Here is a 114,510-nt window from a genome sequence, read left to right on the forward strand (position 1 = left end):
CACTACGAGAACAAGTACAAGGTGCCGGCCAACGCGTCCGCGGTGATCGTCAACCCCACCCTGGTCGCGTCGCGCAGCATTCAGCTGGAGCCGCCGTATAAAGGTGGCCCGGTGATGGGCAACCACGCGGTGATCCCCATCGAGCGCACGCAGGTCCCGACCGAATGGGACGAACTGCGCGACGCGACCAGGGTGGGGTTGACGATCACCGCGGACGCGTTGGCCGGCACCTTGTACTTGTTCTCGTAGTGAAACGTCACCTTCATCTTGTCGCCGGCCGGTTCGATCTTGTCGACGGCACCCACCCGGACGCCCATGATCTGGACCTTGTCCCCGGAATAGAGCGCGTTCGCCGTCGGGAGGTAGGCGACCACGGTGTTGGTGGTCAACCTCTGGTAGAGCCGCAAGCCCACGAACCCGGCGACCACGGCCAGCAGCACCACCAGCGCCCCGATCACCGTCCGGGGCCGCAGGTGGCGGAGGGGGAAGACGTTGCTCAATTCTGGCTACCTCCCGTGATGCCGCTGCCTCCCGTGCCGCCCGGGTTGATGAACGGTGCGGGCAACTGCTGCCCGGGTCCCGGCGGCGCCGGCGGCCCGGGGGGCAAGCCGGGCGCGAAGGTCGACGGCGGCGGGGTGGGGCCGGCGGGTTGCAGGTTCTCGGTGCGTGCGCCCGGTGGTGCTTGGACGGGCAGCGGCACCGGCGTGCCCGGGACGTCCGGTGGCGGGTCGCCCGGCCGCCCGGCGATCGGGATTCCCGGGGTCGGGGGCAACCCGTTGGGGTTCGGCGGCGAAGCCGCGACGTCAATCGGGGCGGGGAAACGGCCGCCGAAGGGGCCAACGTCCACACCCGCGCAGGGCAGCGGATTCCCGGGTCGCGGAAGCGCGTCGGCCGGAGGGGTGTACGAGCACGCCGTTCCGGGCGGGACGGCCGGTCCCGGATGATCCGGGGTGCCTTCCAGCACCGGCGGCGCGGGCGGCGGGGCCCCGTTGGGGAACCGGGTGCCGTTGGGGTCGGGCCAGCGGAACGCGGGGAGCCCGGCACTGCGCCAGAAGTCCTCCGGATCGATCCCGCGCTTCTTGAAGGCGGCGTCGACGAACGGCTGCAAGATCCAATACGGCAGCAGGTTGGACAGGACGATCTTGAAGTACGGTCCCGACGCGACGGATTCCCCTAGCGAGGCGGCGAATTGGCTGACATACGTGAGGGTCTGGGCCAGGTCGTCTTTGCGCGCCACCAGCACATCGCTGATGGCACGCAACTGCTCGAGCACGGGATTGAGGTTCGGATTGTCGTTGATGAACCCCTGCACCTCAGCCGAGAACGCGGAGATGTTCTGCAGCAGGGCGCCGATGGCGCGGCCACGTTCGTTGAACGCGGCCAGCAGCGTCTTGGTGTTGACCAACAACCGGTTGATCTGTTCGCTACGGTCACCGAGCACGCTGGCCACCTGGTGGGCCTGGGCGAGCAGGTGCTTGATCTGTTCGTCGCGCTTACCGATGGTGTCGGAGAATCTCGTCAGGCCGTCGAGTGCGGCACTCAGGTGCGGGTAGGTCTGGTTGACGGTCTGCGACAAGACGTTCAGCGACTGCTTGACGGTGTCGATGTCCCAGCCGGTGGCGGCCTTGGTGATGTCGAAGTTCGCGTCGTAGAGCTGATAGGGGGTGGTGCTCTGGCCCAGTGGCAACACGTCCCCGGGCCGCAACGTCCGGGTTCCCCGCGGCTCGATCTCGAGCACCTTCTTCCCGAGGATGGTGTCCGTCTTGATCGCGAGCCGGCTCTCGGTGCCGATGGTGTTGCCGCCGACGGAGAATTTGATCCGGACATGGTCGCCGTCGATCTCGAGCGCCTCGACCTTGCCGACATTCACACCGGAGATGCGGACCTTGTCGCCCTTGTTGAGTTGGCCGGTGTCGGTGAATTGTCCGTAATAGCTGGGACTGGCGAACATCATCGGGATGCTGGTGAAGCTTTGGCCGACGGCGACCACGAGCACGAGCACGGTGATGCCCATCAGGCCGACCCGGTGGCGGTTGAATTCGGTGAGCGTTCTCATTGGGGCGTGCACCTGCCGGTGGGCTGCTGCCAGAGGCGGACCGAGCGGACCGGGCCGCCGGGCTGCAGTCCGTTCCACCTGATCGTGAGGTCGCAGACGTAGAAGTTGACCCAGTCCCCGTAGAGGCCGATGCTGCGTCCGATGAGGTTGAGCGCGGTCGGGGTCTTGTGGATCAGGTCGCCGAGCTGATCGCGTTGGTCGACGAGCGGTTGCTGAAGAGCCTGCAGGTAGTTGATCGCCTTGTGCAGCAGAGCGCGGTTGTCGGCGAGGAGGTCGGCCACCGTTCCGGCGGCGTTGCTGATGTTCGCGGTGCCGGCGGCCAGCGGGTCGGCGTGGTTTTGCAGCCCGGTGATCAGTCTCTCGAAGTTGTCGACGGTCTGGTCGAACTCCTTGCGATGCCGAACGGTGGTGTCCAGCACGGTGTTCAGGTTCTTGACCACCTCGCCGATCGCCTCGTCGCGCTCAGCGATGTGCGCGGTCAGCTGCGCGGTCTGGTCGAGGATGTCGTTGATGGTGCCGCCCTGACCCTGAAACACGGTGATGATGGCGGACGCGATGGTGTTGACCTTTTCGGGATCGAGCGCCCGGAACAGTGGCTTGAAGCCACCGATCAGCGCGTCGAGGTCCAGCGCCGGTGACGTTCGGGACAGCGGGATGGAGCCGCCCGGCGGCAGTATCCGGTCAGCGCCCTCTCCGTCGCCGCGCTTGAGCTCGAGGTAGCGGTCGGCGAACAGGTTGAGGTAACGGATCTGCGCGGTCGTCGACTGGTAGAGCGGTACGGAGCGGTCGACATCGAAGTCCACCCGGACCCGCTGACCCCCTTCGATCAGCCGCACCGCTTTGACCTTCCCGATCTCCACCCCGGCGGCGCGGACGAATTGGCCGTTCTTCAGCCCGGTGGCGTTCCGGAATTCCGCGTGATAGCTGTTGGTGCTGTTGAAGCGCATCTGAGCGAACACCACGACGATCGACACGGTGATCAGCAGCAGCACCAGCGAGACGATGCCGAGCTTGATGGCGGAGCCGGTAATCTTCATGGATTCATCGCTGTCATGGGTTGATCGTGTTGTCCCCGACCTGGCGGCCCCACACGTACTCGATTGCGTACGGCGAGCCGGTTTCTAGGTGGTTGTACGGCGCGAGGCTGGCGCCGGTGTCCACCACCAGACTCGGCGCCGGCCACAGGTCATGGGTGATGGCCTGCCAGCAGCCAGGCGCGCCCCCGGGGCCGCCGTGCGCGTTCACCCGCGGCAGATTGTCCGGATACACAAAGGGATTCGGTGCCCCGCCGACCAGCCCGGCCAGTCCGAGGAGTCCCATCGTGGCCGCGGTGCCGGCCAACCCCGGGAGCGTGAGGATGCCGCCCAATCCCGACGTCAGTTCGGTCATGGTTCTCAGCGCGTATCCGTTGCCGCCGCCGGTCGTCTCATAGGCATGGGGTTCTTCGTCGTAGTAGTTGCGGATGGTGCAGAAGAACTCCGGGCTGTAGGTGTCGAGCAGGCCGGCGGTGGGCACCAGATCGGCGGCCCCCCGCTGTAGGTAGGGCCCGCCGCGGGCGAAGATGTCGGCGCCGGTGTTGCCCAGCCCGGCCGCCGCCAACAACGCTGCGTCCAGGTCGTTTTCCTGCCGGTGCACCGTGCGTGCGGTGATCACCGCGTTGTTGAGGGCGTCCAACAGATCCGGTGCGGCGTTGGCGTAGATGTCGCCCAGGACCCCCAGCTGCTGAATGTCATGCCGGATCTGCGGCATTTGCGGATTGATGTCGTCGAGGATGGCGTTGGCGTTGACGATCGACTGCCCGAACTTGTCGCCCAACCCGGTCAACGCCTGCGCGGCCGCCGCCAGCGTCAGGTTCACCTTGACGGGATCGATCTTTTCCGTGATCGTGGTCAGTGTCTCGAACAGCGTATTGAACTCGGTTGTCACCGACCTCGCGTCAATCACGTGCTCCGGTGTGATGGGTTGCGCCGCCGGGTTTTTCGGCGAGGTCAGCGAGACGTACTTGTTGCCGAACACCGTGGTCGCCCTGATGTTGGCGTCCACGTTGGCCGGAATGAGCTCGATCCATTTCGGATTCACGTTCAAGACGAATTTGGCCGCCGGTGTGCCGTCCCGTTCGACCTCCGAAATGCTGGCCACCCGGCCGACTTCCACGCCGTTGTAGGTGACCTTCGACCCCGGATCCATCACCAGACCGGCCCGGGGAGCCAACATCGTCAAGTGTGTCGTCGGCGAGAGCCGGCCGCGAAACTGCAACCACACGAACCCCAGCACCACCGCGGCGACGATCAAAAACACCAAAGCCGCCGTCCGGTACGGAGGTATGCGTTGCGGGTTCTGCTTCACCGGGGTGGTCATGGCGGCTACACGGTGAGGTTGAAGTTCGGGGTTTTGCCGTACACCGCCATCGCGGTGAGAACGACCACCACGACGATCGTGATCAACGACAACCGCATCGACCGGCCCACCGCCTCGCCAACGCCGACCGGCCCGCCGGTGGCGGTGTAGCCGTAGTAGCAGTGGGTGGTCATCACGACCACCGCGACCAGGATCACCTCTGCGAAGGACCAGGCCACGTCGTTGAGGCGCAGGAAGGTGTGGAAGTAGTGGTTGTACGTGCCGATGGATTGCCCGTACAAGAAGACCGTCGTGACCTGCTGGGACAGGAAGGCCATCGTCATCGCCAACCCGTAGAGCGGGATGATCACGATCAGGCCCGCCACGACCCGGGTGGACGCCAGGAAGGGGATCGACCGGATGCTCATCACCTCGAGCGCGTCGATCTCCTCGCTGATGCGCATGGCGCCCAGTTCGGCGGTGGCGCCGGCGCCGACCGTGGCGGCCAGCGCCTGGCCGGCGGCCACCGGCGCCACGAACCGCACGTTGACCAGGGCGGCCAAGAAGCCGGTGAATGCCTCGACACCGATGTTGCCGAGCGTCGCGTAGCCCTGGATGGCGACCAGTGAGCCGGCGGACAGGGTGATGAACCCGACGATGGCGGCGGTGCCGCCGACCACGGCCATCGCGCCGGTGCCCATGCCCATCTGGGCCACCATGCGCAGCAGCTCCTTGCGGTAGCGGTGCACGGCGAACGGGATCTGCCCGATTGCGCTCAGGGCGAACCAGACCATTTGCCCGATCTCGACCAGTACTCGGTCGGGGGCTTCCCCGTATCGAATGAGGGCGGCCCGCGGAACGTGGAGGTGCCGGGCGGGAACCCCTGTGGCCGCGGCCATGTCAGCGCCCCGTCCCGAATCGGACGCCGATGGTGGTCAGCGCGGCGTTGACCGCGAACAGGGCGATGAAGCACAGCACCACCGTCTCGTTGACGGCGGTGCCCAAACCCTTGGACCCGCCGCGAACGATCAGCCCGCGGTAACAGCCGACCAGGCCGGCGATCAGCCCGAACGTCGCCGCCTTGATGAACGCGATCACCACCTCGGGCAGGCCGGTGAGCGCCGTGAGCGTGGAGAGGTAGGCACCGCTCGAGACGTTCTGCAGGTACACGCTGAACAGGTAGCCGCCCCCCAGGCCGACGGCGACCACGAGGCCGTTGAGCAGCACGGCGACGAGTGTCGAGGCGACGACGCGGGGGACCACCAGCCGGTGGATCGGGTCGATGCCGAGCACCTCGAGCGCATCGATCTCCTCGCGGATGGTTCGCGCGCCGAGGTCGGCGCAGATGGCGGTGCCGCCCGCGCCGGCGACCACCAGCACCGTCACGATCGGGCCGAGCTGGGTGACCGCGCCGATCGCGGCCCCGGCACCCGAGACGTCGGCCGCGCCGATCTCGGCCAGCAGCAGGTTGAGCGTGAAAATGAGGAGCACGGTTTCGGGGATGGACACCGCGATCGTGGGCAGCAGCGATACCCGCATGAGAAACCAGCCGTTCCAGATGAACTCGCGCCACTCGAACGGCTGCCTGAGCGCCTTGCCGGTCAGCACGCACATGCGGAAGAACCCGCCGGCCACTTCCGTGCCCGGTCGAATCCTTTGGCCGATTTTGCTGGCGGTCAGGTGTGAGGTGGTCATCCGCGCCGCCCCTGACCCGACCGCGCACTCAGTCGCGAGGGCTGCACTGCTGGGTCAAGCGGGGTCCGCACGGTCGCTGGACGGGGATCGCGAGCGTGGACGTGAACCCGCCTCGCGGTCTGATTGATCTGGTGAGCTGGTATCGAAAGGCTCTGCAATGCGGCAGGTTTCGAAGTACCTGGCAGCGAATGCAACTCCGGGCTTCTGCTCTCTACCTCTCGCCGCGACGGCGCTCGGCGCTTTCCGCCGCTTGGCGCAGCACCTTGTTTCCGATGTCGGTCGACCAGGTGATCCCCCCGACCGGCACTTCGGGACCGTGCTTTCAGCTCCATGCCGCCCTCGTTTGCGCCACGCAGTCACTATTGCATTAGACCGTACGGTCAGTCAATAACCGCGACGCTGGCTCGAATTGCACCACCGAACTGCCCGAAGAGCGCTCGGAGCTGCAGTAGAGTTGTTCGGGCAAATACCAGGGACTTTGGCTAGTGACCGGGTGAATCGGTGTCCGGTGACAACGGACGGATAAAGAGAAAGCGGGCCCTTATAACCGACCGGGCGTACGGCGACGATGCCGCGCTCCGGCGCTCGTCTCCGGTCGGTTAAGAACGGCCAAGGCGATCAGGCGGGCAACAGTTCGGGCCAATTACCGACCCGCACAAGGTATTAGAGGCCGATCGGTCAATCACCAGAACTGGTGACTGCGGTGAGGCATTCGCGCACCACCGAGACGACCTCCGCGGAAGGGTTTGCCCACTTTCCAAGCGCCAGTCGGTCGAGTAGCAGTCCGCCGAGGAACACGTCGACGAACGCGGCACCGACTTGTTCGGGAGTCCGGGAACCGGTGGGATCGAACCATACCCACATCCACTGCAGCGATCCCCACAGCTGCAGTGCTGCCAGCTCGACGTCGACGCTTCGGAACACGCCGCTCTCTATCCCGTTGCGGATCTCGTCAGTTGCCAGCGCCTGCAACTGATTTCGCAACTTGCGCACCTGGTGCATAGCGGGGTCATCGAACAGCTGAACCACTTCGCGCTGGCTTGCCACCGTCGCATCGCGAGCGACCACTTGGAGCAGTGCGGAGGCGTAGATGATTGCGGCGATGCGTTCGTGCGGCGCGGCCAGGCGGGCCCACGCCATCTGCAGCGCATCGAGTTGGCGGGCCAGGTGGGTCTCTTCGAGTTCGCGCAACATCTGCGCTTTGGTCCCGAAGTGATGGACGATGGTGCCCTTCGACATGCCAAGCTCGTCGGCGATGTCGCCCATATTCGTTCTGTCGTAGCCGCGTTCGGCGACATAACGGACGAACGCGTCGAAAATCTCGCCACGTCTCCCAGGTCGGGGCATCTTCCACCTTCGACTCAAACTAACCGTACGAACGGTCTATCATAAGTTTCGCGATGTCAAGGTCCCGCCAGGTGTGCCGCGGGGTGGGGCCGGCAGCCACCAGCGACATCGGTGGCTGAGACGATCGGATCACCGCGCGGGTCGACCGCGCCAAGAAGGCGTGAAAGAAGCCGCCGGCCGGTCGGGCCCGTCGATCGGCGCGTCTACAGCGCCCTGGGGCCGCCGAATCTGTCCGGCGCGGTTACCACATACGTGTTCGCTTTGGCGGCCGGCTTGATCTCGCCGGCGGTGTACACGGTCATCAGCTCTCTGCCGTCGCCGTCGGCCACGCACACATAGGTATCCGTCTCAGCGTCGTAGTCGAAGCTTTCCCAAGCCAATAAGAACGCCAAGCAGTTGCCGTCGCGGTCGGTGACGACGAGCTTGTGGACCCCGGACTCCTTCAGAAGCTGGGCATCCTGTGCGCGTTGCTGAGGGATGTGGTTGGTGTGGAGCGTAGCGTGTGACATCTGTGTACTCCCTTAGCGAGGGTGTCTCGGTCTAGCCTAGGCTCAACTGTTCACGGAATCCGAGCCTTGAGGAAAACGTTTTCTCCCCGGGTACCGTCCCGCCCAGGGCACTACGACCCCAATCGAGGGGTCGTAGGTCGTTTAGCCCACAGAGCGTGATGCCGGTCGGCGTATCCAGCACCTCGGCGGGCGGCTTCGCCGATGCCGGGCGTCACTTTGTCGCAACCCGCGTCGGTTATCTTCGGCGGGACTTGTGGGCGAGGGGGAGTGCATGACGCAGGAAACCGAATCCGACACCAATCCGTCCGCGGCCGAGATGGACCTGGACACCATGACGGCCACCAAAGAGACGCTCGAGGATTACACGCTGCGGTTCGCACCGCGCAGTTATCGACGATGGTCGACAGCCGTGGTGGGCATCTCGGCGCTCGGCGGCATCGCGTATTTGGCCGACTTCGCGATCGGCGCCAATGTCGGCATCTCCTACGGAACCGGCAACGCGTTGTGCGGCATCGGGATCTTCGCCCTGGTGATCTTCGCGACCGGGCTGCCGTTGGCCTATTACGCGGCGCGCTACAACCTCGACCTGGACCTGATCACCCGGGGTAGCGGTTTCGGCTACTACGGCTCGGTGGTCACCAACGTGATCTTCGCGTCGTTCACCTTCATCTTTTTCGCCCTCGAGGGCTCGATCATGGCGCAGGGCCTCAAGCTCGGCCTGCGCCTCCCGCTTTGGGCCGGCTATGCCTGCTCGACGCTGATCATCTTCCCGCTGGTGATGTACGGCATGAAGGTGTTGTCCCAGCTCCAGCTCTGGACGACGCCGTTGTGGTTGATCCTGATGGTCGTTCCGTTCGTCTACCTCGTGGTGCGCCACCCGGACTCCATCCACCAGTTCTTCGGGTACCACGGCCGCGGCGGCGGCGCGGTGAACATCGGCTCGACGTTGTTGGCGGCGGGCGTGTGCCTGTCGCTGATCGCGCAGATCGCCGAGCAGATCGACTACCTGCGTTTCATGCCCCCGCGGATGCCGGCGAACTCGCGCAGTTGGTGGACGTGGGTGCTGCTCGCCGGACCCGGCTGGGTCGTGTTCGGAGCGATCAAACAGATCATCGGCCTGTTTTTGGCCGTCTATCTGATCGCTCGCGTTGCGGGCTCGACGTCGGTCGCCAATCAGCCCGTGCACCAATTCTTGTTGATCTACCGCGACTTCATGCCGGGATGGCTTGCGCTGACACTCGCGGTGGTCCTGGTGGTGCTCAGCCAGATCAAGATCAATGTGACGAACGCATACTCGGGTTCCTTGGCGTGGACCAATTCGTTCACCCGGGTCACCAAGCATTACCCGGGGCGGGTCGTCTTCCTCGCCGTCAACCTCGTCATTGCGTTGATCATGATGGAATCCGACATGTTCGACGTCCTGAACACGATCCTGGGGTTCTACGCCAACTGTGGAATGGCATGGGTGGTGGCCGTGGCGTCGGACATCGTGTTCAACAAGTACCTGCTCAAGTTGTCACCGAAGCGCCCGGAGTTTCGGCGCGGCATGCTGTATGCCATCAATCCGGTGGGCTTCGGGTCGATGCTGTTGGCCGCCGGGTTGTCGATAGTCGCCTTCTTCGGCGGCCTCGGTGAGGCGCTGCGTCCGTACTCGCCGTTGGTGGCGATCGTCGTCGCGTTGGTCATGCCGCCGATCCTGGCGATCGCGACCAAGGGCAGGTATTACCTGCGTCGCACCCACGACGGCATCGACTTGCCCATGTATGACGAATACGGCAATCCCTCAGCGGCGCAGTTGAAGTGCCACGTCTGCCATCATGACTACGAGCGGCCGGACGTGACGGCGTGTGAAACCCACGACGCGCATGTCTGCTCGCTGTGCCTGTCCACCGACAGGCTGGCCGACCACGTGCTGCCGGCCCACCACTAGGCGCCGCTGCGCCGCTGCGCCTCGACGCCGGTCACCGGCGACGGCGCCTTGGGCCGCAACGCCACCAAGACCGCGCCGGCGGCGAACACCGCCGCGGCCGGCCAGGAGAAGCGCCCGTCCGGTGCGAAGCCGCCCTGGGCCAAAAGGTGCAGACCAACGGCGGCCAGGACGGCGCCGGAGAACATGATCGTTTCGCCCCAGCGATCGCCGAGCGGTAGTCCGAACGTCGGCAGCGGAACCGCGAAGAACCGCCGCTGCCACCACAGCAGCACCAACTCGACCGCCGTCACCACGCTGAGGATCGTGATCCACTCCAGTCGGACCAGCCACCACGTCGCAGACCCCTCATGGGGCTGGGGTATCAGGCCGGCCGGATAAGCGACGATCGCGACGATGACCACAGGAATCATGTGCCACAGGTAAAGCGCCATCACGTTGGCGTTGGCGGTCGACAACACGCGCCGCACGGGGCCGTGGTGCAGGACCCGGTCGAGCATCGCCGCAACTGCCATCGCCAGCCCGGCCTGCGTGCAGGCGAATGCCATCATCGCCACCGTGGGCGGCGTCGTGTTCTCGATCGGTTCCCCCGGAACGCCGATCATGCTCACCGGATACGGCCCCACTCGGATCAGCAGTGCCAGGGCGACGGCCGAACCGGCGGCGAGCAACACCGGTTTGCGGCCGGCCAACAGCCCACCCTCCCAGGCGATGCCGAGCTGATAGAGCAGGCCCCAGCACAACAGGTAGTTGAGAGAGCCGACGTAGGGCACGTGGCCCGCGAGCGACACGGCGTCGATCAGGACGACCCCGGCGGCCAGTACCGCCGGTACCCTCAGGCCCCAACGTCGATGTGCCGCAACGGCAATGGGCGTCAGTGAGACGACCAGCACGTACACGGCGAGGAACCACAGGTGCATGGCCACCGCCCACCCCGCGTATTCCAGCACGGTGCCCGGCACCCGTTGGGCCTGGAGCGCCACCACGATCACCGAAACGAGCGCGACGTAGACCGTCGTCGGACCCAGCACCCGAGCCAGTCGATGCCGGATCCAGGCCTGGCGTGAGAAGCTGCCGCCCTCGCGGCGGTGCGCCCACGACACGGCTCCGGCATAGCCGGCCACGAAGAAGAACACCGGCACCGCCTGGAAGATCCAGGTCAACCATTGCGTCCAGGGCATGTCCAGCAGCGGGTTCTCCCGGCCGAATTGCCCGTCGTGGTAGGTCACGGAACCGGCCAGCCAGTGGCCCAGCACGATGAGGACCACGCCCGACGCGCGGTAGAAGTCCACCGCCAGATTGCGGGCCGGTCGCGTCGTTTCTATGTCGTCCATCGGATCGCGGTCAGATCGATGCGGTGCACTCGCGCAACGGTACCCGCCCCACGGCCCGAAGTCGCTGAGCGCACAATGACGCCATGAAACAAGCTCGCCTTGCCGGCTTGGAGGTCGGCCGCATCGGCCTGGGCGCCATGGGCATGTCGGTGGCCTACGCCGGCGCCGGCAGCGACGACGCCGAGGCGATCCGCACCGTCCACCGCGCGATCGACCTGGGTGTCACGCTGATCGACACGGCCGAGGTGTACGGCCCCTACGTCAACGAAGAACTGCTCGCCCGCGCCTTGCAGGGACGCCGCGATCAGGTGGTGCTGGCCACCAAGTTCGGCCTGATCTCGCACACCGGGCGTAACGGCCTGGACAGTAGCCCCGCCAACATCCGTATCGCCGTCGAGGGTTCGCTGCAACGGCTCGGCACCGACCGAATCGACCTCTACTATCAGCACCGCCTTGACCGGGACACCCCGATCGAAGACACGGTCGGCGCATTGGCCGAGCTGGTCGCCGCCGGGAAGGTCCGGCACATCGGCCTTTCGGAGGTCGGCGTCAACACCATCCGGCGTGCGCACGCGGTGAATCCCATCACCGCGGTGCAATCCGAGTATTCGCTGTGGACGCGCGACCAGGAAGACGAGATATTGCCGGTGCTGCGCGAATTGGGGATCGGATTCGTCGCTTACTCACCGCTGGGCCGCGGCTTCCTCACCGGCGCCATCCGCTCCACCGAGGGGCTGCCGGACAGCGACTACCGCAAGACCAATCCGCGGTTTTTCGACGAGAACTTCCAGCACAACCTGCAAAGCGCCGACGAATTGCGCGCCATCAGCGCCGACGTCGGTGCGACCCCGGCTCAGGTCGCTCTGGCCTGGCTGTTGGCGAAAGGGCCTGACATCGTGCCGATTCCGGGCACAAAGCGGGTGGCGCGGCTCGAGGAGAACGTCGGTGCCGATGCCGTCCAACTGTCACCCGAGCAACTGTCCCGGCTCGATCGGATCACCCCGCCCGTGGGCGGCCATCATGCCGAAGCGCAGATGGGATGGATCGATCGCTGACGGGTGCGGGCGTGCGAGTCATGTTGCGGTGCAACAGCTCTCGGAAATATTCGCTTGCTAGTCGGCGCCGGCGAGTGCCGCGGTGCCGTATTTCTTTTCGATCAGCGTCCAGGGGTCGGCGTAGGGACCGCGCCCCTCGAGCCGGCGCTGCACCATCAGGACGGTCCGCAGGACCGGCCGCAAGACCGGGCTCAGCAGCCGAACCACCATGCGCAGACGGCCCTGCGTCTCGGCGATCCAGGCCAGCGTCTGCGACCAGTCGTGCTCTTGGAAATCGAGCAGCGCCTGGGCTTCGGTGGTGTCATACCAGCCGGTGAAGCTCCAGCCGCGGTCGTCGGTCGGGTCGCCCGGCAGGCTGGCGGACGGGCCGAGGCCACCCAGGCCGACGGCTTCCATGATGCCGTCCTCGAGCTCCCGCTGGATGAGCACATACGACTCGTTGCCGCCGATCAGCAGTACCTTGCCCGCGATGCCGGCTTGCCGGTCGACGCCGTTGGCGAAGGCCAGCGCCACATCGCGAGCATCGACCGCGTGCATGCGGTTGTCGCCGGGCATGGATCGCATCAGCAGCAGGGAGTCGCCGTTGACGGTGGTGTGCATATCCGGCGAGATGACCCCGCCCAGCCGGAAGAGCGCGTACGGCAGGCCGCTCGCGCGGATCGCCGCCTCCGCGAGCACCTTGTCCTGACCGTATTGATCGATGGGATTCACGGGGGTGTCCGGGGTGATCCGTTCGGGCTGACGGTACGGGTTGCGCGACCCGTACACCGCGGCGCTGGAGGCCATCAGGAACAACGGCGGGCGCGTGAGTGCGGCGCACGCTGCCAGGAGATTCTCGGTCCCACCCACATTCACCTTGCGTGCCAGCGCGGGTTTGCGATACGACAACGGGGACACGACCGCGGCGAGGTGGACGACCGCGTCGGGTTGACGGGTCATGACGAGGTCGCGCAGCGCCTCGGCGTCCAGCAGATCGGTGTAGGCCGGGATCAGCGTTCCGGGGTGGCGGGCGGCGGCCAGTTCTTTTTCGACGGCGACGGTGTTCTCGGTGCGCAGATCCAATGCGATCACGGTGCGTCCCCGGTCCAGCAGGATCTGCGTGCAGCGCTTGCCGATTTGCCCGAATGCGCCGGTGACCAGAACGGTGGAGGCGGTCATGGGTTCATCACCATATTCGCGACTCGGCCGATGGCCCGGCGGATTCGGTCGGAGATGTAGAGCGAAAACACCGGAGTGACGATATCCTCTCGCAGTCGAGTCAGCTTGGAGCTCTTGATGAACCATTGCCCGGCGATGTTCTCGTAGGTCTCGTGGTAGTGGCCGTAGCCGACCAGGGTCACGCCGGGGCCGAATCGGACGACGTCTTGCAGCGCCCACACCCCGCGCGCGGCCGTCTCCGAGGTGAGCGTGATCTCGGGGGCGTGCACCTGGTGGGCGGTGGCCTGCCCGGGCCGCCCGAGGGCCTTGCGCGTGAACGCCACGAACTCGTCCGCCCCCTCGATGACCTTGCCGCCGGCCTCGGCCGTGTCGCTGAGGAAGTCATCGGTGAAGATGGTGCGCCACCCCGCCCAGTCCTTGGTGTCGAGCAGCCGGCAGTAACGGGCCTTGAGCTGCTTGATGGATTCGATGGCCAGCAGCGTGGCGGTGTCCGCGTCGGTGACGCTGCGCTCCGCGCGCTCTGTCATGGCGGCTCGATTCTATGCGGCTCTGCGTGACGTTTCCCCGGCGAAGTGTAAACCCTTCAGCCTTTGAAGTAGACGACCTGGTGCGTGGTGGCCAGCAGCACGCCATCGCGCGTCCACACCTGTGCGCTCTGGTCGAAGTAGCCGCGGCTGAAGCGGTTGGCGTGGGCGGTGCACAGGACGAAGTCGTCGCCTGAGCGGTCGAGTTCGTGCCGATCCGCGTGGAAGTACGTCGTCAGCGAGATCGTTCCGGACGGGATGATGGCGCCCCGCCGCAGGAACACCCGGGGGTAGAACGCGTCGCATAGCGCGGCGAGCGCCGGGTAGTCGACGGGGCGTTGCGCGCCGTCGCGCACCCACAGGGTGGTCGTCGACGAGGGGTTCGGTTGGCCGTCTTTGCCGGGCATGGGGCCTTCGACGTAGCGCATGTCGTAGAGGCTCGTCCAGCGCACCAGGCCCGGATCCGTGGCAGGAAGCTGCTCCGGGTCCGGTGCGCTCGGCGGGCGGCTTTCGGTGTCGCCCCAACCGTCGCGCCGGATCGCGAACAACGCGGTCGCCGTCGTCTTGACGTCTCCGTCCTGGGCGAGTTCGGCGATCCAGTGCTGGTTGGAGCGATTCGTGCGCGCGGTCCGCAGTGAGATGTCGAAGTCGCCGTCGGCGATCGGCGCGGCGTAGTTGACCGTCAACGCCAGCGGCTCGCCGAGGCGGTCGGGGTGCGACTCGACGGCGCGCAGCATCACGGCGGCGGTGATCCCGCCGAAGGGCCCCACCATGTTGGCCCATTCCGGATGGGTGCGCCCTCGCCTGGTGTCGGCGTCGACGATCTCGAGGCGGACGGCGTCGTCAAAGGGATGTGTATCGGTCATGCTGAGTACTGCAGACTACGGGCCGCCAACGCCGGTGTCGGAACGGGGCGGTCGAGCGACGACATCGGAAAGGCGAGCCAGGATGGCCGATTCCAAGGATTCTCCCGCTGAGCTGATCGGTGCCCGGATCAAGGAGTTGGGGGATTGGCGCGGCGAGATGCTCGCCCGCATCAGGGAAGTGATCAAGGCAGCCGACCCGGACGTCGTCGAGGAGTGGAAGTGGCGCGGCGTCCCGGTCTGGTACCACGACGGAATGATCTGCACCGGCGAGACCTACAAGAACGTCGTGAAGATGACCTTCGCCAAGGGGGCCTCGCTCGATGATCCCGCTGGCCTGTTCAACTCCAGTCTCGACGGCAACACCCGACGGGCGATCGATTTTCACGAGGGCGACGAGCTCGACGTGGAGGCGCTGGCGGCGCTGATCCGATCCGCGGTGGAGCTGAACCGGTCGTAGGCCGCGGCCTGTACAGCCGCGGCAGCGCTGCTGTACAGTCGCCCAGCACAAGGTCGACGCTCGAACGAGAGGTCATCCGGTGACGTCGGAGTCGGTCGAGGAATTCCGGGGCCGGGCCAAGGCGTGGCTGGCCGAGAACCTGCCGCGGCATGATTCCGGCGACGCGATGGCTCTGCAACGCGACTCGCTCACCTCCTGGCAGCGCGCCCGCGAGCTGCAAAAAAGGCTGTACGACGGCGGATTCGCCGGCATCTGCTTTCCGCGCGAATACGGCGGGCTGGGCTTGGGCTACGAATACAAGAAAGCGTTCGACGCCGAGGCCCTGGCCTACGAGACCCCCTTGATGCTCAACGTTCCGTCGTTCGCCATCTGCTGCGCGACGATCCTGGACATGGGCAGCGAGGAGCAGAAGCGCGCCCACATCGCGGCCGCGCTGCGCGGCGACGAAGTGCTGGTGCAGTTGCTGTCGGAGCCCAGCGGGGGGTCGGATCTCGCGGGTGTGCTGACCCGCGCCGAACGCCGGGACGGGCGATGGATCATCAACGGCGCCAAGACGTGGAGCACGTGGGCGTTCGCCGCCGACTACGGCCTGTGCCTGGCCCGCACCGACTGGAACGTTCCGAAACACGAAGGGCTGACCATGTTCCTGGTGCCGCTTCGGCACCCCGGGGTCACGATCAACCGCATCAAGCAGGTCAACGGCTCCGTGGAGTTCTGCGAGGAATTCTTCGACGACGTCGACGTCGGTGACGACGCCGTGGTGGGGGAGCCGGGGAAAGGGTGGGACGTCGCCTCGCGCCAGCTCTACCACGAGCGCCGCAGCATGGGCGACGGATCGGAGTACACCAGCGGCCCGGGAATCGCTGAGGCGCAAGATATCTCGGTTGACCTGCTCGCCCTGGTCGAGAAGACGAACCAGACCGGCAGCGAACGAGTCCGCGAATTGGTGGGCCGTGCCCTGGTCCATCGTGTCGTGCACGGGCAACTCAGCGAGCACGTCTTCCACGCCGTGACCAGCGGATCCCTCCCGCCCGCGGCGGGATCGATCATCCGGCTGTCCATGGCCGAGGTGCACGACGTCGAAAACGACACCGCGCTGGCCGTCGCGGGCCCCTCGGCCGTGATCGAGGACGAGGCGGGGCTGCTCGACATCGGTACCCGTTACCTGGGCCGGCAGATCGCCAGCATCGGTGGCGGGACCACCGAGATGGCGCGCAACGTCATCGGGGAGCGTGTCCTGAACTTTCCGCGTGAGTACGCCGCCGACCGCGGCGTGCCGTTCAACCAGGTGCGGCACGGAAAAGCCTGAGGGAGGCCGGAATTGGGCGACCAGCTTCGTGACATCCGGGAGTTGGCGGGAGACTCCGACGCCTATCGGGACGAACTGTACCGGCGCTGGACGGGGCTGCTCAGCTACCGCTACATCGGCCGCAAACACTCCTCGATGGACTTGGGCGAGGCCGACGACACGGTCACCATTCGCCGGGACATGCGCAACGAGGCCGGGGGAATCATGGTGGCGCCGTTGGCCATTTCCTCGCCGGAGGGTTGTCAGACCGACATGGTCGCGGTGCCCAACCCGGTCATCGCGTCCGTGCAGATCGTCGACCCCGGCTACGACGTCAGCCGAGTCGAGATCGTCGGCTCCGGCATCGTGCACCAGGGGCGCACCATGGGCTACGGGCGGTGCAAGATCGTCGACGCCGACAACCCGGACCGGGTGATCGCCTTCAACGAGGGGCAAGGAGCCATCATCGGTATTCCGCCGGAAGGCTTGGGCCGCATGGATGTTTCGGGCACGGAACTGGTCATCGAGGACTCGCCGGACCTGCCGCCGCTGTGGCAGGCCTTCGGGGCCAGCAGGCGCCGTGACGGCCATTGGATCCTGCCCGAATTGAGTACCGAACTCGCCTCCCCGGACGCCGCGCTGCACATCGGACCGCAGCACGTGGTCCTCGAAACCGCGGCGATCGACCTCGCCGCCGGCGTCACCGGAACGCGGAAGCTGCAGGTGGTCAGCTGGCACGTCATGTTCATGTCGCGCGGCAAGGTGGGTCCCTTCCGCGTCGAGGGCACGGCGCACGCCGGCGGCTCCGGGCGCGTGGGGGTCCGCATGTTGCTGCATGACGAGGGAAACGCGGACAAGGCCGTCACCTCCGCCGCCGCGATCTTCGACGTGGTCGGCTAGGCCGACGTGGGTTTGCGTGCTGCGGACTTACAGAACTCGCGTTGGGGACACCTCTGTAGCTGGTGTCTCGCGACGCTACATTTCTGATGGATATCAGCAGTTTACGTGCGGGCCTATCACATTGCGGGTGGTTGGACCACGACTACCGCCTAGACGAGGACGCTGCCGCCGTCGACCTTGACGACCGCTCCGGTGGAGTACGTCTGCTCGATGCAGTACAAGTAGGCCCGTGCCACCTCGTCGGCCTCGGCGATCCTGCTTAGCGGAACCCGTTCCGCTGCAGCGGCGAACAGCGCATCGCGGTCCTCCCTACCCATGTTGTCCCACAGCGGTGAGCGCACCACGCCTGGGGCGACAGCATTAACCCGCACTGGCGCCAGCTCGACCGCCAGAGCGGCGGTTAGCGCGTTCATCGCGCCGCACAGACTCACCGGCAACGCACCGAATTCCGGCTGCTCGGCGGCCGATCCGCTGGTCAAAGTGATCGAACCGTCCGCGGGCAGGAGCGGACCGATCACCCGAACCGCGCTGCACGCGCCGATGATGCGAGTTTGGTAAAAGCCGGCGATAACGTCAGGTGTCAGTCCGGCGAGCGGCACCATCTCCAGCGGCTCGCCCGCCGTGTAGACGAGGTGGTTGATCGGGCCGACCCAGTCGGCCAGCCGCTCGATGGACGCGGGGTCGGCGAGGTCAACGGTGGCGCCGACCGCGCCGGCGGGCAGCGAGCCCAGCGCGCGCTCGACGCTCGACGTCCGGCGCGAGGCGACGACGGGCGTGGCGCCACGCTCGGCGGCCGCCACAGCCACGGCTAGGCCGATGCCCGACGTTCCTCCGATGATCAGGACACGTTGATTGCACAGACTCATACATACAGAGTCGAGGCGGGAGCTTCGCTCGTCCAACACCCTTTTATTCCGGGAGCTATACCCTTTGGGTATGGCCACAGTGGATCTGGACATGCGCAAGCTGCGCTACTTCGTCGCCGTGGCGGAGGAACTCAACTTCGGCCGCGCTGCGGCGCGCCTGCACATCGCCCAACCAGTGCTGTCCCGTCAAATTCGCGCGCTCGAGCACGAGCTGGGCATCACGCTGCTCAATCGGGGCACCCGCGGGACGACGCTGACCCCCGCTGGGTTACGGCTACTCGACGACGGCCGTTTCTTGCTCGCGGAAGTGCAGGCGCTGCGGCAGCGGTTAGCGCGGGCCGAAGCCCCTGCCGTCGTGGTCACGGTCGGGGTACTGCCCGGGCTGTTGGCTACCGCTGCCGCCCGGGCGTTCGAGGCAGGCGATCCGGTGCGGCGCACGGTCATCGTGCCGGTGACCTGGAACGAGCAGGCCGAAGTGATCCGCCGCGGCGACGTGCAGGTGGTCTACGCTCGCTCGCCATTCGACCTGTCCGGCCTGGCGACAGCGCCGCTCCTTGAGGAGCCGCGCGACGTAGTGCTGCCCGCCGGTGACCCGCTGGCCGAGCGGCGGTCGGTATCGCTGGACGATCTGGCGTCGCGGCGTTTGCTGCAGAATCCGGCATCGGTGCCCGAGTGGTATGCCATCGCCAGTCCGGAATTGCGCCGCGCGGCAGTGCAGTCGTCGGTGACCGGGGTCGAGCAGAAGCTCGAATTAGTGGCTGCCGGTACCGGTTTCGCGGTGCTGCCCCGGTCGACGGCCATGTCCTACCGACGGCCTGACCTGCGGGTGGTACCAGCCGACGGCCTCGCTCCCAGCCGGGTGGTGCTGGCGTGGGACGCCTCGGTCACGGACGCGGCGCGCGACGACTTCATCACATCCGCGCTCGCCTGTGCCGGACAGACGATCGATCCGACCTCGCAAGCGTAGGACAGCGATGGTTATGCGTACACCCCGATCCCGTTGAAGCCCGCGACCTCATCGAGCGCGCGCCCGCATTGAGTAACGCGGTGCGCGCCTTCGCCTTTTGGTCTGCCGGATCGCTCATGGGCTGGCCGCCGCGGCGGACATGACCTCAGCGGTCGTCACCATCCTGGGTAACAAGAGCTCCGGAGTCAGCGCGCATCTGACCGACATTGGGCCGAATGACGCGAACTTCTGCTAGCCGAGCTGCGTCGCGAACCAGTCCCGCGCGGCCCCCGCCGCCAGGGCGAACCCGTCGCCGGTGTACGCCGCGAAGTGGCCGCCCGGCACGAAAACGATCTTTTTTGGTTCGGCTGCAGTCTGGTACGCGGCCGCCGCCAGGTTCCCGCCTGTCAAGCCATCCTCGCGGCCGACGATCATGAGCAGTGGGGTCGGTGTGATGTCGGGCAGGTAGCGCGCCGGTTCGTACCCGTAGAAGTTGTCAAGGCTGCGCAACGACACCTCGTTGGGCCATTGCGGATCCAGCGTCGCGCGCGCCTCGGTGAAGAACGCGTAGGCGTCCGAAGTGGGCAGGCCCACCAGCGTGGTCGGCTCCGCCCCGACGACTGGCACCATTTCCGGCGGACCGCCGCGAGCGCGAGCGCGCCGGTCCGCGGTGAACCACTCCGGGCCGACCACCTGATTGTTCACCCTGACAAGGTTGGCGTAGGTAGCCCGGCCGCTGATGAACGGCGCCTGCCCGCAAACGGCTTGCACTCGCCGGTCGATCGCGGCGACAACGAACGCGTGCGCCGCCGAGAAGCTCGTTCCCCAAACGCCGATACGATCAGGGTCGACCTCGGATCGGTTCTGCGCGTAGGTGATTGCATGCTGGTAATCGCGGATCTGCTCCCACGGGTCGACTTCGTGGCGTGGCTTGCCGGGCGCTGTCCCCGACTCGCCCCAGCCCCGATGGTCGAAGACCAGCACGCACAGTCCCGCCGCCGCGAACACTTCGGCGAACTTGTCCAGGTGCATCTTCTTCGTTGACGTCCACCCGTGTGCCATGACCACGCAGGAGCTCGCCGTCCGCGCTCGGCGGTCTCGCGGCCCGAAGTACCACCACGCGTGGAGAATGGCTCCCTCGGCATCAATGGCGACGTCCTCACGCAGCACCCCTCATCACCCCTCGAAATAGTCTGCAACCAAGACGTTTCCACAATGCGCTGGATGCAGTCCAATACCGAATCGGGCGATCGGCCATACCTCGCGGGTATGGCCGATTAGGGCTGGCCATCAGATAGCGATCGTTATATAGTGATCGTTATTCAACGATCTACGAGGGAAGGCAGTTGGATGGCGAGCAAGCAGGCGGTCGATTTCGCCGATTTCTTGGCGGAGATCGGGAGGCGATCTTCGAATGTCAACTTTGAGCTTGAAACGATTCGCGATGTCACCGAGAACATCCATTTGGCAACGAAGGAACCCGAAGGTGTGACCTATGCCGAGGTGGACGCCGGCGGGGTCGAGGCCTTGTGGTGCATCCCCGTGGACGGTGACCCCGAATCAGTGCTGTTGCACACGCACATGGGTGGCAGCGTGCTGATGTCGATGCATTCCGACCGGAAGGCAGCCGGGCACCTCGCGAAAGCGGCGGGCGCGCGCTCGCTAGTACTGAACTACCGGCGTTCCCCGGAACATAAGTACCCAGCCCAGGTCGAAGACGTGCAAAGCGCTTACCGCTGGCTGCTCGACCAGGGCTACCGCCCCAACAAGATAGCCAGTGTCGGCCACTCGATCGGCGGCTATCTCGCAGTCGAACTTGCCTTGCGTTTGCGAGATCGCGGCGAGGCACTGCCCGGCGCTGTTTTGTCAATTTCGCCGTGGACTGACGTCACGCTGTCGGGGGAGTCCATCAAAACCAATGTCGACCGGGACAAGCTGCTCACGCCGGGATTGCTTGAGCTGTTCCGATCGTGCTGGCTCGACGGAACCGGCGTGGAATTCACCGACCCCCGAGTGCACCTGCTGGGAGCCGACCTGTCCGGGTTGCCTCCGATCGCGGTGTACTACGGCGAGTACGAACTGCTCGCCTCGGACGCCGTCGCTTTCTCCCAAAAGGCAAAGGAGGCGGGTAACGACGTCGTCGTCCGACGGGTCGAGCAGGGCCAGCATTCCTTCATCATGGGAGCTGGCCGCGTTGACGAGGTGGACCGGGCTATCGCCGAAATGGGCCGCTGGCTGCGTTTGACGCTAGGACTGAAAACGGCAGTGGCCTAGAGCATACGGCCGCTTGACTGGTCATGGCCTGACCATGGCCATGGCCGGCCAGCAGATCACGGAGCCGAGGGTGCGGCCGCGTCCGGGCGCCCATCAACCAAGGATGTGGTGGCCGCTGAAGTGGCGATCACGCATTCCGAAGCCGCCAGTTACCACCAGCAGATGCTCGGCGGGCATGCGATTTAAGTCCATGCTTGGTCCGACAGGCATTGAAGGTACCCGTAGAAACGTTGCGGCCGTGGATGGTTCGTGTTCCGCGCCGGGGCTTGTAGTGATATGGCGCGTTCGCCAGTCACAAGAAGTGGCCGCGACAGCCTTGAGTCATGTTGAACCGCAGACGCTTTCGGAGCGTTGCATAGATGTACGTTCAGTACACCTAACAATGATCAGGAGAGCTTTGTGAATACTAAGCTGGAGCAGCTGTACGATTACGACATCATCGTGTGTGGTGCTGGGTCTTCGGGGTCGGTGATCGCCGGTCGGTTGGCCGAAAATCCCGACATCAAGGTCTTACTCTTGGAGGCCGGCGGCAGCGATGATGTTCCCAGTGTGACCGAGGCAAGTCAGTGGCCATCGAACCTTGGTAGCGAACGTGATTGGGGTTTCCTGTCCGATCCTGACCGCCGGCTTCATGGACGCGTGATCGCTTTTTCGATGGGCAAAGTGCTCGGTGGCGGTTCCAGTATCAACCTCATGATTTGGGCCCGGGGGCACCGCAGCGACTGGGACCACTACGCTTCTGAATCCGGCGAGCCGGCCTGGGGATACGAAGAAGTCCTTAACTTGTACCGCCGGATCGAGGATTGGCACGGCATCGGTGAGCCAGATCATCGGGGCAGGGGCGGGCTGGTGTTCGTACAACCGGCGCCCGATGCGCATCCGATCGCTGCAGCGACGCTGGAAGCTGCTAGGGCACTGGGGATTCCGACTTATCAAAGCGCCAACGGCCGCCTGATGGAGGAAACCCGCGGCGCTGCCATCGTCGACCTGCGGTGTCGCGACGACAAACGTCTATCGGTGTTTGGCACCTACGTCGCACCACATCAGCGGAAGCCGAACCTGACCGTGGTGCCGCACGCTCTGGTCACCCGCGTGCTCTTCGACGGGAATCGTGCCACCGGTGTCGAGGTCGTCCATGACGGTGCGGTTCACCGGATGGCTGCCAGCGCCGAGGTCGTGCTGTCGCTTGGTGCCATCCACACGCCCAAAGTGCTCATGCACTCCGGCATCGGCGACCAGGATGAATTGCATCGAGTTGGCGTGTCCGTTCGTCAGCACCTGCCCGGGGTCGGGCGCAACCTTCAAGACCATTTTGGGTTCGACTGTGTGTGGGAATTTCCCGAGACCATCCAGGGCAGCACTCAGGTGGGGTCGGCATTATTTTGGGACTCCGGCGCTGCCGATGTCCAAGGTCCGGACCTGTTCGCATGCTCAGGCCCATTCCCGAAAGCCACTGCCGAAAACGCTGCGAAATACGGTCTGCCGCGGAGTGGTTGGACGTTGTTCGGCTCGCCCACGCACCCCCAGAGTCGCGGTCGGCTCCGGTTGTCAGGCCCCGACCCGACCGATCCGATCGGGATCGAAGCTGGGGCGCTATCAGACCCCGAAGACTTCAAGACCGCGATCGCCTGCATCGAAACCTTGCGCGAGATCGGCAACTCCCGAGAGCTTCGACCTTTCGTCGCGCGCGAGGTCATGCCGGGCGACCTGACCGGCACCGAGTTGGAGACCTATTTGCGTGACGCCGTCACCACCTACTGGCACGAATGCGGTACCGCGAAGATGGGACGTGACTCGATGTCGGTGGTCGACGGACACCTGAAGGTCTACGGCATCGAGCGCCTGCGCGTCGCAGATGCCTCAATCATCCCGCGCATCAGCACGGCCAACACCATGGCACCATGCGTCGTTATCGGCGAGATTGCTGCACAATTCATCAAAGCTGAACATCGAATGTAAGAGTTCTGTGCCGGTAGTTTCCAGAACCGTTGCTAAGCACTCCCGACCGTCACCCTGAATGCGGTTCAACGATTCAAGCAAGGGAACCGCACCCAAAGCGCGGTGAACACCATGGTGGTTCCCATCTCGTACCGACGCAAGCGACATCGCGGGGTCTTCGAAGTCGGGCACCAGTCGAAGGAGAAATCGCATGCTGGAAGTGATCAGGGCCAGGGCGCGGAATCCCCTGCTCGCAAAGAAGTCGAGAACGTTTTCATTCCAACACCATCCCCCGTGCCGTGTGCAGTGGACGAAGAGCAGGGGGTGTGGATGCTCGGTGCTGGCTTGTCCCGTCTCAATCCCCTTGCGGCGCTGCGCCTGACAACGATGCCGTCACAGCGGTTTGAGCCCCGCCAGGGCAGGTTCGGGGTCGCCCCCGGCGGCTTGGTGTTGGTTCAGGAATTTCTCAACACCGCCCCCATCCAGGGCTACGACACCGATCTGTTGGCCGACGTCGACCTGGCAGCAGAATGGTGTGCCGGTGCGGTATCCAAGTGGGCGACGCTGCGAGAGGTCGACGTTCAAACGCCGTCACTAAGTGCAGCGGATCTGGCGCAACTGCGAGACTTGCGCGATGCGATCGCCAACGTGGTCAACAAAAGGTCACCGGATAGGAGACAGGTGCGATGTTTCGGCTCCGTTTATGGAGCGTTCTCGTTGTCCAGCTCCGGTGCACTGCGGATGGAGCCGACCGGGAGCGGCTGGCATTGGCTGGCATCTGCCCTCTTCAGCGAGATCGACCTCAGTCAGCGGGACGGCACGTGGAAACGGATCAAGCAATGCCGAAAATCCCTCTGCGGGATAACGTTTTACGACCGCTCGAAGAACAACAGCGGGACTTGGTGCAACGCGAAGACGTGTGGAAACGCCGAAAACCTGCGAGCATCTCGGGCGCGGCGGCGCCAACGTCAGGGCGCGGCCCCGCAAAGTCCACCGGACGAAATGATAAGTGGTTGCGACGAAGCGCGGATTTCGGCAAGTTAGACGCTCGGCATTACCGCAGGTGCGAATTCCGAGATATGACATCGGACTCGAGAACCTACAGTGAGGTTCACCGGGATCATCGAACTGCGCGTCAGTTTCTCGAATGGATGCCAAGCCCCGTGTCTTTGCGCAGATAGATATTGGGACGCGGTGGTGTACCCCGCCTCGGGAGGGTAAGATATCGATGGTTATGCTACAAAAGTCGTTGCCATGAGATATCCGGCTGACCAGAAGGCCAAGGCGCGCGCCGCGCTGCTGCGCGCCGGAACGCAGTCGATGAAGGTCGCCGGCTTCAATGGGATCGGCGTGGACGGGCTCGCCGCCGCGGCGGACGTCACCTCCGGAGCCTTTTACTCGAACTTCGCCAATAAGGAAGCGATGCTCGAGGCAATCATCGACGCCGCCGTTGGCGAGCCGTTCGTTTCCGACACGGAGTCGGGTAGTAAGACCGAGCGCCGGTCGAAGCTGAAGAGCTTTCTGGCGGAGTACCTCAGCGCCTACCACGTGGAAAACCCGGGTGATGGATGTGTGATGCCGACCCTTAGTGCCGACGTGGCGCGCGCGGGAGTGTCTACTCGGGAGGCGTACGAACACAAGATCGCCGCGTTGGCGGGGCGGGTGGCCGAGGTGCTCGACGGCGCTGATCGGGAGCGGCGGGCGTGGAGTGTCGTCGCGCTGATGGTGGGGGCGGTGTCGATCTCGCGCGCGATGGCCGACCCGGCCACGCAGGCAGAGGTGCTCGAGGCCGCGAGTGAGACGGCGGACAGGCTCGTTTCATCTGGCAGGCGACGCACGTGAGTGGAGGTGGCGTGTGGGCTTCGACTGCTTGGAAGCCACCCTGGCGGCCTCGGGTATCGACGTGGCCTTGGTTTGCGTTGTGCCCGGCGGCAATTGGACCGCCGCGCGGGACGACGGAGCCCCGGCAACGCAGCATTGTGTAGCCCCTATCCCGTCCTCATAAAGGATATGGATTGTCGATGAGCCAAAGGCAGTGCGCGCTCGTTGATTCGCGACTAGCACCCTCTTCTTGCGCAAGTCGTTCTTCCTTTTATGGGGAATCCTGCGGCCGACGTCGCCGGAACACGCAAGCCACATGGCATGTCATGTTCATGTCACGCGGCAAGGTGGGTCCCATTCGCGTCGAGGGCACCGCTCACCGTGGCGGACCCGTGCCATTGCTGCTGCACGACGAGGGGGACGCGGACAGGGTGTCACCTCCACCGCGGCGATCTTCGACGTCGTGGGCTGACTCTGGCCATACACCGCCTGGGGTACGTATGGTGCTTGAGACTCACACGACAGGAGAATCGCAGTGGCAGAACGGCTGGCCGGGAAGGTCGCACTCATCAGCGGGGGTGCGCGGGGGATGGGGGCATCGCACGTACGGGCGCTGGTCGGTGAGGGCGCCAAGGTGGTGTTCGGTGACATCCTCGACGACGAGGGCAAGGCCGTCGCGGCGGAGGTCGGTGACGCGGCCCGCTACCTGCACCTCGACGTGACCAAGCCCGAGGATTGGGACGCGGCGGTGGCCACCGCCCTGAGCGAGTTCGGCCGCATCGACATCCTGGTCAACAACGCCGGCATCATCAACATCGGCACCTTCGAGGACTACGCCCTCTCGGAGTGGCAGCGGATCCTCGACATCAACCTGACGGGCGTCTTCCTCGGGATCCGCGCCGTGGTCAAACCCATGAAGGAAGCCGGCCGCGGATCGATCATCAACATCTCCTCGATCGAGGGCATCGCCGGCACCATCGCCTGCCACGGCTACACCGCCACCAAGTTCGCCGTCCGCGGGCTGACCAAGTCGGCAGCACTGGAACTGGGGCCCAGCGGGATCCGAGTGAACTCGATCCACCCCGGGCTCATCAAGACCCCCATGACCGAATGGGTCCCCGAGGACATCTTCCAGACCGCGCTCGGGCGGATCGCCCAGCCCCAGGAGGTCTCCAACCTGGTCGTCTACCTGGCCAGCGACGAGTCCAGCTATTCGACCGGCTCGGAGTTCGTCGTCGACGGCGGCACCACCGCCGGCCTGGGCCACAAGGACTTCTCGGCGGTCGACACCGCCGGGCAGCCGGACTGGGTTACCTAGCGGGACTGAGGGATTCGGTCTCCTGCGGCGCCTGCTCGGCGCTGGGCTTGGGCCACGGCGACGGCACCGGGCGCTGCCGCACCCGCTGCGGCCACCAGAACCACTTGCCCAGCAGCGCCGCGATCGACGGCGTCATCAGCGACCGGACGATCAGCGTGTCGAACAGCAGACCCAGCCCGATGGTGGTGCCGACCTGGCCGATGACCGTCAGCTCACTGACCGCCATCGTCATCATCGTGAAGGCGAACACCAGGCCGGCCGAAGTGACGACCGAGCCGGTCCCGCCCATCGACCGGATGATCCCGGTGTTCAGGCCGGCGTAGATCTCCTCCTTGAACCGCGCCACCAACAGCAGGTTGTAGTCCGCGCCGACGGCAAGCAGGATGATCACCGACATCGCGAGCACCATCCAGTGCAGCTCGATGCCGATGAGGTGCTGCCAGATCAACACCGACAGGCCGAACGACGCGCCCAGCGAAAGCAACACGGTGCCGACGATGACCGCCGACGCCACCACGCCGCGCGTGATGAGCAGCATGATGATAAAAATCAGGCACAGCGAAGAGATCCCGGCGATCAGCAAGTCATACGTGTTGCCGTCGCTGAGGTCCTTGTAGATCGACGCGGTCCCCGCCAGATAGATCTTCGAGCCCTCCAGGGGCGTGCCCTTGAGCGCTTCGTAGGCGGCCTTCTTGATGGCGGAAATGTGCGAAATGCCTTCCTGCGACATCGGATCGCCGTCATGGCTGATGATAAAGCGCACGGCATGGCCGTCGGGGGAGATGAAGTTCTTCATCCCCTTCTTGAACTCGGCGTTGTTGAAGGTCTCCGGCGGCAGGTAGAACGAGTCGTCGTTCTTGGACGCGTCGAACGCCTTGCCCATGGCATTGGAGTTCTTCTGCGCCTCGTTCTGCTGATCCTGCAGGCCCTTCTGGGTCGCATACATGGTCAGCATCGTCGTCTTCATGGCCTTCATGTTCTCGATCATCGACGGCATCAACGCCACCATCTGGGGCATCAGCGTGTCGAGGTGATCCATGATCGGCAGCAGGCTCTCGATGTCGTCGGTCATGATGTCGATGCCGTCCAGGCCGTCGAACACCGAACGCAATGACCAGCACACCGGGATGTCGTAGCAGTGCCGTTCCCAGTACAGGTAGCTGCGGATGGGCCGGAAGAAGTCCTCGAAATCGGCCATGTGCTGGCGCAATTCGTTGATGTCGATGGTCATGTCGTGCATCTTCTTGACCATCTGATGCATGTCGTTGGCCATCTGCGCGGTGATGCTCGACATCTTCTCCATGCTGTCGATGGTCGTCTGCATCATGTCGGCCTGGTGCAGCATGTCGGCCATCTGGTCTTCCTGGTACTTCTGGTTCATCTGCTGGGTGACGCCCTGCATGCTGATCTGGAACGGGATCGAGGTGTGCTCGATCGGCGTGCCCTGCGGTCGGGTGATGGCCTGCACGCGACCGATTCCCGGCACGCGGAACACCGTCTTGGCGATCTTGTCGATCACCAGGAAGTCCGCGGAGTTGCGCAGATCGTGGTCGCTTTCGATCATCAGCACTTCGGGATTCATCCGCGCCTGCGAGAAGTGCCGGTCAGCGGCCGCGTAGCCCTCGTTGGCGGGGAGATCGGCGGGCAGGTAGTTGCGGTCATTGTAGTTGGTGCGGTAACCGGGCAGGGTCAGCAACCCGATGAGCGCGATCCCGATGGTCAGCACCAGGATCGGGCCGGGCCACCGGACCACGAGCGCGCCGATCTTGCGCCACCCGCGAATGCGCTGGCTGCGTCGGGGCTCGAGCGTCCGACGGAAGCGCGTCGCCACCGAAATGACCGCGGGACCGAGCGTCAACGCCGCCGCCACGACCACCACCATGCCGATGGCCAGCGGGATACCCAGCGTCTGGAAATAGGGCAGGTTCGTGAAGTGCAGGCAGAAGGTCGCACCGGCGATCGTCAGGCCCGACCCGAGCACCACGTGCGCGGTGCCCTTGTACATGGTGTAGTACGCGTCTTCGCGTGACTCGCCGACGGCACGGGCCTCCTGATATCGGCCGATCAAGAAGATCGCGTAGTCGGTGGCGGCCGCGATCGCCAACGTGACCAAGAGGTTGGTGGCGAACGTCGAGAGGCCAATGATCTTGTAGTAACCCAGGAAAGCGACCATTCCGCGCGCGGCCGAGAGCTCGAGGACCACCATCACCAGCGTGAGTAAGACGGTGACGACGGACCGATAGACCAACAGCAGCATCCCGATGATGACCGTGAACGTGGCCGCGGTGATGAGCTGCAGGCTGCGGTCGCCGGCCGTGTGCTGGTCGGCCGACAGGGCCGCGGGTCCGGTGACGTAGGCCTTCACCCCTTTGGGTGGGGTCAGGCTTTTGACGATGTTTTGGACCGACTCGACCGATTCGTTCGCCAGGGCTTCGCCCTGGTTACCCGCCAGATACACCTGGACGTAGGCGGCCTTGCCGTCGTTGCTCTGTGCGCCCGCGCCGGTCAGTGGATCGCTCCACATATCCTGAACGTGCTCAACGTGTTTGGTGTCGGCGTCGAGCTTCTTGACCATTTGGTCGTAGTAGGCATGTGCGTCGGCGCCGAGCGGGTTTTGGCCCTCGAGCACGATCATGACCGAGCTGTTGGACTTGTACTCGTTGAAGATCGCGCCCATTCGCTTGGTCGCGACGACCGATTGCGCATCGTCGGGAGTCATCTCCACCGAGCGCATCTTCCCGACCTCGTCCAACTGCGGGACGACGACGTTGAGCACCGCGATCAGCGCGATCCAGCCGATGATGATGGGCACCGCGAAGGTTCGAATGATTCGCGGAATCTTTTCCCGCACCGGTTCTTGGGCGACGGGGATGGTGTCGGTGCGGGCGTCGTCAAGGTGTGTGCTCATGCGGATTTCACCATGCAGAAGGTCAGGGCGTGCACGCGGTTGGTCATGTTCTCGGCCTTGACTTCGTCGTCGATGGTGATGCGACAACCGAGGGAATCACCGTCGCTTTGCGCCGAGAGGTTGGGGAAGACGGAGGGGGCGGTCGTGCTGAGCACCAGCGTCCAGGGCAATGGCGCGCCGTCGACCCGCTTGGGGTCGGCGGACAGGTCCAAGTAGTTCACGTTGGCGGTGCGGGCCGAGCCGAAGACCTCGTACTTGACCACTTTGGGCTTGAACGGCTTGGAATCATCCAGTCGCGGGCTGGTCATGATGCCGGTGTCGTGGGCACCGAAGAAAGACTTGACCCGGGCCACGGCAAAGCCGCCGACCACCAGGACCGCGACGATCAGCAGGGGCAGCCATGCATTGCGCAAACCCTTGGATTTCTGCACCTGAGGGATTCCTCCTCATCATCCGATCATGATGTGGCTAGTTGTGCGCGACGACTGACGGTGCACCGCAACGGTTTCGACGGCGACCAGGGTCTACGAAAGTTCGACGGTCTCAGGGCGACGGCATCCCGAGAACACCGGCCGTCGCCCCCAGTGCCGACACGTGCCATGTGATGCGAAGGCGTTCTCGAGTACCGCAGAGAGAGCATAGTACATACTGTGCATATGTTGCACACCATGCAACAATTGCTTTCAGTGTTTCAAATCACTCGGTGAAGATGCTGTTGACCAGCGCGGCGGCCCGCTCGACGTGCGGCATCGGCGTGTCGTCGTCACCCGCCTCGCCCTTCGACCAGCGCTCGATACCCGAACGCACCGCGGTCAGGGCCAGCGCGGCGATCAACGCGACGATCTCGTCGTCCGGCCGCATGCCCTGGCGGCGGGCGACCACGTCGGTCAAGTGAGTCTGGAACCGCTCCAGATCGGCGAGAAACGCGGCCAAGACCGCCGGCGAGGTCTTGGCGAGTTCCAGCATGTGGGCCGCATGTTCGCGCCGCGGAGGCACGTCGCGAAGGTGGTGCGCGGCCAGCGTGATCAGTTCCGCCAGCACCACCGAATAGGGGGCCGGACCTGCGGCGACGAAATCCGCCACCAGCTCGGGGGGGATGTCCGAGGGGCCGTAGGCGAGTGCGGACTCTTTGTTGGGGAAGTAGTTGAAGAACGTGCGCGTCGATATGCCGGCTGCGGCGCAGATCTCGTCGATCGTGACCTTGTCGTATCCGCGTTCCAGCGTCAGGCGCACCGCGGCGTCGCGGATGTCAGCGCTGGTTTGGCGGCGACGGCGCTCACGCAGACCCATCTGGTTGACGACCACGGCCTCCATAGTTGCACATTCTGCACACTTTGCAGTCAAAATGCGCGGCCTCGGTCATCTCGCCGCTTGGAGAGGCCCCGCCGCCCGCGGCATGCCGACGCAAGATCCGTTCGGGGACAGGCCGATTCAGCCACTGCGGCGCCGGGTGTCAGGCCGCCGATTCGGCCAGGGCGCCCCGAAGGTGCTCGCACTGGCTGGCGAAGAACTTCACCGACACCGGCGCCTTGTCCACGATCTGGTCGAACGCGTGGAAGGCGCCCGGGGCGATCTCTTCGTGCACCGCAACACCCGCCTGGCGCAGGCGCCGCGCGTACTCCAGGCACTCCTCATAGAACAGGTCCAGTGTGCCGACCCCGATCCACGCCGGCGGCAGGCCGGACAGATCTTCGCGCCGTGCCGGAACGGCTTCTTGGGGGTCGGTGCCGTTGAGGTACCAGCGCCAGGCCAGCTGGTTGTCGGTCCCGGTCCACATGATGCGCTTCTGGCCGCGCTGGCCCGCGCCGGTCCGATCATCGAGCATGGGATACACCAGCATTTGGAACGCGAGCTTGACGTCGCCGCGGTCGTGAGCCCGCTGCGCCAGTGCCGCCGCGAAATGCCCACCGGCACTGGCGCCACCCACGGCGATCCGGTTCGGGTCGACCCAGGGCTGGCGCGCGAGCCACAGCAGCGCCGCGTAGCAGTCTTCGAGCGGGGCCGGATACGGGTGCTCGGGGGCGAGGCGGTGTTCGACGGCAGTGACCGCCACCCCCGTGCGGTGGGCCAGCTTGCGAAGGTATTTGTCGTCCTGGGCGGCATGGCCCATGACGGTGCCGCCGCCATGGACCCACAACAGGGCAGGCGCCCGGTCGCGGGCATGGCCGGGACGATGCAGGCGAACCGTCACGTTCTCGTTGACCGTCGCCTCCGGCACGTCGCGCAGCCGCCCCGTGGTACCGAAGACGTTCATGATCGCCCGCTGAACCTTGAGCCCCCGGTGCAGGGCATAGCCGTGCGGCAGGAACCGGGCAACCCTCCGAAGACCTGGATCAACCGCCTGCCGCGCGACAAAGGCGTTGTCGGGGAACCTGTTTGCCATCGATGCCCTCGATCCGTTTCGTCGGCGGACACGCTGACCATACAGGGTCAGGATTGTGTCTCGGGGCATCTTCGCCCCGCTGAGCTGCGACGCTTTGCCGGCGGCTGATTGGTCGGCCAGGGGACAGGGTATCCGCAGGCGTGGCTTCGACCCTTACCAAGATCATCAGCGTCCTGGATCCGCGCACCGGCGATACCGTCACGCAGGTGCCGATCACCGAGCCGGCCGACTGTGACGAAGCGGTCAGGCGCGCCGCGGCCGCCGCCGGTGCGTGGGCCCGCACCCCGCCGGCCGAACGGGCCGCCGCGATCGCCGCCGCGGCGGCCGACGTTAGCGCCGCGGCTGAGGAGCTCGCCGAACTCAATGAGCGGGAAACGGGCAAGTTTCGTGGCGACGCGCGCGGCGGCGTGGACGCCGGCGTCGGCGCGCTGTTGCAGTATGCCCAACTCGGGCCGGTGCATCGTGGGCACGCACTGCAGGGCGGATGGTCCGCAACCGATCTGATGGTTCCGCAGCCGCGCGGCGTGGTCGCGGTGATCACCCCGTGGAACGATCCAGTCGCGGTGGCGGCCGGCCTGCTCGGCGCGGCGCTCGTGGCCGGCAATACCGTGGTGCACAAGCCCAGCGAACGTTCCCCGCAGACTGGCCGGCGCTTCGCCGAACTGTTGGCCGCCCGGCTCCCCGAGGGTGTGCTCGAGATCGTGGACGGCGACCAGACGGTCGGGGAACACCTGGCTGCCGCGGAGTTGGTCGATGTCGTCGCGCACGTGGGCAGCAGCGCGACCGGCCGACAGATCGCGCGGGCCTGCGCCGAACGCGGCGCCAAAGCGCTCCTCGAGAATGGCGGCAACGACGCCTTGATCGTCGACGCCGACGTGGACGCGGCCTGGGCGGCTGGGCAAACCGCGCTGGGCGCCTTCGCCAACGCCGGACAGATCGGCGTCTCGGTGGAGCGGGTGTTTGTCGTGCAGTCGATCGCGGACGCGTTCCTCAATGCGTTGATCGACGAGGCGATTTCGTGGGCCGACCGCATCGGGCCCCTGGTCGATACCCGTCACCGCGAGCACGTGCACGCGCACGTCGAAGACGCGACGCGCGCCGGGGCCCATGTTCTGGTCGGCGGCGAGCCGCGACCCGGCCCGGGCTCCTTTTATCCGCCCACGGTGTTGACCGACTGCACGCCCGACATGCTGATCATGCGCGAGGAGACGTTCGGCCCGGTGGCGCCGGTGCGGGTGGTGCCGGACTTCGCCGCCGCGCTGACGGAAGCCGCCGACGACCGCTACGGCCTGGCCGCCACCGTGCTGACGGGCAACATGGCGCATGCCCAAGAAGCCTGGCGCAGCCTTCCGGTGGGCACGGTGAAGGTCAACGCCGTATTCGGCGGAGCGCCCGGTGGCGCGGCCGAACCCCGGCGGGCCAGCGGTACGGGCTTCGGCTTCGGGCCCGAACTTCTCGACGAGATGACCGCGATGAAGGTGGTGCACTGGTCGGCGCCCGGAAACTGATCGGTAGCAGTTGAATCCGCGGAGGTTTTGCCTCAGTCGGACCCGGCTTTCCAGTTGCCGGGCAGCATGGGGGCGGTCACTCCGCCGCCGAATCTGTCGACGGCCAGCCTGGTCAATCCGGCGGCGCCCAGCTGACCCGCCCCGTCGTGCGAGACGGTCACTGAAGCCAGGGGCGCTTTGCTCGCGTCAGTCAATTCTGGTTCGGGGTCGAGGAATTCGTAACGGTAACCGCGGTGTGTGCGGCCAGGTGCGGCTCGTCGACGCCGCCGCAGCTGCTGCGGCTGTACGGTCTTGGCCGGCGCGGTCGTCTCAGTCCCGACGGCGGCCACGGCCGCGTTTCGCGCCCTGCCCGCAACGGCGGCGTCGGACCCGGTGCCAAGCGCACCCACCAGGTACGGCGATACGAAATGCTCTGTGCTCATGGCACTTTCCGGCCCCACGACCGAGGGGGGCGGCCCGGGTGGGGCGGCCGACGCAGCCGCAGCGGCCGGTGTGGGTGTCGGCATCGGGGCGGATGTGTGCAACGGGGCGGGACCGACCGCCGGTGCGGTGGCTACCGCAGGAGGCGGAGGCGCCTGGGTGAAAGGAAACATATTGGCCGGCAAGGGGATCGGAGCCGACGCGGGGACGGGCGTCGTCGCAGCGAGGCCCGCCAGCCCCGCCAAGCCGGCCGACGCTCCGGCGGGAAGCACCACGACCGGGGCCACCAGCCCAAGGGTATAGACCGGGTTGCTCAGGAAGAAACTCAGCAATCCCGCCGGGTTGAACAGCAGAAGGTTGATCAGCACGAGCGTTCGGTGAATCACGAACTGCAGAGCGAGCATCACGATGGTCTCGAGCAGCTGCTCCGGGTTGTGCGCATACATGGGAATCAAGGTCTCCACGCGCGAGAGGAACATCGACAGGCTCGGGTGCATCGACCAGCCCTGCGGCGAAAAGGGATTGAAGGGAAACAGCGCTTCGAGCCACTCCTGGAGATTTTGGGGGAGTGAGGTTCCCGTGATGTAGGGGTTGCCGCCGCTCATCCCCGAGCCACCGCTCATTCCGGAACCGGAACTCATGCTTACGGTGTTCATATTCGTGTGCACAATTTGCGGTGCCGCCGTGGCGCGCGGGGCCGCGGCAACCGCCGCCGTGGACACCGCCTGGTAGGTGCTCATGGTCGTGGCGGCCTGAACCCACATTCGCGAGTAGTCGGCCTCGTTCAGCGCGATCGGAATCGTGTTGACGCCGAAGAAGTTCGTCGCCACCAGCACGGCGTGCATGGCGTGGTTGGCGGCCAGCTCACCCGGTGTTGGCATCGCGGCCAACGCCGCCGTGTATGCCGCCGCGGCCGCCTCGTGTTGGGCGGCCATCCCGGCGCTGTCGGCGCTGGACTGCAGCAGCCAGCCGAGGTACGGCACGTGGGCGGCCACGTATCGCGCGCCGCTTGGCCCGTCCCACGCGGCGGCCGGGACCGCACCGAGCAGCGCGTCGAGGTCACCGGCGACCGCGGCATACTCGGCGCTCAACGAGTTCCAGGCGCCGGCCGCAGCCAGCAGCGGCCCGGGTCCCGGTCCGCTGAACAACAGCGTCGAATGGACCTCCGGCGGGAAGGCGATCCAGATCGGTGCCGTCATCGCCGGTTCGTCGATCCGCGCCGCGGTCGCCGGCCAGGGTTGTCAGGGAGAGAAGTCAGCGCTGGGTCCTTTCGGCCGGGGCCCACCGTCATGCCCGAAGCCGCTCGATGCACGCGGTCCCCGGGGCTGCCGGCGGGCCGGTCTGCAGGCAGATCGTAGGCCGATATCGTTACTCGAATACGGTGTATACCCTGTGATATTCCTGTATATGCGGAACAAAACGGCAGATATATCCGCATCCTGATCATCTGGCTGTGCCGGGCTGCGGCAGCATCACACAGTGAAACGGGGCGCGTGGCGGGAACCGGGCGAGGTCGGACGGCGCGAATGAAAGGTCGCGATTAAGGCACTCCGGTTTTGTCTGAGCCGATCCGCCGGCCGTAGCTGCTTACGGTGCAGCGGACGGTGGCCAAGTTCGCTGGGTGTCCTCCTCGGCCGCGCCGGCGGGCGCGCAAGACGACGCGGCGCTGGGCAGGCCGGTATGTATTGCGAACGGGCCGTGCGGTACTGGGGAATCCGACGGTACGGGTTGACCGTATTCGGCTGGTGACCACGCGGATCCACCGTGCATCGTGCGCCCGGCGCCGGCGGGATTGGCAGAGCTGCTCTGCTGTGACATCGCCCCTACCGGATCCGGTGCGGCCAATCGTTCGTCCGCCAAAGGTTGGCCAGGGGCCGAAGCAGGGTGCTCGGCCGAACGCTGGGCGTCGGCGCTCGATTGGGCAGACTGCGGTGACGGCATGGGCGCCGACGGCACCTGCGCGCTGTAGTACCGCGCGAGCTGGTTGTAGTAGTCGACGTACGCTTCATAGCCGGCGTAACCGGCGGCTGTGCCGGCGCGCCGGCGTAACAACGCGGCCACCGCGGCGGTGGCCTGCGCGCTGTTGAGCACCGCCATGACGATAAGTGGCCATCCGCGGTCCGTCCCCAGAACACTCGACGAGAGCGCATCGAGGAACCCCATTGCGGCCAATGCTGCGACCGCAAGTTCGTGCGGCTCCTGCCGCGGCAACAGCGCGAATCCGGCGCCCAGTGCCGCCAACGATGCGAACCGCACACTCCATCCGTCGGCTCCGCCGCCGTGGACCACGGGGCTGAAGCCGAGGAGGTAGGCGGCCAGCCCAAGGACCGCCACAACCAGGAAAAGTCGGCGCTGCGACCGGGTTTCAGTGCCGGATTGGCCGATGCTTCCAGCGCTTGGCCGGGTGGCGGGCCGATAGGACGTGCGATCCTGAGTAGTACCACGCGAATAGACCACGGTCACTCCCGCGCTTTGGGAATTCGTTGCCGTTGACTGCGGGTCCACGCTAGCGCACCAGCCCCGGTGCAGCCAGGTGGCCAGGATGCGGGCTCAGTCGCTGTCGCTGTCGGCGGTGTCGAGGTAGCGCATCTCCTCATCGGTGGCCACCATGGTCACCAGCGCCGAACCTGCGCGGGTGTGCACCTCGACGACGGCATCCTCCACGGAGATCAAGTCAAGGGTGACATCAGCGGTCGAGGACGTGAGCGACGTCGTCGGCGGGGCGACCGTCATGCTGGTCACCCCCGCCCGTACCGTCCGCTCAGCCACCCCGTCGAACATCTCGACGGTGTAGTCGCGGTTGGCCCCGGCTTGCATTGTGCCGCGGTCGAAGTCCGTGACCCACAACAGATCGGGGCAGTCGACCTCGTCCACCATGTGCCGCCACCGGCCAGGCCTCCCGCTGTGCACCAGCACTCGCGCGCCCAATGCCAGCGACCGCAGTACCACCTGCTGCGCGAGGTGAAGCGTGCCGCGAATCTCGACGCGACTGATCTGCGGCCCGAACAGCGGCACCGCCACCGCGCGGCCCTGCTCGTCGGCGCCGATGACCTGACCGCACCCCGATGCCGGCACCGCCAGCCCAGCCGCGTCGCAGTTCGCGGCGTCGACCCAATGCCCCGTCGAGCGGGCCGGTTGCGAAACCGGGAGGCTGGCGGTGAGGGCGGAGAACTGTAACCCCCGCAAGTGGATCAGACCGGCGTGGCGGACAAGTGGTTGCGCGGCATCACCGTCGAAACGGACCAAGCCGCGAATCATCACCTGCTCCCGCGCGGTTCCTGCGCGCAATGACAGGCAAACCGTCGTCGAGTAACTGGAAACCGTCCACGGCATTGCCAGGCCCGCGGTGTTCAGCGAATCAGGCGCGACGGCGAAGCTGGTCAGCCGGAAATGCCCATCGCGGCACATGTCTCGCGTTTCCTCGACCGTGGTCAGGTTGACCCCGTCGCCGAGCTGATTGGTGGCGCGTGCGATCCCGCTGGCGTTGAGGATGTGCGGTCGCAGACCTGCCTCGACCAGCCGACGCGCCACCCGGCGGGTGGCGGTGGTGGCGGTGCGCAGAATGCCTTCCCGGCCGCCGCCGCGGCGGCGCACTGCGTCGGCGCACCGCGACGGATCGAGACGCACCACGACGAAGACGCTGCGCTGCGCGATGGCGGGCAAGGGGCCCAATGTCGCGTCGTAGATCGCGGCCACGCGGGTGTGGCCGTACGAGCGGGCCCCCTGGCTGATGATGTCGATAGCGGCCACGGTGATGTCTGACTGGCGCAGGCAGTCGGCCAGCAAGCCCACTGGCACCATCTCGCCCGACACCGTCATACCCGGTTCCAGGACGGTCATCTCCCGCGGGTTGTCCTCAATCTTCAGCACCGACAGTAATGTGGCACCGTCCCAGCGGAATCCGATCTGCTCGTCTTCGCCGGTCTGGACGTCGAACGGATCGGCGACGACGGGTTTGCGCGCGCGAAGGCCACGGTCGGCGACGTATCCGGCGTGATGGGCGATCCGGGCGGGCAGCGTGTCGCCGCGCACCGGCGCCACGATTGCGCAGCCCAGCGCTAGACCTGCGGCCGCGCCCCACCACCCCGACACGTCCAGCCATGCCGCGGTCAGCATGCCGGCGGCAACCGAAACCTCCGCCGTGAGCAATTCACTCAGCGGTAACCAGCGCTGCACCCTCACGTCACTCCCGCTGGTGCGCGGGCCGTAGTCTGGCGACGCTCCCGTGATCGTCTGCGACGCGCGCTGCCTCCCAGAGGACACTGTTGACCTCCTGTTCGCTGCGAAGAAGCAACGGCCGCACCATGATTAACCTGATCGTGCTATACCGTACCGTCGCAAGGCAGCCTGCCAGACGGTGACGGGGGAGGGGCGATGCCAGCGCAAGTTACCACGCGCGCGCAGGTCAACGGATACCGATTTTTGATCCGGCGCCTTGAACACGCGCTGATCCGCGGCGACTCGCGAATGATCCACGACCCGATGCGCGGCCAGATACGGGCCCTTCTGGTCGGTCTGTTCACGGCGGTACTCGTCACCGGCGCGTGCGCGGTGCTCGCCTTCTTCAAACCGGCGCCGAACTTCGGCGACGCAACGATCTTGCTCAGCAAGTCGAGCGGTGCGCTGTTCGTCCGCATCGGCGGCCGGCTGCACCCGGTGCTCAATCTCGCCTCGGCGCGGCTGATCGTGGGGAAGAACGACAAGCCGAAAGAAGTCGACGACAAGTTCCTCAACGTGTTACCCCGCGGCTCGATGGTCGGCATCGTCGGCGCGCCGACCAGCATCCGTGGCGGCGCCGACATGACCACCTCATCGTGGACCGTCTGCGACACCGTGCAGTCTCCCGCGGTGACTGAACCGACCGGCGCGGCCACCGTGGACACCACGGTGTTGGCCGTTTCCCCGGTACTCGGCGGCAACGTCCGCGCGGCTGACCCCGCGCAGGCGATCCTGACTGCCGTCGGCGGCACCAGCTACCTCATGTACGACGGCGTCCGCGCGCCGATCGACCTGTCAAACCCTGCTGTGCTCAATGGACTTCACCTGCAGGGCGCGCCGACACGTCCGATCTCGCGCGGGTTACTCAACGCGTTCCCGATGGTCGAACCGATCGCCCCGGTCGCCATCGACGGGATCGGCGAGGCCAGCGCGGCGCTGGGGCCGGGATATCCGGTCGGCTCCATTGTCAAGACCGTCGACTCCCGCGGCGAACAACGCTATGTCGTGCTGCGTGAAGGAGTGCAGCCCGTCTCGGCCGCCACCGCCGACATCATTCGCTACGGCGAACCCGACACCGCCGAGGTATCCACGCGCGACGCACGGGTGATCGCCCCCGCTGTGGTGGCGGCGGCACCGGTCGTGCATCGGCTGCCGGTCGACCGTTACCCCTCGGTTTCGCCGCAGATCCTGCCGGTTGACCCGGATCGGGTGGTCTGCATGGCCTGGCAACGACCCAATACCGCTGCGCTGGCGGCGATTAGGTTATTCGTCGGGCACCGGTTGCCTATGCCCGACGGCGCTCAGAGCGTAACGTTGGCCGGCGCTGGTAACGACGGCGCCCATGCCGGCGACGTCTATTTGCCGCCGGGCAGCGGGGAGTATGTGCAGGCGACGGGCGGTGAGCCCGACAGCCACCGGGTTGGCCAGCTCTACTACATCTCCGACACCGGAGTGCGGTATCACATCAAAGACGCTCAGTCCGCAGAGGCGCTCGGCGTGACCGGTGTGAAGGCGCCCGATCGACCGGCCGATGCGCCTCAACTCGCACCCTGGCCGGCCCTGTCGCTGCTGCCGTCGGGTCCTGAGCTGTCGCAGGAGGCGGCCTTGATCGCACATGACGGCGTGGCGGCTGACCCTCACAGCGTGAAGGTCCAGCCGCCGAGCCGCTGACAGCCACCGGCGACCGTGTGCGCTTTGGGGCAGCGGGCCTGTCACCTGACTTTGCGGCCAGTCAGACCCGCAGCTCCCGAAAGAACGCGTACAACCGAATAATCCAGAACAGCAGTGGAAACAGCGACCCCACGGCCAGGTATTCCAGGATCTCGACCTGGCGACGCAATACGGGGGAGAACTCCAACCGCGGGGCGACCAGTCCGCAAAATCCGGCCAGGGTCATCAGCGCGATCAGCGCGACAGTGGCGACCGACTGTTGGCCGGGCAGGTCGACCGCGGATTTGACGATGACTGCGATGGCGATCATTAGCCCAGCGCCGATGAGCGTTGCCGACTGCACCGCGTTGTGGTGCCCGCGCCCACGCAGGCATAACACCGCGGCCACCAGGATCGCGAAAATGGTTTCCTGCCTGAAGGTTTCGCTACCCGCATCGAGGGTCAGATAGCAGCCGACGACCGCCGTCAGCGCGGCCGCGATCAGGATCCCCGTGAGGTACTGGCTGGCCCGGCCGACTCGGGCGAGCATGTCGGCCTCGGTGGGAATCACCTGCTTGCCGACCGCGTCCACACCCTCCACGGTGGGCGCTCCCTGGGTTTCGATGTCGTCGAGCGGCTCGCCGGCGGTAGGCACCCGCGGAATCGGTAGCCGCGAAACCAGGATCGCTGTCCGCGGCGCCAAGTAGACGACGACGACCGACACCGTGGTCAGCACCGCGCCCACCGTGTGCACCGGCGGCTGCCACAGTAGCCAGGCGCACGCAGCGGTGCCCGCCAATGCGGCCGCGGTGATCACCGCGGTGTGCAGCACGCGTCCTGTCGCGGAAACCAGCAACACCACAACAGACCCCAGCGCGCTGAGCGCGCAAGCCATCGGCAGGGAAGTGGCGCCAAACCCGCCCGGCACCACGTACAACGCCCCAGCGAACAGCAGCGGCAACGCCACCGCGGCGACCCACCCGGACAGCTGCGACGTAGCCGCGCGCACGCCGAGCACGCAAGCGAACATCATGGCCGCCGCTCCCAGACCCAACGCCGCGACCGGCACCCACCGCTGATCGGTCCAGCCCGATACCAGAGCGGCCAGCGTCAGGGCGGCCGTTAGGGCGACGCCAAACCAGTGGCGCGCCTCCATATCGCCGGTCGTCCAAAGATGTAGCGCCGGTGAATTTTTGGTGGCCGTTTCGTCGACGTCATCGAACAGCAGCGTGGCCACCGGTCGCTTCGTCTCAGCGAGCATCAAAAGGTCGCCGTCATAGACCCCCGCCTGGTCGAGCGAGCGCTGCGGATCGATCGGTTCGCGACCCAGCGGCGCCAGCGTCCAGCCGTCCGCGGTGTCGAACCGCACCTCGACGGCCGGCGCGCGGGCAGCGAGCTGCTCGTTGGCGATGTCGATCACGTCGTCGATGAAGGCGGCGATGGGGACATGGGCGGGCAGCCCGACGTCGAGACTGATACTCGCTACCAGCAACGTCAGCCGGCTCAGCTCGGGTTCGGACTGGCTATCCGGATCGAGGTCAGACAGCAATGGCGGTAGAGTCAAACCCCGTCGGCCTCCTGGGAATTGGGGCGGGTTGACGCTGACAATACCTACCAAGACCGGCCGCCGTCCCGGTGCCGGGTTGGGGAACTGTCGGGGGGTTTGTGAGCACTCAGGGTTTTGTTCGCCGAGCGCGGGTGGTGCCGCCGCCGATGCCCGGCGGGGAATTGAACATGGAGGCACCACCCGAGGTCCCGCGGGTCCTGCCCGGCAACCTGGTGTTGCGCCTGATGCCGCTGATGATGGTGGTCGCCGTGGTCGGCATGATCGCGCTGATGGTCACCGTCGGGGGTCGCGACCTGTCGCGCAACCCGATGTTCCTGATTTTCCCGATGATGATGGTCATGTCGGTGGCCGGCATGTTTCTGGGCGGCGGCGGCCGCACCGGAAAGGCGGCCGCCGAACTCAACGAGGAACGTAAGGACTACTTCAGCTATCTGGCCAACCTGCGGGAACAGGTCGACAACACCGGCGAGTCCCAGCGCCTCGCGCTGGAGTGGAGCCATCCCGACCCACGCGCATTGGCCGATGTGGTTGGCACCAGGCGGATGTGGGAACGTCGGCCGGCCGATGCCGACTACTGCCATGTCCGGCTGGGCATCGGCACCCATCGACTGGCTACCCGCATGCTGGCGCCCGAGACCGGTCCGCCCGAAGATCTCGAACCGGTCGCCACCGTGGCGCTGCGCCGATTCGTCAAGACCCACGCGGTGGTGCACGCATTGCCGACTGCGGTGTCGCTGAGGGCCTTCCCGGCCATCACCTTCGAGGGCCAGCGCAACATGGTCCGCCAATTGGTGCGCTCAATGCTGCTCGAGCTGTGCACGTTCCACGGACCGGATCACGTGCAAGTCGCCATGGTGACCGCTGACCCCGACGGCGAGCACTGGGGCTGGCTCAAGTGGCTGCCGCACGCCCAGCACCCCAATTCCCGCGATGGCATGGGATCGGTCCGGCTGCTGGTCCCTGCCCTGGCGCAACTGGAAACGCTGCTCGCCTCCGATTTCGCCGAGCGTGGCCGCTTCAGCCGCACCGCACCGCCGACCGAGGGAACCAAACAATTAGTCGTCGTCCTCGACGACGGATACGTCAGCGGTGAGGAGCGGCTGGTCACTGACGCCGGCATGGACAGCGTGACGGTGCTCGATCTCAACGGTCCCCGCCAGGGCGTCGCGGCTCGACGCAACCTTCAACTGGTCGTCGATGGCGAAGACGTCGCCGCGCACACCGCAAGTGGCACCGAACGGTTCGCGACCCCCGACTCGCTCACCACCGCAGAGGCGGAGACCACAGCGCGACGCATCGGCCGCTACCGCCCGGCCAGCGCCGCCCACATCATCAATCTCCATGCCGCCACGGGCGTGACAGACCCGGGGTTGATGGCGCTGCTCCGTATCGCCGACGCGGCAGACATTATGCCGGAACAGGTATGGCGTCCTCGATCACCGCGCGAGCGACTGCGGGTGCCTATCGGCACCACCCCCACAGGGCAGCCCGTCGAACTTGACATCAAGGAGTCCGCCGAGGGAGGGATGGGCCCGCACGGACTGTGCATCGGCGCCACCGGATCGGGTAAATCCGAATTGCTGCGCACACTGGTGTTGTCGATGGTCACCACACATTCGCCGGACGCGCTGAACCTGGTGCTCGTCGACTTCAAGGGCGGCGCCACATTCCTTGGACTCGAAGGTCTGGCCCACATCGCCGCGATCATCACCAACCTCGAAGACGAACTGACGCTGGTGGACCGGATGCGTGACGCGCTGGCGGGCGAGGTGAACAGGCGTCAAGAAGTGCTGCGCGCCGCCGGCAACCTGCCCAACGTCACCGAATACGAACGAGCCCGCGCCGGCGGCGCCGACCTGCCGCCGCTGCCGGCGCTGTTCATCGTGGTCGACGAGTTTTCCGAGCTGCTCTCCCAGAAGCCGGATTTCGCCGAGCTGTTCGTGATGATCGGGCGGCTGGGCAGATCCCTGCACATGCACCTGCTGCTGGCCTCCCAGCGTCTCGAAGAAGGCAAGCTGCGCGGCCTGGACTCGCATCTGTCCTACCGCATCGCGCTGAAAACCTTCACGTCGGGCGAGTCACGCAGCGTACTGGGAGTGCCCGACGCGTACCACCTGCCCAGCGTGCCCGGCTCGGCGTTCCTCAAGTGTGACGTCGACGAGCCGGTCCGGTTCAATACCAGCTACGTCTCCGGCGAATACGTCAAACCCAGGGTGTCCGCGCACACGGGTCGCACCTCCGCGTTGGGGGCACTGGCGCCCAAACTGTTCACTGCCGTGCCCGTGCCGGCCGCCGAAGCGGCGCCTGCGCCCGCCCCGAGCCCAGCGGAACCGGCAGCGGAAACCCCCGCAGCGTCGGGTCCGAAGAAAACCACCGTCCTCGACGTGGTGGTCGGCCGGCTACGCGGACACGGGCGCCCCGCCCATGAAGTGTGGCTCCCGCCGCTCGCCGACAGCCCCGCGGTCAACGAGTTGCTCACCGACTCCGACTGGCGTGCCGCGCAGAACCTGACCGGCCAGCTTCGCATGCCGATCGGGCTCGTGGACCGGCCCTACGACCAGCGCCGTGACGTCTTGATGGTCGATCTGTCCGGCGCGCAAGGCAACGTGGCCGTGGTCGGCGGCCCGCAGTCGGGTAAATCCACGGCGCTGCGCACCCTGATCATGGCGGCCGCGGCTACGCACACCCCGGAGCAGTTGCAGTTTTACTGCCTGGACTTCGGCGGAGGCACCCTGGCCGGGCTGGCGGGCATGCCGCACGTCGGTGGGGTGGCCGCACGTATGGACTCCGACGCGATCCGGCGCACTGTCGCTGAAGTGGCGGGCGTGCTTCGTGCCCGGGAACTTCGTTTTCGTGACCTGGGCATCGAATCCATGCGTGAATTCCGGACTCGCAAGGCACAATTGGCCGCGCTTTCTGCCGAAGCATGCGGCGACGACCCCTTGGCGCATGACAGCTTCGGCGATGTCGTGCTTGTCGTTGACGGCTGGGCATCGATCAAAAGCGATTTCGAGGCCCTCGAGCCCGTGCTGCAGTCGATAGCAATCCAGGGCCTGTCTTACGGTGTGCACCTGGCGATCTCGGCGTCACGTTGGATGGAGATCCGCCCCGCCGTCAAGGACATGCTCGGCACCCGCATCGAGCTGCGGCTGGGTGATCCGATCGATAGCGAGGTGGGCCGGCGGTCGGCCGAATTGGTTCCGGTCGGCCGGCCCGGCCGGGGCATCAACCCCCAGGGCCTGCACATCCTGATAGCCCTGCCGCGGCTGGACTCGGCAAACACCGTCGAGGATCTGCCGGCCGGGGTGGCCGGCGCCGTAGCGGCGATGCGCGCCCACTATGGCCGCCGGCAGGCGCCGCCAGTCCGGATGTTGCCGCACAACGTCGAGCGCGGGAAGGTCGTCGCGGCGGCGGCCGAGGCCGGGCTGCTGAGCCACTCGCGCATCGCGATCGGCATCGACGAGGAGGAACTCGCCCCGGTCGTCGTCGATTTCGACGCACAGCCGCACCTGGTGGCCTTGGCCGACTCCGAGTGCGGCAAGACGGGTCTGTTGCGCAACATCGCCGCCGGCGTGATGGAGAACGCCACACCCGACCAAGCCAAGATCATCGTCGTCGATTTCCGTCGCTCGCTCCTGGGCGTCGTCGACGACGCATACCTTGGCGGCTACGCCAGCGCCCCGCAGTCGTCCACCGAACTGATGACCGCACTGGCCGGTGCCCTCAAAGACCGACTCCCGCCTGCCGACATCACCCAGCAGCAACTCAAGGATCGGTCGTGGTGGTCCGGACCGGAATTGTTCGTACTGGTCGACGACTACGACCTGTTGGGTGGCAACGCCCTGAGCCATCCGCTCGGCCCGCTGGTCGAATACCTGCCCCAGGCACGCGATATCGGTTTGCGCGTTGCGGTCACCCGACGCACCGGAGGTGCCGCCCGCGCGCTGATGGACCCGTTCGTCGGTCGCCTCAAGGACTTGTCCTGCAACGCGCTGGTGATGAGCGGTAGCAAAGAGGAAGGTCCGCTGTTCGGTGGCTATAAGGCCAGCCCGATGCCGCCCGGGCGGGGAATGCTGATCTCGCGCACCATGAAAGAGGGCGTGATCCAGTTGTCCAGGATGCCTGACCGATGACCGGGGTGAGCGAGCTGCGTCCGGTCGTCGCGGCCCGACCCGCACGGATCCGGGTTTCGGTGCTCGGCACGCTGACCCAGCTCGATGTCGCCCTGCCGGCGGACATTCCGGTGGCGGCCTTGTTGCCCGAGCTGGTGACGCTGATCCACTCCCGCCAGACCCGTGACGTCGAGGATCCCGCCGCCCGCGACGAACGTCGCAGCTTTTGGGTGCTGACCCGACTGGGCGGGGAGCCGCTGCCCCCCGACCAGACGCTGCGGGCCATCGGCATCGCCGACAACGAGTTGTTGCGCCTCTGCGAACAGCGCGCACTCTCACCACCGACGCTGTACGACGACGTCGTCGATGCCGCCGCCCGGCTGAACCGGACGCTGCACCCGGCTTGGACTTCCGGTACGGCCCAAACGATGGGCTTCGTAGGACTGTGGCTGTCTGCCGCGGCGTGGCTTTTCCTCTTGTTGGAGGGGTCGCCCGCGACACACCGCCGCGCCGTGGTCGCCGGCGCTGCGCTGACCGCGCTCAGCCTGATCGCCGTTGCGACGGTCGCGAGCCGCACCCCGCGCTTGAGCCCCATCGCCGCCGCAACCGCCTGGCCGCCCATTGCGCTGGGAGCCGCGCTGGGCTGGAACCTGGCAGCACCGCACGGACCCTACGCCGTGGCTGCGGCAAGCGCGATCCTGCTGGGCCTCGCCGTACTCTGCCAGCGGATCATCGGCGCCGCGCACTGGGCCTATTTGGGTGCGGAGGTGATATTGGGCTTCTCGGGCCTTGCTTTTCTCGGTCGGGGTCTGGCCGTACCCGTGGCGCTGCTGGCGGTGCCGGCAGCCACCATAGCGACGGTGGCTGCACTGGCCGTTCCCACCGTCTTCTCGCGACTATCGCGCGTCCCCGCACCGCCGGTCAAGGCACGCCGCAAGCGGCGACCCGGGGCCACGATGCCGGGATTCACGCCGAGACCAACGGATTCGGCTGAGGGCAACGACCCCGGCAGCGATATGCCCGGGGCTGAGCAGGTGTGGGCCCGAGTCCACGCGGTGGCGCTGACTCGGGCGGGCCTGCTGGCGGGTCTGGCGGCCGTCGTCGCGACGAGCTGCGCGGTGCTGCAGCGCACCGACCCCGGATGGGCGGCGTTGGCCTTCGCGCTGGTCTGCGCGACGGTGCTGGCGCTGCGCAGCCGGCGGGTTGGCACGCTCGCCGAGCGGGCCGCGCTGGCGGCGCCCGCCGTGGCACTGACGTTGGCCGTGTGCGTGCAGACTCAGGCCGGGGATTTCCCGCTACGGCTGACCGGAATTGGCGTACTCGCCGTCTTGGCCGCGGCGGCGACCCTGGCCGGCGCGTTGGCGCCACAGAGCCGTGTGCGGCAATGGTGTTCGGTTGCAGCGCCCTACCTGGACTACGCCGCCACGGGTGCACTGATACCTGTGGGGCTGTGGGTGATGGGCATCTACGGCAGGCTGCACTGGTGAGTGGCAGCTCCCGTCGCGCCGCGGCGCGGATGTGCGCCGCCGTCCTGGTCGCGGGCGCCGGCATCGGTGTCCCCGCGCCGGCCAGCGCCATCAGGCCCCCGGTGGTGGAGCCCGGCCCACCACCGGCGGGGCCACCGCTTCCGCCGCAGCCGAGCGAGCTCAAAGCACTCTGCGGCGTGCCCACCGGGGTGTTGGCGGGCACCGACTTCCGCAAGCAGACCAGTGCCGACGCAATGCTCAACTACCGCTCGGCGTGGCGATTCTCGCGCGGGGCGGGTCAGAAGGTGGCGGTCATCGACACCGGGGTGAACCGCCACCCGCGGCTGCACGCGCTCGAAGGTGGGGGCGACTACGTCTCCACCACCGACGGGTTGGCCGACTGCGACGCGCACGGCACCTTGGTCGCCGGACTGATCGCCGCCGCCCCCGACAGCGACGACAGCTTTGCGGGTGTGGCCCCCGACGCTGCGATCCTGTCGATCCGCCAGAACAGCAGCGTTTATGGGCCGGTCGGCGGCGCCAACAACGCGAACGATCCCAATGCCACGTCGACGGGCTACGGCGACACCGCGACACTTGCGCTGGCCGTCACCCGAGCGGTCGATCTGGGCGCCACCGTTGTCAACATTTCCGAAGCCGCCTGCGCGGCCGTCGGCACCGGATTAGATGATGCCGGACTGGGTCGCGCGGTTCGCTACGCATTCGACCGCAACGTGGTGGTGGTGGCCGCGGCCGGCAACGTCTCCGCCCAGAGCCGTTGCGCCAGCCAGAATTCGCAGAACGACCCGAACCAGCCGATGACGCAGGGCTGGGACACGGTACAAACCATTGCCACGCCGGCCTGGTTCAGCGACTACGTCCTGGCCGTCGGCGCGGTGACCACCTCGGCGTTGCCGGCCGATTTCAGCCTGCACGGCCCCTGGCTGGCCGTCGCCGCACCCGGGGAGAACATCACCTCACTCGACGCCAACGGCCCGGGCCTCGTCGACGCCGAACTGGCCCAACGCGGCCTGATGCCGCTGAACGGCACAAGCTTCGCCGCTCCGCTTGTGTCGGGTGTCGTCGCGCTGATCAGATCACGCTTCCCGCAATTGACAGCCCAGCAGGTAATGGAATTGGTCAAGCGCACCGCGCACACGCCGGGCGACGGACCCAACCCCGCCACCGGGTACGGGGTGGTCGACCCGGTGGCCGCGCTGACCTATCAGCTGCCACCCCCGCAAACCGGGACCGGATCTGAGCGCGCTGCATCGATCGGTCGTGGCGCTCAACCGGATTCGCGCAAGGAGCACGCGCGTACTGTCGTGTTCGGTGTCACCGCGGCCAGCCTGGCGGTGATGGCTGCCGCCGCGGCACTGGCTGCCGCCCGACGACGCTCCCGCTGACCGACACGAGCACGCGCCCGACACGGCACGTACCATCGGAACCGAACTGAGCGCCGGATCGCGGGGGGACAAAACGATGCTGCCGCACGAGGATCCATCGATCGGTGAGCCCGACGAAATCGCTGGACGCGGCACAGGTGATTCGCCGAGCGCCGCGCAGCACCGGCCGCAGTCCGGTGTCGCCATGTCAGCGCAGCCTCGCCTCCCGTTGCCGCCCTGGCAGCTGGCCAACGCGTCGATGATCACGCCGAGGGACACAGGCCAGCGATTCAGGCAACACCAGGCGGCCCCAACACCTCCATTCGGGGAACAGCCGGTTAACAGAACACCACCGGAAAGGTACGGCGAACCGCCACCGCAACAAGAGGATTGGCGTGCCGGGCCGCCCCTGCCTCCGCCGTCTTGGCCGCTGCCGCCGTTGCCGCCGCCGCCACCTCTGCTGCCCCCCGGCTGGCCACCCCCACCGGGCTGGTCAGCCCCACCGGGCTGGTCAGCCCCCGAAGACCACGCCGTTGCACCGCACCACCCCGCGCCAGGCCAGGCCGCCATGCCGCAGGCCGCCCGGATGCCGGTACCACTGGACGAGGCCGAGATCGTCAACCGTGATCGCAGCGCGCCGCAATCTGGCTGGCGTCGACTGGTGCACCGGGCCACCGGCGGACGCATCAACCCCGGCCAGTCCCGCAAAGAGCGCGAACGTCAAGATCTGTTGGCCTTGATCCGCCAGCCCATCATTGGCGACTGCCGCATCGCGGTGCTATCGATCAAGGGCGGCGTCGGCAAAACCACCACCACGCTGGGGCTCGGATCGGCGCTGGCGCTGATGCGCCAGGACCGTGTCATCGCCGTCGACGCCAACCCCGACCGCGGCACTCTGGCCGAGCGGGTCCGCGACGCCTCGACCAACTCCTCGGTGCGCGATCTGCTGAACGATCCCAACATAACTCGCTACGCCGACGTCAGGGGTCATACCCGAATGGCGGGCAGCCGACTCGAGGTGCTGGCCAGCGAGCAAGAACCTGCGGTGTCGGAGGTGTTCGGCGAAGCCGACTACCGGCACACCATCGACATCCTGCGTAACTACTACAACATCATCCTCACCGACTGCGGCACCGGCATCATGCATTCGGCGATGGCAGGCGTACTGGACCTCGCCCACTGCATCGTGCTGGTCAGTTCGCCGGCCATCGACGCCGCCCGCAGCGCCTCGGCGACGCTCGATTGGTTGATGCAACACGGGCATTCGGCGCTGGTGCGCGACGCGCACGTAGTGCTCTCCGCATCACGACCGGGATCAGCCGCTCTGAAGCTCGACAAGGTCTACGAGCACTTCGCGTCCCGGTGTCGATCCATCCACCTGATCCCGTTCGACCCGCATTTGGCCGAGGGCGCCGACATCGACGTCGAGTTGCTCAAACCCGCCACGTTCGAGGCCTACCTGCAGTTGGCCGGTGCGGTCGCGCAGACCTTCCCGCGGGTGCACCGATCCCGCCCCTAGTACACCAGGCGTGTCCCGCGGCGGCCGCGGACCGTGCTTCGCGACACGTGTTCGAACCCTTTTGTGCTGCAACATATAACCGGAGCAGCTGTCCGCGGACAACGCCGCCCTGCGGCAATTCGAATTCTCGGCGAACAATGCAGCGGCGCGCGTCCGGCCGGCCGGACCCGGCATAGAATTAACCGGCAGTAACGGGGTCACTCAAATCGTTGACCGCGAGTAACCTGCGCGCGTCACAGGGCTAAATGGGGGAGTGCGATGACGCTGCTCGTCGACCTGGATCGACTGGCCGGACTCGGGCCGGTATTGCAGGGACTGGCCAACGAGGCCGGGGCTTTGCGCACGGGGCCCGCAGCGGGCCCGTACCTGTCGGTACCGGGGGGCATGGAACCCGCGGTCACCGAAGCCTCCAGCATCGCTCACGACCTGATCGATTCCGTCCTCGTCGGCGCCGTGAAGCAGCGACTGTCGGAGACCGGGAAGATCATGGTCGACGTGGCCAATCAATATCGCAAGGCGGACAACAGCAACGTCAGCGAGAACACCGTAATGACCACCTACACCAATGCCACCGGTGACTGGAGTGTTCCCGCGGTGGCCAAGTGAGCCTGACCAAAACCCAGATCGAGGCGTGGAATCCGGCGACGCTGACCGCGATTGGCGAAGCCTGGACGGCGATGGGCACAAAGATCGACAGCCTGTTCGACCGATACAAATCCGCGGTCGCCAATGTCAACGGCGGCCACTGGCAGGGGGTGGCCGCGGACGCCGCGATGACCCGTGCGGAATCCGATCGACAAGCCGCCGCCCGCGTGGTCGATCATCTCGATCGGGTCGCGAAGATCGCCACCGACGGCTTCCACCAGATCGATGCGCCATTGCAGCGGGCGCGCAACGCGATCGCGGGCGCTCAACAGGCCGGCTTCACCGTCTCGGAGAACTTGGTGGTCTCCAAAGCCGACCTCACCACCAGTGCCGACCTGGCCGCTCAGGAACAGTGGCAGATCCAGATCACCAGCGCCGCCGACGCCACCGAAGAGGCCGACACCCAAGTCAAAGATGCGCTCAACGCCGCGCGCCTGGATCTGCAGGTGGCGTTCATCCAGCCCGCCACCCTCGGTACCGACCAAGGCGCAAGCGACGGTAACCAGCTGCTCAACGATCCCAGGCATCTCAGCGCCGACGAGATTCAGCGGCTCACCGCAGCGGGACTTCTCACTCCGGCGCAACTGACCGCGCTGCAATCCGGTGCCACAGTGGACATCCCGGCCTCGCAGATGCAATACATCAACGCGCTGGCCCGCTCCTTGGACGGCAAGTCGCCGCAACAGATCGAGACCATCCTCAACGAGATGCCGGCCGAGGCGCGACAAGGCGTCGCTAACGCGCTGCAACTGCTGTCCACCAACAGCGTCAGCGCCAGCGTCACCGGCGACAGCACGATCCCCGCCCACGGTGCTACGAATCTGCTGCCGCATCAGATGTACGACGCACTCAACCGTGGCGACTTGATGACCGAAGGATTCTCCCTCGTTGGTGGTTACGGCTATAACACCATCAACCTCAACGGCGTCGGGGCGAACCAAGCCAACGCGGCCATTGCGGCCATGGCCAGCCCCGGACTCAAACACGGGAGCGGTCTGGACAAGGGCGTCCTCAACGCGGCGCAACAGTATCTGCGCGGTCAGGTCGCCGCCGAAAATGACAAGCAAGCCTTGTATTTCGTCGACGGGCGCGGCCAAGAGCCCAACGCGCCGATGACCGAACAAATGTTTGCCGCCGTCGCCGATGACAAAGCGGCTGTTTCCGCGGAGCTGACCGGGTCCAACGGTCAGACCCTGTTGTCGGACGTGTTCAACCATCAATGGAGCGATCACGGTAAGACGGTCTCGCAGCTGTTCAATATCAGCTCCCAGGACGCGGTGGCCGTCCCCGGCGACCGCCCATCGGAAGTGCGCGCGGCAGAGTCCGGCCAGATCGCCCAAACCGTGGCCCAGTACATGTCGAACCACTCCAACGAACTGCTGCATCTGTCCGGCGATCCCGGAACCGCTGTCGGGCAGCGGAACCCGGATTTGATCGTCAACCTGGCCAGCGACCTGGCCCCGTACTACAGCACATTCGCCGGTTCCGAGTCGATACCGGGCGTCAGCCATTTCGCCAACTCCAGTCAGCTGGCCAACATGTACTCGGTGCTGGCCACCAACCCCACCGCCGGGGTGAATGCCGCCATCGCCACCTTCGGGCAGGAAAACGCTCTGGCGACCGCATACGGCAGCGGCCACGCACCCTACACCTACGCTCAGACCGCAGGCCAGATGCAGCACGCACTAGAAGTCGGCACCCAGTCGGCCGAAACCGCCCTCAACCAGGGCGATGTCTACAAGGCTCAGTGGCAAGCCGCCGTCAACGGTGCCAGCTACGACTCGGCGTACAAAGCCGCCGGCGCAGTGCTGAATTACATCCCCGAAGCGGGGCCGGTGATCAAGAGCCTGATCGACGTCGCCGGTCCCGGAATCAAGCCTGACGTCATCGGGATCATCAATCAAAACGCAGTGCAAAACCCGAGCAATGCCATCCCTAATGAGCACGCCGCCAATCAACTCGACACCAACACCACCGTGCAAAGCATCGTCAATGGTCTCGTGACGAAGGATCCGTCGATCGTCAACGATCCAGCCTTCGCGCCATACCGCCACGACGACAACGGCAACCCGACCATCCAGGTCAGCAACCTCAGTGCGCAAGCGGAGATCACCAAACAGCTGTATTCCCGGTACGGAATCGATGTGGGCCAATGGGAATACCAGTTCGATACCGGCATGAACGGCGGGACCATCATCCCCGCCAAGTAAACCCAACCGTCAAAAGCGAACCGTCGCTGCCCCTCGGACATTTCACCGCGGGTGTGCCGGGCCCGCGCGTTGCACGGGGCCCGGCACATCGGGTGGGCCGATTGCTCAGAAGTTGCCGGCCAGGTGCGCGTCGAGCGCCCGCGTGTCTTCCTGCTGCTGGGCACCGCCGGCGCGGGTTGCGGTGATGTCGTTGATCACGTTGTCCATCAGCGCCGAAACCTGCTGATGCTTTTGTTGCAGCGCGTCGGCGGCTTGGCCTTCATACACCGTGGACAGCACGCTGAAGACCTTCTCTACTTCTTCGCGCAACGCTTGCGCGTCATTGAGGTTGGATTGAATGGCGTCCAAGTGGTCGTAGTTGGAGCCGTAGTCGTAGCGAATCGTGTCCATGCTCAAGTCCTTTCGTTTAGAGCTTGCTACTCGGCGTCGAGGTTGGCGAAGGTGCGCATGTTGGTCTTGCCCGTCTCGGCGACCTGGTTCAAGGCGTTGATCACCGCGGTGAAGTCCTCGTGGTGGTTTTGCATGATGTTGCCGAAACTCTGTGCCTTGTGACCCAGCCAGGAACTGGCGGTCATGGTTTGGGTGCGGTCGAGGATGTTGTTGGCCAAGGCCCTGGCATTCTGCATCGCCTGGTCGACTTGGGCGATCTTGGCCTCGGCCTCCTGCGGCGTCAGGCTGGTGGTCATAGCTCTCTCCTGAGATCTCTGAGATGTCTGTCCTGTCTTGCGGCAATGCTGCGGCGCTTGTCTGCTGCTGTCAGTCCTCCTCCCACCTCTCAGCCGAAATTTCGACAAGCTGGCTGAGCGCCTGCTTGATTGCGTTGTCGGAACCACCCTTGAGCGTGGTCCACAACTGGCCACTTGGTGAGACACTGGGTGCGGCCACTATGCGGCCACGCCTGGTGCAGAAGACGCCAACGGGGGCAGGACCGCGCAGCAGCCGGTCCGCCTCGAAGCTCAGTGCGTAACAGACGATCTCGGCGAAGGCGAGCCGCGAACCCAGTGCGGAGCCGAACATCATCGCGGTGCGCGCCGGCGCGCCTATCGCGGCCAGTTGGTCGGCCAACCGGACCGGGTCATGGGTGCCGGTCAGGGCGTCGCTGACCGCGTGCAGCGGAGCGCCGAACGCGACGACGTCGGCTGGGGGAGCGGCGGGCAAGTGGTGCAGCAGTGGCTTGATCGCCTCGGTCAGCACCGGCCTGCCCGTACCCAGATGCAAGGCGACGACGTTGCCCACGCGCCGCGCCCATACCCACAGCTTCCCCCGACGCACCACTGTCACGCGCGCGGTGCCCTCCGGGGTGACCAAGCGCATCGCCAGCTCCCGATCGGGCCGTTCCAGCGCCCACAGCGGGCCGACCAATTCGTCCGCCACCGCATCATCGAAAAGTAGTTCCCGGTCAATGAGTGCGGCGGTAGCGGCCTGCGTCGCCGCTGCCAACTCGGATGCGGTGCCGTGGCGAGGCCGCACACCGAGCACTACGGGCAACGTCTGAACGCCCGCACGCGAGGCCAGCACCATCAGCTCGTCATCGCTGAGTTCCAGATGCGCGCGCAGCGAGGCGATCACAGGCGTAGCTCTCGGTCAACGCCAATCACGGGGGTGGACGCGCCGCCATCGAACATGCGCGCTGTCACCGGCTCGTCGGCCACCGTGTCAGGTGGTGGTCCCTCTGGGACCGCCAGTTGGTCGAACACCGAGGTATCGGGCACCCAGCTGACGCTGGAGGCCAACTGCGACTCGTTCGATGCGCCGGCCTGCCACCAGGGCTGCTCCGAGTAGCCCAGGCCCGCACCGGGTTCGCCGGCGCCGTCGAGTGGCTCGCCCGCCTGACTCGACTCGTACTCGCGATTCTGGTCGGCTCTTCCCAGTGCGGCAATGGGCCCATAGCCGGCGCCTGCCGCGGTGCCTCCGGTGCCGGCCGCGCCCGTTGCAGCAAACCCGTTCTGGTGTAGAGGCTTTGGCTGGGCGGTCGGCGCGATGCCGGTGGCCAGCATCGGCGCCAGCGGCGGGGCCGCAACGGTGGTTGGCGAAGCGCGCCCGCCGGCCCCGGACGACCGATCCTGGGCGTGCTCGGCCGGTGCCGGGCCGTTGCGCGAGACCTGCGGCGGGGAGGCCTGATCCCACGGTTGGGCCAGATCCGAGACCGCGTCTTCGTAGTGAGCCATCACTGCGGCGGCGTCGGCCTGGCTTGTGGTCGCCGCCTCGTCGAGTTCGGCGAACCGACCGGTGAGTACCGCACCGCTGTAGGCGGCCAATGAGGCCATCATGTCGTGCGTGGCTTTGGCCTGTAGCGCTTCGGGGACGCTGGGCATCGCCAGCCAAGCTTCGGTGGTGGCCATGGCGGCTTTTTCGGCGCGCTGGCCGTTGGTGGCGGCGCTGAGGGCCAGTGCTTGCAGCCACCGTCCGAATTCCTCTAAGCGCCCTACCGCCGCGGTAGAGGCCTGGCTGGTCCACGCGTCACGCAGCCGGTCGACCAGCTTGTCGAAATCGGTTGACACACCGGCCAGTTCTCTGGCCACCCGCTCCCATGCGGCGCCGGCTTCGCCCACCGGAGCCGGTCCTGGGCCGTCAGTGAGGTCGCGGGCAAGCTGCTCTGTGCTGCGCGATTGCCACACCACATCCGTGAAACCCACGCCCGGACCTCCCTTTCCCGAATAGCGCGTCCAATTCCCCCGGGCGAAGTCGGCTAGGTGATCGCGTCCCCATCGAAGGTCGCGATGCTGCCCGACTGCGCGCGTAGGGTCGCACCTACGTCGTGCAACTGGCCGGCACCCTGGCCGGCGGCGGCCGCAAACGACCGGTATACATCGTTGAGAGTGGCTGCGACACGCTCGGATACCTCGTCGCGACCCGATGCGGTCACGGTCAGGTTGGCCGTCTCGTCGGCGATCACCCGCTCGATCCGATCAGCCAGCGTCGCGAGTTGGTTGCTAACTTCGGCCACCTCCGAGGGCCGAATCGACAGGGCTGCATTATCACTCACTTCGTTCTCCTCCCCAGTGCATCGGCAGTTTCGACAGTTCGACGGCCGCGGCCCCTAGATTCGCAATGCCACGTCGGGTGGCTCATTGGGGTCGGATTGTCCGATAACGGCGGGCGCGGCGGTTCCCAGGTCCCCGACGATCTCGCCGCCTTGGTCCGTGGTGTGCAAAAACGACGGTGAGGTATGGCTGCTCCCAGCACCGAGTCGCGCCCCACCGGGCGCCATCGGGCTGCCGCCGCCCATCACGCCCGCGCCGGGCGCCCCCACTGCCGACGCGGGCCGCGCTCCTGCTGTCTCGACGGCAGCGGTACCGCTGGGTGGCTGCACCATCGCCGATGTGGGGATCGACCGCGCCGCCGCAGTGGCCGCGCCGCCGGCGCCTCCCGCTACATGACCGGCGGCGCCCGCTGCGCCCCTGGCGCTTCCATGTATCGCGGTGGCCGCGGCGTCAGTCAGCGGAGCGGCAGCCAGACTCCCCGGGCCGCGTGCCGCGTTGCCCGCCTGCATCACCGATTGCAGACCCTGGCTCAGCGAGCTGGCCCCGTACGACAGCGCCTGCGGGGCTGCAGACATCAATGACGACGCCAGTCCGCTGGTCCCGCTACCGGCCGAGCCGGCCGAGCCGGCTGCGACCGCCGTTCCCGCTGCGGCTGTCCCGGCGGATCCAGCCGTAGCGACTTGCGGGGCAGCCGTCACGGTGACCGGCGCTCCGACGGCGGTCACCTTGGCGGCCTCGGCGCTCAACGAAGCCTGAAGTTGGGTCATCACCTCGGCTGTCGACGTAATCGCATGGTTGGCCGCGGCAATAGCGGCCGCCCACCCCCAAGGGAAAACGATGTTGGGTCCGATTGCGGCCAAGGTGGATTCAAATTCGCTGATGATCTCGATCAGCCGCGATCGCGCCTGCGCGACGTCGGCCGTCGCGGTGGTCAAGCTGCTGCGCAGCGCATCGGCTTGCGCTGCGACCTGCTTGCCGTTGGCGATCGCGGCGGTGGTCTTGTCGACGGCAGCGCCGCTCGAAACGCCTTGCCATATCCCGCCGAGCGACCCGAGCGCCTGCTGCAGAGGCCCGCCGGTCGACTGAAAGGCGTTGGTGATTCCGCCCAGCATCTGGGTGGGATCCAAGCCCTGAAAAGCGCCGCTGCCCAAAGTTCCCAGCGCCGACGTCACGGGTTGGATCAGCGCGCTCGGATCCATCGGGGTGATCGGCGCGGCTGGGGCTTGTTGGCCCATCGGCGCCACGCTCGTCGGTTCCCCGCCAAACGGTGTCGTCCCACCAATACCGGTCGGGTCAGCAAAGGAGGGGAAACCCAGGCGCGCGAGAATTTGATCGACTGGCAAATTCAAGTACTGCTGCAAATTCTGCTCTTGCGCGTCGATAACCGCTGCCGTATCGGAGTCCAGGAGCTGCGGCCCGAACCGGCCCGCCGGATCAGTTGGCGACGAAGACGTGACCATCGGCGCTTGGCTACCCGCCGTCGGCGCCGACAATGGCGGCCCTGGACGCGTCGGTGGCCGCCCCGACGCCGGCATGTACCGCGCCGACGAGCAACGTGGCGGCCAAATTCCTTGCCTGCGCGGGCCCGTACGCGGCGAGGTACGTCGCGCCGATCGGTCCGAGCGCTGCAGCCGCGGCCGACAGCATCGCCGCGGAATCGGACGATCCAGCGGCGGTAATCATCTCAGACGCCGCCTGGGACACCGCAGAAAATTCCGCCATACCGGCGGGTGCCGCGGAAAAAACGTCACTCATGTGTCGGTACTTTCCCGGTTGATGTGGTCACGTGCGGCAGGGGACAAAGGGCAATATAACGAAACGGTAACGGCTCCGGTAGTCAGCAAACTTGAACTCTGGTGCAACACAAAGGAAAGTCCCATCAATCCGACACTTTCTGTTGCTGCAGCTGTGCTAGACGGGCGCCCAACTCGGACGCCAGGTAGTTGCACCGCTCGGTCACCAAAGCCTCCGCGACGCGTGCGGTTTCGACGATGAGCGCGGCCAACACACTGGGCCCAAGCCGATGCGCGCTCGGGCCAAGCCACAGATCGGTCATCGCGCCATATCCGTCGACTCGCACCCTGACGTTATGGTCACGGCTGGTCACCCGCACCGACATCGATTTAATCTGTTCGTCGACGGCCGCAACCAAATCACGCTGCTCTGCGAGCCTCGCCATGACTGCTTCGGCCAACCCGCTCACAGCGAACTCCGCCGTGCGGCCGTAGGCGTCTCCGTATCGCCGAAGGTCTCCTGCTCGGCACGGGCAAGGTCACTTTCGCTGGCCAGGTGCAATTCGCGGATCACCGTTGCGCCGAAACCCATTTCGGCCAATGTTCGCCGCCGCGCGACCTGGGCCCGCGCCGCTGACAACCGACACAACGCCAGGATCTCGGCCGCGAGTCGTTCGGGCGGCTTGTTCAGTTCGACCGCGTCGAGGTGCAGAGCAACCGGCAGGCCGCGTTCATTGGTACGAACGCATATCGTGCCGCTCAGCGAGCGCACTGGCTGCTGCGCCACGCTCAAGCCTCCCCCCGGAAACTGATACGACACCGCTGTCCGTACATCGCGGTGGCGTGGTACCCCCTTGAATTTAGTACACTGGCGGGGCCGGTCACGTTCCCATGGTCATTAAACGGAACGTGAAAAGTAAGTTACCACTTGGTGTTTGACTGCACAGATCGCAAGAGCGAGCCTTCTCCGCATGAGCCCGACGCGCAGTGAGGAGACACGACAGCCCCGATGAGTGGCACCAGCGATGCGCAGCGGGCGTTTGATGCGGGCGTGCTTTCGCTCGGCATCCCGATCGAGGGCCTCGAGACCCAACGCGACTTGCGCTATGCGGCGCTGGCTTTCAAGCGGGCGACCGAATGCGACCCCGACATGTGCGATGCCTGGTTAGGACGTGCGGTCGCCGGCGAGGTTACCGCCGAAGTGATCTATCACCTTTACCGGAGCAGCACCATCTCGTTGGGCCGTGAACAGCGCCGGCTGGGACTGCCACCGCGCACCATGCGGGCCCGATTCCAAACCGGTCTGTTCCTGGACTATCCACTGAGCACCCTGACCGAGATATGGCTTGCCTATGCGGCCAGCATGATCAGCTCCCGGGAGTACGACGAGGCCGAACGGGTGCTCGACGGGCTGGGAACGATGCACGCGGCGCTGCCCGGCGGGGAACCCGGTTCGGAACCGATCTGTGCCTATATCCGCGGCGTGCTGCACTTCACCACTCAACGCTGGCCCGACGTCCTGACCGCACTGAAGGACTCGGCAGCCTTCACCGATGAGTACCTGGCGGCCGGTGCCCACTTGATGGTCGGCTCGGCGTGCGCGCAGCTCGGTCTGTTCGGCGAAGGGATCCGGCGGCTGGAGCAGGCCATCGATGGGCCGATTCCGGCGGCGCGGCGGGCCGCGGAGTTCTGCAAGGGATTGACGCTGCGCGAGATGGGGAACGAACACGAAGCCCGCATCATCTTCGAGCGAATCTACAGCGAGGAACCAACTTTCGAGGCGAACGCCTCCGCCCTCACAGACCCGAAATACCGGCTCGTCGTCACGACCAGCGAAGAGATCGACTCGCGGGCCAACCGGTGGGATCCGTCCACCGCCGACCCCGGCCGTTCCGCCAACACCGAACCCGGCCATGACTACCTGCGCGAAGCTCAGCAGCAACTAGATCGGCAGATCGGCTTATCGGAGGTCAAACTGCAAGTCGCCAAACTCAAGTCGGCGGCGATGCTGGCGAAAGTGCGAGGTGACAAAGGCCTTAGCACCGCCGCGCGCAGCCTGCACCTGGTGTTCACCGGGCCGCCGGGCACCGGCAAGACCACCGTTGCGCGCGTCGTCGCGCAAACGTACTGCGGGCTGGGCCTACTGAAGACCGCGACCATCGTGGAAGCGGCGCGCCATGATTTCGTCGGCCAGCACCTGGGAAGCACAGCCATCAAGACCACCGCGACCATCGATTCCGCGATGGACGGTGTGTTGTTCATTGACGAGGCCTACTCGCTCATTCAAACCGGGCTGGCGGGCGGTGACGCCTTCGGTCGCGAAGCTGTCGACACCCTGCTGGCCCGAATGGAAAACGACCGCGACCGGCTGGTTGTGATCATCGCCGGTTACGACGATGAAATCGACCAGTTTCTGGCGTCCAATGAGGGTCTGGCGTCGCGGTTCACCAAACGCATCCGCTTCAGCACCTACAGTCCCGACGAGCTGGGAGCCATCGGGCGGGCGATCGCACGATCGCGCGACTCCGAGTTGTCCCCGCAAGCCTACGAAGAACTGGTTGTCGCCTGCCGCGCCCTGCATCAACGTCAGGCCGCCGACGCCTCTGGCCGACTTCGGCGCGGCATTGACCTGGTCGGCAACGCGCGGTTCGTGCGCAACGTCATCGAGGCCGCCGAGGACGAACGCGAATACCGACTGTCCGAATGTCACGGCGCCAGCATCGAAGACCTCGACGAAACCTCGTTGATGCGCATCGAACTTTCCGACATGCAAGCGGCACTGCAGCAAGTGCTCGGTCTGCTCACTGTTCACTCAACGACCGGAAAGTCACCATGATCCATCCCGACAAGTTCGTTCGCGACGGCAACGGCCGCTCGGCCGGAGACCAGACCCCGCCTTGGCCGGCTCCACAAACCGGGCGGGCATCGACGCCGTTTACCAGCACTGCGTCAGCTAACCCGCCTGAGCTGCCTCGCGCGCGTATGCCCAGCAACGCCGAACTGGGGCTCAGCCGGACCCGCCCGGTGCCACGCGCTGGATGGCGCAAGAAGCTGCATCAGGTCACCGGCATCAACCCGGGTGAATCGGCTGAGCAGGCCCGCCAGCGGGCCACCCTGGACCGAATCAACCAGCCCGTGCGGGGGGCCTTCAGCATCGCGGTTCTGTCCCAGAAAGGCGGGGTCGGCAAGACGACCACGGCGATCGGGCTGGGTGCCACTCTGGCCACCGTGCGTGGGGACCGGGTGATCGCGGTAGATGCCAATCCGGACTTCGGCACCCTGTCGCAACGTGGGCCCAACGAGACGCGCTCAACCGTGCGCGACGTGCTCCTCGACGAGAACATCGTGCGCTATTCCGATATTCGCCGACACACCTCGCAGGGGTCGAGCAGGCTTGAGCTCTTGGCTTCAGAGCGCGATCCGGTCACCTCAGAAGCCTTCTCCGACAACGATTACCGCGGCGTGCTAAGCGTACTTCGCAGGTTCTACAACATCATCTTGACCGACTGCGGCACCGGGCTGGTGCACTCGGCTATGAGTGCCGTGCTCGACGAAGCGGATGTGATCGTGGTCGTGGCTTCGCCCGCTATCGACTCGGCGCGCAGCGCGTTGGCAACGCTCGACTGGCTCGAGCAAAACGGCTATGGGCATTTGGCGGCGCAGACGACCGTGGTTCTCAGCGCATCGCGGCCCGGACCCACGGGGCTGGATGTCGACCTGTTGGCCAGCCACTTCGTCCCGCGCGTGCGCGCGTTGCACATCATCCCGTTCGACGACCATCTAGCCGAAGGTTCAGAAATCAATTTCGACCTGCTCAGCCGACAAACCCGACATGCGTTCCTGGAGCTGGCTGCAACGATCGCCGACGGCTTCAGCACGTTGAGCGCGCGTTCCAGGAACCAGGGTGCTCTACGACGGGACTGACTCAGCAACTGGCTCGCTGGGGGGCGTTCGGATACGCGATGTCACGGTGGCGTCGGCCACGACGGCCACGATGCCGATGGGGCACTCGTTGATTCGGTCGTAGTAGGGGCCCCGCTCGTCGGGAAAAGCGTCACGGTGACGAAATATGTTGTGCCGGCTGGCTAACAAGCTGATCTCGGAACCGTGCCGACTTTAGCGCTCCGCGGCGGCCTGGGTCCGGTCGGGACTGTACGCGTCGCCGGCGGACTCGAGCCACGTATCGCGTTGGAGGTGCAACGAGGGCTTGTCTGGGCCGTTGAGCTGTCCGGCCGGGGCGAAGGTTCAACCCGGATTTCGCCGAGCTTCATGAGCTCACACCGGCAGATTGTGTCCATAGATGCAATCGCCAATAGCCCAGCGGGCCATGCCAATTCGTCACCGTGACGTATTGGGTTATCCAACTGGGGAGAGGGTCGGGGGCCGTGGACCGGGGCCGCCAGCGGCGGACCGTCAGATCCGGGCGCTTGCATTCCATGGTCGGCGCTCGGCCGGCTTACCCAGTCGGACGCAGCCGCGTGGTCGCATGACATGAAGGCCGGACAAGCTACGGCTCGCGGCGCGGGACGGCATCGGGGCAATCGTAGGACATGCGACGGATTGTCTATCTGAATCTCGTTCGCGAGCGCCCTTGGTCTCATTGCCTGGTAGCCGTTGTGCCGATAAGCGACATTATGTCAAGTTGACTACTCCGTTTTCATCAGGATGAATCACCCCGTATCGACATCCGGCCCCGGCGTGGGTGCTGTGCTGCAGGCGAAGTCAGATAGTCTGCATCGCCATCACCAAACGCCGCGCAGAAGGCAATTTTCCAGCCTCTAGGTCCTTCTTGGAGCAACAATTGCGCCCATCGCTGGAACTTCCGGCTATGAAACAAGCCTCCTAATAAGCGTTTCCGTGAAGGGCCGCTGGGTGGTGTTTTGTGTGGCAGCCAATAGCCAGCCGTCGGCGGTGCGCACGGCGACACTGGTGTTGGTTCGTCGATTCCGCCGAGTAGGCCGGCTCCCCGTTGTCACACTGCACATGGCGTGAACCACGGCAACATCGGGTGTGATGAATCGCAGACCGGTGAGCTCAACATGCAGGCGGGCGCATCGTAGGAGTCGTCTGAACAGTGAGCCTGCGCGGGGAACCTCGCTCGAAGCGGCAATCGCCTCGCGGCCGCGGTGATGACCGCCCAGGAAGCTGACGCAATCTCCCCCAAGGGTATAGGCGCTAGCGTAGCCGACGGGATCGCCAGCATTCCAGCTGCTGATCTGGCGGTCAAGCAGCGCGCGGATAGCCGCCTCGTCGGCAGCGCGATCACCCCCGCTAAGCCTGGGCTCGTCGATGTTGTCCAACCCTGGCTCCATTCTCAATGAATCAAAGTCATTAGGGGCAGAATGCCGCGCTAATGACCCAAAGTCAATACAATCGGCGAGGTGCGCACCCGGCTGACGACAGAACAGCGGCGCGCGCAACTGCTCGAAATTGGCGCCGAAGTATTTGCCCGGCAGCCTTACGAGAAAGTGTCCATCGAGGACGTTGCCAAGCGAGCTCGCGTGTCGCACGGCCTGCTGTATCGCTACTTCTCCAGCAAGCGCGCATTCTTCGCCGCCGTCGTCGAGGCAGAGGGCGCCAACCTGCTGCGCGCGAGCGCCCCCGATCCTGCGCTCTCACCACTGGACCAGATCAGGGCCGGCCTCGACGTCTACATCGCCGAGGCTGAAAGGTCCCCGGCGGCGTACCGCATGGCCCACCATGCCCGCATCACCGGGGAAGAACTGGACTCAATGCAACAGGCGCGCAGCACGCTTCAACGCGACCGCATCTTGACCAGCCTCAACGCGGTAGTCCCCACCAGCGACGAAACCCAACTCGCGGTCACCGCCTGGCTAGGCTACGTACAAACCGCCATCCTCCACTGGATCGACAACCCGGCGATCTCGCGCCAACAGCTGCACAACCTATGCATCCGCGCGCTCTGGGCCGCAGTCCAACTGCCAGATCGATAAAGCCCCCTCCCTGAGGCCACCTGGGGAAATAACGGCCGTTCATTGCCGCAGTCCAGGTGCAGCTGAGGCGATCGAGCGATGTCTGACGTCGTCATCAATTTGTCCCCGGATGAGCTGCTGACCACGACCCGCGCTGTTCGCCGCCGGATGGACTTCGACCGGCCGGTCCCACTGGTGGTGATCAAAGACTGCCTACGAATTGCTCTGCAGGCCCCGTCAGGGTCAAACCGTCAGGGCTGGCACTGGATCGTGATCACCGATCCTGAACAGCGTGCCCGGATCGCCGATGTCTACCGTGCGGGCTTCGACGAATACCGCACGGCGGCAACCCACGGCGAGGGCCTCTTTGCCGCCAACGACGGGCACAGTTCGACGCAGCAACGCGTCGCCGGCAGCGTCGAATAGCTGGCCCAAAATCTGCACCGTGTCCCGGTGTTGCTGTTGGCTTGCATCACGTCCCCACACAGCGCGGTGCTGCCCGACGCATCTGCGGCGACGATGTGGGGCTCACTGTTTCCCGCGGTGTGGAGCTACATGCTGGCCGCGCGCGCCCGCGGACTGGGCACGGTGTGGACAGATCTGCACCTGCGGCACGAGCAGCAGGTCTCAGAGATCCTCGGACTCCCGGACGATATCCACCAAGGGCCGCTCATCCCCACCGCCTACACAGTGGGCACCGACTTTCGCCCTGGTCCGCGCGCACCACTCGATCAGCTTCTACACATCGACCGGTGGTGAGACCGTTGGTCGGGCAGCACCAGCACCACCTAGACACTCGCCGATCCCCCACTCCTCGATCGGGCGCCGCTGGCAGCCAGCAGTCATGTATGCGCGGATCGAATATGGCGCGCTACCAGCATACCTCGCCATATTCGTTATCCTGTTGTGCACCAGGAGATGTGACCTGACGGCCTGCGCGAATTAGCCACTAGGGCCGTCTATTTCCAGTCGACGGATAGTGCGTCTACGTGGCCGCTCGAAGTGCTAACAGCAACGCCGTCAACGACTTTCGTACCAGATTTGATCTTAACGTTAGCTATCGCTCGCCGTGTTCATCAGATCAATCAGCTCTCATCGCAGGCACACGCTGGGCCTGGTCTCTTAACCACTCCCCCGTTGGGACCAACGTCAAAATGCAGTGTGGGGGTCTTTGGGCGTCTATTGGAGTGCGGCAATGCGGGTTTCGAAGATTGCTGTCCATTCGGCGAGGTAGTGATCGTCGGGGACGCTTGCATTGGATTGGTGGAACAGGCTTGTGGCAAAGCGTGTCCCGAGGATGCTGTTGACGCCGAGAGCGGCCAGGACGGTGCGATCCTGGGGCGTCAGTGTTGGCGCCCAGGTGGTGAGCCAGTCGGCGAGTTCGGCGTTGAGTCCATCGATGAGGGCGGCGTAGGCGGTGTCGAGGCGGGCAGATTGGCCCGCGGGTGTGCGGGCGGCGATCTGCAGTAGTTGGATTTCTTCGTCGATCACACTGAGCAGGTAGCGGCCCAGCACGGTCAGTTCGGCGCGCAGGTCGCCGAGTCCGGCGAACAGTGCGCGGATGTCGCGCATGGCGCGGCGCCGGTCGAGCTGGCGGTCGATTCCGGCGTCGAGCAATGCGTCCTTGGACTTGAAGTGGCGATAGAGGGCGCCTGAGCCCGCGGCCAAGCCGGCGGCGGATTCGATTTGGGAGACGCTGGTGGCTTCAAACCCCTTGGCGCTGAACAGCCGCATCGCTTCGGTGACTAGCCGTTCGCGGGTCGACACCGGTGCAGTCATTGACCTCTCCAAAGTGATCACTTACATTTAGCAAGAGTCTACTACACGGGTTGAAGCGGAGGGGATGGCCAGATGGCGCAGCGCGACAAGGCGGTGCCGAACGGGCGTCTCCGGCGCGCTATGCCCTTGGCCGGATTCACTGCCCGCGCCGCCGGCGGGCGGTTGATCGCCGGATTGCGAGAACGCACCGGTGATGACGGTGCGGTCGAGCGGTTTCACGAGCGCACCGCCGAGCGTTACACCGAACTGCTGGGCCATTCCAAGGGCGTGTTGATGAAAGCCGGACAAATCTTGTCGATGGTCGACGCCCGGGCCGTGGGCACCGGGGGATATTGGCCTTATCAGAAGGCCCTGGCCCGGCTGCAGGCTGAAGCACCTCCGATGCATCCATCGCTCGTTCGGAAGATGCTCTATCAGGAACTGGGCTCTGATGTGCGGCTTTTCGCGGAATTCTCTGATGAGCCGATGGCCGCGGCGTCGGTCGGGCAAGTGCACCGGGCGGTGTTGTCAGACAGCCGCGACGTTGTGGTCAAAATCCAGTATCCCGGTGTGGCCCAGGCAATCCGAGACGACCTGGCCAATACCGAGTTGCTGGCTACGTTCTTGCGGTTTGTCACCGCGGCATCAGGGGTCAAGGGAGACGTTCGATCTCTCGCGCGGGAGGCCGCGGCGCGCATTGGCGAGGAGGTCGACTATCGCCACGAAGCAGCCAGCGTCGCCCGGTTCGGCGAGCTCTATCGCGGGCATCCGTTCATTCGTATCCCCGCTGTCATTCCCGAAGCTTCCAGCGACCGCGTGCTGACCATGACCTATCTGGATGGCATCGATTACCCAGAAGCGCAACGTGCCGACCAAGGCCTGAAAGACACGTGGGCCGAGGTGATCACACGGTTCATCAACGGCAACTACCGCCATGCGAACCTGGTGCATGCTGATCCCCATCCAGGTAACTACCGCTTCAGTGCCGACGGTCGCGTGGGTTTCCTGGATTTCGGTTGCGTCCAAAGCATCCCCGAGAAGGAGCGGCAACTTTGGGTCGCCGCAGTCCGCGCTTCGCTGGAGGAGCGCAAGGACGATTTCCGCGAGCTGTTGATCCAGCTGGGGATGCTCCCCGCAGAGGCGCCGTTGAACGCCGCGGATCTGCAGCAATGGATTAGCGACACCGCACCCGGCGGTACGACCACACGCGAGCCAGTGACCTTCACAGCCGACGCGACGACTCGGACGATCCGCGGGATGTTCGACGTCCGCGACTCCAACCACCCGGTGGCTCACTTAACCCCTCCCCCATGGTTGGTCTTCATCAATCGGATCCAACTCGCCTGGTGCAGTGTGGCCGTCGGCCTGCAGGCGACGATGCCGGCCCGTGCCATCATGGACGACCTCGACGGTGTCGCTGAGCCGATCACTGAGCTAGGCAAGATGCACCACGCGTGGGTGCGCGAGCGTGGTCTTCCGTCCGGGCTGGATCATCATGACCACCTCTGACGCCCAAGCCGCGGTGCGCCTGCCCTGGGATCCCGCCAACCCCTACCCGTTCTATGAGGCGTGTCGTCGAAAAGGCGACGTAGTCTGGAACGACACCGCGGCAGCATGGCTGATCCTGGGCTACCGCCCTGCGCGACACATTCTGGCCGGGCCCGGCTGGACCAGCGACCCGCTGGCCAACCCCAACACCCCCGGCGCCTTACGGGCAACGGATCCAGACACCCTGCGCCACAACATGTTATTCACAGATGGCTTCGACCACCAGCGGCTCCGCGGGGCGGTGCGAGACTTCTTCACCCGCAAGTTCATTGCCGGCCTGCGCGACGGCATCGCCACAATCGCTGCGGACACGATCGACTCCATTCCCGCCGGAGTCGAGCTCGACTTCATGGCCGACATCGCGTTGCCGCTACCGATCGCAGTCGCGGCAGCCTGGATGGGACTAGATATCGCGGCCGCCCGGTTGCTCCGCGAGGAGTCCCCGGCCATTACCCGAATGCTCGCCGACTCCACTGATCCTGCGGCCATCGAAGACGGCATCGATGCCGTTGCTTCGCTACTGACTGAATTTCTTTCCCTGGCCGCCGATCGCCGGCGCCATCCCGGCGATGACTTGCTCAGCGTCATCGCGGCCGACACCGACCTCGAACTCGACGACGTCGTCACCACCGCCATCATCATCGCGATCGCCGGTCACGAAACCACCGCAAACCTGCTGGGCTCGGCAATGATTCGCCTTCTCATCCCTCATTCTGACGGGACTCGGCCCCTTGACGCCATCACCACCGTCGACGATTCGTTGATCACCGAGCTGCTGCGCCTTGACGGCCCCGTCCAAGCCGTGGCGCGTACCGCCACCCAGGATCACGTCTTCGGTGACGTCACCATCCGCGCCGGCGAACCCGCTCAGGTCGTACTTGCCGCCGCCAATCGTGATCCCGCCGTTTTCAACGAACCCGATCAACTGGGTACGGACCGGCCCGGACCCGCACCGCTCACCTTCGGTCATGGGGCCCACTACTGCTTGGGAGCGCCATTGGCCCGCCTCCAAACCGCCATAACCCTCCAACAACTGCTGGCACGCCAACCCGCGCTCTGCGGGGACCCGACGTGGCGAGACAACCCAGCCATCCGCGGACCCCAGACACTCCCCTGCACGTTCCAGGTCCCTGTTGCGGGTTGCTGAGCAGCGCTCCCGCGGCGCCCACTACTGCCTAGGGCACGCACGATTGGCCGTCGCCACACTTGCGCAGGAGCCGAATCGCACCTTAGAATTCTCTTACTTTCGTCTTAAGTTTCTTACCTGAGTCGGCCTGCCGAGAGAAGATCCACAAATGCCCTTCGCTGACCAGGCGCACCTCGCCCGCGCCGCGCACGCCGTCGATGACCTCCTCGCGCACCTCGCCGGCGACCAGTGGATGGCTCCCACCCCGTGCACCGGATGGAGCGTTGCCCGGGTCGCCCAGCACCTCGTTGATGTGAACTTCGAGTTCGCCCAGCAACTCGACCCAGTCGGTACTCAAACTGTCACCAGCGCAAGCACATCCGGTGATCTCCTCGGCAGGTACCGTCGCTCAGCAGAAACCTTGCAGCAAGCGCTGATCGGCGCGGGTGACCCAGCTGTCGATATTCCGGCGCAACTGCGCAGCCGGCTGGCCCTTCGTGTGGCCGATCTGCTGATCCACGGCTGGGACATCGCGGTGGCCACCGGCATACCGTTGCATTTGGAGGAGGATCTGTGCCTCGAGGCCCTGGCTTTCGCCGAGAGCCGCTCAGCGGCCCTACAGCGCAGCGGCGAATTCGCGCCACCTCAACCAATCGATAAACACGCCCCTGCCATTGACCAATTGGCCGCCCTATCCGGCCGCACTCCGCCAAGCCCGCGAGAACACGTCCGCTCACCAAGCACTCCGAACGAACAGCCTGAGCCGCACTGGTGAAGTAGCAGAAGTGATGGTGGCGCTGCGTGGCGGACAATGGGCATTATGAGCGAGACGAACGGTCCGATAATTGACTCGTCAGCGCAGCCTATGTGGAAGCGCACCGGCTACAAATTCTTCCCGTACGCGGCACAGCAGTCGGGCCAGTGGTGGGTACTGCGTTTCAATTACGACTTCCCAGAGCACGCCATGTACACGTTATTTGTCGACGGCCAGGCCACTGTGGATGTCACCGGCGATGGCAGTCACTGCATCCCGCTCGTAGCCAGCGTCGGCGAACTCAAACCTTTCGATTCCGATGCCGATGAGCCTGTCTTGGCGCCTGAACTGGCGGAAGCCGCGGTGTCTGCAGTGGCCCAATATGTCGTCTACGGCAGTGAATTCGACGATCCCTGTGACTGGTGCGCTAGCTTAGCTGCCCAAGACCCCATGACCCAACTTCGCTGGGGCCGCGTGGGGGACGTTGTGCGAGACGGTTGTAGTTGGCGGGTCGGCACCGCATCCGATGTCGCATGGATTAACACAGGGACGTCGGTCGGCTTGACGATCACCGCGGGGATTCCGGCTGTATTTGAGGACTATGCGACAGTGATCCTGCCCGGAAAGGGTTCAGATCAGGCGCAGCGTGATCGGGCTCTAATCGCGGTTCTCAAGAGCCAGTCGACAGATCAGCGATGGTGGCTGGGATATCTGGATCGCGGCGGGTGCGACGTGGTCTTTCCCGGCGCGCCCACGGTTTCCGTGTACGTGGGCTGGCCCTACGTGTTGGTGCAAGCCGGCCCAGGCCAAGCTGTCAACTGGCGCCGAGCCAGCGCTACCCAAGCCAGCCCGTACGTCCTACCTGACTTGATGTTTCCCGCGGACCGGTCCTGGCTGGTCTCGACTCTGTGGGACGACGACTGGAGCTGTGTCGGCGGATCAGTTGCGCTCGTCGACGCGCTGCTGAACCACCCGGATCTGCGATCCCATGCGCGACGGGTACGCCTCGGCGACGACGCGACACCACCGGGGCATCGAGTGATCTAATGCAAGCCAGCGTAGACCCGCCGCTGGGGAATACACCAGAATTGAATATGGAGGGTTACCAGTAAACCTCGCTATGTTCGTTATCACGCTGTGGGCCAGTACTTTTCACGGGCGATCCGACTGAGCCTCACCGGCCACACCAAGTCGATTTGGCCAAATCGCCCCGAGGTCAACGGTTTTTGATCGATTGCGCCAGATTGCATGGCCTCCTTCCGTGGAGACCGCCGCGACAAGCGCCCCCGGTTCTTATAGCGCCGCCGCCTTACCCCGGAGCTATCCGGGCGGTACATCCCTTTCGATTCCAACAACCTCACGTAATTCTTCTCAATGGTCAGACTGTCACTGGACCACTCGGAGAACACGCAACTTCGGCATGTGTGACCAAAGCCCTCTCCTTTGAGGTCATTCGCAGGTATTTGCTGATGTTCGGAAGTTCCATGCTCAGGTGAGTTGGGGCTTTGGGCTGGGATAGTGCCCTACGGCCCCTGATCGCGGGCAGGGATTGCGATGAGAAAAATGGGGAGGATGTCATGATCAAGTTTCTGGGCATCACCGGCGTTATCACCACCAGCCTGACCCTGTCACTCCTGGCTGCGCCCCCAGCTAATGCTGTCGAATGCTTTCTGCCGAACTGCTACGCAGCGATTACGGTTACGGGTGCGGATGCGGAGCACCACATTTGGGCCTATAGGGCGTTTAACTACCCGTCAAGTAAAGCAGCCCTCGACGCCTCGCTTACAGGGTATTTTAAATTGCCGAACGGACTCTATTGTAGCTTGATTGCCGAAAAAGCTGGGCTGGGGTGCGTCGCAGTGGCGAACGACCGCACGACCGGAGAAGGGCCGACAGAAGACGTCGCATTCCAAGACGCGACGAGAAATGGCGGCACTCCATGGCTCGCAGCCTGCAACACCGGAGGTCCGGCTGAGGGATGAAAAGTAGCCTGGCTGTTAGATGGAGTAGTTAATGATGAGGAAAATCGGGTCGGGAATGTCAAATGCGACAGTTGTAAGGGCCGGGAAGGCGGCCTCATGAGAAGCGCAATGAGAGCCATGCTCGTCTGTGTTTTATCTGGCTCATTTATTGGCGCTTCACTTTTCGGTTTGGGGTTGGCGCGCTCTCACGCAGACACAGAAGCTGCTTATCTGTCTCTAGTTAAGCGTGTTGCGGTGACAAGATTGCCCGGTGATGCGACACTACTTAAATTGGGGCATGGCGTGTGCAATTTCTTGAGTAAAGACGAGTACCATAACTTTGACGGTGTTTCGGGATCCGCGGATGGGGTTATGGAATATCTAGATGGGACACAGAAAGATAGAGGACATGACTCCGGGGTTATTGTTTATGCCGCTGCCAAATATTTGTGCCCCGAAAACCTTGCTCTCGTGGAGAGGTGGCGCGATAGTTAGCTAAGGTGCCCTGACCCCGTTCGGCTGATCCATGGCTTATGAGAGTCTTGCAGCCCACGACGTGGGCAGGGAAGGCTCAAAGGATCATGGCGACGAGGAAGCGGCATAGCCCGGAGCAGGTTGTGCGCAAGCTGATGGCGGCCATCGGCTCTTGGCCGAGGGCAAGGACACCGCGGCGGTGTGCCGCGAACTGGTTGTCTCCGAGGCCGCTTCCGACACTCTTCAACACAGAAACTGCGCTCCTCAAGTGAACGGTATTCGGGCTAGTGGGGATCGGCGCCCAGCAGTTACGTCGAGCACTTCTCTATAAAAATGCTGCCGCCGTTGTTCTGCGCAAGGGCGTCCTGCTCGGCCTCCTCGATCGTCGCGCCGGTCCCGCCGTGCCAACGACCGTTAGTAGACCACAAGACGGCGAGTGCGGCACAGCCGTTCTTGCTCACCGCCGCCATTTTGCATTCGGTGCCGCCGTTCCGGACGCACATGTCGTTTGCGGCTGCCATGGCAGCTTCCTTCGTCGGGACGTTGTTGGCGTAACCGTAGGCGGTGTTACCGACGGTGCTCGCCCGTGAGTAGTAAATCGCGACCCATGTGTCCGCGGCATGGGCGGGTACCACAGTGAATGCCGCCATCGCGCCGGCCATCCCCGTGCCTCCGGCGACCTGCGTCGCGAGTCGCTTAATAGACATTCCGACTCCTCCCACCTATTACCGGGCGAGCCTGCGGCATCGCCAATGTATGTGGATGACACTAAACTTCAGCAAAAATCGCTGATGGAGCCCAATGGCACGAGTCTGTGGGGCCGAAAGTCCTTGTATGCGAGAGCCCCGGGGGCGAGTTGCTCTCAACGCCGCTGTCAATCAACGGCAGCCGGCAAGGTCAGCGTGAATGTCGTTCCTGTTATCCCGCCGTACTCGCAGATCGACTGTGCCCGTATGTCGTATCAGCGCCTTACCCGCGCGAAGAGTGCTGCGTCACCACGCCGCCGGTGTCGGCTGCCAGGTGAATGAGGCCACTTCAGGGCTGGGTTTGCCATGAGGATGGGACCCACCTGATTGCCATTGATGGGAACCACATGGCTGCGCAGCTTATCGGAGTGTTTCGATGCGCATGGTCAGGAGGGCTATCCATTCGGTGAGTCGGGGACGCGCGTGTTGGGCTGGTTGAAGACGTCCCAACCGAGGACGCCGCGCGATGAAGGCCTGTCCGGCGTGGTGCGGGGCCGCCGACATCGCACCACGATCCTCCCGCGCGAAGAAAATCGAGGCCGCCTTCAGAATCTCGTTGGCCTCCTTGAGATCTCGCATCTCCCGCTCGAGGAATGCCCATCGCTTCACGGCGCTGTTGCGGGTTTGATGTGTGGTTTCATGGGTGCGTGGATTATGCGCGTTTCTCGCGAACACACCTGGACGGCGTTCTTCGGCTCTGCGCGGCCCAGGGCTGGACATCATTTACCGCAGATCCAGCGCGCGCCGCGCGAGTCTTGACAGCTCCCGGCGTAACCACAGTCGTTGCCCTCGACGACGGAGTCGTGGTCGGATTCGCCGAACTGTTCAGCGACGGCGAGATACAGGCCTACCTCGCCACTCTGGCCGTCGACGAAACTCGCCGCGGCAAAGGGATCGGCCGCACACTGGTGACCGAAGCGCTGCGGTTAGCCGGAGGCGAACGCATCGACGCGCTCAGTGAAGACGATGCGCTCGACTTCTACCGTGCCTTCCCACACTTGGAAAAGCCCGGAATCCGTCTCTACCCATTCCGTCAAAGAGACACCAAAAACGTCTAATCCACACCGGGTTCGGGTGGCAATCCCCGTGCATCGCAAGGACACGTCACCGACCATCGACGATGCCGATCGCGACGATGGCCAGGATCAAGCGAGTGCGCCGGCCTCGGCTTCGCTGCCGATCACAGCCATCGTCGAACTAAAACATCGAGAGTGCCCAGTACAATCAAACCCGCGTGTCCCAAGCCGGCGACGCCTCAACCATGAAGCCGGCATCAAGCCCCGAGACGGTTCACAATTTGGCGGCGCATGTCACAGAGGTGGTGTTGCACATCGTGGACAGTGTGGACTGCGAGCCACCTGAGTGAGCGTGTGTGGGTCTCGGGATAGTTGTAGACGACGGTGCGGTCCCAGTCCTCAGCTGTCACTCTTGCTAGAACGTTGGTGAACAATGCGGCTGCATCGAGGAGCTGGCGCGCGACGTCGTCGGGGTCTTGCTCGTTGTAGCCGTCGTGCTCAACGCGTTCTTCGCGGCCCATCGGTGGACACTCTGCGCCGTCGGTGCGGCGACCGGCGAGGGCTCGTTCGCGCTGGACGAGAAGCACATCGCGTATATGGCAGCCGTATTCCAGCGGTGACCATGTTGCGGGATCAGGGCGGCGCCGTAGGTCGATCGCATCGCTTTGCAGGATTGCGGCGACCTGGCCGGCAAGCTGTCGAATGCTCTCACGCGCACTCAGAGCCTGATCGAGCTCATAGGTGAAATCGCAGTCTGCGCAGTAATCCGTCACACTCAACATCCTCTCAGCCGATCACGACGGCCGCCCTAACGGCGGGTCGACTCCGGCACTCAACCCGGCTGAGCGGCACCCCAGGATCTGTTCGACGGCTTAGTGAGGGCGCCGTCCGAGGATCCGCTCCGGCTGCGCCGGACGACCAATCCGTCGGGGTGCACGAGAACCGCCCCGTCCTAGCCGATTTCGCAGGACGGCGGCCGATACACGGTGCCGAACTCGACGCCGAAATGACTGCCGAGGCGTCCTCTCCCCCGCTCGGCGTCCTCGGCACTGAGGTCACTGCTCGCCGGGCAGTAATACGCCGTGCGGACACGGGACGCACCCCTACCCCCCAGCGGGAGATGCGCGATTCCTACCGGAGCAATACGGCGGAAACGAATACGGCGGGTTACCAGCAGAACCCCTGCATATTGCATCAGCGATACCACGTCGACTCAGCGATCTCCGGGTGCCGGCACACCTCGGGCAGTTCCTGACCCGACGCCAGGAGCTTGTTGCCCTCGGTGGGCTTGCGGATGATCTGATCCGCCGTATGCCGCCGCCGCTTGCTCGATGCCATGTCGTTGTCGATTCTTCCTTGCCCGAACACCGGGCAACAGAGTCGAACAACGACTGGACCAGGCCCACCTCCTCATGGTCATCCATGCTGTCGCTGTTAGGTCGCAGACGTCGGATGTGGGGCGCCTGGTGTTGCTGGCTGGCTGGCTCAGCCAGGCACAATGATGAGCTTGCCCCGCTTGGCGAATCCGTTTTGTTCGAGTTGCGTAAGGGCTGAGATTGCTTGCGATAGTGGCACCGTTTTGGCGATGGGTAGCCGCAGCACCCCTTCGCCGGCGGCTCTCGCGACCGCCTCGATATCGGTTGTGACTGCCTTGGCGATCACGACGTGGAATGGGCCAGGCAGGGCGCTCCTGAGCATGTTCGCTGGACTCGGCTTGACGCTGATGATACGGCCGTTGGGTGTCAACATCTTTCGGGCATATCTGACTGGTAACGTGCCGGCGGCGTCCAGGACGACATCGAATCGGCGTGTGAGGGCGGTGGGATCGAAGTCGAAGTCGACGATCGGATCGATACCGAGCTCGCGTGCCTCGTCCGCCGAGCCGGCCCGGCAGCTTCCCGCCACGGCCGCCCCGTGTGCCAACGCGAGTTGTACCGCCGAGCGGCCCACTCCCCCAAGGCTTCCGTGCACGAACACCGACTCACCATGCTGCAGCTTCCCTTCGTTGAACAGGGCTTGGTAGGCGGTCAGACCGACAGTGGGAATGGCGGCCGCCGCCTCGAATGTCAAGGCGGCGGGCTTCGTGACGACACCTTTTTCTTCGGCGACGACCACGTCGGCGAACGCGCCTGACCACTTGATCGGCGGACCCCCGAGCACTTCGTCACCCACACGAAGCCGAGTCACGTCGTCACCGACAGCTTCGACGATGCCGGCGAAGTCGTAGCCCATCCCACGTGGGAAGGTTCGTCCGGTCACCATCTTCATCGCGCCGTTTCGGATACCGAAGTCCATCGGGTTAGCAGCGGCCGCGCGCACCCGGACGAGAACATCGTCGGCGCCGAGTTTCCTGGGCTCGAAGCCTTCGAGCCGCATGACGTCCGGTCCACCGTAGCGGTGGTACTGAATTCGCTTCATCGTGGGCATGTGAGTTCTCCGATTAGTGGTGTCGTGTGTCAACGGGATAGGGGCATTGCCAGAACAGATTCGAGGAATGCCAACGTTCTGTAATGCAGCGGAGCCGCGTTGAAGTGAGCAGACCCGTGGTCGCCGCCGACGATCTCCACCAAGTCCGCCCGGACCCCCACGGCTGTGAGTGCGCGATGCAGGCGCCGGCTCTGCTCGATGCCGACGCGACGATCCCTGTCCCCGTGGGCGATCAGGAAAGGTGGCGCGCCGGGATGTGCCAGGCGGCACAGGTTTCCCCGCTCAACCACCTGCGGTTGGCTGGATGGCACGAATCCGAAGAAGCGCGCCAGCGTGCTGTCGGGACCGTGCATTCGTTCGATGGCGTCGGGGTGTGCGTCCTCATCGTGTTTGAGGAAATCGGTGGGTCCGTAGTGCTCCACGACAGCGGTCAGACCGCAGGACACTTCCGAGTAGGGTTCGTTGCTGCTCACCAGGTCGCTGTTGTCTCCGGCAAGCGCAACGGCGCTGATGAGGTAGGCGCCTGCGCTGGAACCGAAGCCCACGATGCGCTCAGAATCCAAGCTGTAGCGATCCGCGTTGGTCCGTACCCAGCGCACGGCCGTAGCGACATCTTGGATCGCGGCAGGAAAGACGGCCTCGCCGCTCAGCCGGTACTGGACCGACGCCACCGCCAGTCCAGCCTCGAGCAGAAATCGCCATGGGCCCATTTGCTTGATGCCGGTGAAAAAGCCTCCCGGATGTGCGTACACGATCACGGGAACCGGTGTGGCTGCAGGGTGGTGCGGGATGTGCAGATCCATGGTGAGTTGCCGAAATCCGATGCGAGTGGCGTACGGGCGATCCAAATAACTCGCTACCCGGGGGAAGACTTCGATCGGTGCCAGAGTGTCGAATTCGGGCCGGAGCACTGCCGAGAGCATTTCGTCAGGGATATCGACTGGCATGCCGGGAATGTGCAAGGGATTACTCCTCTCGAAATACTCTGCAGTAGAGGCCATTCCGCCTCATGGCCCATGCGGCGCGGTCTCGGTGAGAGCGCGGCCGAGCAGCCAGCCGAACATCTTGGCCGACAGGGATCGCGGAATCAGGTGTTTGACCAGAAGATCCGCAGTGCTGTTGGTGACGCCTGGGATGACGCGCGCCCGCGCGCCCAGGCTGTTCAACGCCACCTCGGCAACCTGCGACGCCGTCATTCTTGGGCCGCTGATCTTCTGGGGGTCAAGGCCAAAGGATTTTTCGGTGATTTCGGTCTTCGTCATCCCGGGCGAGAGGACCAGGACGTCGACGCCGTCTTTTTTCAGTTCGTAGTGCAACGCCTGGCCGAGTGAGGAGATGTACGCCTTGGCCGCGGCGTAGTTGGCCACGTAGGGCACGGCGCTGGCGTCGAGGCTGGACGCCACCAATACGATGGCTCCGCGACCCCGCCGGACGAAGGCATTGCCGAAAACGTAGGCCATCTGCAGTGGCACCACCGCATCAAGGGTGAGGACGTCGAGTTCGTAGGCAAGCGAACTGTTGACCAGTGGCCCTGCAGAAGAGATGCCGGCATTGGCCACCACTAACCCGATGTCGAGATCAGTGACCCGATGGGCCAATTCGTCCACTGCACCCTCGGCAAGTAAATCAAGGGCGAGCACGACACTGTCGGTGCCATGTGCTCGGGAGAGCTCGGTGGCTAAGGCGTCCAGACGGTCTTTGCGGCGCGCCACCAAGATGACGTTGACGCCCGCCGCACTCAGGTGGCGTGCGAATTGCTCTCCGATGCCTGAGGACGCCCCGGTCACGAGTGCGTACTGGCCGTAGGCTGCGCGAAGATCTTTCATTCCGGTTCCTGTCTGCGCAGGGGTGGTATTCGGGCGCCGGCGGCACGGCACCAGGTGTCATCACACTACATCAGTACGGCACTTGGTGTCATCACTACGTCTTCGCGCTTTAGAATGCGGATATGAGTCGGTGGGAACCCAACGCGGCCCAGCGATTGGGAGCCGCGGCGGTGGAATTGTTCGCCGAGCGTGGATATGAAGATGTCACGGTCGTCGAGATCGCTGAGCGCGCGGGATTGACCAAACGGACGTTCTTTCGTCACTTCGTCGACAAACGCGAGATTCTATTCCGCGGCCAGGATGCCTACCAAGGCATGTTCGCCGACGCCATCGCCGGTGCGCCCGACGAAGCCGGCCCTATGGAAGCGATCGGGGCCGCACTGACCGCGTTCGCTGCCGGCTTCACAGACGACCGCCGCGAACTTGTGGCCAAACGTCAAGCCGTCATCGACGCCAATCCCGAACTCAAAGAGCGAGACCTGCTCAAAGCCGCCGCCCTGACAACGGCGATAGCTGACGCGCTGGTCGCGCGCGGGGTAAAACCGCCTGTTGCGAACCTGGCCGCCAACTTCGGCGCACTCGCCCTCGCCGATGCCTTCCAAAGTTGGCTGCAACCCGGAAATCGGAACTCCATGACCACGCTTGTCCAGCAAGCGCTCCGAGACCTCGACACCGCCGTAAAAGCGCTGCACAAAGGCCCCTGACAGGTATTAGCGCGGCGAATCCAAACGAGCATCACCGTGCCTCCCCTGAACTAGCCGAGATGGCCGCTGAACTACCCCGGGTTTTGTTCCGATACAACTGACCGGGACAGATCAAGTCGCTATGCGGCTTGGGGTTGGGGGGTCAGCGACGATCCGACTAAGCGCGCCAGCCCCAGATATGTGGAAGCTAGTCAGCGACGTCAGGCAGATCGGACGATTCAGCCCAGAAACCATCCGGGCCGAATGGCTCGAGGGTGCAACAGGTCCTCACCCCGGTGCGAAGTTCCGCGGTCGGGTCAAGCACAACGAAAAAGGACCCATCTACTGGACGTCGTGCATGATCACCCAGTGTGAGCCCTACGGGTATTCGCCTTCTCGGTGCGCTCACAGCCGATGGGACTTCCGATCGCACCCAAGAACGCTGTCTGCCTCACATGGCGCTACACGTTCGCACCCGACAGTGATGGAACGCTGGTCGCCGAGGAGACGTTGGCGCGGATCAAGACCGGTGTTCCCGAGGCGTCGGTATGATGAGTGGCATAAATCAGGGTCGCCGTGCGGCGAATATCCGCTGGCGCGGGAGGGGCGCCTGACGCCGCGCCGGCTGTCGACTACGAGCGGTGTGCGGCAAAGGCTGATCGACACCAAGCGGGCGTCGTGGGACTGGTGGCGCAGTGAAGGCCGGATGTGCGAGTTCGAGTGTGCGTTGAAGGCTGGTGAGTCGGTTGTGCTGTCCGGGAGTGAGCGTGCGCGCGAGGGGTTGCCTTACGGTGGGGAGGGGCGTGCGCGGGAGCGGCTGTACCTGTTGGACGAGTTCGACCAGAATTGGGAGTACTTCGGCGATGTGTGAGTGTGCCGGCGCAGGTGCGGCCTGGGATAGATCACCTCTCACCGATCGGTAAGAAATTGCTGCCTGATTTCTTCACAGACGATCGCAGCGAGCTTTGGGACGCGCTGCGCAAGCGCGGACCGGTCGTGTTTATCGAGGACAGCGTGTTTATGAATGGCTATTGCCTCACACGGGCCGATGACGTGCTCGCAGCGCTGCGTAACCCGGAAGTGTTTTCGCTTAACGCCGTTTTGGATCGGCCGGACCATGCGCGTTGGCGCGCAATCTTGCAGCCGTTATTGAGTTCCCACGCGGTGAAACAGATGCAACCCGCGTTGCAAGATCGGGCCGCGGCGGTGGTCGAAGCGGTGGCCGCGCAGGGTAGTTGTGAGGTGATCGCCGATGTTGCGGAGCCATTCGCGGCTCAGGTTCTCCTCACAGTGTTGGGGTTGCCGCCGCAAGACGGGGATAGGTTGCTGCGCTGGGAGAAAGCGCTTTGGGCGATCCAGCGGGCGCCTCTGGCCGCGGTCACAGGCGTCGGTTTCCAGGATTGGGTGCAAAAAGTTGAGATGCTCGGCTATTTGACGGAGGCTTTCGCGCAGCGCCGCGCCAGCCCTGATATTGCGGGTGTTATGTCCCGGTTGGTTGCCGGTGACGATGGGTTCGACGAAGCTGACGCGTGCGCGGTAGTTGAGATGCTGATCGCTGCGGGCATTACGCCGTTTAGGAGCGCCGTGGGTTTCGTGTTTCTTGACCTTGCCCGCGACCCGCGGCTATACGCTTCGCTGCGCGAAAACCCCTCAGGGATTGAGGGATTCGTCGAAGGCGTGCTGCGCCGCGAGCCGCCGGCCCCGGTGATTATCCGCAGGGCCGCTCAGAACGTCACCGTGGCGGGTGTCGAGATACCGGCAGGGGCCTGGGTCGGGCTGTGCGTAGGGGCGGCCATCCAAGAAGACATGGCGAACGGCCACGGGTCGCGGGCGGACTACTGGGCGTTCGGCGGGGGTCCGCACCGCTGTGTGGCCGTCAGTCTGGCGAAAACAGCGTTGACTGTGTTGGTCAGCGAATGGTTACGCACTATCCCCGCGTTCGGGTTGGATGCTGAGTCCGTGCCGCCAGTTATCCTCGAGGATGCGGTCCGGCTGTCGAGTTTGCCGCTGCGCTGGCATTAAGTCAGACCGCGGGCGGGCAATTGCCGTAGATGCCGCGCTGGTCGCCAATTTCAGCTCAGCGCCGCGCGACACACAGTCCAGTTACGGCCGCCGCGCCCGCGGCCGTAACCGCGGCAATAGCCGACCGTAATGAAGCCTTCCGTTTCGCCGCGCCGCTCCCCTGCCCGAGACGCGTTTCGAGGAATATCCACGAATCGAATATGGAGGGGTTACCAGTACCTCGGGCCGTATTGCACGCGAGGCCGCAGCGAGTAGCCTACGCCTTGTAGCATTATGCTACAAGGCGTAGCATCCTGCTACAGGAGGTGCGGACATGACCAACGTCGCCGACCGCGTCACCAGGGTTGCCGCCGACCTTGTGGACAGCGCGGCTGCTGAGGGTGCTCGCCAGAGCCGGTCGGCCAAGCAGCAACTCGATCATTGGGCTCGGGTGGGCCGGGCAGTGTCGAGCCATCAAACGGCCTCGCGTCGCCGTGTCGAGGCCGCCCTAGCCGGTGATCTCGACACGAACCACCTGTCCGAGGATGAGGGCATCGTCTTCAACGCGGAGATCTCGGCCGCTATCGAGGAGTCGCTAGCCACCGCCCATTACGGTGACTTGCTGTCAGCGCGCGGCATCACGACGGTCGCGCTCAACGACGACGGCGAGATAGTCGAGTACCGGCCCGACGGAACCACCTCGGTGGTCGACGTCGACGGATGAGCCATGACTTCGCAAGGCGCCGGTGAGGCGGCTCGACCTCGTCGTCGGCCCGAACGGCGCTGGTAAGTCGACGTTCATCGCGTTCACGTTGGCGCCGTTGCTGCCACGCAGCGTTCTCGTCAATGCCGATGAGATCGCCAAGCAGCGTTGGCCCGATGATCCAGCTGCGCACGCCTACGATGCAGCGCGGATCGCTGCGGATACCCGCGCCAAGCTGATCGAGGCTGGCGTGTCGTTCATCGCCGAGACCGTCTTCTCCCATCCGTCGAAGCTGGACCTTATCCGCTCCGCCCACGATGCGGGCTACGTCATCGCTCTGCACGTGATGCTGATTCCCGAGGGCCTCGCCGTCGAACGCGTCCGGCGGCGCGTCCTCCACGGCGGTCACGACGTCCCCGAGGGCAAGATCCGTGAACGGCACCGCCGATTATGGCAACTGGTGGCCAATGCGATCGAGATCGCCGACACCGCAACGATCTACGACAATTCACGCCTCGACGGGCCCCGAATTGTCGCCCAACTGACCGCGGGCACGGTCATTGGCGCACCGACGTGGCCGGCGTGGGCGTCCGACAAGCTATCGCGACGCTGGCCGGGCTAGGTGCGCTTGGCTCGAGCTGTCCACGATCAGCGCCGCAGCAATCGGTGGCCACTCTGAAAGAAAGCGGTGATCATCTCCGGCGTGAGATCGGCGACCGGCGCCAGCGTGACCGAGTCGCCGGCGGTGTAGACGAGGTGGTCGATGTCGCCGATGTCAGCGGCCAGCTGCTCGATCGCCGCATGGTCAGTGAGGTCGACCGTTGCGCCGCGGGCGTTTTCGGGCAATTGGGCCAGCGCGCGAGCGACGCTGGACTCATGCCGTGAAACCACAATGGGTATGGCGGCGCGGTCCCCCGCAGCGGACGCTACGCCTAAGCCGATGCCGGAGGTGCCGCCGATGACGAGGACACGCGCATTGTTCAGACTTACGGATCTACCCTACTGAAGGCCTGCCCACGCACGCGCCACGCGCGGCCTTCGTCTCACACGTTCGATCGGATCCGCCCGTAAAAGTGGATTACTCGTGGTGTCCGCGACTAGGTCGCTGCGGGTGTCGGAGGGCTAGTGAAGCGTAGCCGGAGAAAGTCGGTGACATTGGCGAACCGAAGGATCCCTCGGACTACGGGGTGCGCGTGTCGCCGCTGTTCATCGTGGAAAAGTTCGGGTGATGCGAGCTTTATCCGGCCGCCCCGCACACGAAGTTCGCATCCTCCTGCGGCGATGACGTTGCGCACCCAATCAGCCTCTGGCCCAAAGGGCAGGGCTATCACATAGCCGTCAGGCACCCTGAAAACATTTACGGGTGTACGGTATTCGCGTTTGGAATTGCGCCCGGTGTGCACCACGACCCCGAATCCCGGCAGCCACGGCGCCAGCTGGCCAACAACTCGGTTAGTGGCACGACGGTTGAACCTCGCGAGCGACCTGTGTGCTGGCATTGCATCTCCTATCTAGACTGATCGCCTCGTCTCTGGACATAGGTCGGACACGGGGAGTGAAACGGTCGAGAACAGTCGGCCTTGCGCTGGGCGTCGCACTGAAGATGCGGCGGCACGTGCTCCGGCTAACGCACTTTGACTTGGTATGGCTGAGCCCCTGGTTGAGGTGGCCCCAGGTAAAGGCCTTGGCCGTATTCGATACCGAGACGAGTCAGTGTCTCGAGCTGGCTGGCTGTCTCCACAGCCTCGGCCACTAGCTTGGCGTGCAGCTCCGATGCCAGCGCGTTCAGTGCGGTCACCAACGCACGTTTGACGGGATCGTCGTCGATGCCGGCGATCAACTCCCCGTCGATCTTGATGATGTCCGGACGCAGCCGCAGCAGTTGGGTGAAACTGGCGTATCCGGCGCCGGCATCGTCGACTGCCATCTGTATGCCGCGATCGCGCAGAGGTTTCAGACCCGGGCCAAGGTCATCGGGAAACGGTTCATGCTCGGTGATTTCCACGATCAACGCCCGGTCCTGGGCCGCCAGCATGTCTTGAATCGCCGGTTCCAGCACGGCGCTCGGGCTCAGATTGACGGCGACTGGGCAATCACTGGGGATGCGGCGGGCAGCACTCAGGATGGTGTGCATAGCGGCGTGTTCTAATTCGAGACCTCGGCCCAGGCGCCGGGCAGCGCTGAACCATTGTGTTGGGGTGAACTCCGACGATGCGGGAAAACGTATCAACCCTTCGTAGGCCGTCGTCGTCCCGCGTGCCAGATCGATGATGGGTTGGAAGACCGCGCTGAGAGCGCTCGGCTGTGCCAGCAGTTCGTCCAGGCGGTGTCGCAACTCCTCGGTCTCCACTGCTTCGGGCAACATCACCGAAGCGATGAATCGCGCCGTGAGGGCGCGCTGCCCGCGATCCTCGCTGTCGGTCATCACGTGGGTCAGCAGCGTTGAGAGTTGTGATTGGGCGCCGATCACGGCGGAAACGAACTCACTGATGTCGAGCATCGCGTCGACATCAGCGTCAGTGAACGCACCGGGGGTCGTCGCGGCCAGCAGCAGTGAACCGATGGCTTCGTCGTTGTACATCAGGGGAATCGCGGCCCAAGACCGAGTACCCCATTGTTTGTTCATCGCACGAACGCGTGGTGACAGTCGTCGGTCTACAAGCGCATCGGCTATCAACTTGGGGTGTTTCTCACGCGCCGCGAGACCCTGAAAGCTGTTCTGTTTGGGCACTACGAAACCCGGCGTACTCGCAAGCACGCCGTGTCCGGAAACGGTCACGTAGGCGTTGTCGGAGGCGCGAAGCAGGGTGACGGCCGCTCCATCGGCTTTCTGCATGAACGCGCAAGCCTGCTCCGCGACGCGACCCATCAAAGACACTGGATCCATGGACGCGGCCAGTGTCTGAACCAGGCTCTCCACATTCACCCCCGTTCCCAGCGGCGCGTCAGGGTTGCGGAATTACGATACCGACGTGCCCCCAATTCCGGGCGTTATTCAAAGTTGCAACCAATGTCTGAAAGAAAGCCGCATTTCACCGCAGAACGCAGGCATCGACGAAGCTGAGGCAAGCCAGCAGCGACAACACCGACGACGGTGGGTGCGGATGCCGAACCAATGTGGCATACCTTTATGCGAAGCACTCGGTGTCGACGACGGCGGGCGACGCTGCCCGGTGGAAGGATCTGCGCGTGAGAACTGGGCTGGCGGCGGGGGTCGCGCTCGGGACCACCGGCGTGGTGGGCTGGGCCGCCGCGCGGGAAATCACCACTCGCATCGGGCGAAACCCCGACCCCTTCCCCCGTGAACGGCTGGTCGTCGAACCCACCGGGGAGCGCGTCACGATCCCTCGCCCCGACGGTACCGAGCTGCATGCATTGGTGGCCGGCGAGGGCCCGCCCGTGCTCTTGGTCCACGGCTACAGCGCCAACGTCCTGGAGTGGAACCTCGTGTGGGATGAACTGCAGGCCCGCGGGTTTCGGGTCATCGCCTTCGACCAGCGTGGCCACGGGCGCTCGAGCCTCGGTTCCGATGGAGTCGGATCGCAGCCCATGGCGGCCGATTTGGCCGCCGTCGCAGAGCATTTCGATCTTCGCGACGCGGTCCTCGTTGGTCATTCGATGGGCGGGTTCGTCACCATCCGCGCGATGCTCGATTACGTCGGCTTGGCGGCGCGGCTGCGCGGTCTCATCTTGTTCGCCACCTGGGCGGGTCGCATCCTGGACGAGGCGCCGCAGAACCGGTTGCAGATCCCCCTGCTGCAACTCGGCATCATGCAGCGGTTGATGCGTAATGAGACTGTCGCGACGCTGTTCGGTGCCGCGCAATGCGGAGCGCGCCCGTCGCCGGCCATGATCGCGGTGTTCGTCGAATTCTTCAACAAGCACATGCAGGAGCACGGGCCGCTACTGCCGATCGTACGGGCGTTCTCGCGTGAGGACCGGTATCCGCGGCTGGGCGAGATCACGACACCGACGGTGGTGATGGTCGGCACCGCCGATCGCACGACACCGCTCAGCCATTCGCGCCGGCTCGTTGAGGGCATTCCCGATGCGCGGCTGGTCTCGGTGCCCGACGCCGGACACCTGCTGAACTGGGAGGCGGCTGGCGAGCTCGTCCAGGCTGTCCAATCCTTTGCCCCGCAGCGCGTTTGATTCCGCTCGCGATGCCCCGCTGACGCAGCTCGACATCCGAGGTCTAAGTTTTCCGATTCTGCGGAAAAGTGCGATTCCACGCGAGAATCGCCACGCCGAGCGGTAATTGAGTGCCGGCTCAACCACCGGGGCCCTGATCGCGCGGGCCGGCGGGATGGGAGTTGCCGCTAACGCTAACGGTCTGTGCTCAGCGTTGAGCTGTAGTAGGTGACCCCATTCATCGTCTGTCGATCATCGTCGGCCTGCGCGATCGCCCCTAACCCGTGGCGAGCGAGCACCGCGGCCATCGGAGTTGGGACCGACGTCCAGCCGTGTGCATCCAGGTACGCCCCCACGTCGTGGCGCTCACCCTCAAACCCGATCATGTCGAAGTCGAGTTCGAAGCCGTGGTCACGCCACTTGGCCGTCGCCTCGCGCATGCGTTCGCGCGCTGCGTTGGGGTCCATGTCGGCGGTATTCGGCACAGCCTCACTCCCGAGTCGGCTACCCGGCGCGCTCAGCGCAGTGACCGTGTCGAGCAGCCCATCCTGGGCCTCCGGTGTCAGATAGCCGAATAGGCCTTCGGCGATCCACACCGCGGGCCTCCCGGTGTCAAAACCCGCTGTCGCCAGTGCCGTAGACCAGTCGTCGCGCAGGTCGATGGCGACCGTGCGCAAGTCAACTTTTGGTTTGGCACCGAGCTTGGCCAGGGTCGTGGTTTTGAACTCGATGACAGCCGGTTGATCGATCTCGAACACCGTCATCCCTGCGGGCCAGTCCAGTCGGTAGGCGCGGGAATCAAGGCCCGAGGCGAGAATTACGGCTTGGCGGATGCCCGCTGCCGCGGCATCGGCACACAACTCGTCGAAGTACCGCGTGCGGGCCGCAATCGATGCGGGCATCTGCGCCAGGCCCCATGGGCTGCCCTCGGCGTCGAGATCCGAGGCGAGGAGCTCACCGGTAGCCCAGCGGGTCAGAAAGCTCACACCGACGGCGTGCACCAACGGCTCGGCGAAAGGATCGTCGATGACCTTATCCCTGGTGGCGATGGCCCTGGCCGCCGCCGCCATGGTGGCCGTAGTTCCCACCCTGGTGGCCGGACCCCAGGTGTCGTCGTCGGGTTGTGTCATCGTGAACCTCCGAAAGTCGCCTGGATACAGTACAACCCGTTGTCCTGGATCGGCCCACATCCCGTCAGCGTCTCGGGTTATGCAAACTACTTCGTTCTCATCTTTTGAAATGAGACCCGCCTCGACCGCGCGTCCCTACCCCGGGGTATTTCGATCCGCTCAAAATTCTTGGACAGCAGCAGTTTTCGCCAGTCGGCGATTCATAAGCTCGGACTCACCTTGGGGTTGTTGGTCGCCACGTGGTGGTGAGTGCTCCAGTGGAATCTCAAGAGTGGTTGCGGGGCGATGGCGGATCCGCCGAGTTCATGAGACATGTAGGCGAAAAGACCCTGTGGTGGGGCGGATGCACCTGGGACAGCTTCCCCGATCACCCGCACGGAGCCCATTGCGCCGTCATACTGACAAACGTGACGCCAAGAAGAGTACGGGACGTATCACTCAAGCGCGAGTGGCTGACCCCAAGACAACAGCGCGCCTGGGTGGCCTACATGCGCGTCCAACTGCGGATGAACTACGAGATGAACCGCCAGCTGCAGGCCGAATCCGGGTTGTCACTGGCCGACTACGACGTGCTGGTGGCACTCAGCGGTGACCGCGAGGAGGCCATGCGCGTCAGTGATCTGGCGGCGCAAATCGGATGGGAACGCAGCAGGCTGTCACATCAGTTGCGGCGCATGGAGGAACGCGGCCTCACTGAACGGCGGCCCAGCGGCGAGGACGGCCGTACCACGCATGTCGTACTTACCCCGAGTGGACGGCAGGCCCTCGTGGAGGCCGCTCCCGGCCATGTCAGCCTGGTACGCAGACTGTTCTTTGATCCGCTGCCTGAGAATCTGCTCGCACCGCTCACGGCCGCACTGGAGCACATTCACGTCAACCTCGATCACAACAGCTCGCTGCCACCCGCAACGAGGTAGTGGTAGTATTAGGTGATATATCACCTAGTTCTGGAGTGTCACGTGAGCGATGTAATCACCCGCCTGATGGAAGCCAACCTCCTTGCCGTGTTCAATGAGCGCGACCCTGAGCGCCGCGCCGGGGCGATCGCGACAACCTACGCGGACAACGTGCAGTGGATCGACGACGAAGGCGTGGCCAGAGGCCGCGACCAACTGAATATTAAGGCTGCCGAGCTGCAAGAAAAGCTGCACGGCCTGCACTTCATCCAGGCCGGTGCGGTCCGCCAGACCCGTGGGCTGGGTTTTTTGGCATGGGAGCTATGCACCTCTGACAATCATGCCGTTGCATCGGGCTTCGACGTGGCCGAAATATCCGATGACCGGATCCAGCGGCTGTGGACGGTGTTGAACACCCCTAAATAGGTGATATATCACCGCTATTATAGAGCGCGAAGGCGCATCAACCACACGAGAGACAAGAAGATCGGAGCCCTCTCATGGGACAGCTCGACGGCAAGATAGCACTGGTCACCGGCGGAACCTCGGGCATCGGCCTGGCCACCGCCAAGCGCCTTGCTGACGAAGGCGCCTATGTCTTCATCACCGGCCGCGACCGCGCCCGCCTCGACGAGGCAGCCACCTCGATCGGCGCCCACGCTGTGCAGAGCGATGTCAGTAGGCCAGAAGAACTCGACATGCTGGCGGCTGAAATCTCAGCGCACGGCGGGGGCCTTGACGTTGTCTTCGCTAACGCGGGTGGCGGCGATTTCGCCGCCCTGGTCGATGTGACCCCGGAACACTACCGAGACAACTTCGACCGCAACGTTGCCGGCACGGTGTTCACTGTGCAGAAGACGCTGCCGTTGCTCAACGAGGGCGCCTCGATCGTCCTCGCCGGATCTACCGCGGCCTCCAAGGGCGTACCCGCGTTCGGTCTCTATGCGGCATCCAAAGCAGCCATTCGGTCCCTCGGCCGCACTTGGGCAGCAGAACTGGCCGACCGCAGGATCCGGGTCAACACCGTCGTCCCCGGCCCCATCGAAACTCCCGGACTCACCGGGCTGGCACCCGCTGACCAGAAACAAGACCTGCTCGACGGCATGGCCGCTCAGGTACCGATGAAGCGGCTGGGACGCCCCGAGGAGATCGCGTCGGCGGTGCTGTTCTTGGCCTCGGATCAGAGCAGCTTCCTCACCGGTGCGGAGATCGCTGTGGACGGCGGGCAGATCCAGCTCTGACTTCAACGATGGTCCGCATCTGCTGGGCGCAGTTTGTCTCATGACGAGGCCTTGACGTCCTCTCCCCCGGCGACGTCTGCCGTATCCGCTGCTAGCCCATTGTCAAGATCGCGCCCGCGGCGACGCCGATCACCGCCACGAGGGCTACCAAAATCACCGTGATCGCCGCGCGCAAGATCTCTTCTTCGGTGGCGCGCCAGCGCGGCTTCAATTCGGCGAGAACAGTTTCCCCGCGATAGGCAAAGGCGTTGACCCTGGCGACCGCCAAAGTGACATCGTCATGCGCGTCGACCGCGTCTTTCTCGACTGGCTCGTGCGCGGCGATTGCGGTCGTCATATCAGCCCCCTAGGCTCGCGGATGCCGATCGGCGTCGTTTGCGGATCTCGCGTAAATCCAATGATACGAGTGCGAAAATCACGATTTCGGTAACGATCCTTAACGGTCACAGCACAGAGTCGTGCTCCGCGCCAACCATGCTCGGCTGACGGCGCCCTTACCGCTACGCCACCTCGCCGTGGGGCGGGAGTGGGCGCTTGAATTGTGCAGAAATACCCTGCACCACAGCGTTACCGGACGATGCCATGTTCGCGGCCCAGAAGAGCCGGTGATTCATCTGGCGAATCAATTCAGGTCCGCGCCGAGGGGAGGTGACCACAACGGTGCTAGCTCGGCGATTCAGAAAGCAGAGTCAGCTCCGCGTGTATGGTGCGGCCGAACTTGGACCGCAAGAGCCGGTGCGCCGAAGGCACCAGCACGCCATGCAGAAAAGGATATTTCTGCCGCAGCAGACGTGCCGCCCTCTGGTATTCAGCGCCCTCTAGCAGACGTGCGCGCCCAGATAGCGCGGATCCCACGGGCTTGCCCGATGCCGTTGCCGGGCAGAATTCGACGCTCGGATTGCGGCGAATCCTGCGCACCTTGACCGCCCGTTCGAAACTTCGAAAATACGCGTGATCCCCGTCTACCACGATGCTGACCGGGCTGGAGCCGGCCGTGCCGTCTTTGCGAAAGGTCGTGAGGCTGATCGTCTTTTGGCGCACGAATGGCGCCAACGGCGAATTAGTCGCCGTGCCAACGGCGCCCAGGACGTATCCGAGCTGACGTAACCGCAGCATGAGTGCCAGAACCAGGGCAACGGAAATCACACCGAGCGCACACGCCTGGCCGACGGAGCCACCCACGTCCAGGTCCACAATGTGGTTCACCGTGTGCACGGTGTTCGCCACCAGGAATCCGGCCAGCGCCGTGGCCAGCGCATCCGCCCAAATCAGGGCGAGTAGCAGGGCGAGGCCCAGGCCGACCTGGAACGCGCCCACGTCATGCAAGAAGTGGCGGTGCGCATCAAATTCGACGGCATCGGCGAACGAATTCGGATCGACGAGGCACCAGATCCCGATCCCCGCGGTGGCGACCCCTACGGCCGCTGTCACCGCAATCAGGTAGGTCTGCGCCGGTGTACTCAATCGATTCATGATGCTGCCCTTCCGACAGTGCTTCCTTGCCTCTGCTCGCTAGACGGAATAGGACGGCGGTATGTGACATGACGTACGAGGGTGCTGCCCTCAGCGGCTCACGCGGAAACGTTTGAGCCGCGACGTCGCTCCGGATATCAATTCGACCCGGCTTCTGGGCAATTGAAGGTGGGCTGCGAGTAGCCGGGTGACGGCATCGTTGGCCTTGCCATCAACCGCTGGCTCCCGAACGTAGATGGTCAGCTCACCATCCGGGCCAACCTCGACCAGGGGGCCCTTGCGACTGCCGGGTTTGACCCTGACGACGACAGAGTCGGTCATGCCGCGTAACGCTACCGGTCTGCGGGCATCACTCCCCTGCCAAATCGCGCTGGCACTACCGCACGTGGAAGCGGTGCCAGCGCCACGCTATTGACGGGCTCATGGCTTGCGGTTGACTGTGACTCGAACGCGGGGGCGCCCGCGAGAGGCGACTGCGAGAGGAACGATTATGCCCACCATCACCATGTCGGACGGTGTCGAGATCTTCTATAAGGACTGGGGCTCCGGTCAGCCGATCGTTTTCAGCCACGGTTGGCCCCTGACGGCCGACGACTGGGATGCGCAGATGATGTTCTTCCTGCACCACGGCTATCGGGTGATCGCTCACGACCGGCGCGGGCATGGCCGATCCGAGCAGGCCGGCAACGGTAATGACATAAAGCACTGGGTGGCCGACCTGGCCGCGTTGACCGAGCAACTCGACCTGCGCGACGCCGTCCATATCGGGCACTCCACCGGCGGCGCCGAGGTGGCCTGCTACGTGGCACGCCATCAGGAGCGGGTCGCCAAGGCGGTACTGGTGTCCTCCCCGACACCCAGCATGTTGCAGACCGAGAACCATCCGGGCGGGCAACCCCGGGAGTGGTTCGAGGCGGTGCGGGCGGGTGTCTTGGGAAATCGATCGGAGTTCTTCCGCGCGGTGCCCGAGGGTCCGTTCTACGGATTCAACCGCCCAGGTGCGGAGCCGTCCGAGGCGGTCATCGCGAACTGGTGGCGGCAGGGCATGTCCGGCAGCGCCCAGGCTCACTACGAGACGGTGGCCTCCTGGCTCGAGGACTACTCCGAAGAGTTGAAGGCGATTACCGTTCCCGTCCTGGTGATGCACGGCGACGACGACCAGATTGTGCCGTTCACCAGCGCAGTGCCCCGAGCGGTCGACCTACTCCAAAACGGTGCGCTGAAGACCTATGTCGGCTATCCGCACGGCATGCTGACCACTCATGCGGATGTCCTCAACGCGGATCTGCTCGCGTTCGTCGCGTCCTGATCTGCAACGTCGGACCCCCGCCGAAGGAATACGACGAAATCGAGCCGTGTCGGCGATTCGGCAACCGCGACGCAATTCCGCGCGGCCCGATCAGCAATTAGGTTGGTTGGGTGGCCGCAAACAGGTTCCGTACGCGTAGGACGGCCCGCAGATTGCTGACGATTCTTTGCGTGGTCACGGCCGCTGCGGGTCTGGTCATCGCGTGGCGCATCGATGAGCGGGCACAACCTTGTTGGAGCGTGCGGCAATTCGTCGATTTCAACCGCGACATGCAGGCCTCATTGAAAGCGAAGACGCGGTTCGCCCCGCCGGGCTCCTACGAGCAAGACTCGATACCCACTGACGCCGACTACCGGGCATGGCGCGACGGTCTCCAGGAGCGCGCCAACCAGGTGACCGAACCTGGCCTGTCGGCCCACGCGCAACGGGCTGCGGCGCTGGCGCGAGAATTCATGAAAGACGCCAACCAGATGAACGACGAGCTGGCCAGACAAGACCCGCTGAATGTGAAATTGCCGCCATCGGCCAAAGCGGCGGGTGAGGTTAACCATGAGTTTGGCGACGAGATGGCCGCCTTGGCGCGCGCCTGCTCCGCCTGAGCAGCTCGGCATGCAGAATAATGGCGGAATCGAAATGCCCCGCCCAACAAGCATATTGAGTCGGGTCTCCGGAACTTGGAATGCCTGATTGTTGCGGTAATCGGTGACGTGTTGCCCGGTTCTTAGGTGGGGCTAGAAGATACGGCGATATCGACGAGCTCGGATGCCGCCCCGAATAGGTGACCTTGTGCCAACAGGCATCCGGCTTTGAAAACCGTTTCGGCCTGCTCGACTACTTCTATCCCTTCGGCGATCACGTCGAGCCCCAGCGCCTCGCACAAACCGATGACCGACCGGTACAACGTCAGGTTTCGGCCCGGCGCGACGCCCACTGCGAGGCCGCGGTCGAGCTTCACGATTTGCACGGGCAATTCGTGAAGGTACGTCAGCGAGTTGTAGCCCGCGCCGAAGTCGTCCAAGGCCACCCTGATGCCCAATTCGGACAACCGTCTGATCGCGGCCGCCCCGTCGGCGAGGTCAACGACGGGAACCGTCTCGGTGATTTCCAGGACTAGCCGGCGAGGCGATAAGCGGTGTCGCCTCAGCGTGCGGCTGATGACATGTTCGAATTCAACGCTGCCAAGTCGTGCGGCACCGACATTGATGTGGAGGTCCAGATGGAGGCCGGCGGCCTGGATCTCTGCGCAGGCCAGATCGAGCACCATGGCATCGAGTTGGGCCCCCATGCCATTCGCTTCGGCCAGGGAAACGAATGTCTGCGGAGGAATCTGTATCCCGCTTGGTGCTGTCCACCGGGCAAGCGCCTCTACCGCGACGGGGACGCCTTGTGGGAGAGACACCACCGGCTGATACTTCAGCCGAAAGCCCTCCGGAATGCGCCCCTTCGCGTGCCGGAGCGCCGTCGAAAAATCTTCCGACACGCTGAATGCCGGGTGGTAAACGACGGCGGTGTCCTTGCCCAGCCGCTTACCGGTGTACATCGAGATGTCGGCCTGCCTGAGCAGGTCGTCAGACGTCGGCGGGAGGCCATCACATACGGTGCTAACCAGGCCCATGCTGGCGCGCACCCGCACCGAACTCCCCTGCACCGAGAACGGGCTCCGTAACGCCACCCGTAGCGTGTCGGCGAAGATCTCGGGTGCCTCGACACCACCTGGGACCAGGATGGCGAACTCGTCTCCCCCGATCCGCGCCAGCGTGTCACCGGGGCGGAGGCAACGCCCTAGGCGCTCGCTGATCGCGCATAGCAGCTCGTCGCCGGCGGCGTGCCCGAATCGGTCGTTGACCTCTTTGAAGTCGTCGATGTCGACGAAGATCAAGACGAACGGCCCATCGTGTATCGCTTCGTCCAGCCGCTGCGCCAACAACAATCGATTCGGTAGTCCGGTCAATGCATCGTGGTGGGCCTGGTGTGCAAGTCGGCGCTTGGCGTCGACGAGCTGTTCGGTCAACATCCGCTGCACACGCATCGCCACCACGTAGCGGGTCGCGACCAGCAGCGCCATCGCCAGATAAGTGCTGACGAAGATCGGATCTACCATTCGGCCGATGAGCACGTGGAACGCGAGGAGGGCGGTGCTGCCCATGAAGCCCACGTAAGGCAGCGTCAGCTGCGCCCAGTTGGTGGGTTGTTCCATCTCGTCGTGGGGCGGTCGGGGCCGCGGTCGCAGTTCAAGCAGGCTCCACGTGATCAACACCGGCGCGATGACGAATCCGGTGCCGATCCACAGGTCGAGCGTCGTCACTCCGACGCTCCGGAGGTAGGCCAGCAGCCTGTCCGAGGAGGTGAGGGTAATCACCGCGGCTGCAAGCAGCATGTAGTTCGCCCGGCCGGGCCGATACGGCGGATACCACATCGCAACAAGAACTGCGGCCACCACCACGACGAGCTCAACAGCGGCGATGCCGAAGACCACTGCGGAATTCGTCGACCGCGGCAGCGCGGCGCCGCCCATGGCGCCCAGACGGGCGACGTACACCAAGTGGCAAAATGCCAGGGTCACCAGCGAGCCATCGAGGACGGTGGTGATGACCCCCGGCCACATCCGTAGCGATGTTCTATCGCCGGCATGGTTGCCGGCACGCACAAGAAGCACCATCGCGGTGCCGAATAACAGTCCGGCGAGAAAGTAGCCGATGACGGCTGGTTGCGGCGCGGTTGCCGCGCGGTCCTCGGCGCGACTCAGCCACGAAAGAAACTCGGCGGTCAAAAAGGTAGCGATCGCCACGAGGAGCGCGACCCGCCACCACCGCCACAGGCCGGTCACCCGGCGCGTGACGGCAAGCCCAACGAGTAACGCGCCGAAACAGATCGTTGCTTCGAGGACAAACTGCACACGTTGCGCCGTCGCGACTCCCCACAGCCCGAGCGCGTTGAACCCCGCCGCGGCGACGACGACCGCAGATAGCCCGCGACACAGGCGACGACTCCCAAACGGCAACGCGCCCCCTCCGGCCCGCGGCGTTGACGCTCAATATCCTGACAGAACAGTCTGACGGCTGGACCGTTATTGCAGGATTACTGCACGCGGTTTCACCGGCAAATTGGCAGACCGGCCAGCCGAATGGTCGCAGGTCGCAACAGTCCCGTTACCACCCGTCCGTCTGTCCCCGCCGACGGACCCGCCTAACCGCAAAGTCCGGTAAACGCGGCGGAATTGCAGACGGTGAGCGTTAGCAATGGCTTAATCCGATTGCACACAAACAGGTTTCGTTTGCCGATTATCGGGCGGGTCGTCCCGACTAATGATTCAAGGTCGAGGATTGGGTTGACATGAGCACGGGTGGGCGGATCACCATTGCCATCAGCGTCTGCTGGAAGGTGTGTCCCGGCAACCTTTCTGGAATGACCGGCGGGTCGGCGGCACGGATCCCCGCGGCCTACCACGACTCTCCTACCCTCAACCGGCACCCACCAGGTTGCCGGTCAGGTCGGCACCGGAAACGGTCTGAGCCCATTCCAACAGCTCATCCACGTTGAGTTGAGGCTGAATTCCTGCGGTACCCGCGAGGCCCGGGGACGCCAGGCCGACCGCGACGGGGGCCCCTGATGCGCTCGACGAGCTAGGTATGGGCGTGACGGTGGTGACGCTGACGGTCCCGAAGACGTTGGTGATGGACGCGCCGGCGGGGCCGGCGATGGCGGTTGCGGTGTTTGCGAAGGTCTGGACGGCGACCTGTTCAGTGCCGACAACGGGGAGCGTGGCGGAGCCGTTGACGAGATTGACCAGAACCTCCTGGAACGATCCGGGGGCAAGGACGATCGGACTCGAGCCGGCGGTGACGTTGACGCCCTCGGGGATCAAGACACCGCCCTCGGAGCAGTCGATAATCGTGTGAATCGTGCTGCCGGGGTTGACGATTACGGTGCCGAAGCTGATGAGGTTGGTGCCGGTCCCGGTGATCGTGATCGACCCGCTGTTGAGGTACATGCCGGTATCGGCCCCGACGGCGATGGTGTCTCCCGGCGCGACGGTGACAGTTTGGCCCGGAACGACGGGCCCGACGGTGTCGGCGGTGGTGGAGCTGAGGGTGTGCATCGTCGCATTGGTCGAGGCGATCTGGTGTGTCGCGCCGGCGGCGTTGCCGGCGGCCTGCGCCACGGTCTGGGCCTGGGCGCCCTGCCCTGCCGGGTTGGTCGTCTGCGGCGGCTCGTCGAACGGCGCCAAGCTGCTCGCCGTCTCGGCCGCGGCGGCATATCCATACATCGCTGTGGCGTCCTGCGCCCACATCTCCATGTACTGGGCTTCGGTGGCCGCGATCGCCGGGGTGTTCTGTCCGAAGAAATTGGTCGCGATCAACGCCATCAACTGCGCCCGGTTTGCCGCGATCACCGGCGGGGGCACCGTCATTGCGAACGCCGCTTCGTAGGCCGCCGCCGCCGCGTAGGCCTCGGCGGCGGTTTGCGCAGCCTGAGCGGCGGTAATAGACAGCCACTCCACATAGGGTGTGGCCGCGGCCGTCATCAGCACCGACGAGGGGCCGGACCATGCCTGGCCGGTCAGTCGGGCCAACTCGGCCGCGTAGCCGCTGGCGGTGGATTCCAGCTGGGCGGCCAACGCGTCCCAACCTGCCGCGGCCGCCAGCATCGGCCCCGACCCGGGCCCGGCATACATCAGCCCGGAGTTGACCTCCGGAGGCAGCGACGCGAAGTCCATCTCGTCAGTCCTCTCCGCGGACGGGCGGTGGCTGGTTCAAGAGCCACTCGAGGACTTTTCAACGGCCATAGAATAACTCTCACGGGAGCGTACATCCGCCGTGTCACCTTTTCAATAAGTATTGAAATGATATGGTTCGCCCGTGTCGTCACCTGGGAAGATGGTGAAGCGCCGCGGTAGACGCCAAGGCGAGCCGGTATCGCGCGACGCGGTCCTTCGCGCGGCAAAGCGGCAGTTCGCCATGCATGGCTATGACAAGACGACGCTGCGGGTGATTGCCGACGATGCGCGAGTAGATCCGTCGATGGTCCTCTATCTCTTCGGCTCGAAGGCGGCATTGTTTCGCGAGTCGATGAAGTTGGTGTTGCCGTCTGACCTGCTCACGACTGAGCTCGCCCGAAAGGACGACGACTTGGGCTGCCGCGTGGTGCGGACCTACCTTGGCCTCTGGGAGCAACCCGATACGGCCGCGAGCATGGCGTCGATGGTCCAGTCCGCGACGACGAACAGCGATGCCAACGATGCATTTCGCGGTTTCCTGCACGACTATCTGTTCACTGCGGTGTCCAGCACCTTGGGCGGTGGTGAAGAAGCGCGACTGCGCGCGATGCTGGCCGCGACCAACCTCGTCGGCACCGCGATGCTGCGATACATCATGCGTGTGCCGCCTCTGTCGACGCTCGGGGTTGATGAGGTGGTTCGGTTGGTGGGGCCCGCAGTGCACCGCTTCTTGACCATCCCCGCCGAGGAGTTGGGGCTGGATCTGCCGTCGCAGTAAGCCGGCCAAGCGCCGATGCGGCGGTCAATGCGTCGACTACACCGCGGTCGCCTCGACGACGCTCAGCGGCGATACCGTGTCGACGACGCGGTTCAACCGGAAGCCGGCTCGGCTGAAAAGCCGACCATATTCGTCCGCGGTGCGTTCGCGCGCGCCGGCGACGACCAGCATTTCGATGTCCACCCACTTGTCGTGGAAATCGCGGTCGTGGTCGGGAATGACAAACTCGCAGAGCAGCAGTCGCGCGCCGGTGCGGGTCGCGATGCGAACGTTCTTCAGGATGCGGACCGCGTCTTCCTCGGACCAGTCGTGGATGACGTTCTTGAGCACATACGCGTCGCCGCCCTCCGGCACGGAATCGAAAAACGAACCCTCGTCGATCCGGACGCGGTCGTCGACACCGTACTTGCGAAACAATTCGGGAGCGTCCGCCACGACCTGCGGAAGATCGAACAGCACACCACGCGAATTCGGGGCCATCTCCAGGATCGCCGCCAGCAGCCGACCGTGTCCCCCGCCGACATCGACGATCGTGCCGAAAGCGCTGAAGTCGTAGGCCGCGGTCAGGGGCACGGTCGCGAACTCGGACACGTTGGTCATGGCCGAGTTGAAAATCTCCCCTAGCTCCGCTTCTTCAGCCAGGTACTCGAAGGCCGGTTTGCCGCGAAGCTCGGGGACCACCGCTTTCCCGGTCCGGATCGCGTCGGTCAGGTGGCTCCAGTGCTCGCGATGTTGGGGCGACCCAACCCACCGCGCCATCCCGGCCATTGACACGGGCGCATCGGTGCACAGAGTGTCCGCGAGCGGGGTGAGTGCATAACGCCCATCGCTGCACTGGCAGAAAATCCCGATGCCGATCAGCGCGCGCATGAGCCGACTCAGGGCGTCGGCGTCCGCGCCGACTCGGTTCGCCAGCTGCTCAGCGGACAGCGGGCCATCCGCCAGGGCGTCCGCCACGCCGAGATCCGCGGCGGACGTAATCGCTTGAGCAACCCACGCATTCAGGATCAACTCCATCATCACCGCTGTAGGCGGAGCGAACCGTTGGCGCAACCGTGACAGGCGATGACGGACCTGTTCAACGGCTCGCGCGACCTTGACCGGCGGAACCTTGGACGTCAAGCGACTACCCTTCTCGTTCGCATTCGCCACGATTGGCGCGCTCCGCGGCTGAATTCTCTGTAGGACTATGCCCGCAAGTTCGCTCTATTTCAATGGGTATTGAAATAATGCTTCGATTCATCTACGGTTTGGACAGGGGCCGGATGAACGGAGTCGTCATGTCACGTCTAGCCACAAAGGTCGTCGTTGCCGCGGTCCTCGCATTTACTGCAGTAACAGCTACCGGATGCCTCCCCACGACCAGCGTGCAACCGCCCCTGCAACCGCCCCTGGGCGTCGCGGCCGGGTAAAGGTGCATCGCGACGAAAGGCCTAGCGGCACTTCGTGAGGCAGCCCTCCAACGAGCGCCCCACGCCGTTGGATCCAAGCGTCACCGCGGGCCGGCTCAGCGGGCAGATGACTTACGGCCATGCCTGGCGTCGTGCACGAGTCCGGGGTTACTGTGGGGCTCTCGGTCGCACCAATAGCGCGCGAATTCAATTTCGGTACGGGCGGTGATGAAAACAATGACCGGCACACTGCACAACGAGCACCTTCAGCACGAACACGTACACGGCGCGGGATGCGGTCACGTCGCGATCCCGCACGGTGACCATGTCGACTACGTCCACGACGGTCATGTTCATCGGCAGCACGAGAACCACTACGACGAATGCGAGCCGGCCGGCCACACGGTGCACGAGCACCACGATCACCGGCACGGCGACGGATGTGGCCACGTCGCGATCCCCCACGGGGACCACGTCGACTACGTGCATGACGGCTGTCGGCACGCTGCGCACGACGGACATTACGACGAGCACTGACACCCAAACCTCAAAGGGGACTCAGCGCTCGCCGTCGTGCACTGCTCCGGCAGCCGCCGCGGCCCACCGCGTTAGGAGACGAGCAGCAGCGCGGTCGTGACGAGCATGACGGCGGCGGTCACGCCGTGGACGCCCCAGGCGATCGACTTGGAGCCGTCGTTGCGCAACACAATGGCCGCGTCGGCGACCGGAATGATGGTGGCCGCCAACATCACCCAGCCGACCAGGTGCGTCGCGCCCGCGACCATCAAAATGACGACGACTAGCCCCGAGGCGATGTCGCGCACGCCTTTGGCGCTCAAATACGCGCCCGCACCCGGTTGGTCCGGATCAGGCAGCACCCCGTAGCCGGGGGCGGCGACACGCGGCGCGACGCGGAAGCGTGCGCCGATGAAGATGATGCCCGCCGCGAGCAGTCCGGCGAGCGTGTAGCCAATGATGGTGACGGTCATGTCGAGCACTCCTGTGGGTTTGGTCAGTGAATTGGTGAAAACGAGGTCGGGTCAAGCAGTGTCGTCTGGACGTCGACGATGTCACCGACGTCGAAGCCGGCCATGTCGGCGGCGAATTCCGGGCTCGCCATGATGTGGCGCGTGAGTTGTTCGGGGTCTGCGCCCGGTGGGTAGCGGATCAGCGCGACGAGCCGGTTTGAGCCGCCGCTCTGCTCGGTCCACACACCGGAAGTGGTCACTCCGAAGGTCTCGAAGGTCGCGAGATGGCGGGCCCAGTGCACCGTTGCATACTGCTCCAGAGCTGCTGGCGACCGCAGAGTGTAAATCCTGAGCTGAAACATCGAACTCGGTTCTCCTTCAGTCGAACCCGGCCGGTTATGAGCCCGTCAGATCGCTAGCGCGACGCACAGGGCGGCCACGGCCAGACCCTGGAGCACCGCGCGGGCATCGATGACCGAGTCCCACTTCGCTTGCAGCACGCGCCCGCTCGGGAGTGGTTGTCCGGCGTCGGCGGCCGCTGTCAGTCGTCGATTGATGGGCGCGCTGACCTGTGTGTAGAGCCCAAGCCAGACCAACAGCAACACCAGTGCGGCGGCCGCCGCTATCGCCTGCGGCCAGTGCGCGGCGACGATGGCCAGCACCGCGCTCGCCGCGGCGGCGACGATCCCGAGTACGCCGGGCACGGGCATTCGCCGATCTCCGTATCGATGCACCCTCCCCATGACCGCGACCAACGCGTCGTTGTCGATCGCCGCCAACGCCGGCCGCAACACGATCGCGCAGAACACATCGGTGCCGTAGACCACCGCGGTGCCCAGCACCGCGATCAGTGCGACAGCACGCGTGACGAAATCCAAGTCCATTTCGATCTCCTCTCACTGGCAACTGCTAGCGACGCTAACCCTTCCGCCGGTCGGCGTCAATAGCAATGCTAGTTTTTCTAGTCGTGCTACCATTCGGGCATGGCTATCGAAGATCGTCGTGAGCGTGAGCGGGCCGCCCGGCGGCGGCTGATCGTCACTACGGCCCGCAGGCTGGCCGAGGCCGAAGGCTGGGACGTCGTCACCACCCGCCGGCTGTCGACCGAAATCGAATACAGCCAGCCTGTGTTGTACAAGCACTTCACCGGCATGGAGCAGATCGCCGACGCCGTCGCCGTCGATGGATTCGGCGAACTCGCAGACGCGATTCGGGCCGCCCGCTCGGACGCGGGTGGGGCCGCCGACGCCCTCACCCGGATCGCCCAGGCCTATCTCGACTTCGCCCGCGACAACCCGGCGGTTTACGACGCGATGTTCACCCGCACGACCACGTTGCGCTTCGCCGCCCAAGACACACCGCCTCAGCTGGCAGCAGCGTTCGCCGAGCTGCGTCACGCGGTCCGCCTGGTCGCCGATGAGCGGGATGCCGACGCGCTGACCGAGGTGTTGTGGGCCGCACTGCACGGACTGGTCAGCCTCACCCTTACCGGACGGCTACGCCCCGGCTACGACTCGGAACGCCTTCAGCTGCTCGTCAGAGAGTTCACCGGCGGGCGAGGACCGACGCATTAGCCCAAACCAGGCAGCTCATCCAGCGCACGTTTGTTTGCTGATCCGGTGGATTTCGGCGCCGGGATTGCCGCGGGAGTACAGGATGTCATGCGCTTGGCGGACGAACGCATGTACGCCAACAAGCGTGCGCGCGGCCTGGCCGCCGACGACTCGATGCAGAGCGATACGGCAGGCCACCATTAGGCGCGTCGCTGCTACTTGTGCCGGTAGTTCACTCAAAACTGTTGTGAGACAAGCAATTCCGGGTCTTTGAGGATCTCAGACCCTGCTATCAGAAAGTCTTTGCACCACAACTCCCCCACTCCGTCGGACCAGTCGGGCAGCACCATCGACGCGTGGTCGTTCGCCGTGCCCAATGCGACGTGAACCAGGGGACCGAGGACTTCGCCGAATGACGCGGCGCATTGCGATTCGCGGTCAGCCGCGTCCGCGGACTGCATCCATGGCTCCAACGCGCGCCCCAGGTCCGCATCCGCGTCACGCTCATAGGACGCAAGGTATTGACCGACGGCTAACGGGGCTACCGGCCGGCTCACCACACCTGTGCGCTGCAGGGCCGCCGCGCCCTGGTCCGAACTACGTTGTGCTTCCACCTCCCGAAGATCGAGTTCGACGGATGCCACGCGTCGAAAATCGGAAGCCACCTGTTCTAAGAAAAGCCGTGCTGTCATGCCGGCGTTGGCTCGTTCTGCGATCTGGGCGCCCGATGGCAGGAGCGGACGAGAGAAGCGATCAACCCGGTCGAGCTGCCCGTCCCAGGCGAGCGACGCGGCCGAGACGACACGAACCAGTTCTGATTCCCTGGGGTCGCGCGTCGAGGGCGCCGCCATCACGATGCCGGCCCGCAACCTTCGCACCTCTTCCTCGAGTGCCCGCGGTTTGCGTTCCGGCGTCGTCGAGATGCCCAAGATGGTCGCTACCGCGGAGGCCAGCTCCGGCAAGCCTGCCCTCAGGAAGTCGAGTTGGTCCTCCTCGGTTTGATCTGCTTTGTCACTCAAGGCGTCTGTTACCACGCGCAGCACGAGCACTCGCTCACACAGGCCCAACGAGCGCATTGCGGAAGCGATGCCGAAGGATTCCATGTCGACGAGCACGGGCTGGGTCGCCGTTCCGGAGTACAGGGCCAGCGCCAGGGAATACGTCCAGTCCTCCCTGGCGTAGACCGGACCGCTCGAATCGATCGGCACGGGTGCGACCCCAGGTGACACCTTGATTACTTTGTCGGTTGCCAGAACGTGCGCATCGGGAAGGTCCAGACCCGACACCGAACCCGGAGCACCTGCCGACCCCGCCCGCATCTCGATCGCTTCGAGCGGAGCTTGCTCGTCGGGCTGCGTGCGGACGATCCACTTGTTCTTCAGCTTGACGACCTCGCCGTCGGGCGAGGCGACCACCACTCCCAACGACAGGTATGACACCCTCGCGGCCCGAAAAACCTGACCTACAAGCTTCGGGTCGACAGTCCCGCAACAGCCGTAGAAGAGGTAGTAGTCGGCCCGGTTCTCCCGAGTCGATCTGCTGAGAGCGGCCGCGGCCACGACATTCCCCTGGGCGCTGAGGGGATGGTGTTCCACCCTGGCTGTCCGGCCGTCGGACAGGCGACCCTCCAGAACTTTTCCGCCCGGCGCTGCCGGCGTCCAGACCGTTGTGCCGTCTACCGGTAGGTCAACGTGAAGGCTTGCCAGCAAGTCGGTTACGGCGACCGCTTCGTTCCTGGTGAACGTGAAGATTGCCACCGTCACGTCCGCCACGGCCACATCGTAGACCCGCGAGAGCCGCGTGCGGGCGATTGTTGACGCACCGACGCCGCAACCCAATTGGTTACGGCATCGTGGGTCCAGCGATTCGTTCCTACTAGCCCGCCGGCGGTACCACGGGCGGACGGCAGACGTTGGCGCCGGGGTCCCACCACCAGCCGTTGTCGCACGCGAGCGGTTGCGGCCCGACGCCAAGAGGCCGGCACACATTAGCCGTGGGGTCCCACCACTGACCCGGATCGCACGCTAAAGGCTGCGGGCCGACGCCGAGTGGCCGGCATACCTTGCCCGTCGGGTCCCACCACTCGTTGTCAGCGCAGTCCGCCGAACTCACCGCCGGCGTCGCGATCGTCACCGCTGCCGTCGACGCGAACGCCATCATGGCGACGACGACAAGGTGGCGAACCAACGTCCTCATCGTGGGCCTCCCCTCGTGCCTAACCTTCATCGAAGCGAGGCGGGGCGAAGGGGTCAAGAGCCCAGTGCACGCCGACGACGCTCCCGCGACCACGGCGGTCCTGCGATGAATTCCGGGTACTTCACCGGTCAGACCCTAGGAGAAGAGCCAATCGAAGGAAAAGGTGGACCCGATGTCTTCTGAACGCACGGCCTTGCCGCCAGTCGTGGATCAGCAAACCTGGCGGGCCGCACTCGATGGATTGCGCAAACGTGAGAAGGCCGCCACCCGCGAACTGGACGCGATCGCCGCCCAGCGCCGGCGTCTACCGATGGTCGAACTGGTCGACTACACGCTGGTGGGCGCTGACGGGCCCATCCGCCTGGTCGATGTGTTCGGCGGCCGCTCGCAGCTCATCGTCTACCACCACATGTGGTCCGACGGCGCGGAGTGGCAGTGCAGCGGGTGTACAGGCTTTACGTCGCAATTCACCCGGCTCGATTTCCTCGACAACTACGACGCCCGGTTCGTCATCGTCACCAACGGACCGATCGAGGAAGCCCTGGCCTACCAGCGGAAGGTCGGCAACCGCATGGAGTGGTATTCGTCGTCGCAGAGTTCCTTCGCCGCCGACATGGACGCGCCGCCCGGCGGGGGCTTCGGGGTCAACGTGTTGCTGCGCGATGGTGACACCGTGTACCGCACGTGGCATACGAACGGGCGAGGCACCGAGCAACTCAGCCACACGTTCGGGCTGATCGACATCCTGCCCTGGGGACGGCAGGAGGAGTGGCTGGATTCACCGGAAGGGTGGCCTTCGCGCCCGACTTATTCGGGATGGCCGGGCTCCCCCGATATCGCCGCCGCCTACGGAGCGAGGGAGAACGGGTGACCCGCGCCGCCGAACTACTGCGCTGCGAGCGCCGAGTTCGCGGGGACCCGCGGGATCTCGGAAGCGGGTAACGGTGGGCAGAAAAAGTTCCCTTGTACGGCGTCGCAACCGTATTCCTTGAGCCGATGGGCCGTTTCGTAGTCTTCGACGCCTTCGGCAACGGTGGTGATGTCAAACCCCGATGACAACTCGATCACCGAGCGCACGATGGTGGCGGCGCGGTCGTCATGCAGGATCGGTGCGACGAATTCGTGGCCGAGTTTGACTTCATCGGCCGGTAGCTCGCGCAGATAAGTCAGGGTGGCATAGCCGCTGCCGAAGTCGTCGATGGCCACCCGGATACCGTTCTCGCGGAGACGATTCAGCACGGTGCGCGCCTTCGCCAGGTCGGCGACCACCAAATCCTCGGTGATCTCGATCGTGAGGGAACTGGGCGACATCCCGTAGTTGTCGAGCACGGACATGATGCGATCGGGCAGCGAATCCTGGTCGACGGACGGCGCCCCCAGGTTGATCGCGACAGGAATCGCGGCACCTGCACTGTGCCAGGCGGCAGCATCGGCGACGGCGCGTGACAGCACCAGATCGGTGAGGGCGTCCATCAGCCCGTGTTCGCGGGCCAGAGGCAAGAACTTGTCAGGCTCCAGCACGCCAGATCGCGGGTGTTGCCAGCGGACGAGCGCCTCTACCCCGGTGACGGAACCGGTCCACATGCTGAATTTCGGCTGGTATAGCAGGGTGAGCGAGCCGTTCTCGATGGCGCGTCGCAGTTCTCCGAGCAGTTGCAGTCGGGCGATGGCACCCTCGTATGCCGGCGACCCGCCAAGCGGGGCGTCCATTCCGGGGGCAAAGGTCCGCACACTGGTGGCGCTCGCCAGCTGGGCATAGGAGCGAGCCGCATCCGCCTGTTTGATCAGATCGCCCGACGTCGGAGCGGCGGCGAGTCCCGATCCGGCCGAGGCCACGCCGATGCTCACCCGAACGTCCAGGCGATGATCCTCGATGTCGACTGGTTCCTCGAAAGACCGGACCAGACCGTTGGCCACCTGCGCGGCCACGTCGGGACGGTCTTCGACCAGGACGGCGAATTCGTTCCCGCTTATCCGCGCAACCGTGTGACTGTCATTGGTATTGGCCTGGATTCGTTCGCCGACGCGGCGCAATAGTTGGTCGCCCACATCCTCACCGAGCGTGTCATTGACCAGCTTGAAATCGTCGACGCTCACCACCAGGACGCTGACCGGCACGCTGTGGTGAACGTGTAAGCGCAGCGCGTGCGCAAGGCGATCGTCGAAGAGTCGCTGATTGGCCAACCCCGTTGTCGGGTCGCGCAGCGCCGCGTCAGTCACCGCGACAAGGAGGCGTTGCTTGCGGTCCAGCAGCAGGATGTGGCGGATCAGGGTGGTGAGGAACAGCACCACGCAAACCACGAAGACGAACGCCTCGCCCCGGTATGTGGGCCAAAAGTGTACGGCGCCAACGACAATGGCCAGCAACACCGGCAGGTACGGCAGCCACAGTGACGCCCTGGACGAGGGTCGCGAAAACCCGAGGTCGGGTTCCGGCGTCGGATGAGAGGTGATACCGGACAGTGCGAAGAAGTACATTCCGCCGGCCCAGCCAAGAAGGACCAGGTCACTCGGCAACTGGTAGGCGTAATCCTGGTAGACGTGGACCACCCCGGTCGCTGCAATGACTCCCCAGCCCAGTGTCATCAGCGTCGGGGAAAGCTTGCGGCCCGTCTCGGCCTTCCTCACGATGATGAAGCTCATCGCAACCAGCCCGACATATACGCCCGCGGCGGTAGCCAACAAGATCCGCGGAACGCTCACCGTCTGTGATGGGTGCGCCGAGCGACCCAGCGGCAGGAGGACGAGGACGACCACTAGCGAGGCGGTGATGAGGATGCCGTCGAGCAGGAGGCCGACGCCGAATCGGGCATCATCCCGACTCGGAATCGCAACGGCGGCGATCAACGCGCACAGCGGCAAGATGAGGTAGCCCATGTTGGCCGCCGAAAGATCCGCGGCCGGCAGAACGCCACCCAGGGCGACGTAGAACCACACCGCTTCGCCGGCCGTCCAACCGGCCAGGGCGATCGACATGACGATCCATGCAAACCGTTGGCGGCTTCGAGACCTGCGCGCGGCGCTGATCGAGCACCCGGCGGCGAATACACCCCCGACGACTGTCCCCGCCGAGGCGATGACCGCCCGACGCGAGGCATCGCCGGCACCGAACAACATCGCCGCGAACACGAGGAGGCCGATCGTCGCCAACACGACCAGCGCTCGTCGGCTTCGTGTCAGTGACACCGTTCCCCTCGATCGGTCGGGTGGCCTTGCAAGCAGGATATGGCTACGGCACACCTCACGAGCAGTTCTGCTCATTGTTGGCGTGTTCTCGGTCGTTGCTGGGCAGGACCGTCCGTGCCGCTTTCCGCTGCCCTTGGGTCCGTCGCTTCGGCGAGTCGATGTGGTGCCGTGCACCCGCGACAGGCTAGGGCGACGGGGCGTTCTGAGCCCTACGCGCCCTCATGTGCAAAGTGTGGGGGCGTCGCACACGTTGCCGGGGCAATAGACCGAGTGCGCGGCGTCGACCATGGTTCCGACGTCTAACAGCGTCACGCCCCTCGCGTTCAGGTGGGCGTGGACGTCGTCGGCGATCTGTTGTGGCGTCCAACCCCAGGTGAGGTCGTAGCAGATGAGGTGGGCCTCGCCGATGAGAGCCTCTTCCGTCTGGGGCGGCCACGACAGGCCGACGGCGCGCAATTGGGCGAGGTATGCCTCGTCTTGGGGTGTGGTGGCGGTCGCGACGGCAGCGCTCCCAACCAGGGCGGCGCCCGCCGCCACCGCGACGGCCAGTGGGGCAAGCAAGCGAGGTGAGGGCATTCGATCGCTCCGTTCCGCCGGGCCGCCGGCACTTTTCGGGTCCACAGCAGCGCGCATCTGAAGAATAGACGAAAGCCCGAGAAGGCCGCTTGGTTCGCAGTGAAGTCGCTTCGTCAGCCTTCGCGCTCGCCCGCGACCCGGCTGAGGGCAGCGCCAACGTGCGCAATCACTGGCTGTAGCGTGACGCCCGTGAAGTCCTCCCTGGTGTATTCCTCCGTCGCGGCGTGCGTCGCGGCGAGTGTTCTGGCGATCGCCGCGTCGAACGACGCCACCGCGGCCGGCTCATGCCCCACCGCGGCACCGCCGGCCGGTGGCACCCCCGACTGGACCCTGGCCGGAACCACGGGCAGCGTCGCGGTGACCGGTTCCACGGATACGGCCGCTCCGCGGGTGGACGTGACGACACCGTTTAGCGTCACGCAGACCCAGGTCCATACGCTGCACGCCGGCGACGGACCCGTGGTGCCGGGCACCGCCACGGTGTCCGTCTGCTACATGGGGGTCAACGGGCGTGACGGGTCCGTCTTCGACAGCAGCTACCAGCGCGGCGCCCCGATCGACTTCCCGCTCAGCGGGGTCGTGCCGGGCTTCCAGAAGGCCATCGCGGGACAGAAGGTCGGCTCCACGGTGGCCGTCGCGATGACGTCGACGGATGGCTACCCGAACGGTCAGCCCAGCGCGGGAATCCGGCCGGGCGACTCGCTCGTTTTCGCGATCAAGATCCTCAGCGCCTCAGGCTAGTTCGACCAGCCGGTTCGGGCGCGCCGACCTGCAGCACTGGCGGGCCGGGGCCAGCCGGGAAGTCGGCTCACCCGCAGAGACGGCTACACCGGCCCGGGAAGCTCCCCGAGCTCCGAAAGTTCGGCGTGGACAGACGCGATCGCCGTCCGATATTGGTCATCGGCCAGCGTCTTGTTGTAATAGCGGTTCATGCGCAGCTGGTATTGCAGATTGCGCAACTGCCGGATGCGGTCCAGCCTGGTGGTGTCGTCCGCCGAGAGCTTCAATTGCGCGGCCGTGATGTGCCCGGCCATGACGTGTTCTATCGGGGACAGCCGGTAGCCGCGACCGGCGAGGTATTCGAAATACGGCTTGAGGTATGGGCGTCCGCCGGCTTGCCAGCTGCCGCGGGTGGTGTTCCATTCAAACGCCGCGAGCACCAACGCCAGCGTCACCACCGCCGGGCGCGCATCGAAATCGGTTGTCTCTTCCAGGTTCTTGTATCGCGCTTCATCGGTCCCCAGCAGCTGTGCGGCGACATTCATGCTGGCCGGGCAGTGCAGATCGGCCAAGTAATGGAAGTTCCGCGCGATGAAGACCTCGGTCCCGGGTGGCGGCGTGCTCCCCGAAACGATGTTGGCGCGAATCCAGTCACGCCGCGCGGTAGCGACCGCCGCGGCGCGGCGATCCAGCTCGCGGTCCAGAACCCAGTCCGTTTTGGCTTGTGCGGCGGCTTCCGATTCCAGCTTGGCCGGCTGGGCCCCGGTGTAGGTGGGGCCGCCCGTCACCTCGCTCAACGCGAGCGGGCGCCCCATGTCCCAGGTCAGGTACCGGGCGTACACATCAAGGTCCGGAAGCTTCGCCATCCGGGCCAGGTCGCCCAATGTCGTACTGCCCGTCACCAGTCTGCAGAACTGTGCAGGTTGCCGAAGGTCGTCGCGGGTGTAGATCAGCCCCAGCTCGCGGCGACGCAGCTGATCGTCGGTGTTGACGTCGACAAACCACCCGACCGGTCCGGCAACCCCCGGCAGGTAGCGGGAGATTTCGATGAGCAAATCGTCGACGGTGGCCGAGCCGGGGAAGATCCAGAAGACCCGATGGGACTCGACGTCATCGCCCATCGCAACGCTATTGCGATTCAGCGTGACTTTTACCGTGTCGGTCATGGTGGGGATTATGTCCCGACGTCAGACGCCCACGCCATTCACTAGAAGTTGAGTCCCGAGAACATGATTCGGCCGGGATCGTATTTCTGGCGTACGGCGGTCAGCCGGGACAGGTTCGAGCTGAAGTACCGCGAGGCGGGCTGGTTCGCCTCGATGTAGTTCACATAACCGCCGACCGAATAGGGTTGCACGGCTTGGTGCGCGGTGCTGAGCCAATTGGTCGCCGCCGCCGCGTCACCGGTTTCGACATACCACTGCACCAGCGCGTACTGCCGGCGCCATGGGAAGGCGGTGGCTCCCGGCGCGACATCGGCGAGGGCGCCGTCCAGCGCGTGCATGATCGCCAACATGCGCCCGGCGCCGCGGGGAAATGCCTCGACGGCCTTGGCGATCCCCTGGGCGGTGGCGGCGTTGACGACGGGTAGCACGTCGGATCCGCCGACATATCCAAGCGGTGACGGGTTGAGGTTCCCGACGGCCAGATACCTCACCAGGTCCAGATAGTTGAACGTGTGGTTCTCGGTCCCCGAGGGTTGCACCCCAACGGCTTTAGTGATGGCGGCCCCCACGCTGCCCCCGGACCCGACCGGGCAGGTCGCCATGATCCGGCAATGCGTTCCCATCGCGTCGACGGTGGCGTCCGCCAGTGCCCAGCTGTTCCGGTCGGCGGTGCGCAGCCAGTTCTGCCACCCCACCAGAACCTGCGCAAACGACTCGGATGGGAAGTTGAGGTTCACCACGTCGAGATCGGTGGTCGGGAACGTCGCAAACGTCAGCGAAGTGGTCACGCCGAAGTTCCCGCCGCCGCCACCGCGCAACGCCCAGAACAGGTCGGGATTGCTGGAGTTGGACGCGGTCACCGCCTGGCCGCCGGGCACCACCACCGAGGCCGAAACCAATTGATCGCAGAGCAGGCCCGCGTGGCGGGAATTGGCGCCCAGTCCCCCGCCCAGCGCATGCCCGGAGGCGCCGACCGACGGGCAGGTGCCGGTGGGGATGCCCCGGCCCGCGCCGGCCAACGCCTCGTGCATGGCATACAAACTCGTCGCCGGCGTCACGGTGATCTGCCCGGTGGCGGCGTCGTAGTTGATACCGCCCGGCAGCTGGCGCAGGTCGAGCACCATGACGCCGTTCGCCGTGGACGCGCCGATGTAGGAATGACCGCCGCTGCGCGGAGCCACCTTCAGGTTGTGCGCCGCCGCGAACGCCATGGCCTTCTGCACGTCGGCCGCCGACGTCGGAGTGACGATCGCCGCGGGCGTCAAGCCGTTGTAGTTGGTGTTGAAGACCTGCTTGGCCGAGCCGAACCCACCGTTGTCCGGCAACAGCACCCGTCCACCGATGGCGGTGGACAGACCCTCCCAGCCGGTGGGATTCGGGGCGGCCGCGGCCCGGCCCGCGCCCAAGACCGCACCGGCGGCCAGCGCTCCGGCAGTACCCCGCAGGAAGGCCTGGCGGGAGAATTCACGCGCCACCGGCGGGCTCCCGCGTCTGCCTCATGTTTCGCATCCTTGTCCGCGCGACACCGAAATCCGCGGTGCCCCATGCCCCGAGACCGGATCGAAACCCATATGAATCGCACCGGTGATCCACCCGCGTGGCCCAACGCACCCGGCCTCAGACGGACAGCCGGGTCTTCGCCTCGTATTGTCTGCAGCATGATCGCCGCTTCGATGTGCGCACCCCGCGAGATCGCACGGTAAGCGGGGCTCTGGCAGGTGGCTGCTCTTGTGCTGGCGCTTGCCGGCCTGGCGCTTCTCGATTCGTTGAACGTCCTCAACCTGGGTGTGGTTTCCGCGGTCATCTTCGACAGTCGGCTGAATCGCCGGTCGCCGGTTCCGGGTGCCCTCAGCTTCGTCGCGGGCGTGTTCGCCGTGACGACCACGTTCGGGGTGTGCACGGTGCTGGGTCTGAGCTTCCTGACCCACGTCGTCGGCTTCCACGTGACACCGGCGATCCGTTTTCGCGGCGAGTTGGCGCTCGGCGTGGTGCTGACCGGTCTGGCCTACTTCCCGCTGACCGCTCAGTCATCGGCGCCCGGCTGGGCGTTGGCGGCGATGCGCCAGCGCCCGTGGTTGCTCGGGTTCCTCGGGTTGGCGGTCGGTAGCGGCCAAGCGCCAACCGCCATCCCCTATCTCACCGCGTTGACCATGCTCGCCGCCCTACACCCGAGGCCGCCGCTCTGGCCGTTGGTCATCCTGGTCTACTGGGCCATCGCGCTTTCCCCGCCGCTGATGATCCTTACGCTTTCGATGAGGAAAACCATGCGAGCCAAGCGCATTCAGCGCAGTCTCGTGCGTGCCCTGACGCGTTACGGCCCGATATCGGTGCGACTTCTGTTCCTGGTCTTCGGGATCGGGCTGATGACCGACGCGCTCGTCAACCACAGTGCGCTGTGGTGACGCACAACTCCTTCCCACCTCCCGCCCAGCAAGACGGATTACTTTGGCGGATATGACCGATCGCCAGGAACGCGCGATGTCATTCGGCTCGATCGCCGACGACTACGACGGCTTTCGTCCGCGGCCTCCGGAAGAAGCGGTGGACTGGCTGGTGCCGCCCCGGTGCGGCGTGGCCGTGGACCTGGGTGCGGGCACCGGCCTGTTCACCCGCGCGCTGATCAGCAGGGCGGCGACGGTCATCGCCGTGGAGCCCGACGCACGCATGCGGGCGGTGCTCACCGAGCGGTCGCCCGAGGTGCGTGCCGTCGAAGGCACGGGTGAGTCGATCCCGCTTCCCGACGCTTCCGTCGACGCAGTGTTCGTCTCTTCGGCGTGGCACTGGATGGATCCCCAGCGCGCAGTTCCCGAGATTGGCCGCGTCCTGCGCGACCATGGGCGATTCGGCTTGATTTGGACCAGTCGAGACCGTGAGGTGGATTGGGTCCGGAACCTGGACCTGCTTCCGGGCGAAGAGACGCCCGAGGCGGAATCCCCCGACCGCTTCCGCCGGCGCCACGAGAACGTCGTGCTTCCCGACCCGCAGATCTTCCACAACGTTTCGCGCGAGACGTTCACGTTTGTGCGGACCATGACCATAGACGACGTCGTCTCGATGGTCGGCACCTACAGCAGGGTGATCATCGCGTCGCCGGATGAGCGCGCGGCGCGACTGGCCAATGCCCGCGCCGCCTTGAACGAGCGATTCTTTGATGCCGAAGCGATAGACGTCCCCATGAAGTCTCGGTGCTGGCGCGCAGACCGGATCCCCCGCGCCGACCGTTAGGGGTTGGCGTCTCAGGCCTGGGGACCCTCCGAGGGCGGCCAATGCGAGCCCGGCGACGCCTCGCCCGGGGAATCGTGTTCCCCGCGGGCCAGCGGCACCCACCGCTCGCTCGGGGCGGGTTGCTTGGACGACGGGAAGTCCCGCAGCTTGCCCGAAGGCTTGGCGTCCCATTTGGCGAAGGTGAGTGGCGTCTGCAGCCAGGAGTGCAGCAGGCAGTAGACCGCCTGCAGCGAGTCCAGATGTGTGCGCTCCCAACCGTGGCTGCCGTCGAGGCCGAAGCCGACGAGCGCGGCGCGGGTACCCGCGCCCGCCTCGATCGCCGCGGCGGCGTCTGAGCGGTAGAAGCGGAACACGTCGCGCGCGCACGGGATGCCCTGCTCCTCGGCGAGCCGGCACAACTTGCGGGTCAGGTGGTAGTCGAACGGCCCGTGCAGGTCGGCCATCGGTATCGTCACGCCGTCCTCGATGGAATGCTGTCCCGGCGCGCAGACGGCGTTGTCCACCGAAACCAATTCGGCGACGTCGGCGGGTAACCCGTGACTCGCCCCGTGGCCGACCTCCTCGGTGATGGTGATCATCAGCATGGTGCGGTGCGGCAGCACCAGCTTCTGCTCGGCGAAGTTCTTGGCCAGGGCGAGCGCGATCGCGACGCCCGCCTTGCCGTCGAGGTGGCGGGAGACGATGTAGCCGTCGGCGGTCAGTTCGGGGCTGGCGATGAGGGCGACGAAGTCGCCGATCTGCAGGCCGAGACGGAGGAGGTCCTCCCGGGAGGAGACCTTGCGGTCGACGCGCACCTCGACGTGTTCCCAGTCGGTGGGCTGCAGGTCGATCTCGTCGCCGAATGCGTGGCCGCTGGCTTTGAGGGGCATGACCGTGCCGGTGATGAATTCGTCGGGGTCGTCGGAGAAGATCCGCACCCGCGCGCCCGCGGCGAACCGGGCCGAGAAGGTGCCGACCGGGATGACCTCGAGGCGCCCGTTGTCCTTGAGCCTGCGCACCATGCAGCCGATGGTGTCGGCGTGGACGACAAGCGCGCGGTCGGTGGTGGCCGACGCCCCTGGAAGTTCGGCGGTCAGCGCACCGCGCCGCGTCAAGGAGAAGGGCACGCCGAAGTCATCGAAGATGTCGCCGATGTGCTGCATCACCGCATCCGTCCGCCCCGCCGGGCTTGGCGTCTGCAGCAGCGCGAGCAGGGTGTCGACCATCCACGTGCGGTCGGCGTCGGTCATGGCCGCGGTGTCACGCAAGGTGTCTCCTTTCGGATCGTCCGGGACCGCGTTCAACCTACCGCGTGGTCACCGTCGATCCACCGGCCCGGGCCGTGAGACTCGCACCACAAGAGGGCACCCCGACCCGCGGAGCCAACGGTAGAGCAACGCGTATCCGGCCGCCCGTCTGCGCAACCCGATTCCGTCATACGGAGGTGGCTGGATCAGCGGGTCAAGGGTTCACGTTGGGGCACACCTGTTTGATCCAAGCGGTGAGCGCGTCCCGGTTGGTGTCGAGATCGGGGTCGTCGGGCCGCGCGCCGCCGGTGGTGACGAAGTGCTCGATCGCGGCCTTGACCGTGTCCGGCGGACCGTACTTTTCCAGCGTGTCGGCGTACTTGCGCGCCTTCTCGGGGTTGTTGGCCACCATCAGGTTGTCTTTGGCGAAGGAGATGTCCAGGCAGGTGGACTGGTCGAACGACTGGGCTTGCGTGGAGGGCGGTGTAGTTGGCGGCGACGACGTGGACGCCTGCGGGGACGACGTCGGTGCCTGACTCGCCGTCGAGCCTGACGCCGATGTGCCGCTCGAACACCCCGCCGTGAGGATCGCGAGCGCGACCATTGCTGCGGACGTAATCCGGTGTAGCCGCATCGCAGGCTCCCTTGTTCCGAAATGGTGTTTGCTGGGCGGAGCTTACCGGCAGCCGGCGATCGCCGGGCGCACTTTCAAGCGCTGTTTACGTCGGAGCCATTCCGCGAGGTGCGCGGCGATGGGATCCGTACCATCCGCTTTTGTTGACCTAGGAAACCCTTGAACTGCGAATCATTCTGCGCTGTCGACGCGCGTCGAGCCCCGACTTCTCCATGCGGACCCGGCGCGTGCCATCACCTCGGTGGGTGAATCACCGGCGCTTCGACAAATGAGCCGACGGTCATTTCGGGTGAGTTTGCGCAATTTGCTGTCACAGCGGATATGCTTCCGTCCACCTCTCGCTTTGATCGGCGCATGTGCCGGCCGCGCCGAAGTTTGAGGCCGCTACGCGACGACAAAAGGGTGTGCAAACGAATGCGCCGAATACCAACCGCAGTCTCGGCCGTGGCCATCGGATTGCTGATCGCCGGGTGCGGCGGCGGTAACCAGGGCGGCTCCGGCTCGTCGCCCACGACGTCGTCGCGGCCGCCGGTGGCGCAGGCCGCACTGCCCGGCTTACTGCTCTCGTCGGCGGATATCGACAGCGCGCTGGGCGTCACCGGATCCAAGAGCAAAGAAAAGACGGACAAGCTCCAGGACGACAACGCGAAGCAGCAGTGGCCCGCCGGGTGGAAATTCCCTGACGATTGCCTCTTCGCCATCGGCCCCGGGGAGGCGCCCGTTTATGCCGGCAGCGGCTACACCGCGGCCAGCGGCGACGATGAGGTCGCAGCCCTGCCGCCGAACTCCAACGAACCGGATCCCGAGGTGAGCCAGGTGCTGGTGCTGTTCCCGTCCGCCAAAGAGGCGAACGGTTTCTTCACCACCTCGGCGCAGCGGTGGCCGGTCTGCGCCAACCGCCAATTCACGACCCCGGCCGGGCCGGACAGCCCTGAGACGGCGTGGCAGGTGGGGCCGGTCTCCAACACCAACGGCATGCTGAGCAGCACCCTGACGATGACACTGCGCGACAACGGCAACGTCCTGCTGACCATGACCTGCCAGCGCGCGCTGACGGTGCGCAACAACCTCGCGATCGATGTCGGCGTCGTCCGCAAGGACCCCGCGGACTTGGCTACCAAGCTCGCCGGACAGCTCGCGGGCAAAGTCGACAAGCAGTGAGTCGCTTGGCTCCTGGCGTGGCGCCTACGAGGCGGATGCCAATTCCGCGATGAGCTCGGCGAGGGTGAGAATCCGCTCGGCGTTGCGGACGTGCAGGCTCTCGATCATCCGACCGTCCACCGTGATGACACTGGTGCCCGCGGCCCGCGCCTCCTCGTAGGCCGCGACGACCTTGCGGGCGTCGGTGAGTTCCTCTTGCGAGGGGCCGAACAGGTCGTTGGCCGGCCCTATCTGGGACGGATGAATCAAAGTCTTGCCGTCGAAACCCATTTCGCGGCCTTGCCGGGCCTCGGCGCGAAACCCGTCTTCGTCGGTGATGTCGTTGAAGACCCCGTCCAGGATCACCTTTCCGGCCGCCCTGGCTCCCAGCACGGCCAACGCCAGCGCGGGCACGACGGGCGCGCGCCCGGGCACGTGCAAGCCGTGCAGATCGTTCACCAGGTCATTGGTGCCGACCACCATTGCCGCCAATCGGTCGCTGGCCGAGGCGATCTCCTCGGCCCGCAGGAAGGACCGCGGCGTTTCGATCATCACCCACAGCCGCAACGACTCG

The 114,510-nt window shown here is 65.2% G+C and carries 109 protein-coding genes and 7 pseudogenes (1 of these 116 only partly in view); 55 read left to right on the forward strand and 61 right to left on the reverse strand.

Annotation, left to right across the window (positions count from 1 at the left end; all coding sequences use genetic code 11):
* Nucleotides 1–173: 173 nt before the first annotated feature.
* The 8 genes and pseudogenes from A5713_RS03000 to A5713_RS03035 form a co-directional block, all read right to left on the reverse strand.
* Nucleotides 174–500: pseudogene (locus tag A5713_RS03000) on the reverse strand (MlaD family protein); the annotation flags it as partial.
* Nucleotides 497–2,056 carry a virulence factor Mce family protein gene (locus A5713_RS03005; RefSeq protein ID WP_068092339.1) on the reverse strand — a complete coding sequence of 520 codons (1,560 nt, stop codon included), beginning with the start codon at nt 2,054–2,056 and terminating at the stop codon, nt 497–499. The gene A5713_RS03005 and the pseudogene A5713_RS03000, both read right to left, overlap by 4 nt.
* The gene (locus A5713_RS03010) at nt 2,053–3,093 is read right to left on the reverse strand and encodes a virulence factor Mce family protein (RefSeq protein ID WP_068092341.1); all 1,041 of its coding nucleotides are present in this window, start codon (nt 3,091–3,093) and stop codon (nt 2,053–2,055) included. Before A5713_RS03010 ends, A5713_RS03005 begins: the two co-directional genes overlap by 4 nt.
* 13 nt (nt 3,094–3,106) lie before the next feature.
* On the reverse strand, nt 3,107–4,414 hold the full coding sequence (locus tag A5713_RS03015; protein WP_068092344.1) for an MCE family protein: 1,308 nt from the start codon (nt 4,412–4,414) through the stop codon (nt 3,107–3,109).
* 5 nt (nt 4,415–4,419) lie between these two features.
* Nucleotides 4,420–5,292, reverse strand: a complete 873-nt coding sequence (locus tag A5713_RS03020; RefSeq protein WP_068092348.1) for an ABC transporter permease — start codon at nt 5,290–5,292, stop codon at nt 4,420–4,422.
* A gap of 1 nt (nt 5,293) precedes the next feature.
* Nucleotides 5,294–6,007: an MlaE family ABC transporter permease gene (locus A5713_RS03025; protein ID WP_369804363.1), complete on the reverse strand. Its 714-nt coding sequence runs from the start codon at nt 6,005–6,007 to the stop codon at nt 5,294–5,296.
* Nucleotides 6,008–6,766: 759 nt separating this feature from the next.
* Nucleotides 6,767–7,435, reverse strand: coding sequence for a TetR/AcrR family transcriptional regulator (locus A5713_RS03030; protein WP_067927795.1), 669 nt, complete (start codon nt 7,433–7,435; stop codon nt 6,767–6,769).
* A gap of 203 nt (nt 7,436–7,638) precedes the next feature.
* The gene (locus tag A5713_RS03035; RefSeq protein ID WP_067927791.1) at nt 7,639–7,944 is read right to left on the reverse strand and encodes a hypothetical protein; all 306 of its coding nucleotides are present in this window, start codon (nt 7,942–7,944) and stop codon (nt 7,639–7,641) included.
* A gap of 316 nt (nt 7,945–8,260) precedes the next feature.
* Here A5713_RS03035 and A5713_RS03040 point away from each other — a divergent pair, with 316 nt between their 5' ends.
* Nucleotides 8,261–9,874 carry a cytosine permease gene (locus tag A5713_RS03040; protein ID WP_231980239.1) on the forward strand — a complete coding sequence of 538 codons (1,614 nt, stop codon included), beginning with the start codon at nt 8,261–8,263 and terminating at the stop codon, nt 9,872–9,874.
* Here the strand turns inward: A5713_RS03040 and A5713_RS03045 are convergent.
* Complete coding sequence (locus tag A5713_RS03045) at nt 9,871–11,205, reverse strand: acyltransferase (protein ID WP_068092353.1); 1,335 nt, start codon at nt 11,203–11,205, stop codon at nt 9,871–9,873. The two genes, A5713_RS03040 and A5713_RS03045, sit on opposite strands and share 4 nt — an antisense overlap.
* A gap of 83 nt (nt 11,206–11,288) precedes the next feature.
* Here A5713_RS03045 and A5713_RS03050 point away from each other — a divergent pair, with 83 nt between their 5' ends.
* A complete protein-coding gene (locus A5713_RS03050) occupies nt 11,289–12,260 on the forward strand; it encodes an aldo/keto reductase (protein ID WP_068092356.1) in 972 nt (323 codons plus the stop codon).
* 57 nt (nt 12,261–12,317) lie between these two features.
* On the opposite strand, the gene A5713_RS03055 is transcribed toward A5713_RS03050, so the two are convergent.
* The 3 genes from A5713_RS03055 to A5713_RS03065 are packed head-to-tail and all read right to left on the reverse strand — an operon-like array spanning nt 12,318 to nt 14,808.
* The gene (locus tag A5713_RS03055; protein ID WP_068092359.1) at nt 12,318–13,418 is read right to left on the reverse strand and encodes an NAD(P)-dependent oxidoreductase; all 1,101 of its coding nucleotides are present in this window, start codon (nt 13,416–13,418) and stop codon (nt 12,318–12,320) included.
* The gene (locus A5713_RS03060; RefSeq protein WP_067927781.1) at nt 13,415–13,945 is read right to left on the reverse strand and encodes a nuclear transport factor 2 family protein; all 531 of its coding nucleotides are present in this window, start codon (nt 13,943–13,945) and stop codon (nt 13,415–13,417) included. Before A5713_RS03060 ends, A5713_RS03055 begins: the two co-directional genes overlap by 4 nt.
* A gap of 56 nt (nt 13,946–14,001) precedes the next feature.
* Nucleotides 14,002–14,808 carry an acyl-CoA thioesterase II gene (locus tag A5713_RS03065; protein ID WP_068092361.1) on the reverse strand — a complete coding sequence of 269 codons (807 nt, stop codon included), beginning with the start codon at nt 14,806–14,808 and terminating at the stop codon, nt 14,002–14,004.
* Between the two features lie 82 nt (nt 14,809–14,890).
* Here A5713_RS03065 and A5713_RS03070 point away from each other — a divergent pair, with 82 nt between their 5' ends.
* From A5713_RS03070 to A5713_RS03080, 3 genes are all read left to right on the forward strand, one after another.
* Entirely contained in the window at nt 14,891–15,265 is a 375-nt protein-coding gene (locus A5713_RS03070) for a DUF1801 domain-containing protein (RefSeq protein ID WP_068092365.1), read from the forward strand.
* 79 nt (nt 15,266–15,344) lie between these two features.
* Complete coding sequence (locus A5713_RS03075; RefSeq protein ID WP_068092366.1) at nt 15,345–16,574, forward strand: acyl-CoA dehydrogenase family protein; 1,230 nt, start codon at nt 15,345–15,347, stop codon at nt 16,572–16,574.
* 12 nt (nt 16,575–16,586) lie between these two features.
* Nucleotides 16,587–17,453, forward strand: a complete 867-nt coding sequence (locus A5713_RS03080; RefSeq protein WP_068092368.1) for a hypothetical protein — start codon at nt 16,587–16,589, stop codon at nt 17,451–17,453.
* A gap of 149 nt (nt 17,454–17,602) precedes the next feature.
* Here the strand turns inward: A5713_RS03080 and A5713_RS03085 are convergent, their stop codons facing one another.
* Nucleotides 17,603–18,253, reverse strand: a complete 651-nt coding sequence (locus tag A5713_RS03085) for an SDR family oxidoreductase (RefSeq protein ID WP_231980224.1) — start codon at nt 18,251–18,253, stop codon at nt 17,603–17,605.
* 136 nt (nt 18,254–18,389) lie between these two features.
* On the opposite strand from A5713_RS03085, the gene A5713_RS03090 reads away from it, so the two are divergent.
* Nucleotides 18,390–19,286, forward strand: coding sequence for a LysR family transcriptional regulator (locus A5713_RS03090; protein ID WP_068092376.1), 897 nt, complete (start codon nt 18,390–18,392; stop codon nt 19,284–19,286).
* A gap of 231 nt (nt 19,287–19,517) precedes the next feature.
* Here A5713_RS03090 and A5713_RS03095 read toward each other — a convergent pair whose 3' ends face one another.
* Nucleotides 19,518–20,435: an alpha/beta hydrolase gene (locus A5713_RS03095; RefSeq protein ID WP_231980225.1), complete on the reverse strand. Its 918-nt coding sequence runs from the start codon at nt 20,433–20,435 to the stop codon at nt 19,518–19,520.
* 180 nt (nt 20,436–20,615) lie between these two features.
* Here A5713_RS03095 and A5713_RS03100 point away from each other — a divergent pair, with 180 nt between their 5' ends.
* From A5713_RS03100 to A5713_RS03115, 6 genes and pseudogenes are all read left to right on the forward strand, one after another.
* On the forward strand, nt 20,616–21,539 hold the full coding sequence (locus tag A5713_RS03100) for an alpha/beta hydrolase (RefSeq protein WP_068092379.1): 924 nt from the start codon (nt 20,616–20,618) through the stop codon (nt 21,537–21,539).
* Nucleotides 21,540–21,938: 399 nt separating this feature from the next.
* Nucleotides 21,939–23,498, forward strand: a complete 1,560-nt coding sequence (locus A5713_RS03105; protein WP_197516280.1) for a GMC family oxidoreductase — start codon at nt 21,939–21,941, stop codon at nt 23,496–23,498.
* Between the two features lie 111 nt (nt 23,499–23,609).
* Nucleotides 23,610–24,521 carry a CGNR zinc finger domain-containing protein gene (locus A5713_RS27225; RefSeq protein WP_369804364.1) on the forward strand — a complete coding sequence of 304 codons (912 nt, stop codon included), beginning with the start codon at nt 23,610–23,612 and terminating at the stop codon, nt 24,519–24,521.
* Between the two features lie 210 nt (nt 24,522–24,731).
* Entirely contained in the window at nt 24,732–25,319 is a 588-nt protein-coding gene (locus A5713_RS03110; RefSeq protein ID WP_068092381.1) for a TetR/AcrR family transcriptional regulator, read from the forward strand.
* Between the two features lie 264 nt (nt 25,320–25,583).
* A pseudogene (locus A5713_RS28985) lies at nt 25,584–25,770 on the forward strand (hypothetical protein); the annotation flags it as partial.
* Nucleotides 25,771–25,833: 63 nt separating this feature from the next.
* Nucleotides 25,834–26,616 (forward strand): SDR family oxidoreductase, encoded by a 783-nt coding sequence (locus A5713_RS03115; protein WP_068092384.1) that lies wholly within the window; start codon nt 25,834–25,836, stop codon nt 26,614–26,616.
* Here the strand turns inward: A5713_RS03115 and A5713_RS03120 are convergent.
* The 4 genes from A5713_RS03120 to A5713_RS03135 all read right to left on the reverse strand — a co-directional run bounded on the left by A5713_RS03120 (nt 26,609) and on the right by A5713_RS03135 (nt 31,907).
* Nucleotides 26,609–29,524 carry an RND family transporter gene (locus A5713_RS03120; RefSeq protein WP_068092385.1) on the reverse strand — a complete coding sequence of 972 codons (2,916 nt, stop codon included), beginning with the start codon at nt 29,522–29,524 and terminating at the stop codon, nt 26,609–26,611. The two genes, A5713_RS03115 and A5713_RS03120, sit on opposite strands and share 8 nt — an antisense overlap.
* Nucleotides 29,521–29,937, reverse strand: coding sequence for an MmpS family transport accessory protein (locus tag A5713_RS03125; RefSeq protein WP_067927820.1), 417 nt, complete (start codon nt 29,935–29,937; stop codon nt 29,521–29,523). Before A5713_RS03125 ends, A5713_RS03120 begins: the two co-directional genes overlap by 4 nt.
* Nucleotides 29,938–30,220: 283 nt before the next feature.
* On the reverse strand, nt 30,221–30,838 hold the full coding sequence (locus tag A5713_RS03130; RefSeq protein ID WP_068092387.1) for a TetR/AcrR family transcriptional regulator: 618 nt from the start codon (nt 30,836–30,838) through the stop codon (nt 30,221–30,223).
* Nucleotides 30,839–30,977: 139 nt separating this feature from the next.
* Nucleotides 30,978–31,907 carry an alpha/beta hydrolase gene (locus A5713_RS03135; protein ID WP_068092390.1) on the reverse strand — a complete coding sequence of 310 codons (930 nt, stop codon included), beginning with the start codon at nt 31,905–31,907 and terminating at the stop codon, nt 30,978–30,980.
* A 140-nt stretch (nt 31,908–32,047) separates the two neighbouring features.
* On the opposite strand from A5713_RS03135, the gene A5713_RS03140 reads away from it, so the two are divergent.
* Nucleotides 32,048–33,415: an aldehyde dehydrogenase gene (locus tag A5713_RS03140; protein WP_369804359.1), complete on the forward strand. Its 1,368-nt coding sequence runs from the start codon at nt 32,048–32,050 to the stop codon at nt 33,413–33,415.
* Nucleotides 33,416–33,447: 32 nt separating this feature from the next.
* On the opposite strand, the gene A5713_RS03145 is transcribed toward A5713_RS03140, so the two are convergent.
* The 3 genes from A5713_RS03145 to eccE all read right to left on the reverse strand — a co-directional run bounded on the left by A5713_RS03145 (nt 33,448) and on the right by eccE (nt 38,017).
* Nucleotides 33,448–35,034, reverse strand: a complete 1,587-nt coding sequence (locus A5713_RS03145) for a PPE domain-containing protein (RefSeq protein ID WP_068092393.1) — start codon at nt 35,032–35,034, stop codon at nt 33,448–33,450.
* Between the two features lie 388 nt (nt 35,035–35,422).
* On the reverse strand, nt 35,423–36,340 hold the full coding sequence (locus A5713_RS03150; RefSeq protein ID WP_369804360.1) for a DUF5336 domain-containing protein: 918 nt from the start codon (nt 36,338–36,340) through the stop codon (nt 35,423–35,425).
* A 45-nt stretch (nt 36,341–36,385) separates the two neighbouring features.
* Nucleotides 36,386–38,017: a type VII secretion protein EccE gene (gene eccE / locus A5713_RS03155; RefSeq protein ID WP_231980226.1), complete on the reverse strand. Its 1,632-nt coding sequence runs from the start codon at nt 38,015–38,017 to the stop codon at nt 36,386–36,388.
* Between the two features lie 192 nt (nt 38,018–38,209).
* Between eccE and eccB the strand changes: the two genes are divergently transcribed.
* Nucleotides 38,210–39,724 carry a type VII secretion protein EccB gene (gene eccB, locus A5713_RS03160; protein ID WP_068092410.1) on the forward strand — a complete coding sequence of 505 codons (1,515 nt, stop codon included), beginning with the start codon at nt 38,210–38,212 and terminating at the stop codon, nt 39,722–39,724.
* Nucleotides 39,725–39,785: 61 nt separating this feature from the next.
* Here the strand turns inward: eccB and eccD (A5713_RS03165) are convergent, their stop codons facing one another.
* Nucleotides 39,786–41,252, reverse strand: a complete 1,467-nt coding sequence (eccD, locus tag A5713_RS03165) for a type VII secretion integral membrane protein EccD (protein WP_231980227.1) — start codon at nt 41,250–41,252, stop codon at nt 39,786–39,788.
* 116 nt (nt 41,253–41,368) lie between these two features.
* Here eccD (A5713_RS03165) and eccCa point away from each other — a divergent pair, with 116 nt between their 5' ends.
* The 6 genes and pseudogenes from eccCa (at nt 41,369) to A5713_RS03195 (ending at nt 52,607) form a co-directional block, all read left to right on the forward strand.
* Nucleotides 41,369–45,403 (forward strand): type VII secretion protein EccCa, encoded by a 4,035-nt coding sequence (gene eccCa / locus A5713_RS03170; protein WP_068092414.1) that lies wholly within the window; start codon nt 41,369–41,371, stop codon nt 45,401–45,403.
* Nucleotides 45,400–46,869: a type VII secretion integral membrane protein EccD gene (gene eccD / locus A5713_RS03175; protein WP_068092415.1), complete on the forward strand. Its 1,470-nt coding sequence runs from the start codon at nt 45,400–45,402 to the stop codon at nt 46,867–46,869. The genes eccCa and eccD (A5713_RS03175) overlap by 4 nt, the downstream gene beginning before the upstream one ends.
* Nucleotides 46,870–46,898: 29 nt before the next feature.
* The gene (gene mycP / locus A5713_RS03180) at nt 46,899–48,254 is read left to right on the forward strand and encodes a type VII secretion-associated serine protease mycosin (RefSeq protein WP_068092418.1); all 1,356 of its coding nucleotides are present in this window, start codon (nt 46,899–46,901) and stop codon (nt 48,252–48,254) included.
* An 82-nt stretch (nt 48,255–48,336) separates the two neighbouring features.
* A pseudogene (locus tag A5713_RS03185) lies at nt 48,337–49,752 on the forward strand (MinD/ParA family protein); the annotation flags it as partial.
* Between the two features lie 258 nt (nt 49,753–50,010).
* Nucleotides 50,011–50,358, forward strand: coding sequence for a hypothetical protein (locus A5713_RS03190; protein ID WP_067927734.1), 348 nt, complete (start codon nt 50,011–50,013; stop codon nt 50,356–50,358).
* On the forward strand, nt 50,355–52,607 hold the full coding sequence (locus tag A5713_RS03195) for a hypothetical protein (RefSeq protein ID WP_068092421.1): 2,253 nt from the start codon (nt 50,355–50,357) through the stop codon (nt 52,605–52,607). Before A5713_RS03190 ends, A5713_RS03195 begins: the two co-directional genes overlap by 4 nt.
* Before the next feature lie 105 nt (nt 52,608–52,712).
* Here A5713_RS03195 and A5713_RS03200 read toward each other — a convergent pair whose 3' ends face one another.
* The 9 genes from A5713_RS03200 to A5713_RS03240 form a co-directional block, all read right to left on the reverse strand.
* Nucleotides 52,713–52,997 (reverse strand): hypothetical protein, encoded by a 285-nt coding sequence (locus A5713_RS03200; protein WP_067927725.1) that lies wholly within the window; start codon nt 52,995–52,997, stop codon nt 52,713–52,715.
* 26 nt (nt 52,998–53,023) lie between these two features.
* Complete coding sequence (locus tag A5713_RS03205; RefSeq protein WP_068092423.1) at nt 53,024–53,293, reverse strand: WXG100 family type VII secretion target; 270 nt, start codon at nt 53,291–53,293, stop codon at nt 53,024–53,026.
* Between the two features lie 70 nt (nt 53,294–53,363).
* Nucleotides 53,364–54,176, reverse strand: a complete 813-nt coding sequence (locus A5713_RS03210; RefSeq protein WP_068092425.1) for an ESX secretion-associated protein EspG — start codon at nt 54,174–54,176, stop codon at nt 53,364–53,366.
* Nucleotides 54,173–55,243 (reverse strand): PPE domain-containing protein, encoded by a 1,071-nt coding sequence (locus A5713_RS03215; protein ID WP_068092426.1) that lies wholly within the window; start codon nt 55,241–55,243, stop codon nt 54,173–54,175. The genes A5713_RS03210 and A5713_RS03215 overlap by 4 nt, the downstream gene beginning before the upstream one ends.
* A gap of 53 nt (nt 55,244–55,296) precedes the next feature.
* Complete coding sequence (locus A5713_RS03220) at nt 55,297–55,593, reverse strand: PE domain-containing protein (protein WP_068092427.1); 297 nt, start codon at nt 55,591–55,593, stop codon at nt 55,297–55,299.
* Nucleotides 55,594–55,647: 54 nt separating this feature from the next.
* Nucleotides 55,648–57,051 (reverse strand): hypothetical protein, encoded by a 1,404-nt coding sequence (locus A5713_RS03225; RefSeq protein WP_068092428.1) that lies wholly within the window; start codon nt 57,049–57,051, stop codon nt 55,648–55,650.
* A gap of 10 nt (nt 57,052–57,061) precedes the next feature.
* Complete coding sequence (locus tag A5713_RS03230) at nt 57,062–57,274, reverse strand: hypothetical protein (RefSeq protein WP_231980229.1); 213 nt, start codon at nt 57,272–57,274, stop codon at nt 57,062–57,064.
* Between the two features lie 196 nt (nt 57,275–57,470).
* On the reverse strand, nt 57,471–57,794 hold the full coding sequence (locus A5713_RS03235; RefSeq protein ID WP_067927705.1) for a YbaB/EbfC family nucleoid-associated protein: 324 nt from the start codon (nt 57,792–57,794) through the stop codon (nt 57,471–57,473).
* Nucleotides 57,791–58,111: a hypothetical protein gene (locus A5713_RS03240; RefSeq protein ID WP_231980230.1), complete on the reverse strand. Its 321-nt coding sequence runs from the start codon at nt 58,109–58,111 to the stop codon at nt 57,791–57,793. The genes A5713_RS03235 and A5713_RS03240 overlap by 4 nt, the downstream gene beginning before the upstream one ends.
* Before the next feature lie 222 nt (nt 58,112–58,333).
* Here A5713_RS03240 and eccA point away from each other — a divergent pair, with 222 nt between their 5' ends.
* Both eccA and A5713_RS03250 read left to right on the forward strand, forming a co-directional pair.
* Nucleotides 58,334–60,160 (forward strand): type VII secretion AAA-ATPase EccA, encoded by a 1,827-nt coding sequence (gene eccA, locus A5713_RS03245; RefSeq protein ID WP_068092439.1) that lies wholly within the window; start codon nt 58,334–58,336, stop codon nt 60,158–60,160.
* Nucleotides 60,157–61,248, forward strand: coding sequence for a MinD/ParA family protein (locus A5713_RS03250; protein WP_369804361.1), 1,092 nt, complete (start codon nt 60,157–60,159; stop codon nt 61,246–61,248). Before eccA ends, A5713_RS03250 begins: the two co-directional genes overlap by 4 nt.
* A gap of 902 nt (nt 61,249–62,150) precedes the next feature.
* On the opposite strand, the gene A5713_RS27230 is transcribed toward A5713_RS03250, so the two are convergent.
* Entirely contained in the window at nt 62,151–62,624 is a 474-nt protein-coding gene (locus tag A5713_RS27230) for an SgcJ/EcaC family oxidoreductase (protein ID WP_231980231.1), read from the reverse strand.
* A gap of 81 nt (nt 62,625–62,705) precedes the next feature.
* On the opposite strand from A5713_RS27230, the gene A5713_RS03260 reads away from it, so the two are divergent.
* Nucleotides 62,706–63,278 carry a TetR/AcrR family transcriptional regulator gene (locus A5713_RS03260; RefSeq protein ID WP_156751725.1) on the forward strand — a complete coding sequence of 191 codons (573 nt, stop codon included), beginning with the start codon at nt 62,706–62,708 and terminating at the stop codon, nt 63,276–63,278.
* Nucleotides 63,279–63,356: 78 nt separating this feature from the next.
* Nucleotides 63,357–64,016: pseudogene (locus A5713_RS03265) on the forward strand (nitroreductase family protein).
* A 420-nt stretch (nt 64,017–64,436) separates the two neighbouring features.
* Here A5713_RS03265 and A5713_RS03270 read toward each other — a convergent pair.
* Complete coding sequence (locus tag A5713_RS03270; protein WP_067927671.1) at nt 64,437–65,036, reverse strand: TetR/AcrR family transcriptional regulator; 600 nt, start codon at nt 65,034–65,036, stop codon at nt 64,437–64,439.
* 72 nt (nt 65,037–65,108) lie between these two features.
* On the opposite strand from A5713_RS03270, the gene A5713_RS03275 reads away from it, so the two are divergent.
* From A5713_RS03275 to A5713_RS28085, 7 genes and pseudogenes are all read left to right on the forward strand, one after another.
* On the forward strand, nt 65,109–66,524 hold the full coding sequence (locus A5713_RS03275; RefSeq protein ID WP_231980232.1) for an AarF/ABC1/UbiB kinase family protein: 1,416 nt from the start codon (nt 65,109–65,111) through the stop codon (nt 66,522–66,524).
* The gene (locus A5713_RS03280; RefSeq protein ID WP_068092690.1) at nt 66,511–67,710 is read left to right on the forward strand and encodes a cytochrome P450; all 1,200 of its coding nucleotides are present in this window, start codon (nt 66,511–66,513) and stop codon (nt 67,708–67,710) included. The genes A5713_RS03275 and A5713_RS03280 overlap by 14 nt, the downstream gene beginning before the upstream one ends.
* Nucleotides 67,711–67,858: 148 nt before the next feature.
* A complete protein-coding gene (locus A5713_RS03285) occupies nt 67,859–68,464 on the forward strand; it encodes a TIGR03086 family metal-binding protein (RefSeq protein WP_068092447.1) in 606 nt (201 codons plus the stop codon).
* Between the two features lie 45 nt (nt 68,465–68,509).
* A complete protein-coding gene (locus tag A5713_RS28630; RefSeq protein WP_197516281.1) occupies nt 68,510–69,490 on the forward strand; it encodes a hypothetical protein in 981 nt (326 codons plus the stop codon).
* Between the two features lie 530 nt (nt 69,491–70,020).
* Nucleotides 70,021–70,425 (forward strand): hypothetical protein, encoded by a 405-nt coding sequence (locus A5713_RS28080; protein ID WP_156751726.1) that lies wholly within the window; start codon nt 70,021–70,023, stop codon nt 70,423–70,425.
* 117 nt (nt 70,426–70,542) lie between these two features.
* The gene (locus A5713_RS29585; protein ID WP_369804365.1) at nt 70,543–70,899 is read left to right on the forward strand and encodes a DUF732 domain-containing protein; all 357 of its coding nucleotides are present in this window, start codon (nt 70,543–70,545) and stop codon (nt 70,897–70,899) included.
* An 86-nt stretch (nt 70,900–70,985) separates the two neighbouring features.
* A pseudogene (locus tag A5713_RS28085) lies at nt 70,986–71,110 on the forward strand (IS3 family transposase); the annotation flags it as partial.
* 76 nt (nt 71,111–71,186) lie between these two features.
* Here A5713_RS28085 and A5713_RS03295 read toward each other — a convergent pair.
* Nucleotides 71,187–71,585, reverse strand: coding sequence for a DUF4189 domain-containing protein (locus A5713_RS03295; RefSeq protein WP_067927665.1), 399 nt, complete (start codon nt 71,583–71,585; stop codon nt 71,187–71,189).
* Nucleotides 71,586–72,271: 686 nt separating this feature from the next.
* Here A5713_RS03295 and A5713_RS27245 point away from each other — a divergent pair.
* Nucleotides 72,272–72,682 (forward strand): GNAT family N-acetyltransferase, encoded by a 411-nt coding sequence (locus A5713_RS27245; protein WP_197509436.1) that lies wholly within the window; start codon nt 72,272–72,274, stop codon nt 72,680–72,682.
* Nucleotides 72,683–72,897: 215 nt separating this feature from the next.
* On the opposite strand, the gene A5713_RS03310 is transcribed toward A5713_RS27245, so the two are convergent.
* The 5 genes and pseudogenes from A5713_RS03310 to A5713_RS03330 all read right to left on the reverse strand — a co-directional run bounded on the left by A5713_RS03310 (nt 72,898) and on the right by A5713_RS03330 (nt 76,893).
* A complete protein-coding gene (locus tag A5713_RS03310; RefSeq protein ID WP_067927802.1) occupies nt 72,898–73,419 on the reverse strand; it encodes a DinB family protein in 522 nt (173 codons plus the stop codon).
* A 418-nt stretch (nt 73,420–73,837) separates the two neighbouring features.
* A pseudogene (locus A5713_RS28090) lies at nt 73,838–73,978 on the reverse strand (IS3 family transposase); the annotation flags it as partial.
* A gap of 147 nt (nt 73,979–74,125) precedes the next feature.
* Nucleotides 74,126–75,067 carry an NADP-dependent oxidoreductase gene (locus tag A5713_RS03320; protein ID WP_068092449.1) on the reverse strand — a complete coding sequence of 314 codons (942 nt, stop codon included), beginning with the start codon at nt 75,065–75,067 and terminating at the stop codon, nt 74,126–74,128.
* Between the two features lie 29 nt (nt 75,068–75,096).
* Nucleotides 75,097–76,014 carry an alpha/beta hydrolase gene (locus A5713_RS03325; RefSeq protein ID WP_197516283.1) on the reverse strand — a complete coding sequence of 306 codons (918 nt, stop codon included), beginning with the start codon at nt 76,012–76,014 and terminating at the stop codon, nt 75,097–75,099.
* 60 nt (nt 76,015–76,074) lie between these two features.
* Nucleotides 76,075–76,893, reverse strand: coding sequence for an SDR family oxidoreductase (locus tag A5713_RS03330; RefSeq protein WP_068092456.1), 819 nt, complete (start codon nt 76,891–76,893; stop codon nt 76,075–76,077).
* 170 nt (nt 76,894–77,063) lie between these two features.
* On the opposite strand from A5713_RS03330, the gene A5713_RS03335 reads away from it, so the two are divergent.
* The 7 genes and pseudogenes from A5713_RS03335 (at nt 77,064) to A5713_RS03355 (ending at nt 80,902) form a co-directional block, all read left to right on the forward strand.
* Nucleotides 77,064–77,597 (forward strand): TetR/AcrR family transcriptional regulator, encoded by a 534-nt coding sequence (locus tag A5713_RS03335; protein WP_231980233.1) that lies wholly within the window; start codon nt 77,064–77,066, stop codon nt 77,595–77,597.
* Nucleotides 77,598–77,775: 178 nt separating this feature from the next.
* A pseudogene (locus A5713_RS29590) lies at nt 77,776–77,826 on the forward strand (hypothetical protein); the annotation flags it as partial.
* Between the two features lie 164 nt (nt 77,827–77,990).
* On the forward strand, nt 77,991–78,128 hold the full coding sequence (locus tag A5713_RS28635) for a hypothetical protein (protein WP_197509434.1): 138 nt from the start codon (nt 77,991–77,993) through the stop codon (nt 78,126–78,128).
* 91 nt (nt 78,129–78,219) lie between these two features.
* A complete protein-coding gene (locus A5713_RS03340) occupies nt 78,220–78,447 on the forward strand; it encodes a hypothetical protein (RefSeq protein ID WP_068092461.1) in 228 nt (75 codons plus the stop codon).
* Between the two features lie 2 nt (nt 78,448–78,449).
* A complete protein-coding gene (locus tag A5713_RS03345) occupies nt 78,450–79,598 on the forward strand; it encodes a cytochrome P450 (protein WP_082972752.1) in 1,149 nt (382 codons plus the stop codon).
* Nucleotides 79,599–79,911: 313 nt separating this feature from the next.
* Nucleotides 79,912–80,301: a hypothetical protein gene (locus A5713_RS03350; protein WP_067916924.1), complete on the forward strand. Its 390-nt coding sequence runs from the start codon at nt 79,912–79,914 to the stop codon at nt 80,299–80,301.
* A gap of 22 nt (nt 80,302–80,323) precedes the next feature.
* Nucleotides 80,324–80,902, forward strand: coding sequence for a zeta toxin family protein (locus tag A5713_RS03355; RefSeq protein ID WP_067916926.1), 579 nt, complete (start codon nt 80,324–80,326; stop codon nt 80,900–80,902).
* 26 nt (nt 80,903–80,928) lie between these two features.
* Here the strand turns inward: A5713_RS03355 and A5713_RS03360 are convergent, their stop codons facing one another.
* From A5713_RS03360 to A5713_RS03365, 3 genes are all read right to left on the reverse strand, one after another.
* Nucleotides 80,929–81,264 carry an SDR family NAD(P)-dependent oxidoreductase gene (locus A5713_RS03360; protein ID WP_082972753.1) on the reverse strand — a complete coding sequence of 112 codons (336 nt, stop codon included), beginning with the start codon at nt 81,262–81,264 and terminating at the stop codon, nt 80,929–80,931.
* A gap of 113 nt (nt 81,265–81,377) precedes the next feature.
* Complete coding sequence (locus A5713_RS27250) at nt 81,378–81,779, reverse strand: nitroreductase family deazaflavin-dependent oxidoreductase (protein ID WP_082972754.1); 402 nt, start codon at nt 81,777–81,779, stop codon at nt 81,378–81,380.
* 125 nt (nt 81,780–81,904) lie between these two features.
* On the reverse strand, nt 81,905–83,206 hold the full coding sequence (locus tag A5713_RS03365; RefSeq protein ID WP_082972755.1) for an EAL domain-containing protein: 1,302 nt from the start codon (nt 83,204–83,206) through the stop codon (nt 81,905–81,907).
* Between the two features lie 263 nt (nt 83,207–83,469).
* On the opposite strand from A5713_RS03365, the gene A5713_RS03370 reads away from it, so the two are divergent.
* Nucleotides 83,470–84,432, forward strand: a complete 963-nt coding sequence (locus A5713_RS03370; protein WP_068092704.1) for an alpha/beta fold hydrolase — start codon at nt 83,470–83,472, stop codon at nt 84,430–84,432.
* Nucleotides 84,433–84,605: 173 nt separating this feature from the next.
* Here A5713_RS03370 and A5713_RS03375 read toward each other — a convergent pair whose 3' ends face one another.
* Complete coding sequence (locus tag A5713_RS03375) at nt 84,606–85,541, reverse strand: SAM-dependent methyltransferase (RefSeq protein WP_068092468.1); 936 nt, start codon at nt 85,539–85,541, stop codon at nt 84,606–84,608.
* A 488-nt stretch (nt 85,542–86,029) separates the two neighbouring features.
* Here A5713_RS03375 and A5713_RS03380 point away from each other — a divergent pair, with 488 nt between their 5' ends.
* The 3 genes from A5713_RS03380 (at nt 86,030) to A5713_RS03390 (ending at nt 87,678) form a co-directional block, all read left to right on the forward strand.
* A complete protein-coding gene (locus A5713_RS03380; protein ID WP_082972767.1) occupies nt 86,030–86,458 on the forward strand; it encodes a MarR family winged helix-turn-helix transcriptional regulator in 429 nt (142 codons plus the stop codon).
* Nucleotides 86,459–86,500: 42 nt separating this feature from the next.
* Nucleotides 86,501–86,863 (forward strand): nuclear transport factor 2 family protein, encoded by a 363-nt coding sequence (locus tag A5713_RS03385; protein ID WP_231980234.1) that lies wholly within the window; start codon nt 86,501–86,503, stop codon nt 86,861–86,863.
* A gap of 74 nt (nt 86,864–86,937) precedes the next feature.
* A complete protein-coding gene (locus A5713_RS03390; protein ID WP_068092475.1) occupies nt 86,938–87,678 on the forward strand; it encodes an SDR family NAD(P)-dependent oxidoreductase in 741 nt (246 codons plus the stop codon).
* A 91-nt stretch (nt 87,679–87,769) separates the two neighbouring features.
* Here A5713_RS03390 and A5713_RS03395 read toward each other — a convergent pair whose 3' ends face one another.
* From A5713_RS03395 to A5713_RS27255, 3 genes are all read right to left on the reverse strand, one after another.
* Nucleotides 87,770–88,015 carry a hypothetical protein gene (locus A5713_RS03395; RefSeq protein ID WP_068092478.1) on the reverse strand — a complete coding sequence of 82 codons (246 nt, stop codon included), beginning with the start codon at nt 88,013–88,015 and terminating at the stop codon, nt 87,770–87,772.
* 326 nt (nt 88,016–88,341) lie between these two features.
* Nucleotides 88,342–89,154 (reverse strand): PPOX class F420-dependent oxidoreductase, encoded by an 813-nt coding sequence (locus A5713_RS03400; RefSeq protein ID WP_068092480.1) that lies wholly within the window; start codon nt 89,152–89,154, stop codon nt 88,342–88,344.
* An 87-nt stretch (nt 89,155–89,241) separates the two neighbouring features.
* The gene (locus A5713_RS27255) at nt 89,242–89,472 is read right to left on the reverse strand and encodes a DUF167 domain-containing protein (RefSeq protein ID WP_082972756.1); all 231 of its coding nucleotides are present in this window, start codon (nt 89,470–89,472) and stop codon (nt 89,242–89,244) included.
* A 169-nt stretch (nt 89,473–89,641) separates the two neighbouring features.
* Between A5713_RS27255 and A5713_RS03405 the strand changes: the two genes are divergently transcribed.
* Together A5713_RS03405 and A5713_RS03410 are read left to right on the forward strand one after the other, a co-directional pair.
* Nucleotides 89,642–90,460 (forward strand): alpha/beta fold hydrolase, encoded by an 819-nt coding sequence (locus tag A5713_RS03405; protein WP_068092481.1) that lies wholly within the window; start codon nt 89,642–89,644, stop codon nt 90,458–90,460.
* Nucleotides 90,461–90,630: 170 nt separating this feature from the next.
* The gene (locus tag A5713_RS03410) at nt 90,631–91,059 is read left to right on the forward strand and encodes a hypothetical protein (RefSeq protein WP_231980236.1); all 429 of its coding nucleotides are present in this window, start codon (nt 90,631–90,633) and stop codon (nt 91,057–91,059) included.
* A 122-nt stretch (nt 91,060–91,181) separates the two neighbouring features.
* On the opposite strand, the gene A5713_RS03415 is transcribed toward A5713_RS03410, so the two are convergent.
* The gene (locus tag A5713_RS03415; protein WP_231980237.1) at nt 91,182–93,356 is read right to left on the reverse strand and encodes a bifunctional diguanylate cyclase/phosphodiesterase; all 2,175 of its coding nucleotides are present in this window, start codon (nt 93,354–93,356) and stop codon (nt 91,182–91,184) included.
* A gap of 564 nt (nt 93,357–93,920) precedes the next feature.
* Entirely contained in the window at nt 93,921–95,177 is a 1,257-nt protein-coding gene (locus A5713_RS29495; protein WP_068092486.1) for a PPE family protein, read from the reverse strand.
* Nucleotides 95,178–95,337: 160 nt separating this feature from the next.
* On the opposite strand from A5713_RS29495, the gene A5713_RS03425 reads away from it, so the two are divergent.
* Complete coding sequence (locus A5713_RS03425) at nt 95,338–95,955, forward strand: TetR family transcriptional regulator (protein WP_067916944.1); 618 nt, start codon at nt 95,338–95,340, stop codon at nt 95,953–95,955.
* Between the two features lie 36 nt (nt 95,956–95,991).
* On the opposite strand, the gene A5713_RS03430 is transcribed toward A5713_RS03425, so the two are convergent.
* On the reverse strand, nt 95,992–97,077 hold the full coding sequence (locus tag A5713_RS03430) for a methyltransferase (RefSeq protein ID WP_068092489.1): 1,086 nt from the start codon (nt 97,075–97,077) through the stop codon (nt 95,992–95,994).
* Between the two features lie 506 nt (nt 97,078–97,583).
* Between A5713_RS03430 and A5713_RS29000 the strand changes: the two genes are divergently transcribed.
* On the forward strand, nt 97,584–97,883 hold the full coding sequence (locus tag A5713_RS29000; RefSeq protein WP_082972758.1) for a hypothetical protein: 300 nt from the start codon (nt 97,584–97,586) through the stop codon (nt 97,881–97,883).
* 71 nt (nt 97,884–97,954) lie between these two features.
* On the opposite strand, the gene A5713_RS03440 is transcribed toward A5713_RS29000, so the two are convergent.
* Genes A5713_RS03440 through A5713_RS03450 form a run of 3 tightly spaced genes read right to left on the reverse strand, consistent with a single transcriptional unit; the run spans nt 97,955 to nt 99,198 of the window.
* Nucleotides 97,955–98,335, reverse strand: coding sequence for a DUF4267 domain-containing protein (locus A5713_RS03440; protein WP_068092709.1), 381 nt, complete (start codon nt 98,333–98,335; stop codon nt 97,955–97,957).
* A 23-nt stretch (nt 98,336–98,358) separates the two neighbouring features.
* The gene (locus tag A5713_RS03445) at nt 98,359–98,676 is read right to left on the reverse strand and encodes an NIPSNAP family protein (protein WP_067916949.1); all 318 of its coding nucleotides are present in this window, start codon (nt 98,674–98,676) and stop codon (nt 98,359–98,361) included.
* A 45-nt stretch (nt 98,677–98,721) separates the two neighbouring features.
* Nucleotides 98,722–99,198 carry a DUF1772 domain-containing protein gene (locus A5713_RS03450; RefSeq protein WP_068092494.1) on the reverse strand — a complete coding sequence of 159 codons (477 nt, stop codon included), beginning with the start codon at nt 99,196–99,198 and terminating at the stop codon, nt 98,722–98,724.
* 99 nt (nt 99,199–99,297) lie between these two features.
* Between A5713_RS03450 and A5713_RS03455 the strand changes: the two genes are divergently transcribed.
* Nucleotides 99,298–99,888 (forward strand): TetR/AcrR family transcriptional regulator, encoded by a 591-nt coding sequence (locus A5713_RS03455; RefSeq protein ID WP_068092498.1) that lies wholly within the window; start codon nt 99,298–99,300, stop codon nt 99,886–99,888.
* A 45-nt stretch (nt 99,889–99,933) separates the two neighbouring features.
* Nucleotides 99,934–100,071 carry a hypothetical protein gene (locus A5713_RS28105; protein ID WP_197508978.1) on the forward strand — a complete coding sequence of 46 codons (138 nt, stop codon included), beginning with the start codon at nt 99,934–99,936 and terminating at the stop codon, nt 100,069–100,071.
* 32 nt (nt 100,072–100,103) lie between these two features.
* On the opposite strand, the gene A5713_RS03460 is transcribed toward A5713_RS28105, so the two are convergent.
* Together A5713_RS03460 and A5713_RS27265 are read right to left on the reverse strand one after the other, a co-directional pair.
* On the reverse strand, nt 100,104–101,639 hold the full coding sequence (locus A5713_RS03460; RefSeq protein ID WP_156751728.1) for a hypothetical protein: 1,536 nt from the start codon (nt 101,637–101,639) through the stop codon (nt 100,104–100,106).
* Nucleotides 101,640–101,742: 103 nt separating this feature from the next.
* Nucleotides 101,743–102,024: a hypothetical protein gene (locus tag A5713_RS27265; RefSeq protein WP_369804366.1), complete on the reverse strand. Its 282-nt coding sequence runs from the start codon at nt 102,022–102,024 to the stop codon at nt 101,743–101,745.
* Here A5713_RS27265 and A5713_RS29005 point away from each other — a divergent pair.
* Nucleotides 101,954–102,172 carry a hypothetical protein gene (locus A5713_RS29005; RefSeq protein WP_197508976.1) on the forward strand — a complete coding sequence of 73 codons (219 nt, stop codon included), beginning with the start codon at nt 101,954–101,956 and terminating at the stop codon, nt 102,170–102,172. The two genes, A5713_RS27265 and A5713_RS29005, sit on opposite strands and share 71 nt — an antisense overlap.
* Before the next feature lie 63 nt (nt 102,173–102,235).
* Nucleotides 102,236–102,934, forward strand: a complete 699-nt coding sequence (locus tag A5713_RS03470) for a DUF899 family protein (RefSeq protein ID WP_068092505.1) — start codon at nt 102,236–102,238, stop codon at nt 102,932–102,934.
* Between the two features lie 14 nt (nt 102,935–102,948).
* On the opposite strand, the gene A5713_RS03475 is transcribed toward A5713_RS03470, so the two are convergent.
* Both A5713_RS03475 and A5713_RS03480 read right to left on the reverse strand, forming a co-directional pair.
* Nucleotides 102,949–104,925: a bifunctional diguanylate cyclase/phosphodiesterase gene (locus A5713_RS03475; protein ID WP_197516284.1), complete on the reverse strand. Its 1,977-nt coding sequence runs from the start codon at nt 104,923–104,925 to the stop codon at nt 102,949–102,951.
* 543 nt (nt 104,926–105,468) lie between these two features.
* Nucleotides 105,469–105,825: a DUF732 domain-containing protein gene (locus tag A5713_RS03480; protein ID WP_067916961.1), complete on the reverse strand. Its 357-nt coding sequence runs from the start codon at nt 105,823–105,825 to the stop codon at nt 105,469–105,471.
* Between the two features lie 189 nt (nt 105,826–106,014).
* Between A5713_RS03480 and A5713_RS03485 the strand changes: the two genes are divergently transcribed.
* Nucleotides 106,015–106,566, forward strand: a complete 552-nt coding sequence (locus A5713_RS03485) for an FKBP-type peptidyl-prolyl cis-trans isomerase (RefSeq protein WP_369804362.1) — start codon at nt 106,015–106,017, stop codon at nt 106,564–106,566.
* A gap of 83 nt (nt 106,567–106,649) precedes the next feature.
* On the opposite strand, the gene A5713_RS03490 is transcribed toward A5713_RS03485, so the two are convergent.
* The gene (locus A5713_RS03490) at nt 106,650–107,711 is read right to left on the reverse strand and encodes a hypothetical protein (RefSeq protein ID WP_068092515.1); all 1,062 of its coding nucleotides are present in this window, start codon (nt 107,709–107,711) and stop codon (nt 106,650–106,652) included.
* Between the two features lie 41 nt (nt 107,712–107,752).
* A complete protein-coding gene (locus A5713_RS03495; RefSeq protein ID WP_068092518.1) occupies nt 107,753–109,186 on the reverse strand; it encodes an FAD-binding oxidoreductase in 1,434 nt (477 codons plus the stop codon).
* A gap of 243 nt (nt 109,187–109,429) precedes the next feature.
* Between A5713_RS03495 and A5713_RS03500 the strand changes: the two genes are divergently transcribed.
* Together A5713_RS03500 and A5713_RS03505 are read left to right on the forward strand one after the other, a co-directional pair.
* On the forward strand, nt 109,430–110,113 hold the full coding sequence (locus A5713_RS03500; protein ID WP_068092521.1) for a GAP family protein: 684 nt from the start codon (nt 109,430–109,432) through the stop codon (nt 110,111–110,113).
* Between the two features lie 52 nt (nt 110,114–110,165).
* The gene (locus A5713_RS03505) at nt 110,166–110,936 is read left to right on the forward strand and encodes a class I SAM-dependent methyltransferase (protein ID WP_068092524.1); all 771 of its coding nucleotides are present in this window, start codon (nt 110,166–110,168) and stop codon (nt 110,934–110,936) included.
* 11 nt (nt 110,937–110,947) lie between these two features.
* Here the strand turns inward: A5713_RS03505 and A5713_RS03510 are convergent, their stop codons facing one another.
* Complete coding sequence (locus A5713_RS03510; protein WP_102417793.1) at nt 110,948–112,183, reverse strand: osmoprotectant NAGGN system M42 family peptidase; 1,236 nt, start codon at nt 112,181–112,183, stop codon at nt 110,948–110,950.
* 193 nt (nt 112,184–112,376) lie between these two features.
* Entirely contained in the window at nt 112,377–112,766 is a 390-nt protein-coding gene (locus A5713_RS28110; protein ID WP_156751729.1) for a hypothetical protein, read from the reverse strand.
* Nucleotides 112,767–113,240: 474 nt separating this feature from the next.
* Here A5713_RS28110 and A5713_RS03520 point away from each other — a divergent pair, with 474 nt between their 5' ends.
* Complete coding sequence (locus tag A5713_RS03520) at nt 113,241–113,957, forward strand: sensor domain-containing protein (RefSeq protein WP_231980238.1); 717 nt, start codon at nt 113,241–113,243, stop codon at nt 113,955–113,957.
* Between the two features lie 24 nt (nt 113,958–113,981).
* Here the strand turns inward: A5713_RS03520 and A5713_RS03525 are convergent, their stop codons facing one another.
* A protein-coding gene (locus A5713_RS03525) for a CoA ester lyase (protein ID WP_068092538.1) crosses the window boundary here: on the reverse strand, nt 113,982–114,510 show its 3' portion. Its footprint extends 353 nt past the window's final position; the window shows 529 of its 882 coding nt (coding positions 354–882); its start codon lies off the right edge, out of view; its stop codon occupies nt 113,982–113,984.

Source organism: Mycobacterium sp. E2497, assembly GCF_001668695.1.
Lineage (GTDB): Bacteria > Actinomycetota > Actinomycetes > Mycobacteriales > Mycobacteriaceae > Mycobacterium.

Bases quoted from the DNA above. Each gene is read 5' to 3' on its own strand.
- A5713_RS03005 (WP_068092339.1), bottom strand. From the start codon at position 2,056: ATGAGAACGCTCACCGAATTCAACCGCCACCGGGTCGGCCTGATGGGC.
- A5713_RS03010 (WP_068092341.1), bottom strand. From the start codon at position 3,093: ATGAAGATTACCGGCTCCGCCATCAAGCTCGGCATCGTCTCGCTGGTG.
- A5713_RS03015 (WP_068092344.1), bottom strand. From the start codon at position 4,414: ATGACCACCCCGGTGAAGCAGAACCCGCAACGCATACCTCCGTACCGG.
- A5713_RS03020 (WP_068092348.1), bottom strand. From the start codon at position 5,292: ATGGCCGCGGCCACAGGGGTTCCCGCCCGGCACCTCCACGTTCCGCGG.
- A5713_RS03025 (WP_369804363.1), bottom strand. From the start codon at position 6,007: ATGTGCGTGCTGACCGGCAAGGCGCTCAGGCAGCCGTTCGAGTGGCGC.
- A5713_RS03030 (WP_067927795.1), bottom strand. From the start codon at position 7,435: ATGCCCCGACCTGGGAGACGTGGCGAGATTTTCGACGCGTTCGTCCGT.
- A5713_RS03035 (WP_067927791.1), bottom strand. From the start codon at position 7,944: ATGTCACACGCTACGCTCCACACCAACCACATCCCTCAGCAACGCGCA.
- A5713_RS03040 (WP_231980239.1), top strand. From the start codon at position 8,261: ATGGACCTGGACACCATGACGGCCACCAAAGAGACGCTCGAGGATTAC.
- A5713_RS03045 (WP_068092353.1), bottom strand. From the start codon at position 11,205: ATGGACGACATAGAAACGACGCGACCGGCCCGCAATCTGGCGGTGGAC.
- A5713_RS03050 (WP_068092356.1), top strand. From the start codon at position 11,289: ATGAAACAAGCTCGCCTTGCCGGCTTGGAGGTCGGCCGCATCGGCCTG.
- A5713_RS03055 (WP_068092359.1), bottom strand. From the start codon at position 13,418: ATGACCGCCTCCACCGTTCTGGTCACCGGCGCATTCGGGCAAATCGGC.
- A5713_RS03060 (WP_067927781.1), bottom strand. From the start codon at position 13,945: ATGACAGAGCGCGCGGAGCGCAGCGTCACCGACGCGGACACCGCCACG.
- A5713_RS03065 (WP_068092361.1), bottom strand. From the start codon at position 14,808: ATGACCGATACACATCCCTTTGACGACGCCGTCCGCCTCGAGATCGTC.
- A5713_RS03070 (WP_068092365.1), top strand. From the start codon at position 14,891: ATGGCCGATTCCAAGGATTCTCCCGCTGAGCTGATCGGTGCCCGGATC.
- A5713_RS03090 (WP_068092376.1), top strand. From the start codon at position 18,390: ATGGCCACAGTGGATCTGGACATGCGCAAGCTGCGCTACTTCGTCGCC.
- A5713_RS03100 (WP_068092379.1), top strand. From the start codon at position 20,616: ATGGCGAGCAAGCAGGCGGTCGATTTCGCCGATTTCTTGGCGGAGATC.
- A5713_RS27225 (WP_369804364.1), top strand. From the start codon at position 23,610: ATGGTGGTTCCCATCTCGTACCGACGCAAGCGACATCGCGGGGTCTTC.
- A5713_RS03110 (WP_068092381.1), top strand. From the start codon at position 24,732: ATGAGATATCCGGCTGACCAGAAGGCCAAGGCGCGCGCCGCGCTGCTG.
- A5713_RS03120 (WP_068092385.1), bottom strand. From the start codon at position 29,524: ATGAGCACACACCTTGACGACGCCCGCACCGACACCATCCCCGTCGCC.
- A5713_RS03130 (WP_068092387.1), bottom strand. From the start codon at position 30,838: ATGGAGGCCGTGGTCGTCAACCAGATGGGTCTGCGTGAGCGCCGTCGC.
- A5713_RS03135 (WP_068092390.1), bottom strand. From the start codon at position 31,907: ATGGCAAACAGGTTCCCCGACAACGCCTTTGTCGCGCGGCAGGCGGTT.
- A5713_RS03145 (WP_068092393.1), bottom strand. From the start codon at position 35,034: ATGACGGCACCGATCTGGATCGCCTTCCCGCCGGAGGTCCATTCGACG.
- eccB (WP_068092410.1), top strand. From the start codon at position 38,210: ATGCCAGCGCAAGTTACCACGCGCGCGCAGGTCAACGGATACCGATTT.
- eccD (WP_068092415.1), top strand. From the start codon at position 45,400: ATGACCGGGGTGAGCGAGCTGCGTCCGGTCGTCGCGGCCCGACCCGCA.
- mycP (WP_068092418.1), top strand. From the start codon at position 46,899: ATGTGCGCCGCCGTCCTGGTCGCGGGCGCCGGCATCGGTGTCCCCGCG.
- A5713_RS03190 (WP_067927734.1), top strand. From the start codon at position 50,011: ATGACGCTGCTCGTCGACCTGGATCGACTGGCCGGACTCGGGCCGGTA.
- A5713_RS03200 (WP_067927725.1), bottom strand. From the start codon at position 52,997: ATGGACACGATTCGCTACGACTACGGCTCCAACTACGACCACTTGGAC.
- A5713_RS03205 (WP_068092423.1), bottom strand. From the start codon at position 53,293: ATGACCACCAGCCTGACGCCGCAGGAGGCCGAGGCCAAGATCGCCCAA.
- A5713_RS03225 (WP_068092428.1), bottom strand. From the start codon at position 57,051: ATGGTCACGTCTTCGTCGCCAACTGATCCGGCGGGCCGGTTCGGGCCG.
- A5713_RS03230 (WP_231980229.1), bottom strand. From the start codon at position 57,274: ATGATTACCGCCGCTGGATCGTCCGATTCCGCGGCGATGCTGTCGGCC.
- eccA (WP_068092439.1), top strand. From the start codon at position 58,334: ATGAGTGGCACCAGCGATGCGCAGCGGGCGTTTGATGCGGGCGTGCTT.
- A5713_RS03250 (WP_369804361.1), top strand. From the start codon at position 60,157: ATGATCCATCCCGACAAGTTCGTTCGCGACGGCAACGGCCGCTCGGCC.
- A5713_RS03270 (WP_067927671.1), bottom strand. From the start codon at position 65,036: ATGACTGCACCGGTGTCGACCCGCGAACGGCTAGTCACCGAAGCGATG.
- A5713_RS03275 (WP_231980232.1), top strand. From the start codon at position 65,109: ATGGCGCAGCGCGACAAGGCGGTGCCGAACGGGCGTCTCCGGCGCGCT.
- A5713_RS03280 (WP_068092690.1), top strand. From the start codon at position 66,511: ATGACCACCTCTGACGCCCAAGCCGCGGTGCGCCTGCCCTGGGATCCC.
- A5713_RS03285 (WP_068092447.1), top strand. From the start codon at position 67,859: ATGCCCTTCGCTGACCAGGCGCACCTCGCCCGCGCCGCGCACGCCGTC.
- A5713_RS28630 (WP_197516281.1), top strand. From the start codon at position 68,510: ATGAGCGAGACGAACGGTCCGATAATTGACTCGTCAGCGCAGCCTATG.
- A5713_RS28080 (WP_156751726.1), top strand. From the start codon at position 70,021: ATGATCAAGTTTCTGGGCATCACCGGCGTTATCACCACCAGCCTGACC.
- A5713_RS29585 (WP_369804365.1), top strand. From the start codon at position 70,543: ATGCTCGTCTGTGTTTTATCTGGCTCATTTATTGGCGCTTCACTTTTC.
- A5713_RS03295 (WP_067927665.1), bottom strand. From the start codon at position 71,585: ATGTCTATTAAGCGACTCGCGACGCAGGTCGCCGGAGGCACGGGGATG.
- A5713_RS03320 (WP_068092449.1), bottom strand. From the start codon at position 75,067: ATGCCCACGATGAAGCGAATTCAGTACCACCGCTACGGTGGACCGGAC.
- A5713_RS03325 (WP_197516283.1), bottom strand. From the start codon at position 76,014: ATGCCAGTCGATATCCCTGACGAAATGCTCTCGGCAGTGCTCCGGCCC.
- A5713_RS03330 (WP_068092456.1), bottom strand. From the start codon at position 76,893: ATGAAAGATCTTCGCGCAGCCTACGGCCAGTACGCACTCGTGACCGGG.
- A5713_RS28635 (WP_197509434.1), top strand. From the start codon at position 77,991: ATGGGACTTCCGATCGCACCCAAGAACGCTGTCTGCCTCACATGGCGC.
- A5713_RS03350 (WP_067916924.1), top strand. From the start codon at position 79,912: ATGACCAACGTCGCCGACCGCGTCACCAGGGTTGCCGCCGACCTTGTG.
- A5713_RS27250 (WP_082972754.1), bottom strand. From the start codon at position 81,779: ATGCCAGCACACAGGTCGCTCGCGAGGTTCAACCGTCGTGCCACTAAC.
- A5713_RS03375 (WP_068092468.1), bottom strand. From the start codon at position 85,541: ATGACACAACCCGACGACGACACCTGGGGTCCGGCCACCAGGGTGGGA.
- A5713_RS03380 (WP_082972767.1), top strand. From the start codon at position 86,030: ATGCGCGTCCAACTGCGGATGAACTACGAGATGAACCGCCAGCTGCAG.
- A5713_RS03390 (WP_068092475.1), top strand. From the start codon at position 86,938: ATGGGACAGCTCGACGGCAAGATAGCACTGGTCACCGGCGGAACCTCG.
- A5713_RS03395 (WP_068092478.1), bottom strand. From the start codon at position 88,015: ATGACGACCGCAATCGCCGCGCACGAGCCAGTCGAGAAAGACGCGGTC.
- A5713_RS27255 (WP_082972756.1), bottom strand. From the start codon at position 89,472: ATGACCGACTCTGTCGTCGTCAGGGTCAAACCCGGCAGTCGCAAGGGC.
- A5713_RS03405 (WP_068092481.1), top strand. From the start codon at position 89,642: ATGCCCACCATCACCATGTCGGACGGTGTCGAGATCTTCTATAAGGAC.
- A5713_RS29495 (WP_068092486.1), bottom strand. From the start codon at position 95,177: ATGGACTTCGCGTCGCTGCCTCCGGAGGTCAACTCCGGGCTGATGTAT.
- A5713_RS03425 (WP_067916944.1), top strand. From the start codon at position 95,338: ATGGTGAAGCGCCGCGGTAGACGCCAAGGCGAGCCGGTATCGCGCGAC.
- A5713_RS29000 (WP_082972758.1), top strand. From the start codon at position 97,584: ATGACCGGCACACTGCACAACGAGCACCTTCAGCACGAACACGTACAC.
- A5713_RS03440 (WP_068092709.1), bottom strand. From the start codon at position 98,335: ATGACCGTCACCATCATTGGCTACACGCTCGCCGGACTGCTCGCGGCG.
- A5713_RS03445 (WP_067916949.1), bottom strand. From the start codon at position 98,676: ATGTTTCAGCTCAGGATTTACACTCTGCGGTCGCCAGCAGCTCTGGAG.
- A5713_RS03450 (WP_068092494.1), bottom strand. From the start codon at position 99,198: ATGGACTTGGATTTCGTCACGCGTGCTGTCGCACTGATCGCGGTGCTG.
- A5713_RS03455 (WP_068092498.1), top strand. From the start codon at position 99,298: ATGGCTATCGAAGATCGTCGTGAGCGTGAGCGGGCCGCCCGGCGGCGG.
- A5713_RS27265 (WP_369804366.1), bottom strand. From the start codon at position 102,024: ATGGCGTTCGCGTCGACGGCAGCGGTGACGATCGCGACGCCGGCGGTG.
- A5713_RS03470 (WP_068092505.1), top strand. From the start codon at position 102,236: ATGTCTTCTGAACGCACGGCCTTGCCGCCAGTCGTGGATCAGCAAACC.
- A5713_RS03480 (WP_067916961.1), bottom strand. From the start codon at position 105,825: ATGCCCTCACCTCGCTTGCTTGCCCCACTGGCCGTCGCGGTGGCGGCG.
- A5713_RS03490 (WP_068092515.1), bottom strand. From the start codon at position 107,711: ATGACCGACACGGTAAAAGTCACGCTGAATCGCAATAGCGTTGCGATG.
- A5713_RS03505 (WP_068092524.1), top strand. From the start codon at position 110,166: ATGACCGATCGCCAGGAACGCGCGATGTCATTCGGCTCGATCGCCGAC.
- A5713_RS28110 (WP_156751729.1), bottom strand. From the start codon at position 112,766: ATGGTCGCGCTCGCGATCCTCACGGCGGGGTGTTCGAGCGGCACATCG.